This is a genomic window from Picosynechococcus sp. NKBG15041c, from assembly GCF_055380235.1.
The window spans coordinates 632,618-747,960 of the sequence record NZ_AP040363.1; the positions used below are offsets into that span (position 1 = coordinate 632,618).

General features: G+C 50.0%; 104 protein-coding genes, 3 tRNA genes and 1 pseudogene (2 of these 108 running past the window's edge). 52 read left to right on the plus strand and 56 right to left on the minus strand.

Features of this window, described 5'->3' with window-relative positions; genetic code table 11:
- Positions 1–1,456, minus strand: the 5' portion of a protein-coding gene (pheT, locus tag ACZ45B_RS03075; RefSeq protein ID WP_024544972.1) for a phenylalanine--tRNA ligase subunit beta. It extends 971 nt beyond the left edge of the window; only the first 1,456 of its 2,427 coding nucleotides appear in the window; it begins with the start codon at positions 1,454–1,456; its stop codon lies off the left edge, out of view.
- Between the two features lie 355 nt (positions 1,457–1,811).
- Here pheT and ACZ45B_RS03080 point away from each other — a divergent pair, with 355 nt between their 5' ends.
- Positions 1,812–3,491, plus strand: a complete 1,680-nt coding sequence (locus ACZ45B_RS03080; protein WP_024544973.1) for a serine/threonine-protein kinase — start codon at positions 1,812–1,814, stop codon at positions 3,489–3,491.
- Here the strand turns inward: ACZ45B_RS03080 and ACZ45B_RS03085 are convergent.
- Both ACZ45B_RS03085 and ACZ45B_RS03090 read right to left on the minus strand, forming a co-directional pair.
- On the minus strand, positions 3,488–5,197 hold the full coding sequence (locus ACZ45B_RS03085; RefSeq protein ID WP_024544974.1) for a peptide ABC transporter substrate-binding protein: 1,710 nt from the start codon (positions 5,195–5,197) through the stop codon (positions 3,488–3,490). The genes ACZ45B_RS03080 and ACZ45B_RS03085 overlap by 4 nt on opposite strands.
- A 5-nt stretch (positions 5,198–5,202) precedes the next feature.
- Positions 5,203–6,021: a fumarylacetoacetate hydrolase family protein gene (locus ACZ45B_RS03090; protein WP_024544975.1), complete on the minus strand. Its 819-nt coding sequence runs from the start codon at positions 6,019–6,021 to the stop codon at positions 5,203–5,205.
- A gap of 249 nt (positions 6,022–6,270) precedes the next feature.
- On the opposite strand from ACZ45B_RS03090, the gene rpsF reads away from it, so the two are divergent.
- Positions 6,271–6,621 (plus strand): 30S ribosomal protein S6, encoded by a 351-nt coding sequence (rpsF, locus tag ACZ45B_RS03095; protein WP_024544976.1) that lies wholly within the window; start codon positions 6,271–6,273, stop codon positions 6,619–6,621.
- Positions 6,622–6,718: 97 nt separating this feature from the next.
- Here the strand turns inward: rpsF and ACZ45B_RS03100 are convergent, their stop codons facing one another.
- Positions 6,719–8,110, minus strand: coding sequence for a sensor histidine kinase (locus ACZ45B_RS03100; protein ID WP_024544977.1), 1,392 nt, complete (start codon positions 8,108–8,110; stop codon positions 6,719–6,721).
- A 421-nt stretch (positions 8,111–8,531) separates the two neighbouring features.
- Here ACZ45B_RS03100 and ACZ45B_RS03105 point away from each other — a divergent pair, with 421 nt between their 5' ends.
- The 3 genes from ACZ45B_RS03105 to ACZ45B_RS03115 all read left to right on the plus strand — a co-directional run bounded on the left by ACZ45B_RS03105 (position 8,532) and on the right by ACZ45B_RS03115 (position 11,494).
- Complete coding sequence (locus tag ACZ45B_RS03105) at positions 8,532–9,053, plus strand: Ycf51 family protein (protein WP_024544978.1); 522 nt, start codon at positions 8,532–8,534, stop codon at positions 9,051–9,053.
- Between the two features lie 50 nt (positions 9,054–9,103).
- Complete coding sequence (locus ACZ45B_RS03110; RefSeq protein ID WP_024544979.1) at positions 9,104–10,267, plus strand: iron-containing alcohol dehydrogenase family protein; 1,164 nt, start codon at positions 9,104–9,106, stop codon at positions 10,265–10,267.
- 84 nt (positions 10,268–10,351) lie between these two features.
- Positions 10,352–11,494 (plus strand): 5-(carboxyamino)imidazole ribonucleotide synthase, encoded by a 1,143-nt coding sequence (locus ACZ45B_RS03115; RefSeq protein WP_024544980.1) that lies wholly within the window; start codon positions 10,352–10,354, stop codon positions 11,492–11,494.
- Here ACZ45B_RS03115 and ACZ45B_RS03120 read toward each other — a convergent pair.
- On the minus strand, positions 11,491–11,898 hold the full coding sequence (locus ACZ45B_RS03120; RefSeq protein ID WP_024544981.1) for a gamma-glutamylcyclotransferase family protein: 408 nt from the start codon (positions 11,896–11,898) through the stop codon (positions 11,491–11,493). The two genes, ACZ45B_RS03115 and ACZ45B_RS03120, sit on opposite strands and share 4 nt — an antisense overlap.
- A 95-nt stretch (positions 11,899–11,993) precedes the next feature.
- Here ACZ45B_RS03120 and ACZ45B_RS03125 point away from each other — a divergent pair, with 95 nt between their 5' ends.
- From ACZ45B_RS03125 to ACZ45B_RS03170, 10 genes are all read left to right on the plus strand, one after another.
- On the plus strand, positions 11,994–12,689 hold the full coding sequence (locus tag ACZ45B_RS03125) for a response regulator transcription factor (RefSeq protein WP_024544982.1): 696 nt from the start codon (positions 11,994–11,996) through the stop codon (positions 12,687–12,689).
- A gap of 45 nt (positions 12,690–12,734) precedes the next feature.
- On the plus strand, positions 12,735–13,031 hold the full coding sequence (locus ACZ45B_RS03130; RefSeq protein WP_024544983.1) for a DUF3288 family protein: 297 nt from the start codon (positions 12,735–12,737) through the stop codon (positions 13,029–13,031).
- Positions 13,022–14,470 carry a bifunctional orotidine-5'-phosphate decarboxylase/orotate phosphoribosyltransferase gene (locus tag ACZ45B_RS03135; protein WP_024544984.1) on the plus strand — a complete coding sequence of 483 codons (1,449 nt, stop codon included), beginning with the start codon at positions 13,022–13,024 and terminating at the stop codon, positions 14,468–14,470. The genes ACZ45B_RS03130 and ACZ45B_RS03135 overlap by 10 nt, the downstream gene beginning before the upstream one ends.
- A 67-nt stretch (positions 14,471–14,537) precedes the next feature.
- Positions 14,538–15,761 (plus strand): ABC transporter permease, encoded by a 1,224-nt coding sequence (locus tag ACZ45B_RS03140; RefSeq protein WP_024544985.1) that lies wholly within the window; start codon positions 14,538–14,540, stop codon positions 15,759–15,761.
- Between the two features lie 80 nt (positions 15,762–15,841).
- Positions 15,842–15,914 (plus strand) — tRNA-Arg (locus tag ACZ45B_RS03145).
- Between the two features lie 25 nt (positions 15,915–15,939).
- Positions 15,940–18,951, plus strand: a complete 3,012-nt coding sequence (locus ACZ45B_RS03150; protein ID WP_024544986.1) for a DEAD/DEAH box helicase — start codon at positions 15,940–15,942, stop codon at positions 18,949–18,951.
- Positions 18,952–19,030: 79 nt separating this feature from the next.
- The gene (locus ACZ45B_RS03155; RefSeq protein ID WP_024544987.1) at positions 19,031–19,258 is read left to right on the plus strand and encodes a DNA-directed RNA polymerase subunit omega; all 228 of its coding nucleotides are present in this window, start codon (positions 19,031–19,033) and stop codon (positions 19,256–19,258) included.
- 174 nt (positions 19,259–19,432) lie between these two features.
- The gene (locus ACZ45B_RS03160; RefSeq protein ID WP_024544988.1) at positions 19,433–21,094 is read left to right on the plus strand and encodes a DUF3685 domain-containing protein; all 1,662 of its coding nucleotides are present in this window, start codon (positions 19,433–19,435) and stop codon (positions 21,092–21,094) included.
- Between the two features lie 3 nt (positions 21,095–21,097).
- Complete coding sequence (locus tag ACZ45B_RS03165) at positions 21,098–21,532, plus strand: NUDIX domain-containing protein (protein ID WP_024544989.1); 435 nt, start codon at positions 21,098–21,100, stop codon at positions 21,530–21,532.
- Between the two features lie 39 nt (positions 21,533–21,571).
- On the plus strand, positions 21,572–21,958 hold the full coding sequence (locus ACZ45B_RS03170) for a RidA family protein (protein WP_024544990.1): 387 nt from the start codon (positions 21,572–21,574) through the stop codon (positions 21,956–21,958).
- Between the two features lie 111 nt (positions 21,959–22,069).
- Here the strand turns inward: ACZ45B_RS03170 and ACZ45B_RS03175 are convergent, their stop codons facing one another.
- From ACZ45B_RS03175 to ACZ45B_RS03205, 7 genes and pseudogenes are all read right to left on the minus strand, one after another.
- Positions 22,070–23,584, minus strand: a complete 1,515-nt coding sequence (locus ACZ45B_RS03175; protein WP_024544991.1) for a DEAD/DEAH box helicase — start codon at positions 23,582–23,584, stop codon at positions 22,070–22,072.
- A gap of 175 nt (positions 23,585–23,759) precedes the next feature.
- Positions 23,760–25,079, minus strand: a pseudogene (gene rimO / locus ACZ45B_RS03180) (30S ribosomal protein S12 methylthiotransferase RimO).
- A 139-nt stretch (positions 25,080–25,218) separates the two neighbouring features.
- Positions 25,219–25,860 carry an ATP phosphoribosyltransferase gene (gene hisG / locus ACZ45B_RS03185; RefSeq protein WP_024544993.1) on the minus strand — a complete coding sequence of 214 codons (642 nt, stop codon included), beginning with the start codon at positions 25,858–25,860 and terminating at the stop codon, positions 25,219–25,221.
- Positions 25,861–25,919: 59 nt separating this feature from the next.
- Positions 25,920–27,134 carry an ATP phosphoribosyltransferase regulatory subunit gene (locus ACZ45B_RS03190; protein ID WP_024544994.1) on the minus strand — a complete coding sequence of 405 codons (1,215 nt, stop codon included), beginning with the start codon at positions 27,132–27,134 and terminating at the stop codon, positions 25,920–25,922.
- Between the two features lie 34 nt (positions 27,135–27,168).
- Entirely contained in the window at positions 27,169–28,080 is a 912-nt protein-coding gene (locus tag ACZ45B_RS03195; RefSeq protein WP_024544995.1) for a J domain-containing protein, read from the minus strand.
- A gap of 73 nt (positions 28,081–28,153) precedes the next feature.
- The gene (locus tag ACZ45B_RS03200) at positions 28,154–28,993 is read right to left on the minus strand and encodes an inositol monophosphatase family protein (protein WP_024544996.1); all 840 of its coding nucleotides are present in this window, start codon (positions 28,991–28,993) and stop codon (positions 28,154–28,156) included.
- A 60-nt stretch (positions 28,994–29,053) separates the two neighbouring features.
- Positions 29,054–29,422 carry a 2Fe-2S iron-sulfur cluster-binding protein gene (locus tag ACZ45B_RS03205; RefSeq protein ID WP_024544997.1) on the minus strand — a complete coding sequence of 123 codons (369 nt, stop codon included), beginning with the start codon at positions 29,420–29,422 and terminating at the stop codon, positions 29,054–29,056.
- Between the two features lie 70 nt (positions 29,423–29,492).
- On the opposite strand from ACZ45B_RS03205, the gene ACZ45B_RS03210 reads away from it, so the two are divergent.
- Positions 29,493–29,579: transfer RNA gene (locus ACZ45B_RS03210), tRNA-Ser, on the plus strand.
- A gap of 79 nt (positions 29,580–29,658) precedes the next feature.
- Here ACZ45B_RS03210 and ACZ45B_RS03215 read toward each other — a convergent pair.
- From ACZ45B_RS03215 to ACZ45B_RS03250, 8 genes are all read right to left on the minus strand, one after another.
- Positions 29,659–31,599 (minus strand): ABC-F family ATP-binding cassette domain-containing protein, encoded by a 1,941-nt coding sequence (locus tag ACZ45B_RS03215; protein WP_024544998.1) that lies wholly within the window; start codon positions 31,597–31,599, stop codon positions 29,659–29,661.
- Between the two features lie 50 nt (positions 31,600–31,649).
- Positions 31,650–32,099 carry a DUF29 domain-containing protein gene (locus ACZ45B_RS03220; protein ID WP_024544999.1) on the minus strand — a complete coding sequence of 150 codons (450 nt, stop codon included), beginning with the start codon at positions 32,097–32,099 and terminating at the stop codon, positions 31,650–31,652.
- Positions 32,100–32,164: 65 nt separating this feature from the next.
- Complete coding sequence (thrS, locus tag ACZ45B_RS03225; RefSeq protein ID WP_029681667.1) at positions 32,165–33,979, minus strand: threonine--tRNA ligase; 1,815 nt, start codon at positions 33,977–33,979, stop codon at positions 32,165–32,167.
- Between the two features lie 98 nt (positions 33,980–34,077).
- Positions 34,078–34,560 (minus strand): crossover junction endodeoxyribonuclease RuvC, encoded by a 483-nt coding sequence (locus ACZ45B_RS03230; RefSeq protein WP_024545001.1) that lies wholly within the window; start codon positions 34,558–34,560, stop codon positions 34,078–34,080.
- A 177-nt stretch (positions 34,561–34,737) separates the two neighbouring features.
- Entirely contained in the window at positions 34,738–37,020 is a 2,283-nt protein-coding gene (locus ACZ45B_RS03235; RefSeq protein WP_236612388.1) for a serine/threonine-protein kinase, read from the minus strand.
- 97 nt (positions 37,021–37,117) lie between these two features.
- Positions 37,118–38,794 (minus strand): DUF3352 domain-containing protein, encoded by a 1,677-nt coding sequence (locus tag ACZ45B_RS03240; protein ID WP_024545003.1) that lies wholly within the window; start codon positions 38,792–38,794, stop codon positions 37,118–37,120.
- A gap of 75 nt (positions 38,795–38,869) precedes the next feature.
- Positions 38,870–39,088, minus strand: a complete 219-nt coding sequence (locus ACZ45B_RS03245) for a hypothetical protein (RefSeq protein ID WP_081699618.1) — start codon at positions 39,086–39,088, stop codon at positions 38,870–38,872.
- 119 nt (positions 39,089–39,207) lie between these two features.
- Complete coding sequence (locus tag ACZ45B_RS03250) at positions 39,208–40,806, minus strand: iron uptake porin (RefSeq protein WP_024545005.1); 1,599 nt, start codon at positions 40,804–40,806, stop codon at positions 39,208–39,210.
- Positions 40,807–41,053: 247 nt separating this feature from the next.
- Between ACZ45B_RS03250 and ACZ45B_RS03255 the strand changes: the two genes are divergently transcribed.
- Positions 41,054–41,578 (plus strand): pentapeptide repeat-containing protein, encoded by a 525-nt coding sequence (locus tag ACZ45B_RS03255; RefSeq protein ID WP_024545006.1) that lies wholly within the window; start codon positions 41,054–41,056, stop codon positions 41,576–41,578.
- 35 nt (positions 41,579–41,613) lie between these two features.
- Here ACZ45B_RS03255 and ACZ45B_RS03260 read toward each other — a convergent pair.
- Positions 41,614–41,687 (minus strand) — tRNA-Pro (locus ACZ45B_RS03260).
- A gap of 94 nt (positions 41,688–41,781) precedes the next feature.
- On the opposite strand from ACZ45B_RS03260, the gene lipA reads away from it, so the two are divergent.
- From lipA to ACZ45B_RS03285, 5 genes are all read left to right on the plus strand, one after another.
- The gene (lipA, locus tag ACZ45B_RS03265; protein ID WP_024545007.1) at positions 41,782–42,675 is read left to right on the plus strand and encodes a lipoyl synthase; all 894 of its coding nucleotides are present in this window, start codon (positions 41,782–41,784) and stop codon (positions 42,673–42,675) included.
- Entirely contained in the window at positions 42,672–43,832 is a 1,161-nt protein-coding gene (locus ACZ45B_RS03270) for a cysteine desulfurase family protein (protein WP_024545008.1), read from the plus strand. Before lipA ends, ACZ45B_RS03270 begins: the two co-directional genes overlap by 4 nt.
- A 354-nt stretch (positions 43,833–44,186) precedes the next feature.
- Complete coding sequence (rne, locus tag ACZ45B_RS03275) at positions 44,187–46,298, plus strand: ribonuclease E (RefSeq protein ID WP_096416707.1); 2,112 nt, start codon at positions 44,187–44,189, stop codon at positions 46,296–46,298.
- A gap of 88 nt (positions 46,299–46,386) precedes the next feature.
- The gene (gene mazG, locus ACZ45B_RS03280; protein WP_024546467.1) at positions 46,387–47,214 is read left to right on the plus strand and encodes a nucleoside triphosphate pyrophosphohydrolase; all 828 of its coding nucleotides are present in this window, start codon (positions 46,387–46,389) and stop codon (positions 47,212–47,214) included.
- Positions 47,215–47,881: 667 nt separating this feature from the next.
- The gene (locus ACZ45B_RS03285) at positions 47,882–48,832 is read left to right on the plus strand and encodes a hypothetical protein (RefSeq protein ID WP_024546468.1); all 951 of its coding nucleotides are present in this window, start codon (positions 47,882–47,884) and stop codon (positions 48,830–48,832) included.
- A gap of 62 nt (positions 48,833–48,894) precedes the next feature.
- On the opposite strand, the gene ACZ45B_RS03290 is transcribed toward ACZ45B_RS03285, so the two are convergent.
- The 4 genes from ACZ45B_RS03290 to ACZ45B_RS03305 form a co-directional block, all read right to left on the minus strand.
- Entirely contained in the window at positions 48,895–49,908 is a 1,014-nt protein-coding gene (locus ACZ45B_RS03290) for a GntR family transcriptional regulator (RefSeq protein ID WP_464674991.1), read from the minus strand.
- A gap of 129 nt (positions 49,909–50,037) precedes the next feature.
- Positions 50,038–51,051 carry an NAD(P)/FAD-dependent oxidoreductase gene (locus ACZ45B_RS03295; RefSeq protein WP_024546470.1) on the minus strand — a complete coding sequence of 338 codons (1,014 nt, stop codon included), beginning with the start codon at positions 51,049–51,051 and terminating at the stop codon, positions 50,038–50,040.
- Between the two features lie 132 nt (positions 51,052–51,183).
- Positions 51,184–51,747 (minus strand): peroxiredoxin, encoded by a 564-nt coding sequence (locus tag ACZ45B_RS03300; protein WP_024546471.1) that lies wholly within the window; start codon positions 51,745–51,747, stop codon positions 51,184–51,186.
- Between the two features lie 99 nt (positions 51,748–51,846).
- On the minus strand, positions 51,847–53,820 hold the full coding sequence (locus ACZ45B_RS03305; RefSeq protein WP_236612494.1) for an SLC13 family permease: 1,974 nt from the start codon (positions 53,818–53,820) through the stop codon (positions 51,847–51,849).
- A gap of 176 nt (positions 53,821–53,996) precedes the next feature.
- Here ACZ45B_RS03305 and ACZ45B_RS03310 point away from each other — a divergent pair, with 176 nt between their 5' ends.
- The 7 genes from ACZ45B_RS03310 to ACZ45B_RS03340 all read left to right on the plus strand — a co-directional run bounded on the left by ACZ45B_RS03310 (position 53,997) and on the right by ACZ45B_RS03340 (position 60,594).
- A complete protein-coding gene (locus tag ACZ45B_RS03310) occupies positions 53,997–55,055 on the plus strand; it encodes a sulfate ABC transporter substrate-binding protein (protein WP_024546473.1) in 1,059 nt (352 codons plus the stop codon).
- Between the two features lie 50 nt (positions 55,056–55,105).
- On the plus strand, positions 55,106–55,399 hold the full coding sequence (locus ACZ45B_RS03315; protein WP_024546474.1) for an NIL domain-containing protein: 294 nt from the start codon (positions 55,106–55,108) through the stop codon (positions 55,397–55,399).
- A gap of 124 nt (positions 55,400–55,523) precedes the next feature.
- Positions 55,524–56,381, plus strand: a complete 858-nt coding sequence (gene cysT / locus ACZ45B_RS03320; protein ID WP_024546475.1) for a sulfate ABC transporter permease subunit CysT — start codon at positions 55,524–55,526, stop codon at positions 56,379–56,381.
- Positions 56,371–57,186 carry a sulfate ABC transporter permease subunit CysW gene (gene cysW, locus ACZ45B_RS03325; protein ID WP_024546476.1) on the plus strand — a complete coding sequence of 272 codons (816 nt, stop codon included), beginning with the start codon at positions 56,371–56,373 and terminating at the stop codon, positions 57,184–57,186. The genes cysT and cysW overlap by 11 nt, the downstream gene beginning before the upstream one ends.
- A 59-nt stretch (positions 57,187–57,245) precedes the next feature.
- Positions 57,246–58,292 (plus strand): sulfate/molybdate ABC transporter ATP-binding protein, encoded by a 1,047-nt coding sequence (locus tag ACZ45B_RS03330; RefSeq protein ID WP_024546477.1) that lies wholly within the window; start codon positions 57,246–57,248, stop codon positions 58,290–58,292.
- 145 nt (positions 58,293–58,437) lie between these two features.
- Positions 58,438–59,232 carry a Crp/Fnr family transcriptional regulator gene (locus tag ACZ45B_RS03335; protein ID WP_024546478.1) on the plus strand — a complete coding sequence of 265 codons (795 nt, stop codon included), beginning with the start codon at positions 58,438–58,440 and terminating at the stop codon, positions 59,230–59,232.
- Between the two features lie 198 nt (positions 59,233–59,430).
- Complete coding sequence (locus tag ACZ45B_RS03340) at positions 59,431–60,594, plus strand: GuaB3 family IMP dehydrogenase-related protein (RefSeq protein ID WP_024546479.1); 1,164 nt, start codon at positions 59,431–59,433, stop codon at positions 60,592–60,594.
- 147 nt (positions 60,595–60,741) lie between these two features.
- Here the strand turns inward: ACZ45B_RS03340 and pirA are convergent, their stop codons facing one another.
- A complete protein-coding gene (pirA, locus tag ACZ45B_RS03345; protein ID WP_164494895.1) occupies positions 60,742–60,906 on the minus strand; it encodes an arginine synthesis PII-interacting regulator PirA in 165 nt (54 codons plus the stop codon).
- 90 nt (positions 60,907–60,996) lie between these two features.
- Between pirA and ACZ45B_RS03350 the strand changes: the two genes are divergently transcribed.
- Positions 60,997–61,779, plus strand: coding sequence for an SAM hydrolase/SAM-dependent halogenase family protein (locus ACZ45B_RS03350; RefSeq protein ID WP_024546480.1), 783 nt, complete (start codon positions 60,997–60,999; stop codon positions 61,777–61,779).
- Positions 61,780–61,927: 148 nt separating this feature from the next.
- Here the strand turns inward: ACZ45B_RS03350 and hpf are convergent, their stop codons facing one another.
- The gene (gene hpf, locus ACZ45B_RS03355) at positions 61,928–62,509 is read right to left on the minus strand and encodes a ribosome hibernation-promoting factor, HPF/YfiA family (protein WP_024546481.1); all 582 of its coding nucleotides are present in this window, start codon (positions 62,507–62,509) and stop codon (positions 61,928–61,930) included.
- A gap of 434 nt (positions 62,510–62,943) precedes the next feature.
- Here hpf and lipB point away from each other — a divergent pair, with 434 nt between their 5' ends.
- Positions 62,944–63,729, plus strand: a complete 786-nt coding sequence (gene lipB / locus ACZ45B_RS03360; RefSeq protein WP_024546482.1) for a lipoyl(octanoyl) transferase LipB — start codon at positions 62,944–62,946, stop codon at positions 63,727–63,729.
- On the opposite strand, the gene folK is transcribed toward lipB, so the two are convergent.
- Genes folK through ACZ45B_RS03375 form a run of 3 tightly spaced genes read right to left on the minus strand, consistent with a single transcriptional unit; the run spans position 63,700 to position 65,362 of the window.
- Positions 63,700–64,251, minus strand: coding sequence for a 2-amino-4-hydroxy-6-hydroxymethyldihydropteridine diphosphokinase (gene folK / locus ACZ45B_RS03365; protein ID WP_024546483.1), 552 nt, complete (start codon positions 64,249–64,251; stop codon positions 63,700–63,702). The two genes, lipB and folK, sit on opposite strands and share 30 nt — an antisense overlap.
- A gap of 15 nt (positions 64,252–64,266) precedes the next feature.
- Positions 64,267–64,632 (minus strand): dihydroneopterin aldolase, encoded by a 366-nt coding sequence (folB, locus tag ACZ45B_RS03370; RefSeq protein WP_024546484.1) that lies wholly within the window; start codon positions 64,630–64,632, stop codon positions 64,267–64,269.
- A complete protein-coding gene (locus ACZ45B_RS03375; protein ID WP_024546485.1) occupies positions 64,625–65,362 on the minus strand; it encodes an SDR family oxidoreductase in 738 nt (245 codons plus the stop codon). The genes folB and ACZ45B_RS03375 overlap by 8 nt, the downstream gene beginning before the upstream one ends.
- A gap of 181 nt (positions 65,363–65,543) precedes the next feature.
- On the opposite strand from ACZ45B_RS03375, the gene bioB reads away from it, so the two are divergent.
- The 3 genes from bioB (at position 65,544) to lspA (ending at position 67,876) form a co-directional block, all read left to right on the plus strand.
- On the plus strand, positions 65,544–66,641 hold the full coding sequence (gene bioB / locus ACZ45B_RS03380) for a biotin synthase BioB (RefSeq protein WP_464674992.1): 1,098 nt from the start codon (positions 65,544–65,546) through the stop codon (positions 66,639–66,641).
- Positions 66,642–66,668: 27 nt separating this feature from the next.
- On the plus strand, positions 66,669–67,283 hold the full coding sequence (locus ACZ45B_RS03385; RefSeq protein WP_024546486.1) for a biotin transporter BioY: 615 nt from the start codon (positions 66,669–66,671) through the stop codon (positions 67,281–67,283).
- 92 nt (positions 67,284–67,375) lie between these two features.
- The gene (gene lspA / locus ACZ45B_RS03390; protein WP_024546487.1) at positions 67,376–67,876 is read left to right on the plus strand and encodes a signal peptidase II; all 501 of its coding nucleotides are present in this window, start codon (positions 67,376–67,378) and stop codon (positions 67,874–67,876) included.
- On the opposite strand, the gene ACZ45B_RS03395 is transcribed toward lspA, so the two are convergent.
- On the minus strand, positions 67,865–68,266 hold the full coding sequence (locus tag ACZ45B_RS03395; RefSeq protein ID WP_024546488.1) for a hypothetical protein: 402 nt from the start codon (positions 68,264–68,266) through the stop codon (positions 67,865–67,867). The two genes, lspA and ACZ45B_RS03395, sit on opposite strands and share 12 nt — an antisense overlap.
- A 218-nt stretch (positions 68,267–68,484) precedes the next feature.
- On the opposite strand from ACZ45B_RS03395, the gene ACZ45B_RS03400 reads away from it, so the two are divergent.
- Together ACZ45B_RS03400 and ACZ45B_RS03405 are read left to right on the plus strand one after the other, a co-directional pair.
- Entirely contained in the window at positions 68,485–69,615 is a 1,131-nt protein-coding gene (locus ACZ45B_RS03400; RefSeq protein ID WP_024546489.1) for an extracellular solute-binding protein, read from the plus strand.
- Between the two features lie 67 nt (positions 69,616–69,682).
- Positions 69,683–70,810, plus strand: coding sequence for a Gfo/Idh/MocA family protein (locus tag ACZ45B_RS03405; protein WP_024546490.1), 1,128 nt, complete (start codon positions 69,683–69,685; stop codon positions 70,808–70,810).
- Here ACZ45B_RS03405 and ACZ45B_RS03410 read toward each other — a convergent pair.
- Together ACZ45B_RS03410 and coaD are read right to left on the minus strand one after the other, a co-directional pair.
- Positions 70,792–71,544 carry a hypothetical protein gene (locus tag ACZ45B_RS03410; RefSeq protein WP_024546491.1) on the minus strand — a complete coding sequence of 251 codons (753 nt, stop codon included), beginning with the start codon at positions 71,542–71,544 and terminating at the stop codon, positions 70,792–70,794. The genes ACZ45B_RS03405 and ACZ45B_RS03410 overlap by 19 nt on opposite strands.
- The gene (coaD, locus tag ACZ45B_RS03415) at positions 71,469–72,005 is read right to left on the minus strand and encodes a pantetheine-phosphate adenylyltransferase (protein WP_024546492.1); all 537 of its coding nucleotides are present in this window, start codon (positions 72,003–72,005) and stop codon (positions 71,469–71,471) included. Before coaD ends, ACZ45B_RS03410 begins: the two co-directional genes overlap by 76 nt.
- A 133-nt stretch (positions 72,006–72,138) precedes the next feature.
- On the opposite strand from coaD, the gene purC reads away from it, so the two are divergent.
- The 7 genes from purC to ACZ45B_RS03450 all read left to right on the plus strand — a co-directional run bounded on the left by purC (position 72,139) and on the right by ACZ45B_RS03450 (position 80,324).
- Complete coding sequence (gene purC / locus ACZ45B_RS03420; RefSeq protein ID WP_464674993.1) at positions 72,139–72,885, plus strand: phosphoribosylaminoimidazolesuccinocarboxamide synthase; 747 nt, start codon at positions 72,139–72,141, stop codon at positions 72,883–72,885.
- 201 nt (positions 72,886–73,086) lie between these two features.
- Positions 73,087–75,330 carry a BamA/TamA family outer membrane protein gene (locus tag ACZ45B_RS03425; RefSeq protein ID WP_024546493.1) on the plus strand — a complete coding sequence of 748 codons (2,244 nt, stop codon included), beginning with the start codon at positions 73,087–73,089 and terminating at the stop codon, positions 75,328–75,330.
- Between the two features lie 48 nt (positions 75,331–75,378).
- Positions 75,379–76,209 (plus strand): UDP-3-O-acyl-N-acetylglucosamine deacetylase, encoded by an 831-nt coding sequence (lpxC, locus tag ACZ45B_RS03430; RefSeq protein WP_024546494.1) that lies wholly within the window; start codon positions 75,379–75,381, stop codon positions 76,207–76,209.
- A gap of 16 nt (positions 76,210–76,225) precedes the next feature.
- Positions 76,226–76,981, plus strand: coding sequence for a phosphonate ABC transporter ATP-binding protein (locus tag ACZ45B_RS03435; protein WP_024546495.1), 756 nt, complete (start codon positions 76,226–76,228; stop codon positions 76,979–76,981).
- A gap of 26 nt (positions 76,982–77,007) precedes the next feature.
- A complete protein-coding gene (locus tag ACZ45B_RS03440) occupies positions 77,008–78,807 on the plus strand; it encodes an ABC transporter ATP-binding protein (RefSeq protein WP_024546496.1) in 1,800 nt (599 codons plus the stop codon).
- A 61-nt stretch (positions 78,808–78,868) separates the two neighbouring features.
- Positions 78,869–79,042 (plus strand): hypothetical protein, encoded by a 174-nt coding sequence (locus ACZ45B_RS03445; RefSeq protein ID WP_164494896.1) that lies wholly within the window; start codon positions 78,869–78,871, stop codon positions 79,040–79,042.
- A 7-nt stretch (positions 79,043–79,049) separates the two neighbouring features.
- Positions 79,050–80,324: an FAD-binding oxidoreductase gene (locus ACZ45B_RS03450; protein ID WP_024546497.1), complete on the plus strand. Its 1,275-nt coding sequence runs from the start codon at positions 79,050–79,052 to the stop codon at positions 80,322–80,324.
- Here the strand turns inward: ACZ45B_RS03450 and ACZ45B_RS03455 are convergent.
- The gene (locus ACZ45B_RS03455) at positions 80,293–80,814 is read right to left on the minus strand and encodes a PH domain-containing protein (RefSeq protein ID WP_024546498.1); all 522 of its coding nucleotides are present in this window, start codon (positions 80,812–80,814) and stop codon (positions 80,293–80,295) included. The genes ACZ45B_RS03450 and ACZ45B_RS03455 overlap by 32 nt on opposite strands.
- A gap of 304 nt (positions 80,815–81,118) precedes the next feature.
- On the opposite strand from ACZ45B_RS03455, the gene typA reads away from it, so the two are divergent.
- Positions 81,119–82,912 carry a translational GTPase TypA gene (typA, locus tag ACZ45B_RS03460; protein WP_024546499.1) on the plus strand — a complete coding sequence of 598 codons (1,794 nt, stop codon included), beginning with the start codon at positions 81,119–81,121 and terminating at the stop codon, positions 82,910–82,912.
- A 183-nt stretch (positions 82,913–83,095) separates the two neighbouring features.
- Here the strand turns inward: typA and ACZ45B_RS03465 are convergent, their stop codons facing one another.
- The gene (locus ACZ45B_RS03465) at positions 83,096–83,821 is read right to left on the minus strand and encodes a WecB/TagA/CpsF family glycosyltransferase (RefSeq protein ID WP_029681922.1); all 726 of its coding nucleotides are present in this window, start codon (positions 83,819–83,821) and stop codon (positions 83,096–83,098) included.
- A gap of 216 nt (positions 83,822–84,037) precedes the next feature.
- On the opposite strand from ACZ45B_RS03465, the gene smc reads away from it, so the two are divergent.
- Entirely contained in the window at positions 84,038–87,667 is a 3,630-nt protein-coding gene (gene smc / locus ACZ45B_RS03470; RefSeq protein WP_464674994.1) for a chromosome segregation protein SMC, read from the plus strand.
- Between the two features lie 455 nt (positions 87,668–88,122).
- On the opposite strand, the gene ACZ45B_RS03475 is transcribed toward smc, so the two are convergent.
- The 3 genes from ACZ45B_RS03475 to ACZ45B_RS03485 form a co-directional block, all read right to left on the minus strand.
- Positions 88,123–88,686, minus strand: coding sequence for a YqeG family HAD IIIA-type phosphatase (locus ACZ45B_RS03475; protein WP_024546501.1), 564 nt, complete (start codon positions 88,684–88,686; stop codon positions 88,123–88,125).
- A 32-nt stretch (positions 88,687–88,718) separates the two neighbouring features.
- Positions 88,719–89,363 carry a class I SAM-dependent methyltransferase gene (locus ACZ45B_RS03480; protein ID WP_024546502.1) on the minus strand — a complete coding sequence of 215 codons (645 nt, stop codon included), beginning with the start codon at positions 89,361–89,363 and terminating at the stop codon, positions 88,719–88,721.
- 83 nt (positions 89,364–89,446) lie between these two features.
- On the minus strand, positions 89,447–89,884 hold the full coding sequence (locus ACZ45B_RS03485) for a BLUF domain-containing protein (RefSeq protein ID WP_024546503.1): 438 nt from the start codon (positions 89,882–89,884) through the stop codon (positions 89,447–89,449).
- A gap of 225 nt (positions 89,885–90,109) precedes the next feature.
- Here ACZ45B_RS03485 and ACZ45B_RS03490 point away from each other — a divergent pair, with 225 nt between their 5' ends.
- Positions 90,110–90,967 carry a Tab2/Atab2 family RNA-binding protein gene (locus ACZ45B_RS03490; RefSeq protein ID WP_024546504.1) on the plus strand — a complete coding sequence of 286 codons (858 nt, stop codon included), beginning with the start codon at positions 90,110–90,112 and terminating at the stop codon, positions 90,965–90,967.
- A 38-nt stretch (positions 90,968–91,005) separates the two neighbouring features.
- On the opposite strand, the gene hslO is transcribed toward ACZ45B_RS03490, so the two are convergent.
- The 4 genes from hslO to lpdA form a co-directional block, all read right to left on the minus strand.
- Complete coding sequence (gene hslO, locus ACZ45B_RS03495) at positions 91,006–91,902, minus strand: Hsp33 family molecular chaperone HslO (protein ID WP_024546505.1); 897 nt, start codon at positions 91,900–91,902, stop codon at positions 91,006–91,008.
- A gap of 110 nt (positions 91,903–92,012) precedes the next feature.
- The gene (locus ACZ45B_RS03500; protein WP_024546506.1) at positions 92,013–93,320 is read right to left on the minus strand and encodes a PrsW family glutamic-type intramembrane protease; all 1,308 of its coding nucleotides are present in this window, start codon (positions 93,318–93,320) and stop codon (positions 92,013–92,015) included.
- Positions 93,321–93,430: 110 nt separating this feature from the next.
- A complete protein-coding gene (locus ACZ45B_RS03505) occupies positions 93,431–93,628 on the minus strand; it encodes a hypothetical protein (protein ID WP_024546507.1) in 198 nt (65 codons plus the stop codon).
- A gap of 121 nt (positions 93,629–93,749) precedes the next feature.
- Positions 93,750–95,186: a dihydrolipoyl dehydrogenase gene (lpdA, locus tag ACZ45B_RS03510; RefSeq protein ID WP_024546508.1), complete on the minus strand. Its 1,437-nt coding sequence runs from the start codon at positions 95,184–95,186 to the stop codon at positions 93,750–93,752.
- Between the two features lie 145 nt (positions 95,187–95,331).
- Between lpdA and ACZ45B_RS03515 the strand changes: the two genes are divergently transcribed.
- Positions 95,332–95,805: a hypothetical protein gene (locus ACZ45B_RS03515; RefSeq protein WP_024546509.1), complete on the plus strand. Its 474-nt coding sequence runs from the start codon at positions 95,332–95,334 to the stop codon at positions 95,803–95,805.
- 18 nt (positions 95,806–95,823) lie between these two features.
- Here ACZ45B_RS03515 and plsY read toward each other — a convergent pair whose 3' ends face one another.
- Genes plsY through ACZ45B_RS03530 form a run of 3 tightly spaced genes read right to left on the minus strand, consistent with a single transcriptional unit; the run spans position 95,824 to position 98,106 of the window.
- Complete coding sequence (gene plsY, locus ACZ45B_RS03520) at positions 95,824–96,462, minus strand: glycerol-3-phosphate 1-O-acyltransferase PlsY (RefSeq protein WP_315862151.1); 639 nt, start codon at positions 96,460–96,462, stop codon at positions 95,824–95,826.
- Between the two features lie 51 nt (positions 96,463–96,513).
- Positions 96,514–97,644 carry a DUF3086 domain-containing protein gene (locus ACZ45B_RS03525; RefSeq protein ID WP_024546511.1) on the minus strand — a complete coding sequence of 377 codons (1,131 nt, stop codon included), beginning with the start codon at positions 97,642–97,644 and terminating at the stop codon, positions 96,514–96,516.
- A gap of 57 nt (positions 97,645–97,701) precedes the next feature.
- Positions 97,702–98,106 (minus strand): DUF3119 family protein, encoded by a 405-nt coding sequence (locus ACZ45B_RS03530; protein WP_024546512.1) that lies wholly within the window; start codon positions 98,104–98,106, stop codon positions 97,702–97,704.
- Between the two features lie 226 nt (positions 98,107–98,332).
- Here ACZ45B_RS03530 and ACZ45B_RS03535 point away from each other — a divergent pair, with 226 nt between their 5' ends.
- On the plus strand, positions 98,333–98,980 hold the full coding sequence (locus ACZ45B_RS03535; protein ID WP_201766597.1) for a GerMN domain-containing protein: 648 nt from the start codon (positions 98,333–98,335) through the stop codon (positions 98,978–98,980).
- 43 nt (positions 98,981–99,023) lie between these two features.
- Here the strand turns inward: ACZ45B_RS03535 and ACZ45B_RS03540 are convergent, their stop codons facing one another.
- Positions 99,024–100,352: an HNH endonuclease gene (locus ACZ45B_RS03540; protein WP_464674995.1), complete on the minus strand. Its 1,329-nt coding sequence runs from the start codon at positions 100,350–100,352 to the stop codon at positions 99,024–99,026.
- Positions 100,353–100,513: 161 nt separating this feature from the next.
- Between ACZ45B_RS03540 and ACZ45B_RS03545 the strand changes: the two genes are divergently transcribed.
- On the plus strand, positions 100,514–102,019 hold the full coding sequence (locus tag ACZ45B_RS03545; protein WP_024546516.1) for a UbiD family decarboxylase: 1,506 nt from the start codon (positions 100,514–100,516) through the stop codon (positions 102,017–102,019).
- Between the two features lie 57 nt (positions 102,020–102,076).
- Here ACZ45B_RS03545 and ACZ45B_RS03550 read toward each other — a convergent pair whose 3' ends face one another.
- The 7 genes from ACZ45B_RS03550 to ACZ45B_RS03580 form a co-directional block, all read right to left on the minus strand.
- Positions 102,077–103,441 (minus strand): cytochrome c biogenesis protein, encoded by a 1,365-nt coding sequence (locus tag ACZ45B_RS03550; protein WP_024546517.1) that lies wholly within the window; start codon positions 103,439–103,441, stop codon positions 102,077–102,079.
- Positions 103,442–103,507: 66 nt separating this feature from the next.
- The gene (locus tag ACZ45B_RS03555) at positions 103,508–104,248 is read right to left on the minus strand and encodes a cytochrome c biogenesis protein CcdA (protein WP_024546518.1); all 741 of its coding nucleotides are present in this window, start codon (positions 104,246–104,248) and stop codon (positions 103,508–103,510) included.
- Positions 104,249–104,313: 65 nt separating this feature from the next.
- Positions 104,314–105,267, minus strand: coding sequence for an asparaginase (locus ACZ45B_RS03560; protein ID WP_024546519.1), 954 nt, complete (start codon positions 105,265–105,267; stop codon positions 104,314–104,316).
- Between the two features lie 56 nt (positions 105,268–105,323).
- A complete protein-coding gene (locus tag ACZ45B_RS03565) occupies positions 105,324–105,824 on the minus strand; it encodes a CGLD27 family protein (protein ID WP_024546520.1) in 501 nt (166 codons plus the stop codon).
- A gap of 178 nt (positions 105,825–106,002) precedes the next feature.
- Positions 106,003–106,764 carry a peptidylprolyl isomerase gene (locus ACZ45B_RS03570; protein WP_024546521.1) on the minus strand — a complete coding sequence of 254 codons (762 nt, stop codon included), beginning with the start codon at positions 106,762–106,764 and terminating at the stop codon, positions 106,003–106,005.
- Between the two features lie 88 nt (positions 106,765–106,852).
- Positions 106,853–107,419, minus strand: coding sequence for a photosystem I assembly protein Ycf4 (locus tag ACZ45B_RS03575; protein WP_024546522.1), 567 nt, complete (start codon positions 107,417–107,419; stop codon positions 106,853–106,855).
- A gap of 48 nt (positions 107,420–107,467) precedes the next feature.
- Positions 107,468–108,472 (minus strand): succinate dehydrogenase/fumarate reductase iron-sulfur subunit, encoded by a 1,005-nt coding sequence (locus tag ACZ45B_RS03580; RefSeq protein ID WP_464674996.1) that lies wholly within the window; start codon positions 108,470–108,472, stop codon positions 107,468–107,470.
- Between the two features lie 240 nt (positions 108,473–108,712).
- Here ACZ45B_RS03580 and ACZ45B_RS03585 point away from each other — a divergent pair, with 240 nt between their 5' ends.
- Positions 108,713–109,081, plus strand: a complete 369-nt coding sequence (locus ACZ45B_RS03585) for an AbrB family transcriptional regulator (RefSeq protein ID WP_024547159.1) — start codon at positions 108,713–108,715, stop codon at positions 109,079–109,081.
- Between the two features lie 263 nt (positions 109,082–109,344).
- Positions 109,345–110,154 (plus strand): carbonic anhydrase, encoded by an 810-nt coding sequence (locus ACZ45B_RS03590; RefSeq protein WP_024547158.1) that lies wholly within the window; start codon positions 109,345–109,347, stop codon positions 110,152–110,154.
- Here ACZ45B_RS03590 and ACZ45B_RS03595 read toward each other — a convergent pair.
- From ACZ45B_RS03595 to ACZ45B_RS03605, 3 genes are all read right to left on the minus strand, one after another.
- Positions 110,141–110,551 carry a QcrA and Rieske domain-containing protein gene (locus tag ACZ45B_RS03595; protein WP_024547157.1) on the minus strand — a complete coding sequence of 137 codons (411 nt, stop codon included), beginning with the start codon at positions 110,549–110,551 and terminating at the stop codon, positions 110,141–110,143. The genes ACZ45B_RS03590 and ACZ45B_RS03595 overlap by 14 nt on opposite strands.
- Before the next feature lie 138 nt (positions 110,552–110,689).
- Complete coding sequence (locus tag ACZ45B_RS03600) at positions 110,690–112,054, minus strand: anthranilate synthase component I (RefSeq protein WP_024547156.1); 1,365 nt, start codon at positions 112,052–112,054, stop codon at positions 110,690–110,692.
- A gap of 162 nt (positions 112,055–112,216) precedes the next feature.
- On the minus strand, positions 112,217–114,361 hold the full coding sequence (locus ACZ45B_RS03605) for a polyribonucleotide nucleotidyltransferase (protein ID WP_024547155.1): 2,145 nt from the start codon (positions 114,359–114,361) through the stop codon (positions 112,217–112,219).
- Between the two features lie 530 nt (positions 114,362–114,891).
- Here ACZ45B_RS03605 and rplC point away from each other — a divergent pair.
- Positions 114,892–115,343, plus strand: the 5' portion of a protein-coding gene (rplC, locus tag ACZ45B_RS03610) for a 50S ribosomal protein L3 (protein ID WP_024547154.1). It continues 190 nt past the right edge of the window; the window shows 452 of its 642 coding nt (coding positions 1–452); it begins with the start codon at positions 114,892–114,894; its stop codon lies beyond the right edge, outside the window.

Here is a 115,343-nt window from a genome sequence, read left to right on the forward strand (position 1 = left end):
AGAGCCGGGCCACTTCTTCAATCAGGTCGATTTCCCGCTCTAGATCTCGGTAGCGGTAGGGGGGCACTTTCACGGCCCAAACCCCTTCACCGGTGGATTCGAGTTCACAGCCGAGATCCGCCAAAATGCGTTCCACGTCGGCTAGGGGCACATCGAAAATTTCACCATCTTTTTGCACATGGCCCAACACCTCATGGAGTCGTTGCAGGCGGAGGGTAATTTTGGGCCGAGCGTTGGGATCCGGCCGGGTATCTGCCATCCCGCGATGGACCACGGTGCCGCCAGCCAGTTCTTGCAGGAGGGCGATCGCCCGTTGCGCTGCCCGGTCCAGTTCCACTTGGTTAACCCCCCGTTCATAGCGGGTCGAAGATTCACTGCGGAGGCCCACTGCCCGGGAAGAACGACGGACGGTCACGGGTTCAAATAGAGCTGCTTCCAGGACAATATTTTCCGTGCCACTGTGAACTTCCGTACTCTCACCACCCATCACCCCAGCCAGGGCGACCGGGACATCATTGGCGGTAATCACCAAGTTTTTCTCTCCCAGTTCCCGTGCCTGGCCATCGAGAGTCGTTAGAGTTTCGCCAGCTTTCGCTAGCCGTACCCCCAGGGTAAACTCTGTGGCCCCAGCGACAGCCACGAGACGTTCCCGGTCAAAGGCGTGGAGCGGCTGACCCCATTCGAGCAGGACGTAATTTGTGATATCGACCACATTATTAATCGGGCGAGTGCCAGCGGCCTGTAAACGGAACTTGAGCCAATCGGGAGAAGGCCCTGTTTTTACCCCTTCAATCACAGTGCCAATGTAGGCAGGGCAGGCCAGATGATCGGCGACCGCAATTTGTAACGTGTTCCCAGCGGCTTTGAGGGGCGGAATTTCCGGCAACTTCACCTCAACCCCAGTTAAGGCCGCAACTTCCCGGGCAACCCCCACCATGCTCAGGGCATCGGCGCGGTTGGCGGTGGCGGTGAGGTCTAACACCACATCATCTAAACCCAAGAGGGGGCGCACATCCATCCCCGGTTTCAGGTCTGCTTGGGTGAAAATATGAATCCCCTCGGAGTCTTTTTCGAGCCCCAGTTCCGAAAGGGAGCAGATCATGCCAGAGGAGTTGACCCCCCGCAATTTCGTTGGTTTTAATTTCAAGTCAATGGCGGGCAGATAGGTGCCCAGGGTGGCGACGGGGACGAAAATATCGGCCCGGACATTTTTTGCACCGCAGACAATTGTGGATAGTTCAGCCGCACCAATATCGACTTGACAGACGCTGAGCTTATCGGCATCGGGGTGGGGTTCACGGCTGACGACTTTTCCCACAACCACCCCATCGGCCAAACGGCGACGATCTTCAATTTCTTCTACTTCAAAGCCAGCGATGGTGAGGGTTTTGGCTAATTCTTCTGGGGATAGGCTGATGTCGACAAATTCTTTTAACCAATTCAGGGAAATCCGCATTGACTTTTGGGGGCGTTACAGTAGTTTCAAGGAACTTATTTTAACTGGATCCCTCCCCCTCCCGGGAAAATCTTCTGGGCGATCACCCTAGATTCTTAGGCGGAGGCGATCGCCAGAAAATTTTTAGCCGTACCAAATCAAAATGCAAAAATCCCACCCATGTCTTTGCCATAAACATAAGGATGAAGCTCAAGGATGTCAGGGTGTTGGGATATGATGGAGCGTGAGGTACATAGGTCGTGATATTCCTGCCATGCGCACCTGAGGCCACAAGATACACTGCTGTCCCGTGCCCCCCTGGATCGCCTACTGTAAAGGGTAGTGGCGATCGCCTCCCCCACCAAGGTGACTCTGGATGAGCTACTGCATTAACCCCGAATGTTCTAATCCCAAAAACCCACTCAACGCCCGGGTCTGTGCCACCTGCGGCAGCAGTCTGATCTTGCATCAGCGCTACAAATCCCTAAAGAGCCTAGGCCAAGGTGGTTTTGGTGCCACCTTCCTCGCCGTAGATTTAAACCTCCCCGGTAAACCCTCCTGTGTCATTAAACAGCTCCGGCCCTCCAGCAATGTCCCCCACCTATTCCAAATGGCCCGGGAACTCTTTGAGCGAGAAGCCGAAACCCTAGGGCGCATTGGTAACCATCCCCAGGTGCCCCGACTGCTCGATTACTTTGAAGATAGCCACCAGTTCTACCTCGTCCAAGAATATGTAAAAGGCAATAACCTCCAACAGGAAGTGAGAAAAAATGGCCCCTTCAGCGAAGCAGGAGCGCGGCAATTTTTGAGTGAAGTATTGCCCGTTGTCCAATATATCCACTCCCAACAGGTGATTCACCGCGATATCAAGCCGGCTAACTTGATCCGCCGTGAACAGGACAAAAAACTTGTCCTCATTGATTTTGGCGCCGTCAAAAATCAAATTAATCTTGAGGCCGTGGCTAATTCCTCCGATCAAACGGCCCTCACCTCCTTTGCTGTCGGAACCCCTGGTTACGCGCCCCCAGAGCAAATGGCCATGCGCCCGGTCTATGCCAGTGATATCTATGCCGTGGGAATTACTTGCCTCTATCTGCTCACGGGGAAATCTCCCAAAGATCTAGACTATGACCCCAAAACCGGGGAAATGATGTGGGAATCCTTTGTTGATATCAGTAACAGTTTTGCCAGTGTTCTCCGCAAAATGCTAGAAAGCTCTGTCAAGCACCGTTACCAGTCAGCCCAAGAGGTATTAGATGCCCTTGAGATGGAACCCTACATGGAAAGCTTGGCCCAGGGAATGGCTGATTTAAGTGGGGCCGATGCGATCAAAGGCACAACAGGCGGACAACTGCCCAATGACCCCCTGGGCGAGGACGACGAGGATCTGACGGCGGGCCCCTCCACTTCGGCCCATTCTCGCTTAGCCATGGCCATTCGAGCGAGGCAAGACCGCTTTAAAACAAACCAGGGAAAACGGAATGTCCCCCATTCCCCCAGTTCTGCGGCAGGGCAGCGGGCAAACCGTGTCCAACAAAATCAACAACATAAGCCCCGTTCGACTACGGGACGGAGCACACGTCTAGAAAAAAATTCAACACAAAATATACCGAAGCCAACGACTGTGAAATTAACTTCTCAGGATGTGTTGAGTGGCTACAACCAAGGACGTAAGGATTTTGCTCAGTTACAACTGGTGGCCCTGAGTCTACCGCGTCTCAATTTAGCGGGTTGTATTTTTCATCAGTCTCAGATGATCCAGGCGAATTTTCAAGGGTCAGATTTAAGTAATGTTGATTTTGGCAAAGCTAACCTCAGCCAAGCAAATTTGCGGGATGCCAATTTAGGCCGAGCTTATCTAAGCTATACCAATCTCAGTAATGCGGATCTGCGGGGGGCGGATTTACGTTTTGCTTATTTGAACTATGCCAACCTCGAGGGGGCCAATCTCTGTGGTGCTAATTTGCGAGATGCGAAGGTGACGGAGCAACAATTAAAAAAGGCGAAAACCAACTGGGCAACGGTAATGCCTAACGGAAAACGGGGTTTATTTTAACCGTTGCTCTTCCGCCAAGCGGCGATATTCCAAGTATTCATATCCCAGGGCGTAAGGGTAACACCCATTAGGCGATCGCCAATGCCTGCCGTTTCTGCCCGGTGTACGAGGGGAATCACCGCAAAATCTTCAATTAACAGATCATTGAGGCGGATCAAATTAGCCTGACGCTGGCCCGGATCTAACTCTATGACCGTCGCTGCCCAGAGGTTGTCATAGTCCGAGTTACAGTAGCGGGAATCATTATCTCCCGTCCAGTTGTTGGCCTGGGTGGGAATTTCATCACAGGTGTAACGGCGCAGGTAGGGGAGAGGATCTGGGTTCGTATTCCCTGTCATAAACATTTGTAAGTCTGCGGTAAAGCGCTCCACTGTGTCCGAGTTCCCTGGATCCCCAGAAAAATAAACGCTGGCATCGATACTCTTGAGATCGATCGCCATACCGATCTGGGCAAGGTTTTGCTTGATAATCGCCTGGGTCTTTTGGCGCAGAGGATTCACAGAGGTTTGAAATAACAGACGCATTTCGATCCCATTTTTGTCGCGGCTGCCATCCCCATTGCTATCAACCCAACCGGCTTGATCCAGGAGTTGATTTGCCCGCCCTGGGTCAAATTCAAAGCGGGTATTGGGAGAAACTACCTCGGGGGGATTGACGACAAAATTACTGGTGGCCTGACCTGTCACCCCATAAAGTTCTTGGGCAATGGTGTCGCGGTCAATGGCGGAGGCGATCGCCTCCCGGACTAAAGGATCACTCAAAAAAGGATGGGGAAAAGCCAAGCTCGACCGCTCGCCACTGGGGGTGGCCTGATTTGGATCCGTGAAATTGAGCACCAATCGTTCACTGAGGGCGCCAAAATTGGTTAACACCTGGCCCCGACCCGCCGCCTCTAACTCTGTCAGCACCTTGCTTTCCACCTGGAGATTGTAGGCAAAATCTGCCTCCCCCGTTTGCAGCACCGCCCGCGCCGCCGCCGTTGCATCCCCCCCACCTTTCAATTCCAGCCGTTCAAAAGCCAGTTGTTCCACCGCACGGTAGTGGGGATTTTTCTCGTAGACCACCACATCCCCGGGTCGAAACTCTGTCACGCGATAGGGGCCCGTACCTACAGGTAAAAGGTTTGCCGGAGCCGTCCGTGCCTGTTCGCCTGGATAGTTGATAAATTGATGCCTGGGCAAAATGACCCCTTCGGCTCCCACAAAAATCCCAAACCAGGCAGGTGTGACTTCCTTGAAAGTAATTTTGACGGTTGTCTCATCTAGGGCCTCTACGGTTTCTATCCCCTGGACATTTCCTGCATTGGTCGCCCCTGTCGCCGGATCGCTGAGAAATTCGTAGGTAAACACCACATCTGCCGCCGTAAAGGGTTCCCCATCAGACCAGCGTAAATCAGGTTTTAAGCGCCAGGTTACCGATCGCCCGTCAGCACTGAGGCCACCATTTTCGAGGGTCGGAATTTCAGCCGCCAGGATCGGGGTCAGTTCGCTGTCTGGGTCAAAGCTAGCGAGGGGTTCGAGGGTAATACGGCTGGCTTCCCAATCCTTGAAACCCGTGGATAGGTGGGGATTGAGAATCGTGGGAGCTTGCCAATATAAAAGCTTGAGTTGGGTTGGATCATCCTGGCGGGGGGCCATGTTAGCACCACTGCAAGCAACCAGCAGGAGGGAAGCAACAAGGAGAGTCGGGCGAAATAAATGGGGCATTAGGCTCAGGGCAAGGGGGGAGTGGCGGATTCAACGGGGGCAACAATGGGATTTTCTAGGGCACCAATGCCCTCAATGGTGATCAACAAGCGATCGCCAACCTGTATCGGTTTCACCCCTGCGGGGGTTCCCGTTAAGATCACATCCCCCGGTAGGAGGGTCATCACCTGGGAAATATAGCTCACCAGTTGCGCTAGGGAAAACACCATATCCTGGATCGAAGCATCCTGAACGGGCTCAGTTTCAGATTCTTCGGTTTTGACATAATTTATATAAGTCCGCAGCCGGGCATCGGGGCTAATTTCCCGCACAATCCACGGCCCCAGGGGACAAAACGTATCAAAGCCTTTAGCCCTCGTCCATTGGGCATCCTGTCGCTGGAGATCCCGCGCCGTGACATCATTGGCGATGGTATAACCCCAAATCTTTTGATGGGCTTCTTCCTCGGAGCAATGGTGGAGGCGATCGCCAATGACCAGGGCTAATTCCCCCTCAAACTCTAATTGCTGGCAAGGAGTAGGATAGACAATGTTCTGTTGGTGTGCCACAAGGGAACTGGGCGGCTTCAGAAATAACAAAGGCTCCGGCGGCACTGCCTGATTAAACTCCGCTGCATGGGCTGCATAATTATGGCCCACAGCCACAATCTTAGACGGGGCACAGGGAGTCAAGAGTTGATACCCATCTGGCTCCAAAATTTCCCCTGTCGGTTGTCCCCCCAACCAAGCTGGCGCATCGATGATCTGCACTTCCCAGTTGAGCTGTAAGAGCCCATAAAGTACTTGCCCTTGGGGGGTCTTGACCCGTACATATCGTTTCGCCATAGATGGATTTCAGTCAAACTGATTAGGGATAAAAAACAAATATCACCGGACAATGGCGATCATCGATCCTCCCATTGCCTAACACTGAAGCAATAGTCTACCTGCAAATTTCTGCAAACATTTCCTAAAGCTAGGCAAGGTGTAGTAGAATTTTATATCCTTGCTCCTCGAATCGTAAAAGAAATCTAATATTTCTATTTCCGCACACCGAGCAGCCCTATTGTCCAGAAGGATTGAAATCAAACAGTAATGAGCAACAACTACGAAATGATGTACATCCTGCGCCCCGACCTCAGCGAAGAGCAGGTGCAGGAAGTGTCGAGTAAATACAAAACGATGCTCCAGGAATCTGGTGCCACTGATCTCCAAGTGCAAGTACGGGGCAAACGTCACCTCGCTTACCCCATCCAAAACTTCAACGATGGTATTTATATCCAGGTGAACTACAAAGCCGATGGTAGTCAAATCAAAGCCATTGAGCGGGATATGCGCTTAGGTGAAACTGTTATCCGCTACCTCACGATCAAAATGGATGCAGAGCCCGCTGAGCTCGAGACAGAAATTGTGCCACCTTCTGAACCAGCCGCTGCTGGTGCTTAAGCCCTGGTAACCCCACAACAATTACACAATTAAGCCTTAATTAAAAATGAAAAAAGGTGGAAGAAATTTTCTCTCCACCTTTTTTTAATGCCCTTACCTAGATCGGCACAGCCAGGCTATGGCCTAGGGGTAAGAAAATGGCAAAAACCTCTTCTCCTGATGCCCGTCGCCGAATTGCAAGTTTCCCCCCCAACTGTTGGAACAGATTTTTGGTGACATTGGGGTTGAGGCTCAAGCTTCCAGTTTCTGGCTGAAAGACCAGCAGTTGACCGATCGCCTTTTCGAGACATTTTTGACCAAGGCCATGGGATTGGACTTCGAGTTTGAGTTGGTCACCAGCCGTACTCACCTGAATTTGTACCTCTGCCCCTGTCGGTAACCGCCGGGTAAAGGTTTCAATGAGCCCAGAAAGTACTTGATCCAACATGGCTGGATCGCTCACCACCTGGGGGAGGTAAGGGGGCAATGTCACCTCAAGGTTGACATTACGCCGTTGGGCCTGTTTTTGCCAGCGGGGTGTCCCTTCCTGGAACAGTTGTTCTAGGGAAATGGGCATTAACTGCACGGAATGCCGCTGCTTTTGGGAGGGGGTTTCTAATTCTGCGGCCCGGAAAATGAGTTCCATGCGCCGGATCTGCTCATTGCATTCCTGTTCGATGGTTTCGATGCGCTTGATGATGTCTTGGGTGAGCTGGGTTTTCTTTTTTAGTAGCAGCTTCGTCATGGTGCGAATCGTCGTGAGGGGGGTACGAATTTCGTGGGTGAGGGCTTGGAGGAGTTCGAGCTCTGGTTGTACCGCCGGCACTGCCCGCTCTGGGATGGTTGAGGATTCTTCTGGAAGGATAATTTCGGTGTGGGGGAAAGTCGCGACCAGCGATCGCACAAAAAGCTGACTGAAGCGAACCACGAGGCGATAATCGGGGACAGCACCGCTTAGGGGTTGCCACCGTCGGGCAAGAGCTTGGAATTGAAAGGGTTGGGTGAGGGCCAGTCGCCACTGCAAAATATCCCAAATGGCGGCGATCGCCTCCGGCTCAAAAGAAAATAATAACCCTCGGGGAGAGGCGGCCATCGCAAAGTTAAAATCTTCTGTGAGGATTACGCAAAATTGCTCCTGGGCCAGGGGATCTTGGGGTAAGAGGGGAAATTCCACCATGTTGTTTTCAGGCGATCGCCCTTGGGGGCAACCCACGCCGGGCAACTGGAGCCGGTCCCGGGCGATGTGTCGGAGATTTTTTGGGGTGAGCACATAATGGTCATAGTGGCGGGCGATCTGGGGCGCGGCAAACAAAGGACTGGGGCTCGATAAAATGATGCCGTGAGTGGCGGCCGTGGTCGCTTGTAACAATTCTGTCAGCGAGGCGATCGCCGCTCCCCATTGTTCTCCCTGATGCCCAGAGTCTACGGGGGGAGATAGCGGCTGAAATTTTTGGAGAATCCCCACCACTGTCTGTTGGATGTCTAGTTGTTCGAGATCTAAATTCACCACAGTTACTCCGACGCCGACCCTAAGTTACCTTGATACTAAAGGGATTCCCTGCAAAATAGAAGTCGTACAACCGAACAAAGCGTAGTGGGGTTTTACCGGAAAGTCCAATTTCTCGGAGTCTTGGTCTGCCTTCCGGATGGGGCAAAATCTCCAAATTTTTTTCGTCATAAAAATGGTATGTTCTGCTACACTATGAGCTGTGTAAAGAAATATTTCGGGCTCCGTGCTGGGAACGCGTGGTTTGAAATTTTACGTTTTTTGATACAGAAACAACAACAAGCTTGAGTCATACCAGCGATCGCCTCGCTGGTTTTTTTCTGGGGGCCCTTGCTGAGATAATGGATGCCACGACTTTTTAAGACCTTTCTTTGGATCTCAATGGTTTCGCGATTGAGTGACCATCTTTTAAAATTACTGACCTATGGAAAATTTGGATTTCGCCCTCTATACCCAGTGGTCGGCCTATGCCACCCTGCTATTTACTGTTTTGGCGATCGCCGCCTTCGTCTTCAAATGGGGCATCCGTTTTCGCCTCGTGGGAACAACAGGTTTCATGATCGTTCTAACGATCGGTCTCTTTGGTTTGAGCCTAGGCTTATTCAATCGCAGTGTTGTCCCTGGGGCTGTCCGCTATACCCTCGTCTACGATAATGGTGCAAACTTAGCAGTTGTCGCCGTCAAGCCTGATATTACGGTCGACGAAGTCAATGCTACTCTCCAACAGGCCTCCAATGACCTTTTCTCCTACGGCCGCGTTGGTGGCGGGGAAGATAAATTTACCGTGCGCCTCCGGGTGCTCAACCATCCTGAACCCGGTATTTCTGAGCCATTATATTTGGGTCAAGTGCGGCGTTCAGTCACCGACCGCGAAACCGCGAGCCTTGATGTTCAGCTTTATCCAGAAAATTTCAAAAAACTGCCCCAACCTAACGCCATTAGTTAGGATCTAGGGGGTTGCCTTTTTCCCGTTGCTTTTACAATCATCCACCACCTATGAAAAACGTTGCTGCTCCAACCGAAACTGCTATGTTGCAAATTTTTATTGCCCCGGCCCAAGTGGTGAAGGGAAATAACGCCCTGGCCCAGGCAGGAGCGGCGATCGCCCGGTGGGGAAAACGGCCCTTTGTGGTGGGAGGACAACAGACCCTGGCACAGTTGGCAGCTCCTTTAAATGCCCTCAGTTCCCAAGAAAACCTAGATTTAGCCACAGGGAGCTATAGTCCCGATTGTTCGGAAGCCTCCCTAAAAAGTCTGGCGAAAAAGTTTAAGGGCCACAAGGCAGATTTTGTGATCGGGATTGGTGGCGGCAAAGCCCTGGATACGGCAAAGCTCCTTGCCCACCAGCACCATTGCCCGATTGTCACGATTCCCACCTCGGCGGCCACCTGTGCGGCCTGGACAGCGCTCTCGAATATTTATTCTGACCAGGGGGCATTTCAGTATGATGTCGGCTTGGCCCAATGCCCTAATTTGCTGATCCTTGACTATAATCTGATTCGCACTGCCCCCCAACGGACGTTAGTGGCTGGCATCGGGGATGCGATCGCCAAGTGGTATGAAGCCTCTGTGAGCAGTGGGCATTCCCCCCAGACCTTGACTATTGCCGCCGTCCAGGAAGCGCGGATTTTACGGGATATTCTCTTCCAAAAATCAGCCCAGGCGATCGCCGATGTCCAGAGTCCCGAATGGCAAGAGGTGGTAGATGCAACGGTGCTCCTCGCTGGGGTAATTGGGGGATTAGGAGGCGCTAACTGTCGCACCGTCGCCGCCCATGCCGTCCACAACGGGCTAACCCATTTGCCTGCGGCCCATGGCGTTTTACACGGCGAAAAAGTAGCCTACGGAATCTTGGTACAATTGCGCCTCGAAGAAATTTGCCAGAAGAGTCAATTGGCGGAAACCGCGCGGCAACAGCTGCTTCAGTTCTATCGGGAAATTGGTCTCCCCCAAAGTCTCGGCGATCTCGGCTTAGGTGATATGACTCTGGCTGAATTACGCCGGGTGGCTGAAATTACCTGCCAACCCCAGTCTGACATCCATCGCTTGCCCTTTAAGGTGAACCCAGAACAACTAATGGCCGCCATGGTTTCCACTCAGGCCCCCCGGGAAAGTGCCACAGCCGAGGCGATCGCCCCCACAGAAGCAAAGGTTAGCTAAAGGCGATCGCCCGGTGGCGGCGGCTGGGATAATTTTCGAGATCACGCATTAATTCACCAAATATCAGGACAGCACAACAACAGCATGAAATATCGAGTAGGTGTGATTGGAGGCGGCCAGTTGGCTTGGATGATGGGGGCCGAGGCGCGCCGTCTCGGGATGGAACTGTGGGTCCAGACCCCCAATGCCAGTGACCCTGGGGTTTCCAATGCAGACCAAGTGGTAATCGGGGCGATCGATGACCTAGAAGCCACAAAAAAGCTAGTAGAAAACTGTAATGTGGTCACTTTTGAAAATGAATTTGTCGATCTCGCTGCCCTCGATACTCTAGTGAAAAAAGGCGCTCGTTTTTTCCCTTCCTTAGCATTTCTCGCGCCCCTCCTAGATAAATATGACCAGCGCCATTGTTGCCAACAGTTGTCGATTCCAGTGCCGGATTTTGCCTTGTGGCGCTTGGGGGAACCTTTACCTGAGGGCTGGCAATTTCCCTTTGTGGTAAAAGCCCGGCGCCATGGCTATGACGGAAAAGGGACATTTATTGTGAACAATATTGCAGAGCTCCAGGCTTTGCCAGAGACCCTTGCAAATACGCCCCTCCTGCTGGAATCATTTGTGCCCTTTGAACAGGAATTAGCGGTGATGGTTGCCCGTAACCGTCAAGGAGAAATTCGTATTTTTCCGACGGTGGAAACCCAGCAAATTGACCAGGTTTGTCGGTGGGCCTTAGCGCCGGCGGCGGTGTCCCAGGCAGTACTTAATCAGGTGGAAAATATTGCTCGGACGTTGGCGGAAAAATTAAACTTGGTTGGCATTATGGGTATTGAGCTGTTCCTCACGCCCCAGGGACAAGTGCTTGTTAATGAGATTGCCCCCCGGACGCACAATTCTGGTCACTTTAGCTTAGATGCCTGTCAGACTTCTCAATTTGCGATGCAACTCCAGGCGATCGCCGATCTTCCCTTGGGTAATACGGATATGATGACCCCTGCTGCGGTGATGGTGAATCTATTGGGATTCGAGCACAGTATCGGCAACTACGCCCACAAGCGGCAGATGTTGAGCCAGATTCCCCATAGCCATGTTCATTGGTACGACAAAACCAGTGCCAGCCCAGGGCGAAAACTTGGCCATGTGACCATTTTCAGTGAAACGAAGCGGCGAGAAAAGCTACGGGCGATCGCCCAGCAGGTAGAAACCATCTGGTATGAAGGCAAAAGTCCCACCTAGCCCACTGTGGGCAACCCACACCAACGGGAACCCACGAAAGGCACACCACCCAATTGGGCTATTTTTTGTGGGGTCATCACATAAACCCAAGCTTCGGTGAGGATTGTTTGCGGGTCAGCATAGATGAGGGCTTTGACCCGTTGATATTCATTTTCTGCAGGCGATCGCCCCGGTTGATAATCTTCCAGTTCGTCGAGTTTTTCCAAAACGGCCCCATCCGCAAAACTCAGGAGACAGCCCTCCACCCAACCCGATCCCGGAACGAGGGCCGGATAACCGACAGGTAAATGGTAGAGCTGGCCGGGGATCAAGGCCGGTGTGACCTGGGGACCATGGGATTGGCAATAGCGGGGAAAATTTACTTCTCCAGGCTGGAGGGTGCCATAAACAAAAACCTTTAACATGGCGTAATTTCCGACAAAAAACAACAGGGGCCGAAACCGAGAAAAGCTATAATTAGGGCCAAGATCAGGCGCTTTCGTAAGGAACAACAGGGGCGATGGAAAAACGTTACAGCATTTTGTTGGTGGATGATGAACCGGGGGTGCGGGAGGCGGTGCAGGCCTATCTAGAGGACGATGAAGCCTTGACCGTTACCACCGCTGAGAATGCCACAAGAGCCTGGGAAATACTGCAAACTTTGACACCAGATCTTGTTATTTCCGATGTGATGATGCCCCAGGTGGATGGCTATCAGTTTCTCGGACAACTGCGGGAAGATCCCCGTTTTACCACCCTCCCAGTGATTTTCCTCACGGCGCGCGGCATGACAGGCGATCGCATTCAAGGTTACCAAGCCGGCTGTGATGCCTATTTACCGAAACCCTTTGAACCAGAAGAGCTCGAAGCGATTGTAAAAAATCTTTTGACCCGTGGCGAGGCGATCGCCCAACAGGGGAGCGGCGGCAGTAATCTCGAGGGGATTGCCCAGGATCTGCGGGAAATCAAGCAGTTCCTTGGCCAGCAAAACCAACTGGTCACCACCCCAGCGCCGTTAAAAATTGACCTCACCCCCAGGGAACAAAGTGTCCTAGATCTGGTGGCCCAGGGCTTGATGAACAAAGAAATCGCCAAGGATCTAGAGACCAGCGTCCGCAACGTCGAGAAATACGTTAGTCGCCTATTTAGCAAAACCGGAACCAATAGTCGGACAGAATTGGTACGCTACGCCCTTAAGCATGGCTTGACCCAATAATCTGTCTGCACTTTATTAAAGACTTTGTGAATTCCCTCCCGTACCATGCCCCAGCCCCAACAGCAGGATCAAGTCCATCCCCAAGCTAACCGCGATCGCCTAATTGTCGATAGCCTCCTCAAGGGGGAACCCAGCGAGCAAGCCTTGGTGGAATTGGCGCGGCTCCATATCCGTTATCAGGGCTTTCCGGGAGCCAGGGAAATTCAGCGGGATTTACAACTACTCTTTCAACAGTGGGGTCTGACGGAAGAAACGCTGTTTGCCACCACCAGGGAAATCCATCGGGCGGGGCGGGCCTACAAACATCTGCGCCATGGCGAGGAGCAACAGGATTGGAGTTAACCCACCTCAGTTTCACCGAAAAACTCACCGGGGCGATCGCGTCCCAAAATACCCTCCTGGTGGCGGGCCTTGATCCGAACCCAGAAATGTTACCGCCGGATCTGCAAGCGGGGGATTTACTCGAAAATCTCAAAACTTGGCTCCTGGGAATTATTGCCCAAACCCAGGATCTCGTTTGTGCCTACAAGCCGACCCTCGGTTTTTACCAAGCCCTAGGCGTACCGGGGATGCAACTGCTAGAGACGGTTTTGGCCCAGATTCCTGCGCAGATTCCAGTGATCCTCGATGCCAAGCACGCCGACCTCAACACCAGCAGCCTTTTTGCTCAGGCGGTTTTTGAAACTTGGCGCGTAGATGCCGTTACCTTGAGCGCCTACCCTGGTCAAGATCACATTGCTCCGTTTTTGCGCTATGGCGATAAGGGGGTTTTTCTCCAGTGCCGCACCTCAAATCCCGGGGCTAGAAGCATTCAAGATTATCCTGAAGCGGAACAACCTTTTTATCTGCATCTGATCCAGGAAATTAAACAGTGGGGCACACCGGAACAACTGTTTTTAGAAATCGGCAGCGATCGTCCAGAAATTTTTCGTCAAGTGCGCACCCTTGCCCCGGAGCGCTGGATCCTCGCCCGCAGCATCTGGCAACAGAGCCAAAACCTGGAAGAAATTATTCACCAAGGCCTCAATTTTAATGGGTCTGGCCTGTTGATCCCCATTCCCAATGATGACCTGAGCCAAACAGATTGCCGGACGCCCGTCGCCCAACTGCGGGAAAAAATCGACATCATCCGCCAGCGTTACACTCCCAGCAATGCCCGTTGTGATCTCCTCCAAGCGCCGACAGATTTCCCCGCAGTACACCCTGAAGCAGAATTGATCGTGCAGTTGTTCGATGTGGGTTGTCTGCTTTTTGGGGAATATGTGCAGGCTTCGGGGGCGACTTTTTCCTATTACATTGACCTGCGCAAAATTATTTCTAACCCCCAGGTGTTTAACCAGGTACTCAATGCTTACGGGGCGATCGCCTCTCGGCTGACCTTTGACCGCATCGCCGGGATTCCCTATGGATCGTTGCCCACGGCGACGGGTTTGGCTCTCAAGTTAAACTACCCGATGATCTACCCCCGTAAGGAAGTAAAGGCCCATGGTACGAGGCGAGTGATTGAAGGACATTTTGAACCAGGGGAAACAATCCTGGTGGTAGATGATGTGCTGATTACGGGCAAAAGCATCGTCGAAGGAGCCAAAAAACTGGAATCAGCGGGACTTAAGGTCAAAGATATGATCGTGCTCATTGACCATGAGGGGGGCGTCAAAGACCGGATCCAGGCCCAAGGTTACCAAATTCACGCTATTTTAAAAATCTCAGAGATTACCGAAACCCTTTTTCAGGCGGGTCGCATTACTCAAGCGCAATACCGCTGTCTGGTGCATTCCTAGGGGAGGACGCCAAAAATCGCGACCTTTTGTCTACAGTAGATAGGGAGAGATTGAGTTAAAAGACCCCATGGGACTACATCTGGTTGAACATCTGCAAATGGCGATCGCCACCCTGCGCACCAACAAAATGCGCAGTGGCCTGACCATGCTTGGGATCATCATTGGTAACGCCTCGGTAATTGCGATGGTGGGCCTCGGTCAAGGGGCCCAACGGCTCGCAGCAGAACAGTTTGAATCCCTCGGCTCCAATGTGCTGTTTATTATCCCCGGCTCCCGAGCGGCTCAACGCACCACCTTCGATCTGCCGCGCACCCTTGTTTTGACCGATGCAGAGGCGATCGCCAAGCAAGTTCCTAATGTGGTTGCCGTCGCCCCCCAGATCAATAGTCGGGGTTTAGTCCAATTTCGGGGGATCAATAAAGACTCTCTCGTTCTGGGGGTGACACCTGAATTTATCGAAGTGCGAGAGTTCACCCTTGACCAGGGCCGTTTCATTAGCGAAAGTGATGTGGAGCGTAACCAACGGGTAGCCGTAATTGGTTCAGAAATTGCTGACCAGTTATTTAGCACCACCGAACCTGTGGGACAAAAACTGCGGATTAATAACATCTCCTTTGACGTGGTGGGAGTGATGGCAGAGAAAGGCGCGTCCTTCGGCACAAACCAAGATGACGCCGTTTATATGCCCCTGACGACAATGTCCAACCAGATTGTTGGGCGCACCTCTCCCTATGGCACAGAATTAACCTTTATTTCCGTTTCCAGCGAAAGTGAAGACCGGGTGCGGGCAATGACCTTCCAGATTGAAAACCTCCTACGTCTACGCCACAAAATCGTCGATGAAGATGACTTTAGCGTCCAAAGTCAACAGGATTTATTAGATGTTGCCAATACTATTACTGGCGCATTAACCACGATGTTAGCGGCGATCGCCGGAATTTCTCTCCTCGTTGGCGGCATCGGCATTATGAATATCATGCTGGTTTCCGTCACCGAACGCACCAAAGAAATTGGTCTCCGCAAAGCCCTCGGCGCAACCCAAAACGATATTTTGTACCAGTTCTTGATCGAGTCGGTAATCTTAGCAGCGATTGGTGGGCTTTTTGGCACAGGCTTGGGGGTCGGGGGGGTCTTTATTGCCAATGTGTTAACGCCCCTCTCCGCACCAGTTTCTGTGACAGCAATTGTGATGGCGGTCGGCGTTTCGGGTGGAATTGGCCTATTTTTTGGGGTTTTCCCGGCGCGGCAAGCTGCCCGTTTAGACCCGATTGTCGCCCTCAGAAGTGAGTAAAACAGGTCAAGACCACAACCATTTTCCGCCGGCCTAAACTCAAACTCTAATCTGCTATACTTTATTAGCCAAAAATCCTTGGACGCATAGCTCAGTGGATAGAGCAACCGCCTTCTAAGCGGTCGGTCGCAGGTTCGAATCCTGCTGCGTCCGTTTTTTTCACCAACGACACCCTCCTATGGCACTGGTACACGGCACTTGGATTTTTCAGGCACAGCAAGCCTACTTTTTTTTGTGGTGTGAAGTCTGGCGCAGTGGGTCTGAGGTGCTGCCTCCTCCCAGGTATCCTTTTGGGGGCGATCGCCACAGCCTCGAAACCCAGTTGCAGAGCGATGGTGTCACAGTTCCCGAAAATGCCCAGTGGCTAGAGACAACCATTGCTTTACCCAGTACCAAGGGGACGAAGACGAAGCCAACAGTCCCCCTGCTGTCTCAACAGAGCCCAGTCCCTAAAACTCTGGTTTGGGCAGACTGGGAAATATCTGGCTTAGCCCTTAACCCTCGTCAGACCGCTCATCTTCTCCAGGCATTACCCCTCACCGCTGCCAGCCTTGCTGGTGACCTGCGCTTTTGGTGGCAAGTGTGCCGCTGGAGCTTAGATCTGGTGGTGCGACGAAAGTTTTTGCCCCACCTTGCCTCCCTAAAAAGCGGCGAATCTCTGGCTACCTGGATTCCCCTTTTAGATAGCGTCACGGAACAACAGCGTCTTGCCCAGTTTTTGCGACAGATGCCAGGCATTTGCCAGGGCAATCAGCCAGCAGCCCCGATTTTACTGAGTTTTCTAACGGCGATGGTGGATGCCCAGATTCGTCCCCACGCCAAGCCGCTACAAAATTTTCCTAAAACCTCAGTGGTTTTGTCGTGGTGTGATCGCCTCTCAAAGGCAAAGGCCACTTTTGAAGATGCGCCACGGTCACTGACCCATGCCTATGCGAATTGGACGTTTCCACTGCGAGATTATCTGGTGCAACCGCCGGACTTTAGCCTCAAACAGCCCTTGTTTCGTGGTTGTTTCCAGCTCTTGCCGCCGGAGAAAGATCAAGACACTTGGCGACTGCAATACGGCCTCCAAGCCCTCGGCAATGTCCAGGAAATGGTGACTGCCGATGCAATATGGCATGATCCTCGTCAACCCCAGGAAATGTTTCTCAAGGGTCTTGGCCTTGCTTCCCGTCTATATGGACCAATTCGTGAGAGCCTAAATGAACCCCAGCCCTGTGGTTGCTCCCTTGATGCGATCCAAGCCTATGAATTTATCCGGTCGGTGGCCTGGCAGCTGCGAGATAAGGGCTTGGGTGTCATGCTCCCAGAAGGTCTTGAAGCCGGTACTAACGAAGTGCGTCTGGGCCTGAAAATTTCGGCCCGGATTCAGGATGAAAGCCGCCTAAATCTCCAAAGTCTTCTGCAATATAAACTGGAAGTAGCGGTGGGAGAAACCACCCTAAGCGCCGAGGAATTTCAAGATCTTCTCGCACGGCGATCGCCTCTCGTGGAAGTGGGGGGGCAATGGCTAGCCTTGCAACCGACGGATGTGCGGGCCGCCCAGGAAATTTACCGTGCGAAAATCAGTGAGCAGCCCCTACGGGTAGAAGATGCCCTACGGCTGGGGGCAGAACCGGGCCAGGTGTTTGCAAAGCTCCCGGTGGTGGGCTTTGAGGCGTCGGGAGCGTTGCGGGAACTGCTCGATCATTTAACCAATAATGAAGCCCTCAAGCTGATTGATCCCCCCGCATCTCTCCAGGGAACTCTCCGGCCTTACCAACATAAGGGGATGAGTTGGTTGAGCTTTTTGCAACAATGGGGTTTAGGGGCCTGCCTCGCCGATGACATGGGTTTGGGGAAAACGATCCAGGCGATCGCCTTTTTATTAACCCTCCAGGAAGCAAAAAAATTAACCAAGCCTGTGCTGTTGGTTTGCCCGACTTCGGTGGTGAGCAACTGGGAGCGGGAAATCCATAAGTTTGCCCCTGGCCTGAAAACCTTGATTCACCATGGCGATCGCCGCGCCAAGGGGAAAAATTTCGCCAGCAGTGCAAAAAAATATCAAGTGATTCTAACCAGCTATCCCCTTGTTTTCCGGGATCAAAAAGAACTAGAAACGGTTTCCTGGCAGGGGATTATCCTCGATGAAGCCCAAAATATTAAAAATCCCCAGGCGAAACAGTCCGAAGCGGTACGCGCCCTTGATGCTGGTTTTCGGATTGCCCTGACGGGGACTCCTGTGGAAAATCGCCTCCGGGAACTGTGGTCGATTCTCGATTTTCTTAACCCGAACTTCCTCGGCAGCCAACAATTTTTCCAGCGGCGCTTTGCGATTCCCATCGAAAAATATGGCGATCGCCAAACCCTCCATAGCCTGCGCAAACTCACCCAACCCTTTATCCTGCGTCGCCTCAAAACCGACAAAACCATCATCCAAGATTTGCCAGAAAAACAAGAAATGGAGGTGTTTTGCAGCCTTTCTAAAGACCAAGCAAATCTCTACCAAAAGCTGGTGGATGAATCTCTGGTGGAAATTGAAAATACCGAGGGCATTAAACGGCGCGGCCTAATCCTGACCCTTCTGCTGCGTCTCAAACAAATTTGTAATCATCCGGTTTTACTCCAGAGTAAACCCCAACTCGGCAAAAACTTTGCCCAGCGCTCCGGCAAACTCCAACGCCTAGAGGAAATGCTCGAAGAACTGATCTCCGAAGGCGATCGCGCCCTGATTTTTACCCAATTTTCCGAGTGGGGTAAGCTGCTGCAACCCTATCTCCAGGAGCGCCTCGGCCAGGAAGTCATTTTTCTCTACGGGGCCACTAAACGCGAAGCCAGACAACAGATGTGCGATCGCTTTCAAAATGACCCCAATGGGCCGCCCATTTTCATTCTCTCCCTCAAGGCGGGGGGCACGGGCTTAAACCTGACGCGGGCTAATCACGTTTTTCACGTCGACCGCTGGTGGAATCCGGCGGTGGAAGACCAGGCCACCGATCGCGCCTTCCGCATTGGCCAGAAGCAAAATGTCCAAGTCCATAAATTTGTCAGCACCGGTACCCTCGAAGAAAAAATCAGTGCAATGATCGCCAACAAAAAAGACTTGGCTGAACAGACCGTTGATACTGGCGAAAATTGGCTCACGGAACTAGATACCAACCAACTGCGAGATTTATTGCTATTGGAGCGCGATCGCCTGATGGAGGACTAGCCAGGAGGATCGCCTTGCCGCCGCACCGTATAATAGGAAGGCTAAACTCCACCAACCCATTGATACCCTCCACCCCAGTATGCAAAAACGCACCTCCTTTGATTCTGCCGAGATTATGCACCGGGCCGAAGATTTGATGCAGGCCGCCTCGAATCGTTATCGCATCACCGTCCAGGTGGCCCAGCGGGCGAAACGCCGTCGCTATGAAGAATTTGATGCCATTGAAGATCCGTTGATGAAGCCGCCGATCCGCGCCATTATCGAGATGTCCGATGAGCTGACCCAGCCAGAAATCATTGGCGAATAGCCAGCGCACCTAATCTTGGCAACAAAACCGTCTTTCTTCTGAAAAAAGGCGGTTTTTTCATGGGTGATGTTTGCAAAAAAAATCTCAATAAGTTTGTGGCAAGTGTCCCGAGAAGAACGGTGGAAAGTAAACTGGGAACAATGACAACTCAGCGCAAGAGAGAATAGAGCTCCCATGAAACTGCTGTTGGTGGATGATGACCCGATTTTTCGTCTAGGCTTTTGTACCGCGTTGGTACAGGCAACTGATTGGGCGATCGCCGCAGAAAATTTTGATACTATTTTGTCCGAAACGCCCCGTCAAGATTTGGATTTGATTCTTTGTGATCCCGCATGGCTGGGCGATCGCCATTGGCTCCGTTACCGGGAACTACAAACTTTTTATCCCAGTACCCCCGTCGTTCTCCTGACTAGCCAACTAGATGCAGAACGAATTCTTCAAGCAAAACGGGATGGGATCAGCGGCTATTTACCCAAAGGCATGGCGATCACCGCCCTGATTCCAGAGTTGCAAAGCATCATCGCGGGCGGCAAAGTTTGGTCACAACAGCCCCGAGGCATTAACCAAAATTTCTTGGCAGGCTTACGTCGCCGGGGGCTGCAACAGATTTATACCAATCTTGATCAGGTGGAAAGCTATTTAGCCCAAGAAAACCTTCCTGCTTTTTATCGCCTTGTCTTCGCTGGACAGCGCCGGGAACTGAGGACAGCGGCCTGGTTATTACGCAGCTGCTTACCCCAGAGTGCTGTTTTTCTGGAGTCTCGCCCCCTAACCAACAACGATCGCTCTAATCGGGAGCCTGGAGCGATCATTATCAGCACCCCCCTAGAGATTACGACAAGCAACACCCGCTGGCAAAGCAGCCTTGAACAAACTTTTATCAAGCTCAATGGCCCCTTAAGTAACGCGACAACAAGTAGTTTTGAACTGGAAGTGATCGCCCCGGCAAAACGCCGAGAATTGCTCTACATCATTCTGCAGCAACTAAATTTTATTTTTAATGATCCCCAGTGGCGAAACTTAGAATTAGAGCAGTTTTCGGAGCAGTGCCAGTATAGTATTCGTAACCTCTGGAAATTTAGCGCCCAAGAATTTATCGGCCGCTACAATCTCACCGCCGACAACCAAGCGGAAGGCTTTTTGGCACTGCTCAACCGGGTGGCGATCGCCAATACCCCAGCCCTCAATCCCAGACTACCCCACAACCGGGAATTGTTTGCCTACTTCCTGCGGGATGAGCCTTTGACCATTGATAATGTCACTTATCGCCTAGAATCTCAGGAGGCGATCGCCCGTAGTCAACAAATTCTAGAACATCTCCTGTTAACCCTGGCCAATGACATTTTGCAATTTGTCTTAAATACCTTGCCAGAACCGGAGCTCCTCAAGGCGGAAATTTATCAACCCAAGCTTCGTTCCGCCCGGGCGATCGCCCGTTTTCGCAATGATTTATCCTGGCATTACCGTCTCCGGCAATATTGGTTAGAACCCAAGGCAATCTTTGAAAGTCAGTACCACCTCTTAACCTTGGGGAATACTGGCATTGTGGTAACCACGATCCATTCACCCCGCTATCAAGAATTAGCTAGCCTCCGGGGGATTCCCTGGGCAGTAACGATCCTCTTAGAATTGCGAGATGCCTTGGCTCCCCGGGTCCGGGCGATTATCTCTTGGCTGGGAAAAATCTTGGTTTACCTACTCACCAATGTGGTCGGTCGCGCCCTGGGGCTCATTGCCCGGGGCATCGTCGATGGGGCAGGCAGCAGTTGGCAGAGTTTGCGATCGCGCCAGGTGGAATTGGCCAATGGTGGCCGTAAAAATCCTCTCAAGTTTTGACCTATGACCTACCGCAACCCTGCTCCCACCGTTGATATCATTATCGAATTAGGCGATCGCCCCCACCGCCCGATTATTTTGATTGAACGCAAGTTTGAACCCCTGGGCTGGGCGATTCCTGGGGGCTTTGTGGACTATGGCGAAACGGTAGAAACGGCCGCAAAGCGGGAAGCTCTGGAGGAAATTTCCCTCGATGTGCAGCTTGTGGAACAATTTTGTGTGTACTCTGACCCCGGCCGGGATGCACGCAAACATACGATCAGTATTGTCTTTATCGCCATGGCCACTGGAGAACCCCAAGCGGCAGACGATGCGAAAGCTGTGGGTATTTTTCACCCTTGGGAGTTGCCCCAAAACTTATGTTTTGATCATGGGCGCATTTTGCAGGATTATTGGTCTTACCGTCATCACAGGATTCGACCCCGGTTGGGTTCCTAAGATTTTGGCTATTGATGTTGAGTTTTTAAAGGTTTATTGATGGAAAAGCAAGTTATTCAAACCAGTCACGCCCCGGCCCCCGTTGGCCCTTACAATCAGGCGATCGCCGCCTCTGGGAAAATGCTGTTTTGCTCGGGTCAGATTGCCCTTGATCCTGCCACTGGCCAGATTATTGAAGGGGATGTGCAGGCCCAAACCAAGCAAGTGATGAGTAATCTTGCGGCGGTTTTAGAAGAAGCCGGGGCTACTTGGGAAAATGTGGTCAAAACAGGGGTTTTCCTGAAAGATATGAATGATTTTGCCGCTGTAAATGCCATTTATGCCACCTACTTCGACGAAGCCACTGCCCCCGCCCGTGCTTGCGTTGAAGTTGCCCGTCTCCCAAAAGAGGTCTTTGTGGAAATCGAATGTATTGCCGTACTCTAGTCCGATTTTGCTGATAAATTAAGTCCACAAAAAAGCCCCCAATTCTATGTAGAAAAGGGGGACTTTTTTTATCTTAGGAAAAAATTTCCCTAAGATACCAATGAAAAATCATTAGGAACTACGAGTCGGGCTGCTGTAGGAGCGACGACCACCGCCGCCACGACGACGATCGCGATCGCCTTGATAGCCGCCACGGTCACGGTCGCCATAGCTAGAAGAACGGTAACCGCCTTTGTAGCCGCCGCCACCAGAGCGACGACCGCCACCTTTAGTGGGTTTGGGAATACCGGTGGTTTCGCTGATTTCAGGTACTTCCCAATCTTCCTTCATCCAATCGGGAGAATCGGTGTCGTACATCATCTGGAGAACCGCCGCTGCGATCGCCTGGGGATCATACTCATCACCCAAACGCTTGACGATGGGGAGGAAAGAAGCCATCCGTTCACCAGCGAGCGCCGCCTTCACTTCATCTTCTAAACGAGTGATGCGTTGTGCTTCCACTTGGGCACGGCTCGGAATAGTAGAAACCTTGAGAGATTGTTTCACTCGGCGTTCGATTTGGCGCAACAGACGACGGTCACTGGGTTCTACGAGGGCGATCGCCGTCCCTGTTTTCCCAGCACGGCCCGTTCGACCAATACGGTGAATATAGCTTTCGGTATTATCCGGCAAGTCAAAGTTAATTACATGGCTGAGGTTCTCCACATCCAAGCCCCGAGCCGCAATGTCGGTGGCGACGATCATTTTGATCTTGCCTTCCTTAAAGCGGCGAACAAGTTTTTCCCGTTGGTTTTGGTTGAGGTCGCCATGGTACTCATCAGCGCTTTGGCCGGCTTCGAGCAACTCATTGGTCAACTCTGAAGCTGTCCGCTTGGTGCGCACGAAGATGATCGCCGATTCCGGGTTTGCCATCTCAAGGATGGGCAGCAGCGCTTTGGTTTTCGACCAGCCCCGGGGAATCATATAGACTTCTTGGGCAATTCGATCCGGTGTGACCTGGGGCTGTTTAATGGTGATATTCACCGGGTCATTGAGGAAATTTTCCACTAAATCGCGAATTGCCGGGGGCATTGTGGCCGAGAAACAAACCGTTTGGCGCTCCTTCGGCGACTGACGCAAAATCTTTTTCACATCATCAATAAAGCCCATGCTCAGCATTTCATCAGCTTCATCGAGCACGGCCCAACGCAACTCTTCAAAGGACAGCTTGCCCCGTTCCAAAAGGTCAATCACCCGGCCTGGAGTTCCCACAACGATGTGAACACCCTTCTGGAGGCTACGAATTTGCCGCTCCATGGATTGGCCACCGCAAACGGTGAGTACCCATAGACGGCGATCGACGGCGAATTCCTTGAGAGACTGGGTTACCTGCACTGCTAGTTCCCGGGTGGGCGTCAGGATTAAACCTTGGACTGTTTTTTGCTCAATATCGATGTTTTCGAGGAAAGGCAAAGAATAGGCGGCGGTTTTCCCGGTGCCTGTTTGGGAGAGGCCAACGACGTCCCGACCGCCGAGGATTGCGGGGATTGCTTTACATTGAATTTCGGTCGGTTTCTCGAAGCCGATGCTTTCTAGTAGGTCAACGCGTGCTTCAGAAAGGCCGATGGTTTGAAAAGAAATGGTCATAAAGAAGTTGTAAGGTTTATGGATGGGTTATTTGCTAAGGTTTGACAAAATTTTTGAGATTCATTTTGTAAATCCCTTCCCCCAACCCTTTTCCCAAACTGGGTTTTTTGAGTTAAACCAATTGGATGCTTTTTGGCAGTCTGGACAATGCCGGGGGTGTGGCTGGACGGTCTAGTTATGCTTCGACGACGGTGCCGTAGAGGTCATAGTTATCCGCAGCGGTAATGTGAACAGGGACAATGGCACCCAGGGAAGCTTCCCCGGTGACATATACCAAGCCGTCAACGTCTGGGGCAAATCTAGGCGATCGCCCGATCAGTTCACCGGTCATCGGATTTTCCTGTTCGATCAGCACATCCACCGTTTGTCCTACGCAGAGCTCGTTGCGACGGGCAGCAATCGGCTGTTGGACTTCCATCAGAGCATCCCGACGGCTATCTTTCACAGATTGTGGTAGTTGATTGGGTAACTCGATCGCGGCGGTTCCTTCCTCAGGGGAGAAAGAAAACACGCCCACATGATCGAACTCATGGCGTTTCACAAAATCCACGAGGTGCTGGAAGTGTTCTTCCGTCTCGCCGGGGAAACCCACGATAAAGGTGGTGCGCAAAACTGCATCGGGGAGCGCCTTTTTCAGGTCGGCAATGATGCGATCATTGACTTGACCTTGCCAAGGACGATTCATCGCCCGAAGGATTTCTGGATGGGAATGTTGTAGCGGTAGATCCAGATAGGGAATAACGTTGGGGGTCTCACGCATCGCCACGATCACTTCGGGGGTTAAACCCGTGGGATAGGCATAGTGGATGCGGATCCAAGGTACATCGACTTCACCCAAGGCCCTGAGAAGCTCGGCCAGTTTGGGTTTGCCGTAAATGTCTTTGCCATAGTTGGTGGTGATCTGGGAAATCAAGATAATTTCCTGGACCCCTTCATTTGCCAACTACTTGGCTTCGGCCACAATGGACTCGATGGGACGCGATCGCTGGTCACCCCGCAGATGGGGAATGATACAGAAGGCACAGCGGTAATCACAGCCTTCAGCAACCCGGAGGTAAGCCACGGCCGAATTTGTTGTGCGGTAGCGGGGCAAGGTTTCATCGGCAATGTAGGAAATCTCTTTGGAAACTTCCTTCACAATCTCGCCTTTCTCTGCCCGTTGAATCACATCAACAATTTTGTGATAATCACCTGTGCCCACCAGGGCCACCGCTTCCGGGAGTTCTTCGAGGAGCTGCTCCTGGAAGTGTTGGGCCATGCAGCCAGAGATCACAATTTTCTTCTTGGCTTCAGCCAGTTCCACCAGGGTACGCACAGACTCAGCCCGGGCTTCTTCGATGAAACTGCAGGTATTGACCACCACGTAGTCAGCTAATTCTTCATTGGCATCCACTTGATAACCTGACGCTGCCAGTAACCCAATCATATGTTCGGTATCAATGCGGTTTTTTTCGCAACCAAGATGGGAAAAGGCGATCGTCGGCTTTGTGGTCATGCAGTCTCTAATAAAGAACCAGGGTCAGGTCAAGGTTTTGTAAAAACTTCTTAACCTATTGTAATGGATTGGTGGCCAATGCTGAAAAGTTTTTTTTGCTTGATTGTCAGCAAACCTTGTTACCGTTTGGACAAAATCTTTAGGAATTTTCGACGATCGCCTCCAGTTTTTCGGCTAATTGGGCTAGTCCGTAGCGGTTAGCGCGGTAACTGGTGGGGTGGGCAATGAGGCGCACCGTACTTTGAAAGAGCACCTCAACTTCCTCTAGGTTATTTTCTCGCAGGGTATTCCCAGTGGATACGAGGTCGACGATCGCCTCAGACATTCCCGTGATCGGGCCGAGTTCGACGGAGCCATGGAGGGGAATCACTTCAATAGGCAAATCCAATTCGCGAAAATAATCTTTAGCGCAATTGACAAACTTTGAAGCGACGCGGCAGTTGGGAGGCAGTTGGCGGGGATTTTTGTAGGGGCTGCTCTGGGGGACGGCAACGGAAAGGCGGCAGCCGCCAAATTTGAGATCGAGTAAATTCGCCACTTCGGGCTTTTTCTCCCGCAGGACATCATAGCCCGCAAATCCCAATTGGGCCTGACCATATTCCACGTAAACGGGGACATCGTGGGTGCGCACCAACATCGCCCGGGCGGTGCCGGTAGGATCGGTGATTTGTAGTTGGCGATTTTTTTTGTCGAGGAAGGCGCTAAAGTCGAGGCCCACCTGCTGGAGCAGGGCGATCGCCTCCGGGAGGAGTCCACCTTTAGGGATAGCAATGGTCAACATAGGGATTTTATGAATATGCGAAAAATATTTTGGTAGTCTGAATTTTTTGAAGCAAAACCTTAGAGGGTCTCTGTCGTTACGCTACCCCTTTCATCGAGCCAGGCTAACTGGGCAATGTTATTGCGGCGGGCATAGGCATAAATTTCTTCAGGCGATCGCCCCCCCAATTCCACTTCTACCCTGGTTGCAGAAGAAGCTTGACGCAGGGTCTGGGCGTGGGCGAAAACAAACTCTTGGGCCTCTGGCGCTCTGGCGACCACCAGCCAATCACTGCCTTTGAGGGCTCGGGGTAGTTTGGGTGTTTGGAGCAAGCAGCTATAGAGTTCCTCCAAGTTCAGGCAAAAACCGATACCTGCATGGTCTTCGTGATTGGGATGATAAAGGCCCAGCAACTGATCATAGCGTCCCCCCTGGCCTAACACATGGGACTGTTGATTGGAGAAACTGACTGCTTCAAACACAATTCCTGTGTAGTAGTCGAAGGTTTGGATCAAGGTCAAATCCAGAACGATGGGCAGGGCATTGTCGGTGCCGCTGGCCACGAGACGGAATAAATCCTTAAGATTGGCTACGATCGCCTGGGCCTCTGGGGTCAATTCAAACTGACTCACTTTGGCGAGCACTGCTTCCGGTTTGCCCCGCAGATCAAAGAGTTTTAACGCATAGGCTTTCAGCTCGTCCCCTAAGGGCAACTCCTGCAAGCCCACCCGGTCTAAATGGGCAATGCAATGGCGCACCTTTTCTCGTAAGGTTTCAGGAAATGGATCCAGGAGCGATCGCCCAAGGGCCGCTTCCCCCAGAATTAATTGCCAATCTTCGAGGCCCACCGCCTTTAAAGATTCTGCTAAGAGAAGAATAATTTCAGCATCGGCCACCACCCCAGAGGCGAAGAGTAATTCTACCCCGGCCTGGTAAAACTCCATCTGTTGGCCATGGCTACCACTGGGGGGATGGCGAAACACGTTGGCCCGGTAACAGAGCCGTTGGGGAAAAGTATTTTCAGCCATACGGGTCACGGCGGCCCGGGCGATCGAGGCGGTTAACTCTGGCCGTAACCCGAGGGGTTGACTTTCTGCTGTTTGGAGCTGAATCACTTTGGTGCGATCAATTGCCCCCCCAGCCGTCAGGGTATCGAGCCATTCTAAAGTGGAGGTGACGATCCGTTGATAGCCCCACCGCTGAAAAACTTTTTGGAGATTGTCATTAATCCAAGCTTTCTGAGCAACTTCGAGGGGCAATAAATCCCTTGCACCTGCGGGGGGTTGGTGAATCATGAAATCCGTATTTTGAGCTTTGCCGTCGCCTATTCTACTTCTTTTTCCCACCAAACAAACCGCCAAATAAGCCGCCCTTTTGTTTTTGCGTGCCTGGATGGGTATCAAGGGCACTGCCCATTACTTTTTCGAGTTCCTGTTTAACCTGGCGCACGAGGGGATCAGTCGGCTTTGAGGTGTAGGCTTTTTTGATATGAACTTTAGCCATGGCCAACTGGTTTTGCTTTAGGTAAACTTGCCCCATTAGCGCGTGGGCTTTGATGCAATTGGGGTCAAGTTGTAAGGCATCACGGAACTCTAGGGCGGCTTTGGCATAGTTGCCTTTTTTGAGATGTTCTTCCCCCCGCCAGAGGGCTGCCTCTAAAGAAGATGAGCTGGTGGTTCTAAAGGGCTGGGCGCCTGGTGTTGTCGGTACAGCTTGGCCAGAGGTTTGGTTCGTTGTTTCCCGAGCGGCAGCTTTTTTACTTTTGCCTAAATATTGGAGATAGACCAGATTGAGTTCGCTGAGTTCGGCGATCGCCTGGGGAACGGCGTTCATTTTGGTGTAATTCGCCTGGGCGATCGCCTCGACTTTTTCCCGATAGAGTGCTGGCAGGTCCGTCGTTTCATTGGAAAGCGCCCGGGCACTTTCTGAGATGATCTCCAAAGGGCCAAACTCATTACTAAGTTGTTGGCTTAGCTGTACGAGGATCACCTGATATTCTGACCAAGACACCGGCTTGGACAATTTCTCGTAGGCAGGGTTAACCAGTTTAGATAACAGTTCACTTGCCAGGTTTTTTTCTGCCGCCTGCAACAGGGCACAGGTGTCCGGATGAAGCCGTTGGGCGATGCGCAGATAGGCTTTCCGCACAACTTTTGTATCAGCATCAATGGGTAAGCCGAGCACCGCAAAGTGATCGACAATTTTCCGGGCAAATAATCCTTGATTAATGGCAAGCGACATAGGTTTATAAAGGCTCTAGTGACCTAATTATGACCGATTCTCGAACAGGTACAACGATTCAGTTTAGGGGCAATTAGCCCAGGGAATAGTATTCCTTGAACCACCCAGGCGCTTCCTGGAGAGCGGCACTTAAAAAACCATGGATTTTTCCATTGGTGGCGAGGAGTCTACCACTGTTTATTTGTAGGGGGGTTTGATCGTAGCTAGTGACGGTTCCCCCTGCTTCCCGGAGGATACATATCCCAGCGGCCATATCCCAGGGTTGAATCCCTCTTTCCCAATATCCATCAAGACGACCACAGGCCACATCCACGAGGTCTAGGGCAGCAGACCCACCCCGCCTGACCCCTTGGGTTTCGTGAGTGAGGTAGCAAAATTCGATGTAGTTATTGTCTTTAGTTTGGCGGCGATCGTAGGCAAAGCCAGTGGTGAGTAAGCTCTTTTGGAGTTGGGTGGTCTCTGAGACTTGGATTGGTTGCCGATTTAGGGTCGCCCCTAATCCTTGGGCCGCGCGGAAAAGTTCATCGCGATGGGGATTGTATACCACACCGACTAAAGGGTCTCCTGCATATAACAGGGCAATGGAAACCGAAAACATCGGATAGCCATGGGCGTAGTTGACGGTGCCATCGAGGGGGTCGATCAGCCAGAGATAGGGACTATTTTTCGCGGTGAGGAATTGGCCTGCTTCTTCGGCGTGGATCGGAAAGTCCGGTAGATGTCTCTGGAGGAGTTCGATGATTACCGCTTCGGAGGCGGTGTCGGCTTCGGTGATCAGATCACCTGGGGTTGCTTTATCACGTACCTGTTGGAGGTTGCCGTAATACTTTTTTAGGACAGCGCCAGCACTGAGGGCGGCTTCGGTAGCGATGTCGAGGTAAGTTTGACGTTCGGTGGGAGACGGAAAGGACATAGGCATGGGGAGCGGTTTTGCTAAAGGTAAGGGGAGGCGATCGCCTTTTTCATCATTGCCTTAATCTTCATCGAGGGGCAGCCCAAAGCGGATCCGCCCTTTGCCGAAATTCCGGCCAAACTGCAGTTCATAAACCTCATCCTCGTCCTGGGTTTCCACCACCAGATCACTCTTGGCATGACTAACGCACATTAAGGCATAGCCTTGCCGTTGCAAGTCTGGGGAAAGACCCATGGCGTATTTCTGCTCAAGATCACCAGATAAAACTCTGACAGCGCAGGTGGTGCAGGCTCCATTACGGCACGAGAAAGGAATTTGAAAACCCTGTTTTTCGATACTCCGCAGAATAAACTCATCCTCTGGAACAGTAAAAGTCTGGGTTTCGTTAATTTGCCGATAATTGATTGTGATTTTGTGAGTTTTAGCCATGTGACACCAAAAAAAATAAAAAGTTGCCTTTTCCTTTGGTTATTGTATAATCATTAACCGTGCCCCATCTGGAGAGATGGCCGAGTGGTTGAAGGCGCAGCACTGGAAATGCTGTTTAGGGGTAACTCTAACGAGGGTTCGAATCCCTCTCTCTCCGTTATAAATTTAGAACTTAATTTCTCAGAAAGCCCTGGATTATTCCGGGGCTTTTTGGGTTAGTAATGTAGGACTGTCACTTATGCCAATTCTGCGAGTTCCAGCCAACGTTCGGTTTTGGTTTCGATGTCATGGTTGAGGGTTTCTAGTTCCATAGATAGGGCTTGAAGCTGCTCGTAGTCGGTCTGGTTGGCGAGTTTAGTTTGTAATGCTTCCCGTTGAGCTTCTAGTTCCGGAATAATCTCATGTTCGAGTTGCTCTAACTCACGGCGTTGGTAGTTTGACAAACGACGGGAAGGAGTAGATTTTTGTGCACTGGTAGGTTGGGGTGCCGGGGCGATCGCCTGGGGCTTTACAGCAGGTTGTGTTTTTTTAGGTTGGGCGTCTAGGGCATTTTTCGCTTCCTCTGCCTTTTTGTAGTCCAGATAAATTGAATAATTGCCTGGATATTGACGTATTTGACCACCTCCTTCGAGGGCAAAGATTGTGTTCACTGTTCGGTCTAAAAAGTAGCGATCATGGGCAACAATAATCACACAGCCATTAAAATCTTCGAGATAATCTTCAAGGATTGAAAGGGTTTGCACATCAAGATCATTAGTCGGTTCATCAAGGATTAAAAGATTAGGCGCGGCCATTAAAATCTTGAGCAAAAAGAGGCGGCGTTTTTCGCCTCCAGAGAGTTTATGAATGGGCGCATATTGTTGGTCTGGGGGAAACAAAAATCGCTCCAACATTTGGGAAGCACTAATCTGGGTTCCGTCGGCAGTTTGCACATAGGTAGCCACATCTTTAATGTAGTCAATAACCCTTTGGTTTTGGGTGGATTCTCCTAAAAGATCATCGGAATGCTGGTCGAAATAGCCGACATGAATCGTACTGCCGATTTCAACCTTGCCGCTATCAGGCTCTAGACGCTCGGTAATCAGGTTTAAGAAGGTCGATTTCCCGGCCCCGTTACCACCAATAATCCCAATGCGATCTTCTGGGGTAAATTCATAGCTAAAGTCTTTGACAATCGGGCGATCGCCAAAGGTTTTACACAGGTTTTCCACAACAACAACTTTTTTGCCAATGCGCCGTCCAGGGGTATCAATTTCCACCTTACCCTGTGCTTCTTTAAAAGTTTTATTCCGCATCTCTGTAATACGATCAATGCGAGCTTTTTGTTTCGTACTACGTGCTTTTGGCCCTCGCTTCAACCATTCTAATTCTCGCCGCAAGACCCCTTTGTGTTTTTGTTGGCTACTAGCGGCAGATTCCTCTGCAAGGGCTTTTTTTTCTAAATAATAAGAATAATTTCCGGCATAACCATAGAGATCACCGCGATCAATTTCCACAATTCGAGTCGTCACTTGATCAAGAAAGTAACGGTCGTGGGTAATTAATAATAATGCCCCTGAAAATTGCTTGAGATAATCCTGTAACCATTCCACGGAATCCGCGTCTAAATGGTTGGTCGGCTCATCCATTAATAGTAATTCTGGTTCAGATAAAAGAGCGGAAGCAAGGGCAATCCGTTTCCGATAGCCCCCGGACAAATCGCCTACTTTTGCCTCAAAATCGTCAATCCCTAATTTACTTAAAATCACCTTTGCTTTGGTTTCCACTTCCCAGGCGTTGAGGGCATCCATTTTTTCAGTGATGCGGGTCAAGTCGCCCATCAGAGCGTTGAGTTCATCTCCCGTTGCCTTTGCCATTTTATGGGAAAGATCTTCATAGGCTTTCACCCATTTCATTTGTTCACCACAGTTCGCAAAAATTTGATCCAAAACAGTATTTTCAGGATCAATTTCTGGCTGTTGGGGTAAATAAATAATTCTTGCCCCTGATCGCACAAGTCTTTTGCCGCCATCGATAGGTTCGATGCCTGCAATCATTTTCAATAGGGTCGATTTGCCGCCGCCATTGACACCAATTAAACCAACTTTATCAGCATCATCAATAATGAGGTTTGCTTCACGGAGAATTTCTTTGATACCAAAATCTTTTTTGATGCCTTGGAGGTTGATGATACTCATGGATGATAATCAAGTGACTGAAAATAGTTTAGGCGATCGCCTATTTGTTTTTACTCAGAATGACTGAGAGACTGAGTTAACAATTGGTCAAATTCTGTTGGGAAAGGATAGCTTTCCGGGAAACTGACATCATATTCTAGCTGCATATTTTCAAGGGCTTCTTGATAACAGTCAAGGAAAATATTCTGAAGATAGGGTTTTAAACTGGGAGAATCTCGCAGAATTTTCAAAATGTCTTTTTGGGTCCGGCGAATAGTCACATCCCAACCCCGATAGCAATCTTCTAAAGGAACATATTGTCGCTTGAGGGCATGTTCAAATAAGGTAATTAATCGATTTTCTAGTTCCCTTTTTTCACGTTTGCCCAAGGCATCCATCTCCTCAATTAAATTGATGCGATCTAGGGCTTGTAAATCGCCAGATTTCAAACAAACAATTGTTTGCTCAATCCATTGGTGAAAATCTTGATCGTAGAGGGTATTCGACTGGAGATTGGTCATGATTTTGCCCTCCCAAGAAAGGAAAAAAGGAGGTTAATGGGATGATTAACCCCCAGTTGTTTGTACTAGAAATTGGTGTGGTTGGTGTTTGCTTCCACTAGACGGGAAATCACTTCAGCCATACCGATCGCCCCTAGTTCACCAGAAGCACGGGTACGAATGCTTAAACTGTTGGTTTCCACTTCTTTTACGCCGGCGATCGCCATGACAGGGATTTTCTGTTTTTCGGCGTTGCGGATCAGTTTACCGAGACGTTCACCCGATGCATCGGCGATCGCCCGAATACCCAGAGCTTGCAGTTTGTCGGCTTGCTCCTTGGCGTAATCATAAAATTCATCGCTGACGGGCAAAATGCGCACCTGTTCGGGAGCCAACCAGAGGGGGAAATCACCCGCATATTCTTCGATCAGAATACCGATCAATCGCTCTAGGGAACCAAAGGGCGCCCGGTGAATCATCACAGGGCGTTGGCGCGAACCATCTTCGGAAACATATTCCAGTTCAAAGCGTTCGGGCAAATTGTAATCCACCTGAACCGTTCCCAGTTGCCATTCCCGCTCTAGGACATCTTGGAAAATGAAATCGAGTTTGGGACCATAAAAAGCGGCTTCCCCCTCAGCTTCAAAATAGTCCATATCCAGTTGGGTAACGGCTTTGCGGATCGCGTTTTGGGCTTTTTCCCAGACTTCATCGGAACCAATATATTTATCCGAATTGGGATCGCGGAAACTTAAACGCGCCTTGAAATTCTTCAGTTGCAGGCTCTTGAACACGGTCAAAATCAGGTCAACTACATTAAAGAATTCTTTTTCTAGTTGATCCGGCGTGACAAACAGGTGCGAATCGTCCACCGTAAAGCCGCGCACACGGGTTAAACCGCCCAATTCGCCAGATTGTTCGTAACGATAAACCGTCCCAAATTCCGCCAGACGGATCGGCAATTCACGGTAGGAACGCAGTTGATCTTTATAGATTTGGATGTGGAAAGGACAGTTCATCGGCTTCATTACAAAACCCTGTTCTGCCAATCGTTCTGCGTCGCCATCCGCCATCATCGGGAACATATCCTCGCGGTAGTTCTGCCAGTGACCGGACACTTTAAACAGATCCACACGGGCGATGTGGGGCGTAACAACCCCTTGATAGCCGCGTTTGGTCTGTTCAGCTTTGAGGAAATTTTCGAGGGTGGAACGGATTAAGGTGCCCTTCGGCGTCCAGAGGGGTAAACCAGGACCCACTTGATCGGAGAAGATAAACAGTCCCAGTTCTTTACCCAGTTTGCGGTGATCACGTTTGAGGGCTTCTTCCTTGCGCCGTTGATATTCTTTAAGCTGTTCGGGGGTTTCCCAGGCTGTGCCATAGATGCGCTGTAACTGTTGACGGTTTTCATCGCCACGCCAATAGGCTCCGGCGACAGATTCGAGGGCGATCGCCTTAGGATTAATATCGCCTGTATTTTCCACGTGGGGACCCGCACAGAGATCCCACCATTGATCACCCAGGTAATAGAGGGTGATCGGGTCATGGATGCCTTCGAGGATTTCCAGTTTGTAGGGTTCGTTAATCGCCTGAATTCGTTTTTCCGCCTCGGCCCGGGGAATTTCTTCACGGATCACAGGCAATTTTTTCTTGATGATCTTTACCATCTCTTTTTTGATCGCCTTGAGATCCGCTTCGCTGAAGGGTTCTTTTTTATCAAAATCGTAGTAAAACCCATTTTCTGTCCAGGGGCCAATGGTGACCTGCGCATCGGGGAAAAGCTTTTGCACTGCCATCGCCATGACGTGGGAAGTGGTGTGACGAATCCGTTTGAGGCTGTCTGATTCGCTCGTTTTCGGCAGTTTCATCGGTTCGAGTTGTTCCCCAATTGCCTGATCCATGTTTTGAATGCGCTCCTTAATTGCTCGAAAAATGCTCAGAAAAGTTTAGCAGGTCGTTATTCTATGTTATCTGCTCCCTGGTGGCGATCGGCGCTAAATCAGATGTTATTCCGCAAGCCACAGGACGCGGCATAGGCGATCGCCATGGCATCGACACTATCATCAATGGGAATAGACGCCAGGTTAAAAATGGACTGGATGAGTAGCGCCACTTCTTTTTTATCGGCTTTGGCGTTGCCGATGTGACATTTCCAACTGGATTGGTGCAGATAAATCGGTTCGATCTGCAATTCCCGCCAACTGACGAGGTTTAAAACACCTAATCCCTGTAATACGCCCCCCGCCGCTTTGATCTGACGGCTAAAAAAAGGCATCTCAATGGCGATCGCCTGGGGTTGAAATTCCGTTAGTAGTTCTGTGTAATCCTGCTCAATTTCCAGGAGTCGCTGAGGCGTAGAAAGATGTTTTTCCGTTTCAATAATGCCGTAATCAAGAATTGTCGGCAGCGCTTGTCCCTGTTCCTCTAAAACGGCCCAGCCAATAATCGCTAATCCGGGATCAATACCAAGCCAACGCTTCATAGTACAGCACTTCTCATGACGGTGTAAGACAGTAGCAGTCGTGGGGATAGTCGTTCTTGAGCTGCGCCTCGCTGGTCAGCATCTTACCGCGATGGCCTAACCTGCTGAACAACTCATCCTACCAATTGCTTAAAGCTCCCTAGGACACGGGCATCAGCAACAGGCAGAATTCTGACCCTAAAGCCAAGGCACAATTTCCCGTAGGGTATCCCGCAGCAATTTTTTGAGATTTTCGGCGCCTTCTTCGGCATTTTCCTGGGCTTGCTCCCGCTGGAGTTGTTCCTCCGCAACCTGGCGATCGTCTAAAATTTGTTCGTCATTAGGCCTGTACTGGAGAGCCTGATCATAGGCAGCAATCGCGACTTCATATTGCCCCAAAATTTGATAGGCTCTGCCGAGGCGAGCCCAAGTGTCTCCGTCAGCATCATCAAGACGGAGGGCATTTTCATAGGCGGCGATCGCCTCGGGGTAGTTTTCAGCGCTGTAGAGTAAATTTCCCAAATTACGCCAACTGGGGCGATCATCACTCTTTAGGGCAACGGTGCGCTGATAAGCAGCAATCGCTGTGGGGTAATCTTCATTATTTTCAGCATTCCAGGCGAGATGATACCAAGCGCGGTCATTATTTGGCTCAAGGCGTGTCACGTTGACAAAGGCATCCTGGGCAGCGGGGTAATTGCGCAGTTGGTTCTGGGTCATGCCCAGGCTATACCAAGCGGCGGCATAGTCGGGTTTCAGGTCCACCACCCGGCGATAGGCGTCCCGGGCATTACGGTGTCGTTGCAATTTGCTGTAGCTGTTGCCCTGCTGATACCAAAGATCTGCATTTTGGTCATCGAGGCGGATGGCCTGTTGGTAGGCGGCGATCGCCTCGCCATATTCTTCCCGACCGTGGTGAATCAAGCCCTTTTCAAACCAGGCCCACACCTGTTGCCGATCTAGGTCTAAAAAGCTGTCTAAGCTACTGAGGGCGGCACTGGTTTCCCCCTGGGCAAGGTGGATTCTGACTTTGGTTTCCCAGACTGGTGCTTGGCGAGAATTTACTTCGATGGCGCGGTCTAAAAAACCAAGGGCTTGGTCATACTGTCGGCGATCGCCTGCAATTCTTCCTTTCCCCCACCAGGCTTCCCAGCGTCGTTCATTGATTTCTAGCAGATCATCATAGGCTTGAATCGCTTCATCCAATCGTCCTAAAGCCTGTAAAACCTGAGCTTTCCCCAGAAGCGCTCCTTGGTGCTTGGGATCTGTGCGTAAAACCTGGCCATACTGGGCGAGGGCCGCTTCATATTGATTCTCTGCCTGGAGTACTTGGGCCTCTTCATACTGGGCGAGTAGAGCTTGCCGCGCCGACCACCAGCGCAAGCCCACATTAGCCCCGAGACCGAGACTCACCAAGGCGGTTAAACCCAAACCCAGGAGGGCTGCTTTGACAATTTGTTCCCGATTGGGGTTGAGGCGCTGGTACTGCTGGGAAATCGCTGTGGAAACCCGGCTCAGAGGTCGGGCGATCGCCGTTTGGGGTAATTGCCGAATCTGGCTCACCGCTTGGGCAATGGCAGTCCCGGGTTGAGTGGGGTTTAATTCTTGCAACGCTTGCTGTACTGCCTGGGCCTTGGTGAAACGCTCCCGAAAATCGTGGCGCACCATTTTTTGTAAAATCTGCGCTAGATCTTTGGGGATATCTACCAAATCTTGCCATTGCACTTCCCCGGTTTTGGGGTCGGTGGGGAGGCTATGGGGCGATCGCCCGGTGAGGGCTTCGATGGCGATCATCCCCGCTGCGTAGATATCACTCGAAAATTGGGGCCGTCCCTGGGCCTGCTCACTGGGGAAATAGCCCTGGGTGCCGATGGCAACGGTGGCCCGACCAGAGGTACTCACAAACTGCGTTGTGACCTGTTTCACCGCCCCAAAATCAATCAAACAGAGTTTTTGGTCCGTTTGGCGTCGGATTAGATTACTGGGGTTTAAGTCCCGGTGGATCACCTGATGGCTATGGATAAAGGTTAAAAGCCCAAGGATTTCCTGTAGGAGGGCGATCGCCTCCTCTGGGGTAAAAGGGGGCCGATTTTGTAATTCCGCCCAGAAACTTTCCCCTTCGATGTATTCTTCAACCAGATAAAAATCTTGACCTTCCTCAAAATAGGCAAATAATTGGGGAATTTGCGGATGTTGCCCCAATTCATCCAAAATTTTTGCCTCTGTCTCAAACAAACGCCGGGCTGTGGCCAAAGTCGTCGCGTCGGTGGTCTGGGGTTTAAGAAGCTTCACCACACAGATGGGCCGCTTCGGAAGATCTTGGTCTTCTGCCAAAAAAGTCGCCCCAAATCCCCCCTGGGCCAATTCCCGGAGGATCTGATAACGTCCGCGCAGAACTTTTCCTGGAGCTAAGAGAGAGGCGGTCATCGGCGAATGGCGATAGAAAGAAGTGGGTTTAAATTGTTGGGTGAGAAATGGCAAAGGTCAGCAGGAGCTTTTTTACCAGTGAGTTGTCAGGAGATGTTGTATTTAGCATTTTTTCTATGGTAATCGCTGCTTTGGGAAATCGGTCTAGGTCTCAATTTTGTAAACGGTTGGGCGAGAGGTTAAAAAATAGGGTCGATCGCCGGATATCCTGGGTGCTGCCTGTGCTGGTGAGGGTAAAGCTCCGTAGGTGGTTGAAGAAGGGTTTGGCGACATAGTCTACCACTCGCAGAATGGGCACTTGGGTTTTAAACAGTTGGGAGCCCTGGCGCCAATCGGCAAAGAAATAACCGCTGTTTTCCGTCGGCAACTGGGCAATACTGGTCTGGAAATCTTTGTTGGCCAAAAGCGATCGCCCTTCATTGGCCTTGAGGGAACGACTGAGGGTCTTTACGGAAGTGGCAAACAGTTCGTAATCGTCGAGGCTGAGGTGGGCGCCCCGCACATTGGCGTTTAGTTGCACCAAATTGTCGCGGTCTTTGGTGTCGATCTCTGTCCAGGCGGTGACCCGGCGATCGCCCAGGGGCAGACGACCCACACTTAAGCCTTTTTCCTGGGCCAAGCTGTCAAAATGCTCCATAACTGGCTCGAGGTCAGTCCCTTGATTGCGTTCCGCCACAAACAGCCATTCCACTTGATTGCGTTCGGCATCCGGCACGAGGGCGAGGGCATATTCCCCCGAAATCCAAGCGAAAATATCTTCCGGTAAATCAATGCCGAGGGGTTCCTGGATCGCAGCTACTGCCTGTTGCAAAATCTGTGAAAGGGGGCTCTTGGGGTTTAATCCCGTGGTCGCCGACTGCCAGAGCTGCTGTAAATCTTGGCCGGCGATCGCCAACATCGCATCATCAGGAATGTAGTTGAGTACATGGGTCGGTGGGGCTGTCGTGCCGGGCACTAGGGCCGGCTGGGTTTCCCCAATCAAAGCTGTTTCTGCAATCAATCCTTCCGGATGGAGACCGATGGCGATCGCCAACCGCTGTTCTAGGGTGGGCTCTTCGGGGGCCGGATCGTTGGCGATCCAGGCGCTCAAGGCTGGTAGATTCGCCACCATCACACCGATGTGTTGGCGATCGATGGTTTCTAGGGCTTCGATATACTGCGGGTCATGACTGAGGTTTAAATCCGGCACCTGCACCGTATTGATTGCATTGCGCAGCACCTTCGCCTCGTTCGCAAACAGCACATAATTGCCGATAATCGCACTGGCAAAACGATGACTACCCGCTTCGGGGATGACTAAGTTAACGCCTTTGTATTGATCAAAGGTTAAACCCGCTTCCGGGGCGATCGCCTGGTCAGTGTAAGAGAGTTGTAAAAATTCCTTCGCTAAATTCTCATCCCGCGCTTCCACCATCAGTAGATAGCCGGGCTGCACCCCATTACTGAGATCCCGGTCCACATCGAGGGTCGTTACTGCCAAACTAATTTCGTCCCCTAACCAAGGCTCGATCTGCCGCCTGTAGTCTAGGCCCGTAGCACTGAGCAAACTCGTTTTCACCTGTTGTAACTCTGTCAGGGTAGCCCGTCGTTTTCCCCAGGGGGTCTGCACCAAACCCAAGGCCGCTAATTTTTCGGGATTCACCACCAGAGAAACCATCAAAGGCGCTTGGCGGGGCACAAATAAAGCTGCGGCTGGGTTACGCGTTACCCCACCCTGGAGCCAAGGCAAAGGGCTATGTTTCAAGATACCGACCCAACTGCCCACTCCTATCGAGAGTAGGAGTACCACCAGAAGACCGAGATAGACAAAGAAGGAACGAGATTTCATGGATTGCCTAGAAACGCACGGGGTCTATTATCTCATTCCCTCGGGAGGATCGAAAATTCTCCCAAATGGGGAGCTTTAATGGCGCTTTTTTGCTTTCCAAGTGCCCCCGTAGCGATAGTGAGCATTATTTTCGGCCAACTTCCGCCGGCAGTCTGGGCACACCAAAATCCACCGCTGGCTTGGGTCATGCTGAATGCGGTATCGCACAGAGACGGCATTTTGACAGGTTTCACAATTTTTTTCTCGAATACGGGCCACTTCAAACAAATTCTTTATGGGGACTACAGAGATCATAAAAAATCCCCGCCTGTTTAGGGGCGGGGAATATTAGAGAATCTAGCAGTACCAAACTTCAAAGAGTTTGTGTGAGGTGTTTGGTTGAGTTGATACGACTTGGGCCATCAATACCTGATCTAGAACGTAAAGGTTGTGCGGACTGTCCCGATCACGATATCTGCATTGTTCGTATCTTGGTTGGGATTGACCAACCAAATGACACCAGGGGTAATGGAGATATTCCGCGTGAGTTGATATTTGTAGAGACCTTCAATGTGCAAAGGCATATCATCGGTGAACCCAACAGGGGCAGCACCACCAATTTCTAAGTTACTGGCATAGGGTTCTGCTCCAACGATGATTGCGCCCATGTTGCCGGGTTTACCAAGGTTAGGGAAAGCAAGAATACCGGCCCAAGTCCAGATATCGGCGGAGCCATCGGCATCGAGGAAATCGGCATTGGTATAGCCGACCCAACCCCGCAGACTGACGCGATCGCTCACGTCCCATTGGGTTTGGAAACCAAAAGAGTCACTTTCGATCGCCCCTAAAGTCCCCAGGACAGGGTCAGTCCCTGCGCCAAGGTTGCCCCATCTGGTGCCAGTCCCCCCATAGGCGAAGGCACCGTTGGCGGTGTCATAACCCCGGAGATAGTTGAGGCCAAATCTGAGGCGATCGCTGGGCTTCACCACCAGTTGAGCCAGGGCAGAATAGCTGCCATCAAAAAGGCCATTGCGGTCACTGGGGTCACTGCCATTTTTCGCGAGGTAGCCAGCTGAAACTTGGAAAGTATCGTTGAAATTGTGGCGGACACCAATACCCGTGCTAGGAACCCCTAGACCAAGGCGATAAATAGGATTGCGCTCCCCAAAGCGAGAGAGCGCGCCATTGGAGCCGCCCCCCGCTTCGAGGCCGGTGTTAAAGGTGTCGGCATAGAAGTGGTGGCCCCCCAGACTGGCCATGGCGGTGACAGTGGTCTTGTTCCCAAGGGGAAAAACATAGTGGAGACGATCGATAGTGATGTCATTGTCTGTTTCGCCGTCATAGCTAAAGCGGCCTTCTTGGGTGAGGGGGGCAATGCCATAGCGACTGATAAAGGAAGTCCCTGCATTACCAGCGCTGAGACGAGTATAGAGTTGGTCTCGCCCAGTGAAACTGGTTACCAGTTGGAGACGGACTTTATCTTGGAAAACGGTCTGGGCATCAACGTCACTACCAAAGGCATCGGAAACATTAAAGGAAACCTCTCCCATCAGTTTCGTGGTGGTAGAGAACTGGTGATCTTCTAAAAAGTCAACGCGTCCTTCGAGATCACCAACGCGATCGCCCAGGGTGGCCAGTTCTACTTCAAATTCGTCAAGGAGACGACGGAGAGCTGCTAGATCTTCCACACTAACCTCACCCCCCTCCTGGATCATCCGCTCGATCTGCTGGAGACAAGCGTTCAGACCCGCCGCAAATTCATAGCGGCTCAGGGGGCGACTTCCCCGGAAAGTGCCATCAGGATAGCCGACGATGCAGTTGTAATTCTCTACCAGGTTACGGAGTGCATCAAACGCCCAGTCAGAGGGGGAAACGTCACTGAGTTGGAAAACGCTATTCACTTGAGCGGCTGAGGCGTCGTCACTGTACTGGTTGATTTGCACCAGCAGGTCTTGATTGTCCTGGGCGATCGCCTGATTTGCTACGGCCAAAAAGGCCGCCGTTGCTAGGGACACATGTCTCAAAAAAGCCATAGTTTTGTTTTTCCTCATACCCAAATCTTCAGTTGCACATTGGTAAACCGAAGCTTATGAAGGGGTTAATAAAATGAATGGCTTAGTTTTGCCATGGCTTTAGCAGTTATTTTGGTAGCTTCCCTTACGAAATCACTTCTGTGATGCAAGTCAGACTGATGTTGCATCCAAAAGTCGCATCAAGCAAGCAACAAGCGGGAACTGTATCCTAGAAACAGCAATTACAGATCTTTCAGGCGGTAAATCTATGGTTTTCTTCGGCACCCGATTAGCATGGTCAAAATTTATCCAGCGAGTCATGGTGATCTTTTTTGTGGCGATTGCTTCAATTTGCCTCATAGCACCCCAGGCGATCGCCGACAGCAAGTTGAACTATACCTATTCCGAGCTGCCCAACCACGACTTTTCTCACCAAGACCTCCAGGCCGCTAGCTTTGCCAGGGCCGATGTGCGGGGCAGCGACTTTACTGAAAGCGATCTCAGCCGCGCCATCCTCACTGAAGGCAAATTTATGGAAGCAGACCTCAGAGGCGCCAACCTTTCCGAAGCTTTTATGGATCAAGTCAACATGGAAGGGGCGGACCTGACCAATGCCCTGTTTATCGACGCCGTCGCCCCGGGGACAAATTTCGCTGGGGCCACTATCGATGGCGCAGATTTTTCCGGTGCGCTCCTCGACCGTTACCAATTGTCTGAACTCTGCAAACGGGCTTCCGGCACCAATACCGTCACGAACATAGACACCCGCTACAGCCTCAACTGCAAGAACTAATATCCCCAGTTGCTGCTCTAATAATTCTGTAAAAATCGGGATGATAGGATTTGAACCTACGACCCCCTCGTCCCGAACGAGGTGCGCTACCAAGCTGCGCTACATCCCGAAAAGCAGAATCCATACTAACACAGGTAAACCTTGCTAGGATAAAAACCTGTGCGTTAATTTCAAAAGTTTGCAAAAAATAAGGAGCGATCGCCGTGGCGGTAAAACCAGAGTGGCTCAGAGTAAAAGCCCCCCAATGGCAGCGGGTTGGTAGCGTCAAAGAAATTTTACGAGACCTCAACCTCAACACTGTCTGCGAAGAAGCTTCTTGTCCCAATATCGGCGAATGCTTTAACGCTGGTACTGCCACTTTTTTGATCATGGGGCCTGCCTGTACCCGCGCCTGCCCCTACTGCGATATCGACTTTGATAAAGTGCCCCGGGGCCTCGATCCTGCCGAACCTGATAACCTGGCTGAAGCCGTTCGTCGTTTGAACCTCAACCATGTGGTGATCACCTCCGTAAATCGCGATGACTTGCCCGATGGCGGTGCGAGTCAATTTGTGAAATGTATCGAACGCACCCGTGCCCTTTCTCCCAAAACCACCATCGAAGTGCTCATTCCCGACCTCTGCGGCAATTGGGATGCCCTCGAAACTTTACTGCAAGCAGAGCCTGAAGTTCTAAATCACAACACTGAAACGGTGCCTCGTCTCTACAAAAAAACGCGGCCCCAGGGAGATTATCAACGCTCTCTCGAATTACTCCAGCGCACCCGTGAGCTGACGCCCTGGGTCTACACAAAGTCAGGGATTATGGTGGGCCTTGGGGAAACTGATGTTGAAGTCCGTGAAGTGATGCGCGATCTACGGGCCGTGGACTGTGACATTCTCACCATTGGCCAATATCTCCAGCCGACCCAAAAACACTTGGGTGTGAAAGATTTTGTGACCCCAGAGCAATTTGACGCTTGGCGTGAATATGGTGAATCCCTCGGCTTTTTGCAGGTGGTTTCTAGCCCGCTCACCCGCAGCTCCTACCACGCAGAACAGGTGCGCACTTTAATGGCAAGTCACCCTAGATCTAAACCCGTAATCATTGCGCGATGAAACGTCCTATCTATCTGGATAACCATGCGACAACCCCCGTCGATCCGCAGGTACTGGAAGCGATGTTGCCCTACTTTACGGAGCAGTTTGGCAATCCAGCCAGCGCCGGTCATATGTATGGTTGGGAAGCCAGCGCGGCGGTAGAACGGGCGAGGGAAATCATTGCCAGCAGCATTGGAGCAGAGCCAGAGGAGATTGTGTTTACGAGCGGGGCAACGGAGGCAAACAATTTAGCGATTAAAGGGGTGGCTGAAGCCTATTTTGAAAAAGGCAGACATATTGTCACGGTGCAAACAGAACACCGGGCGGTGCTTGACCCCTGCGCCTATTTAGAAACCCTGGGTTTCGAGATCACCTATTTGCCGGTACAAGCCAATGGGTTACTGGATTTATCGCTGCTGGAAACAGCACTCCGTAAAGATACGGTGCTGGTTTCGGTGATGGCGGCCAATAATGAGATTGGGGTACTGCAACCGATCGCCCAAATCGGAGCCCTTTGCCACGAGCGGGGGATTTTATTTCACTGTGACGCAGCCCAGGCGATCGCCAAAATCGCGATCAATGTGCAGACCCAAAATATTGATCTCCTGTCCCTCACTGCCCACAAAATTTACGGACCCAAAGGCATTGGGGCGCTATATGTGCGCCGGAAAAATCCCCGGGTTAACCTCGCCCCCCAACTCCACGGCGGCGGCCAAGAACGGGGCAGACGCTCAGGGACCCTCTATACCCCCCAGATTGTCGGGTTTGCTAAAGCTGTCGAACTGGGTTTAGCCCAGATGACCGAAGAGAATACCCGGATTAGAAAATTGCGCGATCGCCTCTGGGCGCACCTCAAAACCATTGAAGGGATTCATTTAAACGGTGACCTAGAACAACGGCTGCCCCAAAATTTAAACGTGAGTTTTGAAAAAATTGACGGTGCAGCCCTCCTCCTGGGCCTGAGAAATACCGTTGCCCTCTCCACTGGATCTGCCTGTAGTTCCGGTAAACCCTCCCATGTGCTCACCGCTTTAGGTCGTTCCCCAGACCTCTGCCGCGCCTCCCTCCGTTTTGGTTTGGGTCGCTTTACCACGGCCCCAGAACTCGATACCGTCGCGTCCAGCCTGAGTCAAACCATCACAACCCTCCAGAAAATCCCATCGAAGGCACCCTGAAGTTGATCCAAAGTGAACACTTGGCCTTAAAATAGAATTTAAGGCGATGGCAAACATGCCGCTAAAGCTTCCATATTTTTAGCCGTAACCGTCTTCTGCCTCCGCACAGCGTGCGAGGCAAAAACTTGCCCCGGTCTTTGCTTTCCGTTGCGGTAACTTTAACTTTTTTCCACAACCAAACAAGATTCGGCGATCGCCCCATCTATTCTCATCCAGCCATACACAGATCTATGTCTGCGATGAAGTCTGCACGAAACAAAAGATATCTAGCCTAGTTTCACAGCATTTATCAAACAACAGAACTTGCACAGAGCAGTTTTTTCAGCACTAAGCGAAAAAAATCGAGGAATTTGAATGCCTAAGCAAATTATTATTGCAGAGCAGCATCAGATTGCTGCCGTTTTTTGGGAAGACCAAATCCAAGAAATTGTTGTATCTACCGGTGCTCAACAAGTCGGGGACATTTATCTAGGCATTGTCGAAAATGTCATTCCTGGTATTGACGCAGCGTTTGTCAATATCGGCGATACAGAAAAAAACGGCTTTATCCACGTCACCGACCTCGGCCCCATCCGACTCCGAAAAAATTCCAGCTCAATCATCGAACTCCTTGAACCCCAACAAAGAGCCTTGGTTCAAGTCATGAAAGAACCAACCGGGAATAAGGGGCCGCGCTTAACCGGAAATATTACCCTGCCCGGTCGCTACGTAGTCTTGATGCCGTACAGCAAAGGTGTTAATCTCTCCCGACGCATCAGTGATGAAAGTGAACGTAATCGCCTACGGGCCTTAGCCGTGCTGATGAAACCCCCAGGTATGGGTCTCCTCGTTCGTACCGAGGCCGAAGGGACCGATGAAGAATCGATCATCGAAGATCTCGAACTCCTTCAAAAACAGTGGGAATCGATCCAGCAACAGGCAAATCATGGTCGCGCGCCGCTCCTAATCAACCGCGATGATGACTTTATCCAACGAGTCCTGCGGGATATGTACAGCGATGAAGTGAACCGCATTGTGGTGGATTCGGCCCATGGGGTTAAGCGGGTAAAAAGCCAACTGATGAATTGGCAAGGCGGGAAAGCACCCGATGGCTTACTCATTGATCACCACCGCGAAAAACAATCTGTCCTCGACTATTTTCGGGTGAATGCAGCGATCCGAGAAGCCCTCAAACCCAGAGTAGAGCTGCCCTCTGGGGGATACATCATCATTGAGCCCACCGAAGCGCTCACGGTCATTGATGTCAACTCTGGCTCATTTACGAAATCAGCAACAGCGCGGGAAACGGTGCTCTGGACGAACTATGAAGCCGCCACAGAAATTGCGCGACAATTGCGTCTTCGTAATATTGGTGGGGTGATTGTCGTAGATTTCATTGATATGGATTCCCGCCATGATCAATTGAAGTTGTTAGAGCATTTCACCGGAATTTTAAAATCAGATAAGGCTAGACCACAGATTGCCCAGTTGTCAGAATTGGGCCTGGTGGAATTGACCCGTAAGCGTCAGGGCCAAAATCTTTATGAACTCTTTGGTAAACCTTGTGCCCATTGCAATGGCCTTGGTCATTTAGTGCATTTACCTGGGGAAGAAGAAGCGGTTCCTCTACAGCTTAGTGTAATGTCTTCTCTTTCTTTGCAGTCGGGCTCCCGGACGCCTGGGGAAAGTCGTCCAGTCCTTCCGGGACGTAGGACGCCGAATACTGCCCATGGCCGTCGCCTAACTTCGCGGGTTTCTCGGAGTAAGCTTGTCACCCAAGAGCCTGTTTCTGGCACTGAGCCTCTAAATTTGGTACATCATCCTGATTATCAAGAGCAGGGTGGGAGCGGCAATAGTCGCCGACGTCGCCGGCGTGCTCCGGAAGTTGCCAGTAAACCTGTGCTCCGGGATGTGAAAGAACTGCGGGAAGACAATGGTAATGATGGTGGCGATCGCCTCCAGCAAAATGAACCCCAAGAATCCAAAGTCGTCACACCAGAAAACAACAATAATACGCCGGCTCCACGCTTTGAGCGCCGCGAGCGGGGCCGCTTCCGTCGGGATGAACCCAAAGAAACGATTCAAGTGGAAATGACGGAGCAGGAAAAAAGCCTCTATGCCCTTATTGGGGTGTCGCCTCTGGTTCGTCTAGATCCCGCCATCAAAAAAGATCCCCGTTCAACCATTGTGCAAATTGTCAGCCCTGGAAGCCTTGATGCCGCCCAGGAAGAAGCTGCAGTGACGCCGGAAAAAACAAAATCTGAAGCCACCGAGCTTGAGCCTGTTGAGTCTGAACCCAACCAACCTCAACAGTTAGATCTCACCCATTTAGCCACCGCGAAAAAGCAGGAACTTTCGTCTGCCACCAGCGGTGAGTCAACGCCACAGGTGGCCACTGTCCCCGCAGTAACACCTGAAAATAATGCCGAGGAAGAGGCCCCGGTTGGCCGCCGGCGCCGCCGTCGTCGCTCTTCGAGCAGCAATTAACGGTTTTTTTCGTTATTCTGAGGCAGTGGCAACGCTGCCTTTTTTTGATCTTTGATATTGTTTTACTCCTTCGCTATTTCCAAAACCTATGGCCGCTACCCAAACGACCGACGCTATCTTGACCGCTCTGCACCATTTGATTGGTGTGGTTGCCCAACTGCGATCGCCTGAGGGGGGCTGTCCTTGGGATTTGGAGCAAACGCCCCAGACGCTCATTCCCTACGTTATTGAAGAAGCCTATGAAGTCGTCCATGCCCTCCGCCAAGATGACCAACAGGCGATCGCCGAAGAACTAGGCGACCTCCTCCTCCAGGTGATTTTACAAGCCCAAATCGCCCAAGAATACGGACATTTCAGCCTCCAAGAAGTCGCTGAAGGCATTAGTCAAAAACTGATTCGTCGTCATCCCCATGTTTTTGGAGAAGCCATTGCAACGACCACAGCCGAAGTGCGCCAAAATTGGGATGCGATTAAGGCCCAAGAAAAAGGAGAATCTCTCCATTCAAAAAACCAACTGAGTCAAAAACTAGAGCGCTACAACAGCACCCTACCGCCGCTTATGGCTAGTCTCAAGATGTCAGAAAAAGCAGCAGTAGCAGGCTTTGAATGGGAAAATATCACAGAAGTTTGGGATAAATTCACAGAAGAACTCACAGAATTTAAAGAAGCCCTAGGGAGCGACAACAAAGCACATCAAGAAGCAGAATTAGGAGATTTACTCTTTACAGTCGTCAATCTCGCCCGTTGGTATGATCTAGATCCTAGTGCGGCTCTCTATGGCACAAATCAGCGCATGGTACAACGCATTACTCTGATGGAAAATTTTGCCGAAAAATCTCTCAGTGACTATTCCCTCTCTGAACTAGAAACCCTTTGGCAACAAGCCAAATCCCATCTTCAGCAGCACAAAACTTAAATCAAACACTCATCAACTTCAGTAAAGGCAACGACTGACCGCTTCTTTGCTCAATTAAGGGTAACTAAAGACATTATCCTCGGGCTGATTGAAGGATGACGATATTTGTTGTCAGATAGAGGCACTTAATTGCCGCTGCCTAATTTTGTAAACAGATCAGTATTTTCTCAGTGTGCTCTCTGTGAAAATCATCAAAAGCGCTTGGGTTAATGTAGAAATGTCTCAATTAATTCTTGTATTTCATAGGATTGGCGATCGCAGAGATTAACAAAAATCAACACTAATCTTGACAAGAGCTTCATTTTTTGGAAGGTTTATCTTCCTGAGACAGAGATATAATAGATAGGTAGCCTATCTCGAAACTTAGTCTTGGCCCTGTTACGGAATTTCTCCCGTAAGTGTGTCAGGATAAAGTTTGAGGAAATGTTAAGATTTAAGCCTGGCCTCGTCATTTCTCGCTGATCTAGCTCTCCCGAAAATAGACTGCCGACAGTAGAGATACCGCATGCTTGATATCTGCGGCAATGATAGAGGCAAGTCAACACTAGATTTTTTAAATTTCTTCATCCTGAAGAACCCAGGGGAGACTTTTCATTGCTCCTTGCGTCAACCTTCATAGCAGTAGGTATTTGTCGTAACTTAGGCTCTGTATTTAAATTTAACTCCTATGGAAGATAAACAGTGGTGGAATAAACCCTTAGTCGGGGATGCTAGTCTAACGGAAAAGATTGCAAAGTTAATTAGTAAAGAATCCGTCCCTGACAGTGCTGTTTTAGCCCATCGGAAATTTTTACGAGAACTCAATGCTAAAGCTTGGCATGTGCAACGCATTGAGTTGAATAAATTTGATAATGCAGATTTTGTCGCCTACGCGCAAATGCGGATTTTACTCGAAAAAAACCTAGGGGATTTTCAAGGTCTGAAACGGGTTACTCAGTTATTAGAACTTGCCTTAACAGCGGCGGAAAGCTATCTACTGATTTCAGAGACAGAACTACAATTTCGTAGTCCGATTCAAAAAAGTATCTATAAATTTATTTCCCAAGTTTTAGCAACAAAAGAACATCAAGAAGTTCTAGAGATTATTCACCAAAAAGTATGGCCCCTAATTGATAAGGTTAAAACAGAAAAAGGGAAGGTGGTTTTAAAAAGCTATTTGATGGCCATTGACAAGGTAGCACAGTATGCAGACGGCCTTGAGCTGCTGCGTTTATTTAAGCAAGCCAGCTATAGCTATACTGTTTTGCGTATTATTTCGAGTATCTCAAAAACCCTTACTAAATCAGATGTTTATGATATGCAAGGGGTCAGTTTGCAAATTATTGATAATCAAGAAATTTTCAATAATTTGGCAAAAATTCTTCAGGTACCGCCAGAACATGACAACCCCCGCTCCTATGCGAGAATGCTGCAGTTTATCGCTTTTAAATATAAGTATCAACAAGAAGATTTAGATTTTCAACGACTATTACAGCGCCTACGAGATTGGGAACAACCTTATCTCAGTATTGCTGCCTTGCGAGAGCAGTATTCGGCCCAAGAGTATAATCTTCCGAAGGAATTTAAGGAAACCCTGGCTGCTCTGGAGATTTACGAAAAATATAAGCGTTATTTATAAAGCCTTCTTGCTCAAACGATCCTGCTAGGCAAAGGGCCTGCTCTATGGAGTATTTGGTCATTTCATGGGGTCACAGGATCGATGAGGTGATTAATCTGGGCATTGGTGGTACTGAGGGTCTGCTGGAGTAATGTGAGGGAAGTTTCACTGATGTAATTTTGGCAGGAAATTAGGTGAGGCGGCTGGTGAAGTTGCAGTTGTGTGAGTTGCTGTTGGATGGTAACAAGGCTGAGGCGATCGCATAAAACTGTTTGGCTGCGTTCGAGGAGTGAATCGAGCCTAGTTAGAGGCTCGGGCCTGCTAGTAGTTAGGGTGAGATCGGGACGCAGACTTTCAATAATCGTGCGGGCAGCGTGGAGAATGCCAGGACTAACACTCACCAAACCGAGGCGATGGTTCTGGGGGAGCGCTCTAATAAGCTGCAGTTCTTCGGCATAATCGTGGAGCGACAGGGGAATAATTTGAAATTTTTCTGGGGGGGCGATCGCCTCGACGATCTGGACAAAATAGGGGGTCGTAATAATCGTGGCGGTGGTGAAGTGGGTTAAGCGTTCGGCCAAGGTTTCGAGGGGAATAAGCTGCATCGGGAGGGCGATCGCCTGGGAAATTTCTTGCAAAATCCATTGACCGGCGCCTAACTCCTGTTCCGGCACGGTGACGAAAACCTGGGCAGCGGCAGCCAAACGCCAATCGAGATTTTCACAAAACAGGTGCCGAATTTGGGGCAAACTATACCCTTGTTCCAATAGTTGTTGAATCGCTTGGTCACAAATACTTTGGGGCCGCACGGTTAATCTGGGAGCCACGGTAGAACGGGGCATAGCCGGAAAATTATCTTGCACATAAACCCCCGAACCCGGCACTGATTTCACCAAACCTAGGGCTTCTAGCTCGCGGTAAACTTTGCCAATCGTATTGCGGTGGAGCCCCGTACTCATCTCTAACTGGCGCAGACTAGGAAGCCGTTTCTCTGGCGGAAACTGCTGGGAGGCGATCGCAAACTGCAACTGATCGCGCAGTTGTTCAGCGGCGGGAATATCGCTTTCCGATTGAATGCGAAACGAAAACATCAGCATTACCCTGAGGATTTCTCTCCATCAAAGCAGAAAACACCTGGGGCGATCGCCCCCCATCACCTCAAAAAAATTCCCCAAGCATAACTCAGGGAATCGATTAGTCAATGGGCCTCGGTTAAACAGAAACCCTTAAACAATCACAAAAGGATGAGGCTCCGTCACATTCTCCGTCCATTTCCGGGGGGGCGCCGCCCGCCGAATATTGCGCCAAATTTGGGTCGCTGCAAGAGTACCATCGGCCACCGCAATGGAAACTTGATTCAACCCTTTTTTCAAATCACCGAGGGCAAAAATCCGGTCATGGCTGGTTTGACACATCTCATTGGTCACCAAGTTTTCACCATCCCATTCCAGACTCGGAATGCCCTTGAGGTAGTGGTTATGGTAAATAGAGCCCATGTTGATCAAGCCAGTGGTTGCTTCCACGATGGTGCCATCTTCAAGTTCCACACCGCTCATCTTGTGATTTTCCCCATGGAATTTAACAATTTTTTGCTCATAGAGGGGATAGCCATGTTCGGCGAGCTTTTCTTTCATTTCATCACTCACCTCGACGAGGCCATGGGTTAATACCGAGATATAAGGGGTAAACCAATTCAACACAAAAGCGGCATTGATTTGTCCTTCGGTACCCGCGATCACCACCGCCTTTTGGTCCCACATATCATAACCATCACAGATCATGCACACATGGAGGGTGTAGCCGGCATAATCATAGACATTTTGCATGTCTTCGGTTTCCGGGAGCTTATCAATAATTCCAGAGGCAGCAATCAGGTATTTACTGCGAAAAATGGGATAGGCACTGTCTTTTTTTCCCACTTTTACCTTAACGGCGAAGGTGTCTCCTTCGTCGGTCACATCTTCCACATAGCCCCGGAGATGGTCAGCGCCCCACTCGATCGCCTGCTTCGTACTTTGGGTGAGGATGTCGCGGCCTGGGGTTTCGGGGTCGAGGCCCACATAGTTACGGAGATCCTGCATCCAGAGCGATCGCCCTTTGCCTTTTTCGATCACAAGGCACTTGAGGCCATAGCGGGCGAGATAAATGGCAGCGGACAAGCCTCCCATTCCGCCCCCCACGACGATCGCATCATAGACAGTATCTAAACGGGTTTCAAAATTTTTACTAGAAAGCTTCATGGCAGGCTCCCCCAATGGTTTGGCGGTGGTACGTACAGGTCAGGAGTAGAACAATAAAAAGGCAAGGAAGGCGATCGCCGCCCCCCTTGCCTTAGTTTAAAAAAATTATTTGGTGAGCGTCAGGCTATCAACCTAGCCAACAAATTCCTTACGGGGTTCAGACACACCAGGCGCAGATTCGCCCTTGAGGTAAGCGAGCATCGTATCTGCATCGGATACTTCAAAAGGATCGGTGGGGCAGTTATCAGAAAAATCAGGCTCAACGAACATCTTTTCGATTTCGCCATCGTTTACGAGCATCGAATAGCGCCAAGAACGCATCCCGAAGCCGAGGTTAGACTTCTCAACGAGCATCCCCATTTTGCGGGTGAATTCGCCGTTACCATCGGGCAGCAAGGAAACCTTGTCCGCACCAATTTCTTTGCCCCATTTGAACATTACGAAAGCATCGTTCACGGAGATACAGATAATTTCATCGACACCTTGGGCCTGGAACTCAGAATAGAGCTCTTCGTAGCGAGGCAGGTGGTTGGAAGAACAGGTGGGGGTGAAGGCACCAGGGAGGGAGAAAAGCACAACTTTTTTGCCACCGAAAATATCAGCGGTGGTTTTGTCTTCCCAGCGGTAGGGGTTGGGCCCTTCTACGGACTCGTCACGGACACGGGTTTTGAAGACGACGTCGGGTACTCTAGCCATGTTGATCTCTTGAATAATTTGATAACGAAAAGTGGTGAAGTATTCTTCACCCTTCTTAATAAACCAGAATAATTCTTATTTAGGAATAAGTCAAGACTTTTAGGGGTTGAAGGGAAAGACGAAGGGCACAAGGCTGCAGGTTACGGCCCAAAAGAGGAGGTTTAAGGGAATCCCTACCCGAAAATAGTCGGTAAATTTGTAGCCCCCCGGTCCATAGACCATCAGGTTTGTCTGGTAGCCGATGGGGGTCGAGAAGCTGGCGGAAGCGCCGATCATAATGGCGATGACAAAAGGCACGATATCAACGCCGAGGGTATTGGCAAGGGAGAGGGAAATGGGAAACATCAAGGCGGCGGCGGCGTTGTTGGTAATCAGTTCGGTGAGTAATGTAGTGATGCCATAAACCACAATTAGGGTCGACCAGGGATTATCGCCGGCCAATTGGATTAAATTGTTGGCGATCGCCGCCGCGGCCCCTGTGATTTCGAGGGCTTTACCGAGACCAAAGGCGGCCCCAATGACAAGTAGAACGGGCCATTCGATGCCTTTGAGGGAGCGCCCCGGCGAGCAGCAGCCCAGCAGCACCATGGCGATCGCCGCAAGGGTGGCTGCTTTCAACATTGATAGCCAATTAAACACCACACAGACCACCATCACTAATAGAATTGCCAAGGCGATCGGCGCGCGGTCATGGCGCATGGGTTCTGAATCAGGAATTTCGCTCACCAGGTAGAAATCCCGTGAACCCCGCTGCTGTTCTAGAAAAGTCGGGTGGGTTTCTAGAAGTAAAGTATCCCCTGCCAACAGACGAACATCCCCGATTTTACCCTTGAGGCGTTCCCCATTACGGGCAACGGCCACCACCACCGCGTTATAACGGCTGCGAAATTTTCCTTCCCGGATGGTTTGACGGATTAGGGGGCAGGTATTGGAAACTACCGCTTCGATCAAGCACCGTTCAGACCGGGGGGTATCGAGTTTAAACACTTGATCTGTGGCTGGCTGCAGACCCCGCAGGCGATTGAGATCCAAAATCGAATCTACGGCCCCCACAAAAATTAATTGATCATTCTCCCGTAGAATTTCTCGGGGACTGACGGCTGGTAATACAAGGGCATCGCGCACCACTTCCATCAGATACAGGTTCGGGAGATTCCGCAGGCCTGCTTCTTCAATGCTTTTACCGATGAGGGGGCTATTTTCGTGGACGAGCATTTCCACGGTATATTCCCGCAGATCATCATCATCACTAATGGCGGGTTTACGCTCTGGAATGAGCCAGCGATGGGTAAACATCAAAAAGATTGTGCCGGCGATCGCACAGGGTACACCTACCCAAGCAATGTCAAAAATCCCCAGGCCCGGATGATCCGTTTCCGCCACCAAAAGACCATTGACCACCAAATTCGTACTGGTACCAATCAAGGTACAAACACCCCCAAAGGAAGCCGCATAGCTCAGGGGCAACATGAGTTTTGAGGGACTAATGCGGAGCTTACGACACCACTCATTTACCACAGGGATAAACATTGCCACCACGGGGGTGTTATTCAAAAAAGCGCTCAACCCCATGACAGGGAGCATCAGGCGCATCAAAGCCGCAGATTCTCCATTGGGTAAGCCGAGGACGCGCTGGGAAATCCAACTCAGGGTGCCTGTCTGCTGTAGACCGCCCACGACGACATAGAGGACAGCGATGGTCACCAGCCCTTCATTACTAAAGCCAGCGAGGGTTGTGCCCGTATCCAATATTCCTGTCAGGAGTAAGCCCCCCAAAGCCCCCAGAAAAATCACCTCTGCGGGGAGGGGCGTCAAAGCATTAAGGAGAAAAGCCACCAAAATCAGCAGCAGGGTAAACCAGCCCTGCCAACCAAGCCCCAGTAGGGAAAATCCAGCTTCCGGGGACAGTTGGCCTAAAAGTGCAAGGGAAAAACTGCCACAACACAAACTTCCTAGGGCCGGCATAGTTCCAAAAAATTTAGGAGTACGGGTGAAATCAACAGGAAAAATCGCTGGCTGAGTACGGGGCGATCGCCCAAAAAGCTCTAGATGACGAGACTTAAACAATGGCATAGGTCAGCATGTAGCCGATTTCATCGGCGGGAACAGCACTAGACAGAGTTGGAAAAATTCCAGTCCCAATCATGGCACATCAAAGAATTACATCAAGATGAATTCAAAATGTATTGCATTTCAGTCTGTATTCAAATATGATTGGTCATCAATCAGAAAGTAATTCGTCTCAAGACATGTTCAACTTCCCTCAATCCTTAAAATTTCTGGCGATCGCCACCATCCTCGGCAGCACGATGGTGGCCTGCGGTGGGACGTCCCAAACTGAAGCGCCCCAATCCCAAGGGGCGGCGGAACAAACCCAAAGTACGGAGCCCGTTAGCCTCACTTTGGTGAGCTATGCAGTAACCCGCAGTGCCTACGAAAAAATCATTCCCCTCTTCGCCAAATCCTGGAAAGAACAAACAGGGCAAACCGTCACCATCGAACAAAGTTATGGAGGTTCCGGTTCCCAAACTAGGGCGGTGATTGATGGTTTACAGGCGGATATCGTGGCCCTTGCCCTCGCCTCTGACATTAACCAAATTGAAGCAGCAGGTTTAATCGAACCCGGTTGGGAAACAGAAGCCCCTAACAACAGCATCCTGACAACATCTGTAATAGCGATTGTCCCCCGGGATCCCAATCTGCAAATTACAAAGTGGACAGACCTCGCTGACAAAAATCTCGCGGTGATTACAGCCAACCCCAAAACCTCTGGGGGAGCTCGTTGGAATTTCTTGGGCCTCTGGGGGGCGATCGCCCAAACAGGTGGTACTGAAGCAGAAGCCAGGGCATTTGTGACCAAAATTTATCAAAACGCACCGATTTTGCCGAAAGATGCGCGGGGATCTAGTGATGTTTTCTATCAACAAGGGCAAGGAGATGTGCTGTTGAACTACGAAAATGAAGTGGTGCTCGCTAACTTGCAAGGGGAAAATCAACCCTACATTATTCCGACTGATTACAACATTTCTATTGATAACCCCGTCGCCGTGGTAGACAAAACCGTAGATGACAGAAATACCAGGGCCGTAGCCGAAGCTTTCGTTGAATTTCTCTATACACCAGAAGCACAAAAAATCTTTGCAGAAGTGGGTTTTCGTTCAGTAGATCCAACTATTGCTGCTGCATTTTCTGAGCAATATCCCCCCATTGAAAACCTTGTAACCATCGAAGATTTTGGCGGCTGGGATCAAGTACAACCTGAATTTTTTGGGGATGGTGGCATCTTTGATCAAATCTTCCAACAGTAAAAATTTACTATTAACGCCAGATTCTATTTCGAGTCGGAGAAAAACATTCTATGTCCAGTTCAATCGAGTCCAAAAATTTAGGCGATCGCCATACTCAAATTAACATTTTGGTCCAAATCCCAAAGCAATATCAGCAAGATCCAATTATTACTCAACTCGCCGTAAAGTTTGCAGTACAAGTTAATATTTTGGCCGCAACTCTTGGTCGTGACACTTCCGTCAGTGGCTGGTTTGACTTACAAATTTCAGGTACTGATCAAGCGATCAAGAACACTCTCCTCTATTTACAAGATCACAATATCAGTGTTTATCGCAAAGATACGCCTGAAACCGACGGTTGGTAACCACTAAATATGTCGAGACAAACCAAGATCTCAATATATTTAATCGTTTTTTCAAGGTAACTTTTTAAAACCCTGATAAAAGTACTTTTGACAGACTAAGTCCAATATTTTGTCATTTTAAGCAATGAAAATTTCAGCCACCACCCTTCCTTCCATATTTCCCTTGATTAGAAAAATTAAGTGGCCTAGAAATACCATTCCTTGGTCAATTAGCGTTATTTATTTAAGTTTGACATTAATCTTACCCCTGTTGGCGCTCATTCAAAAATCTTTTAGTATCAGCTTTAGGGAATACTTAGATATCGCTTTGGCCCCGATCGCAATGTCTGCCTATGAAGTTACTTTTATTACGGCGATCGCCGCTGGCATGATCAATGGCATTCTCGGTACAGTGATTGCTTGGGTGTTGGTTCGTTACGATTTTCCTTTCAAGAAAATTATTGATGCTGTTATCGATATCCCCTTTGCGGTACCAACTTCTGTTGCAGGTCTTGTTCTTGCAACTTTGTATAATGACCAAGGCTGGATCGGACAATTTTTTGCTCCCTTTGGGATTAAAATCGCCTACACCAGGATTGGGGTTTTCATTGCAATGTTATTTATTTCTTTGCCCTTTGTTGTGCGCACATTGCAACCCGTTTTGAGAGAACTAGAAGAAGAAACAGAACAAGCTGCTTGGTCTCTAGGCGCAACGGAAACTCAAACTTTCTGGCGTGTGATTTTCCCACCACTCATCCCGCCTATTTTAACTGGTATTGCCCTGGGCTTTTCCCGAGCCGTGGGGGAATATGGCTCTATTGTTTTGATTTCTTCAGGGGTTCCTTTTAAGGATTTGATTGCTCCTGTTCTTATTTTTCAGCGCCTAGAAGCTTTTGATTATGTTGGTGCAACAGTTATTGGTTCTGTTTTATTGTTGGTTTCCTTAATTATTCTATTTGTCATTAATCTGTTACAGCAATGGGGGCGTCGTTATGCAAACTAGTTTTTCTCGTTTTAAATTGTCACCCCGTTGGCTTATTGGTATCACCCTTGTATATCTTTCCCTGGTGCTTTTAATTCCTATTGTTTGTATTTTTTATGAAGCATTTCATCTGGGAATTTCTCCTTTTTTTGAGGCTATTCAAGCCAGCAATTTTACTGCAGCAGCACGCTTAACTGTCATTATTGCTCTCATTAGTGTCCCTTTAAATACGATTTTTGGCCTTTGTGTCGCATGGGTCTTGGCACGGAAACAGTTTTGGGGCCGGACACTTTTGTTGAGTGTCATTGATTTGCCTTTTTCTATTTCTCCTGTGGTGGCTGGTCTGATGATTGTGCTGCTCTATGGCAATAATGGTTGGTTTGGTTCTTTCTTTCAACAGGCCAATATTCAAATTGTTTTTGCTTTGCCTGGAATGATTATTGCCACAATCTTTGTGACTTTACCTTTTGTTGCTCGGGAAGTGATTCCTGTCTTAGAGGAAATGGGATCAGATCAAGAAGAGTCAGCAAGAACGTTGGGGGCAAATGATTGGCAAATTTTTTGGCGGGTTACATTGCCGAATATTCGCTGGGGCTTATTATATGGCGTTCTCCTAACAAACGCGCGGGCCATGGGGGAATTTGGGGCAGTTTCTGTGGTTTCGGGAAGTGTCCTTGGAAAAACAGCTACATTACCAATTTTTGTAGAGCAGGAACATCATAATTATGCGACAGAATCAGCCTTTGCCGCAGCGGTGATTTTAGCTTTATTGGCCTGTGTGACTCTGGTACTGAAGGAAATTTTAGAGCGTAAAACCCACGCTTAATTTCTTGGTGAAATGCTCTTGGCTTTGTCAGGTTAAAAAAATTTTAGGTGTAATCAATTATGAGTATTTTTGTAAATGCAGTCTATAAAAACTTTGGCACTTTTCAAGCACTAGAAAATATTAATCTAGAAGTTAAAGAAGGGTCATTAGTGGCACTACTGGGGCCGTCGGGGTCTGGAAAATCGACTTTGCTGCGGGCGATCGCCGGACTCGAACCCCCCGACCATGGTCAGGTGATTATCAACGGCCAGGATGCCACCCACGTAGATATCCGGCGACGGAATATCGGGTTTGTTTTTCAGCACTATGCTCTATTCAAACATTTGACCATTCGCCAGAATGTTGCCTTTGGCTTGGAAATCCGGAAAGCACCGAAACAAGTCATTCGTCAGCGGGTCGAAGAATTATTAGACCTCGTGCAGCTAAAAGGCTTAGGCGATCGCTATCCCTCCCAGCTCTCCGGCGGCCAACGGCAACGGGTGGCCTTGGCCCGAGCCCTCGCCGTCCAACCCCAGGTTCTCTTGCTCGATGAACCCTTTGGGGCATTAGATGCAAAAGTGCGCAAAGAACTCCGCGCTTGGTTACGCCGTCTCCACGAAGAAGTCCATGTCACGAGTATTTTTGTGACCCACGACCAAGAAGAAGCCATGGAAGTCGCCGATGAAATCGTCGTCATGAACCAAGGGCGTATTGAACAGGTCGGTAGTCCTGCTGAAATTTATGACCATCCCGCCACACCTTTTGTGATGAACTTTATTGGGGAAGTGAATATTCTGCCTGGTCACCATTCCTTAATTCGTAACCATACAGATTCTTTTTCTCACCACGATGCCCCCGACGTTTTTATCCGTCCCCATGACCTAGAGCTCCAGGATCAAGGCGATCAATTTTCCCTACCAGGTACAGTCAAACGAATCATTTACCGTGGATCTGATGTGCAAATAGAAGTTTTGATCGATGACCATGAGATCGTTGTCGCTCACATCAGCCGCGATCAACTGACTAAACTTCAGGTCACAGTCGGTCAAACGGTCTACCTCAAGCCAAAACAAGCGAAAGTTTTTGGCCCTGAGTCGGATGTTTCTGCTGTGCAAGCCCCAATCTAACTTGCCAAAACAGGGGGAATTCGGGAGGAGCTGGTCGCCATGAAAAATATCCCAACAAGGACAAAGCACCCGTTGAGGTAATTTTTTCAACTAGAATCGGGGTAAAGTCGTTGTAAGTTTCGCGCTGAATACATTTAAAATCCCCATGGCGAAGTCAGTCCAAGCTCCCCAAATACCAGAAATTATCACTGAGCTCACCGAAAACAATTTTTTCTTTCGTGGCTTAGACCCCGTGGAGTTGCAAAACTGGCTCGATCCAGAGACGTTAGCTACCGAAAAACTGTATTCTAGTCGCCCTATCTATACCGCTTTTCGGCCAAACCAGAACCTCGAATTTCTCTATGTACTCTTAGCAGGGGGACCTGTGATTGTCCGGAGTACGCCCCTAGATCGTATTTTGGCAATTACTTACATGGGTAGTTGTTTTGGGATGCGTAATCTTCCCATTGCTTTCGGTCAGGCCAGTCGGAGTTTTCCCAGTCTCGTGGAAGCCTACAAGACCACCGATGTCTTAAAAATTCCGGCGATCGCAGTACAAAAACTTTATGAAAATAATGAAATTTTTCGCGATCGCTATAACCAAAGTTTCGAGTTGCGGGAGAAATTTCACTACCATCTCCTGAACTGTAGCACCTATCCTCCCCAGGCCGTTGCCTCCCTATTGCGGGCTTTAATTTACCAAGAGCGATCGCTCCTAAATCAACCCCAAGCCGACGGGGTGTTTGTTTTTGATCTGCCCATTGATATCATTGCCCATGCCTGCCAGTTAAATCACCGTACAGTGGAGCAGGTCCTAAAAGGCATGACAAAAGTCGGGCTTATCTCCACTGGAAAATCCGCCGAAGGCCAAGGAGACTTAATCCATGTCCTCAGTCCAGAAGGCTTGAAAGAAGTATATAGCGCAACCCGTGACAAGGTGGCTTGGTGGCCTCTCAAATAATATCGTTGACCCTTAAAAGTGCAGACATAAAGCCTGTTTTCAGACAGGTCGTTCACTAGCCTAAGCCCCTAAACCAATGCTAAAAATTAGACCTCTAGAGAGATTGACGTCTGGCGGCAGTCTTTTTGTAAGAAAATGTAGGCAATCAGTTATCCTAGATTGACACATCTAAGTTTTGGCAATAATTAAGGAGTAAGAGTGGACATTCAAATTGGTCGTGGCAAAACAGCTCGTCGTGCTTACGGATTCGATGAGATTGCCCTCGTTCCGGGTGGTCGTACCCTAGACCCCGAACTGGCAGATACCAGTCTCGAAATTGGTGGCATCAAGCTAGAGATTCCTATCCTGGCCAGTGCAATGGATGGTGTTGTTGATGTGAAAATGGCCGCTCTCCTTTCCGAATTGGGAGCAATGGGCGTTCTCAACCTAGAAGGGATTCAAACCCGCTATGACGATCCGAACCCGATCCTAGATCGCATCGCCGCGGTAGACAAAACAGAATTTGTGGGCTTAATGCAAGAGCTCTACGCTAAGCCTATCCAACCAGAACTCATTGAAAAGCGCATCAAAGAAATCAAAGCGCAGAATGGTCTTGCTGCCGTCAGCTTAACCCCTGTTGGAGCAACAAAATACGGTCAAATCGTCGCCGATGCCGGGGCCGATATTCTCTTTATCCAAGCGACGGTCGTCTCCACATCTCATCTTTCCCCTGAAGGGATTGTCCCCCTGAATTTGCATAAGCTCTGTGCAGAATTGCCAATTCCCGTTGTTCTGGGGAACTGTGTAACCTATGATGCCGCCCTAGAACTGATGCGGGCTGGTGCTGCTGCGGTTCTTGTTGGGATTGGTCCGGGTGCGGCTTGTACTTCCCGTGGTGTCCTTGGCGTTGGTGTTCCCCAAGCAACCGCAGTCGCCGATTGTTCGGCTGCCCGTGATGACTACCAACAGGAATCTGGTCGCTATGTGCCGATCATTGCAGATGGAGGCATTGTGACTGGTGGTGATATTTGTAAATGTATTGCTTCTGGGGCTGATGCTGTAATGATCGGCTCACCGATCGCCAGAGCTGCCGAAGCCCCAGGCCGTGGCTTCCATTGGGGGATGGCAACTCCTAGCCCTGTACTCCCCCGGGGAACTCGCATTAATGTAGGCACAACAGGGACGATCACCCAAATTATGACAGGGCCCGCGAAGCTAGATGACGGCACCCACAATCTTCTCGGTGCTCTTAAAACCAGTATGGGGACCCTCGGTGCCAAGAGCATTAAAGAAATGCAGCAGGTGGAAGTGGTAATTGCGCCCTCTTTGTTGACGGAAGGAAAAGTTTACCAAAAGGCGCAGAAGCTGGGCATGGGTAAGTAGATTTTGCCCAGTGCATTGGCGATCGCCTTCTCCTACTTCAAGCTGTCATTGCTGATTTAATTAAGTGATAAAAAAGGGAATGTTCAAAACATTCCCTTTTTTAATGGTTGATCGCTGCTAATCAAAAATAGTAAGAGCAGTTAAAATCTAGGCAAGCCCAAGGTACTGAGCTTCAGCTTCTAGTTGTTGGATCAGATGAGCGTTACCAGAATTGCGGGCGGCTTCGAGGCGATATTGTAAATTTCTCTTGAGATTTTCACGGTGGGTGAGCTTTAGTTGCTTAACAATCTGCTGCTGAACATTTCTAAACATAGCACTCTCACTGGGAATAATAGGCCACCTTTAATGTAACAGGCTGGAGATTAAACTGTATTAAATGCTACAGAATACTTTAGGTTAGCAATGGCGATCGCCCTCATAACAGATTTCGGCCTCACAGATGGCTATGTCGGCACGATGAAAGGGGTAATTGCAAGCATTGCCCCTCAGGTGCTGGTCATTGATCTGAGCCACCATATTCCGCCCCAAGATCTGGCCGCTGGTCGATTTTGCTTACTCAATGCGGCTCCCTATTTCCCGCCAGAAACAATTTTTGTGGGGGTTGTGGATCCGGGGGTGGGCACTAGTCGCGAGGCGATCGCTGTGCAATTTGCTGGAGGATATTTCGTCGGACCCAATAATGGTTTAGGCAGTGGCTTGTTCGAAAAATACCCAGTGATCACCGCTGTGATCTTAGATAATCCCCATTATTGGCGATCGCCTAAATTAGAAGCGATCAGCAGCACTTTCCATGGCCGTGATATTTTTGCGCCGGTGGCAGCTCACCTTGCCTTAGGTGTTCCTGTGGACGCACTAGGCAGTCCCCTGGGGCGAGAATCCATTGTGAGCTTGAATTTACCTACTTATCAGCGCCTCGGTAAAACCTACCATGGCATCGTTCAACATATTGATCATTTTGGCAATTTAATCACCAATATTCCTGGCACAGTTTGCCCAAACATGCAGGGTCATATGACCCTTGCATGCCAGATGATCCCTCTCGTGCAAACCTATGGAGATGTGGCGATCGCCTGTCCCTGCGCTTTAGTGGGCAGCCATGGTTGGCTAGAAATTAGCCTTAACCAAGGCCATGCCCAAGAATTTTTTCAAGTACAACGGGGGGCGATCGTGCACTACAACCCGTAATCGTAATTGCTGAAAAATAAAAACTAAAGCCAACCAAAAGAAAAGGAAGGTTTTCTAGAAAACCTTCCTTTGGGTAGGGATTTGGCGAGATGGAGGTTGATCCAGGACAACGCCCGTGGCAACTTGGTTAACCCAAGTGATTAAGACCCTAATCTTTCGCTTGGCGGGGTTGAATCACACCATAGCCACCGTGGTTGCGCATGTAGATTACATTGATCGCGTTAGTATCTCTGTTCAAAAACATGTAGAAATCATGATCTACTAATTGCAACTGTTCTAGCGCCTCATCAATTGTCATGGGGGGCATCGCAAAATACTTCATCCGCACCACTTCAGAGGGGAGTTCCGGCGCGCGATCGCCAATGAGATTTTCTGGCACCGTTGCCTCTGGCAACACTTCACTAGTTTTTTCGTGGACATGGGTTTTCTTGCCGAAATTTCTCTCCTTATACTTACGGAGCTGACGGGCAATCTTATCGGAAACTAAGTCAATGCTGGCGTAGAGATTCTCACTGCCTTCCTGGGCGCGAATGATGGTCCCATTGGCATAAACAGTAACCTCAGCTTTATGCTTATCGTTAATGCGAGCATTGTTGGCAACAGACAAGTGTACATCTACTTTTGTTGCGAAAGATTGAAAATGTTTGGTTGCTTTTTCAAGCTTACTTTCAACATAATCATGGATCGATTCGGTGACCGCAATGTTGTTGCCTTGGATCAATAGCTTCATAATCTCTAGTTACTCCATCTGAATGGATAAAACAAGTCAACTTTTAGGACAAATCACGATTCTTGAAGATTAAAAAATAAAGAAATATCGTGAATGCAAAAATTTAAAAAAAGTGCTTGCTGTGAAGTGTTTGGTTATTCTAGCAAATTTTTTTGCCTTGGAAATAAATCACTTTGGTGGCGTCATATATAAACTCATTCGCTTAATATTTTTCAAAATTCCAAAGAGAAATTCAGGGAAAAAAGCCAGAAACAAAGGGGATGTGTTGTTTTTTGTGAAATCAACTAGTAGCGACTTAAGAGAGCTGAGATTTTAACAGGTATTCTCTTTTTCTCTATGTTTTAATTGTAAGTTTTGTCTTCGAAACTTGTCAATTTATCCGCTTTGAAACATTAAGAAAACTGGAACGCTTTTACAGTTCTTAACTATTTGCTATGGTGGATGCTGAAAGTAACATTTTTTTGCCTAAAGGCGATCGCCCCTTGATGACTTTTAATGTTTCGTCGGATTCCTTGACACAATCTCTGGCCAATTTACCTTCCCAGGCGTCTTGTTACTTATACCAGCGGGAAACTGTTGCCTACGTTAAAGCTTGGCAGTGGCAGCAGCAATTGGTGACTGCACGCTTAAATGAAGAAAATCTGCCTGATATCCTGGTTTTATTAGAACATTGGCCTGTGTACACCCTGGGGACGGGCTCAAACTTAGATTTTGTTAAATTTTCGCCAGAAACGGCGGCAGTAGAATTGCACCGGACGGAACGGGGGGGCGAAGTCACTTACCATTGCCCGGGACAATTGGTGGGCTACCCGATTTTGAATTTACGCCGCCACCGTCAGGATCTCCATTGGTATTTGCGCCAGTTGGAAGAGGTTTTGATTCGTTTGCTCGACACCTATGGCCTCCGGGGGGAGAGAATCGCCGGATTAACGGGGGTTTGGGTCGAGGGGTACAAGGTAGCGGCGATCGGTATCAAGGTGAAGCGCTGGATCACGATGCATGGTTTTGCCCTCAATGTTTGCCCAGATTTAGCTGGATTCCGACAAATTGTGCCCTGTGGCATCGGCGATCGCCCGGTGGGAAGTTTGCAGCAGTTTTTGCCCGATTTAACTTTGGAGCAAGTACGCCAGGATTTGCCGAACATTTTCGGGGACGTTTTTCAGTTGGAGATGATCGCAACAGATGCTGCATTAGGCGATCGCCTGGATCTGGGCTCGTAGCGTCTGATTTTCGGTAAAAGTTTGATTGGTCGCCGAAAATTGATCCAATAGGGGCTGGAGATAGCCTTGGAGCGGTTGGCGATCGCCCGGCAAGATAATCTCTGGGTCAATGTCGAGGATGCCCTGGGCCAGGAACCAGCGTTTGGTGATGTCTGGGTCAGGAATTTCTAAATTTTCTGCCTGGATCACCGCCTCATTAAACAGCAAAATATCTAGGTCCAGGGGACGGGGGGCATATTTATCAGCGGTCCGGACTCGGCCCAGTTTCGTTTCGAGCGATCGCAACACCTCAAACTTAAACGCCGCCGCTTCGTAGTCTGTTTCTACCAGGGCGACGCAGTTGATGTAATAGGGCAAATCCTTCGTTGGCGGCTGCCCCGGGGCCGGAATCGCATCCGTCACAAAACACCGTGACACCGCTTTGATTTGACAAAACGCTTTCAGTTCTGTCATCGCCTTGAAGATATTGGCTTCCGGCTGGATGTTTGAGGCGACACTGAGATAGACACGATTCTGGGCCATGGGTTTCGCAGAAATTTAAGAACGTTCCCGGTAAATGGTCACTGCCGAAGCTTTGGCGAAGCGGAGGGCGCCGGGTTTATCAATGGTTACTTCCACCTTTTTGACGAGGGCATCGGTGAAACAGATATCTGCCACCACCTGGGCCATTTTTTCGATGAGGCCATAGCTCGACGGTTCGATCGCCGCCAAAATCGCCTTAGTGATGCGCTTATAGTCGACGGTGTCATTGATATCATCAGTCTGGCCAGCCTTGGTGAGATCCGCCCACATCACCACATTGATCACCACATCCTGCTTTTTTTCCCGCTCTTCAGGAAAGATGCCAATAATGCAGCGCAGCAGCAGGTCACGGATATAAATTTTATCGAGGCTCTTAGACATAGAAATTTTCTCCTAGGTGAAACCCGCCATCGACACAAATCACTTGGCCGGTAATGAAATCGTTCTTTAAATAAAACAGCACGGTTTGGGTAATATTGCTGGGGTCGCCAAAGCGTCTGAGGGGGGTTTTTTCAATCACCGCCTGGACTCGCTCATCGCCTTCGGCATTCACTGGCGGCAGGATGGGACCGGGGGCGATCGCATTCACGCGGACGTTGGGGGCAAGCTCAAATGCTAGCATCTTCGTGAAACTGTGGAGCATTTTTTTGCTCAGGTGATAGGGCACATGCTCATAGTCATAGCCATAGATGCGGGTATCGAGGAAATTGATCACATTGCCATGGCTCGATTCTGGCGAGAAGAAAGCTTTGGTCAATAAAAAAGGGTGTAAAGCATGGACTTGGATATTATCCCAGAGGTTGGCTGGGCTCAGGTCAAACAGGCTTTCCTTGTTGAACATTGAGGCATTGTTAATCAAGATATCCAGTTGGGGGGTTTTCCCTTTCACCGCCTCGATCATCGCCTCGACGCTGTCCCGCTGCAGCAGATCTGCCTGGACTAAATCGATGGCAATTGAAAATTCTGACAGCTCTTCGGCAAGTTTTTCTACCTCTGCTTGGGAGGAGCGGTAATGCAAAATTAAATTGATCCCTTCCTGGGCGAGGGTGCGGGCGATCGCCGCCCCAATGCGTTTGGCCCCCCCAGTGATTAAAGCGGTTTGTTGACTCATGCTTCCCGTTGCGCAATAAAACCCATAGAAGTTAACCCATTTTTTCACGAGAAAGCAACAATCTCACTGCTTGGGTTGCCTCCCCCAGGATGTAACAGATATCTGGGGAACCCTTAAGTCAGGGAAACGGGGGTGATAAAATTTGGAATACTTTAATTCGTCACAGAGAAAGAAGGTCACCGTGGTTCAAGTACCGATCAAGCCCTCCCAGCAAGCCCCCTCCGCCGTGATTCCCAATGGCCCAGCCCTCGAAGCTTGGTTAAATGATTGGGCCCAACGGATTATCCAGGGCGATCGCCTGACCCGAACCGAAGCCCTCCGCCTCAGCGAAATCACGGGCGAAGAAAATATCCTCAAACTCTGCGCTGCCGCCGATCAGATCCGTCAAGCCTGCTGTGGCAACATCGTTGATCTCTGTAGCATTATCAATGTCAAATCTGGCAGCTGCTCCGAAAACTGTAGTTTCTGCTCCCAGTCCGCCCACCACCCAGGCGAAGATTCCCCCGTCTATGGTCTCAAAACCGCCGAAGAAATCCTTGAACAAGCAAAAGCGGCGGAGGCGGCGGGGGCCAAACGCTTTTGCCTTGTGAGCCAAGGGCGCGGCATCAAGTACAACAGCCCCAAATCTAACGAATTTGAGCAAATCCTCGAAACGGTGCGCCGTATCCAAGCTGAAACCTCAATCAAGCCCTGTTGCGCCCTCGGTGAAGTGACCCCCGAACAGGCCCAACAACTGCGGGATGCTGGTGTCACCCGCTACAACCATAACCTAGAAGCCTCAGAAAACTTCTTCCCCGACATCGTCACCACCCACAGTTGGCAAGACCGGGTCGAAACGATCAAAAACCTCAAGGCTGCGGGGATCCAAGCCTGTAGCGGTGGCATTATGGGCCTTGGGGAAAGTTGGGAAGACCGGATCGATTTGGCGATCGCCCTGCGGGATCTCGAAGTTGAATCTGTCCCCCTCAATCTGCTCAATCCCCGGCAAGGTACTCCCCTAGCAGAGAGCGATCGCCTAGATGTTTACGACGCTCTCAAGTGCATGGCGATTTTCCGGTTTATCTTGCCTGAGCAAATCATCCGTTATGCCGGCGGTCGCGAAGCGGTAATGGGTGAACTGCAACACCTCGGCCTGAAAGCTGGGATCAATGCGATGCTGGTGGGCCACTACCTCACCACCATGGGCCAACCCCCAGAACAGGATGAAGCAATGTTGGCATCCCTCGGTCTCCAGGGGGGTGAAGCCCCGATTCCTGGTCAATATGTCCCTGCCCAATAACCGCCCTCACGCACTGCCTAAAAGTCCTTGTCCCTGAAGCAAACCGCCACGGCTGGCCCCAATTGGTTTAACCAACTCCTATGGGCACTCATCGGTGTCTCCCTGACGATTGGGGGCACATTTATTGAGGCCTATGGCACCAATGCCCCCTGGGTCTGGGCCACAGAAGGCATCCAGGCCCAATCCCTCGGCATTTATTGCCAAGTGGCAGCGGTTCTATTGACGGGCTGTCTGGGGGGGAAAAATGCTGGCATCATCTCGCAAATGGCCTACATTTTTATTGGCCTTTTTTGGCTCCCTGTCTTTTCCCAGGGGGGAAGACTCGACTATTTAACGGAACCAACCTTTGGGTATATCCTCGGTTTTATCCCAGCAGCGGGGGTCTGTGGTTGGCTGGCTTTTCGTTATATCCTGAGCTTAGAAGCCTTGGCCTTGAGTGCTTTTTGTGGCCTGGTGGTGCTCCATGGTTGTGGCATGGCCTATGTGCTGGGACTGGCTTTCTTGGAAAAACTTCAAGGGGCGGGATTGACTTTCATTGAGGCGATCGCCCTTTATACTGTTACTCCCTTTCCCAGTCAGTTAGTGCTAGTGTGTGGAGTGGCGGTGATGGCCTACGGCGTTCGGCGGATTTTGTTCTACTGAAACTATACGGATAGGCAACCCACTGCGGCACTGCTTTGCAAGCAACCTTCTCAACGTTTACCTTTGACTTTTACTGAGATCAAAAAATTCCCATGGATCTGCGCCAAGATTTACTCAAAAATCGCTGGTTCTGGCTTGTGGCCCTGCTTGGGTTGGTGCTAGATCAACTCACAAAAACCATTGTCCTCCAAACCTTACCGGCAGTGGGAGATACCTTTCCCCTGTGGCCAAGCGTTTTTCACTTCACCTATGTGCGTAACACTGGGGCAGCCTTTAGTATTTTTACGGATGGAGTCTATTGGCTCCGCTGGCTTTCCTTGGCGGTAAGTATTGGCCTGATGGCTCTGGCTTGGTTTGGCGATCGCCAGACTGTTTCCGAGCAGTGGGGCTATGGCTTTATTCTCGCTGGGGCCATGGGCAACGGCATTGACCGTTTTCTCTTCGGCTATGTGGTGGATTTTCTAGATTTTCGCCTAATTAATTTTCCCGTCTTCAACATCGCCGATGTGTGCATCAACCTGGGAATTGCCTGTTTATTTCTCAATATTTTCCTGTCTTACCGCTCGGCATCGACAGATTCTTCAACTAAATAGACCAGGCGATGAATAGGCATAACCACTGCCCTGGCGTTTAGTCTGTTGGGACAGCAACTGTTCTTCGAGCTGGGCAATGCGCTTATAGGCCACCGTCAACTGAGCAGTCAGCCTTTTAACCTGAAGTTCTGGACTGAGTTCTGCTTCCTGGAAAGCATGGCCTTCCAAATTTAGGCTTTCATCGAACAAAATATCTTTATGTTGAAAAAATTCGCCGCCGACACTTAAATCTAAACCAAAAGCAGCATTGTCAATTTTGGGCATCATTGCCATCAGTGTATCTTTGCCAAGGGATGGTTCCGCCTCGATCACCTGTTGTACTTTTTCAACAAGTTGAGACAAAAGATCGAGCTGATGCTTTAACTCGTTAACATAGCCATGAACACTCATATTTTGTCAGTCTAAAGTCCTCTTCTCCCATGCTAATGCCAACTTTAATGGCAGGGAAATTTATCCTAATATATTTAAGATTCCCTTAGAAAACCTTAAGAAATCTCTGAAATCCGGGAAGAAAAGTTTCAATTATTCTGGGTTAAATTCAACTGGAATACAGGCTAAATTTATTATTTTTTGATAGAAATTTCCCTAGGGGAACATTACTTGAATTTATGCTTAATCGCCGCCAATTTTTGACGATTTCCGGGCTTTTTGCCGTTACAGGGGCATTGGGCGGTTGTCAGGCTACTGCCGCTCAAGCGTTACAAATTTATACATTAAAAGGCTCTGTTGCCCCTCAACTGTTGGCATTATTACGCCAAACATCTCCCCTCCGGGCTAACCTTACGCCCCTCGAACAACTCCAGGAGTTATTCGAGGCTCTCCAAAAATTTCCTGTCGATGGGACCAAGCGAAAAAATTGGCTTGGTCAAGCGAAATCAATTCCAGATCTGGTAACCCTAGGCCACGGCTGGTATCGTCAGGCGATCGCCTCGGGGCTGATTCAACCACTGCCTTTGACGACATTGGCTTCCTGGGATAGCTTGGGGGAACCTTGGCAAACTTTTTTACGGCGCGACGACCAAGGGAGTATCGCAGAAAATGGTCTATTGTGGGGGCAACCCTACCGCTGGGGCACAACGCTGCTGGTGTACCGCAAGGATAAGTTCAAACCATTGGGCTGGACGCCAACGGACTGGGCCGATCTGTGGCGACCGGAATTGCAGGGTAAATTTTCTCTGTTGAACCACTCCCGGGAAGTGTTGGGGTTTTTGTTAAAAAAGCAAGGCAAATCTTATAACGAGACTGATCCCCAGGCGATCGCCAACCTAGAGGCTGACTTTCGGGAGCTCCACCGCCAGGTCAAATTTTATAGCTCTACCGATTATCTACAACCGCTGGATATGGGAGACACTTGGCTTGCCCAGGGCTGGTCCCAGGATATCTTACCCCTCCTGAAGCAAGATCAGAATCTGGGGGCAGTTGTCCCCACCAGTGGGACGGCATTGTGGTGTGACCTGTGGGTGCAACCCCAGGGCAGCCAGCGAGACTTTGCCGCACTCCAGCCCTGGTTCGACTTTTGGTGGCAACCCGCGGCGATTCAACAACTTTCGCGCAGTAGCTATGGGGCCTCGCCACTGATCTATGCAGCCCCCGATCTTGACCCCGAAATCACCGCTAATCCCCTCATTTACCTAGACCCAACAACCTTCCAAGCGAGTGAAATTATTGAGACCTTAGACCCCGAAATCACCGCCCAGTACCAAGAAATTTGGCAAGCTGTCCGCCGGAGTGAGGGCTAGAGGCTTTGATTTTGACGACCCCAGTTCTAGATAATGCAAACAAAGCAATCACATTTCAGGAATCAAGATGACGAATCAAACCATTGGGGTGGCGATCGCCGGCACCGGTTTCGGCCAGAAAATTCATATTCCCGGATTACAGCACCACCACCGCACGGAAGTAGTCAGTGTTTACCACCGAGATCCGATGCAAGCGGCGGCGATCGCCGCTGAACACCACATTCCCAACCATGCCAGCGACTTTGCTGAACTGTTAGCAGACCCGGCAGTGGCGGCGGTGGCTATTTCAACGCCTCCTTTTTTGCATTACGACATGGCGAAGCAGGCACTCCTGGCAGGGAAACATGTCCTCCTCGAAAAACCCATGACCCTCAATGGCCCCGAGGCGCGGGAGCTCCATCATCTAGCGGCCCAAAAAAATCTAGTGGTCACCCCAGACTTTGAATTTCGTTTTATTCCAGCGTGGCAATGCCTGGCAGAATACTTGCAAAATGATTTTGTTGGTCAAAAGCGGCTCATTACAATCAATTGGCTCGTGACCAGCCGCGCAAACCCGGAGCGTCCTTGGAACTGGTATGCCCGCAAGGATCAAGGGGGAGGGGCTCTGGGGGCAGTGGGCTCCCATGCCTTTGATTACATCCACTGGCTTTTTGGCCCAATAAAGCGTTTATCGGGATATCTTAATTGCGCAATTCCCGAACGGCCTGACCCCCTTGATGGTAATCGGCTCAAACCTGTGGATGCTGATGATACTTGCCTAATCATGTTGGAGTTGGCCGACGGCACTCCCTGCCAACTGAATATTACCTCCGTTAGTCACCATGGACGGGGCCACTGGATTGAAGTGTATGGCGATCGCGGTTCTTTGGTCCTAGGGAGCCCTAATCTCAAGGATTATGTCCATGGCTTTACACTCCAAGCGGCCCAAGCTGGCTCAGATTGGGTAGCAGTGACTATTCCAGAACGTTTAGAATTCCCCCAAATCTTTACGGATGGTCGCTTAGCGCCTTTTATTCGCGTCGTTGATCATTGGGTCAATAACATCGATCGCCAATCTTCTGATCACCAGGCGATCGCCCCCACACTCCGGGAGGGGATTTATTCCCAACTGCTCATGGACTTGACCCACCAATCCCATCATCAAGGTCGTTGGGTCACAGTGCCAAGCCTCGATAATTATCTGGATTTGGGTTGACGACGCTGGTGCTGGCTCGAACGGCGACCTGACTGCGGGTGAGAACTCTGGCCCTGGGTCAGTTGATTGTTATTCCCTGCTTTGGGCAGTTGAATCTGTCGTAACCCATTTTGGACCGTCTCTAATTGGATTCTCAGGTTACCTTCGAGGGTGCTCAGAAGATGATGGGCATATTGATCGGCGTCTTCTTGGACGGCTTGGGCTTCGGCGATCGCCTGACTTTTGAGTTGTTGCATTTCTTGGGTCACCTGTTGGCGAGCACCTTCTAGTTCTGCAAACGTCTGTTGACGAGCATCCTCCAACTCCGCAAGGGTCTGTTGTCGCAGAGCTTGGCATTCTTGTTCTGTTTCATAGCGCAACTGGGCGGCTCGTTGCTCTGCCTGGCGAGTCAAGATATTTTCGTCTAACATTTGGGCGGCCCGTCGTTCGGCGGCTGCCATCATTTCTTCTGCGTAGGCTTGGGCCTCCCCCAAAAGTTGCTGCTTGTACTGGAGCACTTCCACCGCCCGCTCAATGATTTCTGGGACGCTAGTACGGACATGGTCAATTTCATCTAAAACATCATCGTCTTTAACCAGAGTAAGGCCGAGGAGCGGAACCTGGAATCCTTCAAAAATGACCTCTTCTAGGTGGGTTAACTGGTCTTGGACGTTTAAATCTACACCCCGGTAGAGGGTTGGGGAATTGGCGTTATTATCGGTGGGTTTATCTGAGGCGGATGAACTTTGTACCATTGATACAGATCTTGAGCAACATTGTCAGGCACGAGGTGATCGACGGAACCACCGAATTTGGCAATTTCTTTGACGACACTACTGCTTAAAAAGCTGTATTCGTTAGAAGTTGCCAAAAATACTGTCTCGATATTAGCCCAAAGCGTCTTATTTGTATGTGCCATCTGGAGTTCCTTTTCAAAATCAGATAGCACCCGCAGGCCACGCAATAGAACTCCGGCATTTTGTTTGCGGGCGTAGTCGGTCGTGAGACCTGTGAAACTATCGACGGCCACATTGGGTAAATGTTGGGTACAGCGGCTGATTTGTTCGACTCGCTTTTCGAGGCTAAAAATCGGTGATTTACTAGGATTGCACAGCACCGCTACAATCACTTTTTCAAATAGGCGATCGCCCCGCTCAATGATATCGAGGTGACCAAGGGTAATCGGGTCAAAACTGCCAGGATAAATCGCGATCACAGAAAATGTCGCCCCACGGGATGAAAGCTCGTACCAGTTAATTGTGCCATATTGTTTCCCCAAGACTCGCCGCAAACCCAGGGACATCAACCCCTACAATGGAAAGTGATTTTATTGACGAGTCCAAGCAGCTATGAGCGAGCATCACCCCGAAAAAAAATACGAAGGCAAGGCCAAAATCCTCTACAGTACCGCTGATCCTGACATTCTTCTTACCTACTTCAAGGACGATGCCACCGCCTTTAATGCCCAAAAAAAAGGCACGATCCAGGGCAAAGGGGAAATGAATTGCACGATCGCCGCTGCCCTTCTCCAGTGGCTCGATAGCCAGGGCATTCCCACCCACTTCATCGAACAAACTAAAGCCGATGAAATGCTCGTTAAAGCGGTCACCATCCTCCCCGTGGAAGTGGTTGTACGTAACATTGCCGCAGGAAGCCTCTGTAAACAAACAGGCCTAGCTCAGGGAATGGTTTTACCCCAGCCCTTAGTGGAGTTTTATCTCAAAGATGATGCCCTGGGGGATCCACTCCTGACGCGCAATCGCCTAATGCTGTTGAATATCGTTACGGAGGAACAACTGGCCCAACTCAAAGACTATGCCCTCAAAATTAACACCCTAATGCAAGACTTTTTTGGGCGCTGCCAGATTACCCTCGTAGATTTCAAGGTTGAATTTGGTACTGACAAGACAGGCACAATTCTCCTCGCCGACGAAATTAGTCCCGATACCTGTCGCCTCTGGGATCAAACCGTGAGCGATCCCAATCTACGGGTGATGGATAAAGACCGCTTCCGTCAAGACCTCGGGAATATCGAAAACGCTTATCAAACAGTCCAAGCTCGGGTACTAGCGCAGATTAAGCAACTACAATCCTAGGTCATATAGACTGGTATTTTGTTTGCCCAAAGCTGAATTACCGGGCCTGTTTGCCCCTCCATTGGGCGGAAACATAAAAGACACCGCCCCGTCTTTGGCTCTGGTACAATCCAGCAGAGTGAATTACTCGTGTTGGCCGATTTACAGACAAAGCACTTACAAATATAGTGCTGATAACTTTTTTTGATTTGGTGTTTGGACGTGCAAAAACAACGCAACTTAACTTATTTCTCCCCCCAAAACCTAGCACTTTGGGCAGTGATCGCCACTTTGGGGGCGATGACCCCGGCCCAAGCCGAACCCAAGTCTGAGACCACTGGTGCGGAGTCCACTGCACCGGCCATTACCCAAGTGGCTCAATCTCCTCTGGCCCCAGAAGAATCAATAGAGGTAGAAGCGACCCCGGTGCCTGCGGCGATCGCCGTTCCAGAAATCCAAACACCCCAATCGCAAACCATTGCCCTCACACCGAGTCAGGCATCAGAACTCTCTCCAGTACCGGACACTGAAGTAGCCCAAGTTACGGCCCCCACACCAGCCTCTAGCGCAGAAGAACCATCTCTCCAGGCCCAGACAACACCGCCAGCCTCTGAAAGCCAGCAGATTCCAGCCCAAACAGAGACCGCAGAACCAAGGGTCTTGGTGGCCGAAGTTCGCATCAATGGTGTCGAAGACAATGTGGCCTTGGAACAGCGTATTATCCAAGCCATCGAAACCCGCGCTGGTCAACCAGCCACGGTCACGCAAATTCGGGATGATGTAAACCGCATCTATGCCACAGGTCTTTTTGCGGATGTAGTCGCTACCCCAGAAGATACAGCCCTTGGTGTGCGGGTAAGCTTTAATGTAGTTCCCAACCCTGTTCTTAGCCGGGTTGCGGTGCAGGCACTCCCCCTGGAGGGAAATCAAAACATCACACCACCGGAAGTGATCGATGATATCTTTGGCGATCGCTATGGCGAGGTGATCAACCTCAACGACTTCCAGGAAGGCAGTAACAAGTTTCGTCAACTGCAGCAGTGGTATCAGGAAAATGGCTATGACCTTGCCAATGTAATTGGGATCGATGAGCCCACTGCCGATGGTGTGGTTACCCTCATTGTCGTCGAAGGGGTCATCGAAAATATCCAGGTCAATTTCATCAATGCTGACAATGAACCCGTCGAAGGTAAGACGAGAGAATTTATCATCACCCGCGAAATGGAACTCAAGCCTGGTGATGTTTTCCGGCGGGACGTGGCCCAACGAGACCTGCAACGAGTATTTGGCTTAGGTCTTTTTGAAGATATTCAGCTTAATTTTACGTCCGGTACAGAAGACCCAACCCAGGCAGTTTTAAACCTCAACGTCATCGAAGGAAATACTGGCTCCATCGCCGCCGGGGGGGGGATCAGCTCCGCTAGTGGTTTCTTCGGTAGTGTCAGCTATCAGCAACAAAACCTTGGAGGAAATAACCAGCGGCTTGCTGCTGAATTTCAACTAGGCCAGCGGGATGCCCTGTTTGATGTGTCTTTCACGGACCCCTGGATCGCAGGCGACCCCTACCGCACGTCCTATTCAGTGAATGCCTTTCGCCGTCGCTCTATTTCGCTGATTTTTGATGGTGGGGAAAACGAAGTTCGCCTACCAGCAGAGGGAGAAGAGCTCGGCGATCGCCCCCGTGTCAACCGCCTCGGTGGGGGGATAACCTTTAGCCGTCCCCTCTCCCGGGATGTTTTCAACCCGTCAGAATGGCGTGCGTCCCTCGGCTTTGATTACAACCGGATTCGCATTACTGATTCTGACGGAAACACAGCCCCTGTGGATGAATTTGGCAATCCTTTGAGTTTCTCCGGCGATGGTGTTGATGATTTGTTTAGCCTCAGCCTTAATGCAGTAAGGGACCGACGCACTACTTTTGATGGTGCGACCAGGGGCTCTCTGACCCGTTTTGGCACTGATCAAACATTGCCCTTTGGTAACGGCAGTATTTTCTTTAATCGCCTCCGAGCCAGTCATAGCATTTATATAGACTCTCCACTAAAGTTGCCCACCTTTGGCAGTGAAGAAAAACCCCATACCCTAGCTTTCAACATTCAAGGGGGAGCAATCCTGGGGGACTTACCCCCCTACGAAGCTTTCTCCCTCGGCGGTAGCAACTCTGTACGTGGTTTTGAAGAAGGGGATCTCGGGAGTGGTCGCTATTATCTCCAGGCAACGGCGGAATATCGCTTCCCGATCTTTGCTGCCATTGGGGGGGCCATCTTCGCGGACTATGGCACAGATCTAGGTTCTGGTGATGATGTTCCGGGGGATCCTGCTGGTGTCCGGGGTAAACCAGGCAATGGTTTTGGCTATGGTATCGGTGTTCGAGTCAATTCTCCTTTAGGGGCTATTCGGGTTGACTATGGTATCGCTGATAACGGGAATACGCGTATTCACTTCGGGATTGGTGAACGCTTCTAAAGTTCCTTTCATTGTTCAGGCTGGGGGAAATATCCCCCTTTTTTTGTGATGGTGACAACGCTTAAAACAACGGTGGAATGTGTTGGGATTGGCCTCCATTCGGGGGAACGGGTCTGCGTAAAACTGATGCCTGGCGATCGCCACCAGGGCAGATATTTTGTGCGGACCGATCTACCAGGGCAACCGGTGATTCCCGCAAGCATTAACACCGTGGACCAAACTCTCCTTTCGACAGAGTTGGCGATGGGTGAAGCGAAAGTCAGAACGACGGAGCATCTGCTGGCGGCCCTCGTGGGTTTGGGGATTGATGCGGTACGCATTGAAATTAATGGCCCAGAACTGCCGCTCCTGGATGGTTCGGCCCTGGAGTGGGCCCAGGCGATCGCCCAGGCTGGCACCGAAAACTTGAACCCAGAAAATAATCCACCTATCCCAGTTGTCAGCGAGCCCCTGTGGATTCGGGAAGGGGATATGTTTGTCGCCGCTCTGCCTTCGGCGGAACTGCGCTTTACCTATGGGATTGACTTCACCTATCGGCCCATTGGCAATCAGTGGCATAGCTGGAGCCCTAAGGTTGAATCTTTTGCAGAGGCGATCGCCCCGGCGCGGACATTTGGGTTTGCGGATCAAATTGAACAGCTCAAAAAAGCAGGTTTGATTCAAGGGGGGAGCTTAGACAATGCCCTCGTCTGTGACCCAGAAAAATGGCTCAATCCGCCCCTCCGTTTCCCTAATGAACCCGCTCGTCACAAGTTGCTCGATCTCATCGGTGATTTGGCCCTGCTGGGGACGATCCCCACAGCCCATTACCTTGCCTACAAAGCCAGTCATAAGCTCCATACTCAACTGGCGAAAGCATTACAGACAACCCTGCTGTGATCAGGGGTAAAGAGTAATGCCAGAAGCAATCTTTGTGGGGCGATCGCTTACCTGTCATTTTCGTGGGGTGACGGCCCTAGAGGGGTTGAATTTTTGTATTTATCCCGGCGAAAAGGTGGGGCTAATTGGGGCCAGTGGTGCGGGAAAAAGCACGCTGCTTAGCTTACTCAACGGCCAACTACGACCCACCGGAGGAGAATTGCTCACTTGGGGGGAGCCCTTGGCACAACTTTCACCCCGACGACGGCGGCGCATCCAACGGCAGATTGGTACGATCTACCAGCAATTGAACCTGGTGGACAGTTTGGCCGTGATTCACAATGTTAATGCCGGACATCTGGGACGTTGGTCTTTTTTGAAAGCAGCCTTTTCTTTGATTTTTCCCTGCGATCGCCCCCTTGCTTTGGCCGCCCTTGAACAGGTTAGAATCCCTGAAAAAATCTTGACTAGAACAGACGAACTATCTGGAGGTCAGAAACAGCGGGTTGCCCTGGCGCGGGTGTTGGTACAAGATCCCGCAGTCATCCTCGCCGACGAGCCGATCGCCAGTCTAGATCCCCACCTGAGCCGAGAAATGATGGATCTGTTGGCCCATCTCTGCGATACCCAAGGCAAAACCCTTGTGATTAGCCTCCATTCCTTAGAATTTGCCCGGAGCCATTGCGATCGCCTCATTGGTTTAAAAACAGGCAAAATTCTCTTTGATCAGCCCGCCGCGACGGTCAACGACACCCAGATCGCCCACCTCTATGGGCATCAATCGATATACTAGATGTCTGCATTTCTTAAAAAATCCCCATGGCGATCGCATCCCCTCCCCAGAACAGCAATGATTGGCAACTAGCGGGTAAGCTCTTGCCCTACGCGAAACAAAATCTCGCCACCCTTGTGGTTTCAATTATCTTACTGATTCCCCTGGCGATCGCCGGTGCAATCCAACCCCTCGTTGTCGGTCAAGCCGTGTCACTCCTGCGGGGGGAAGAAATTTGGGGTATCTTGAATGGCCTCAGTATCAATGATGGAATTACTGTTCTCATCTGGATCCTGTTGGGGACAATTTTAATTCGCCTGGCCTTCGCATCTGTACAGGGCTATCTAGTACAAAAGGTTGGCCAAGAAATTACCGCTGGGATCCGTCAAGATCTCTTTGATCATGTCACCTCCCTGTCCTCCCGTTTCTTCGACCGGATGCCCGTGGGAAAGCTGGTGACCAGGCTGACGAACGATGTGGAAGCCCTAGGCGATGTTTTTGCGAGTGGGGCGATCGGGATCATTAACGATGTGATTTCCCTCGCCGTTATTATCGTCACAATTTTCCTGCTGCAATGGCAGTTAGCGACCCTGTTGATTCTGATGTTAGTGCCGGTCGCTTTTTTGATTATTTATTTTCAGGGGCAATACCGCAAAGCCAACTACCAAGCTCGGGAAGAGCTGTCTCAACTGAACGCGATGTTACAGGAAAATGTCTCTGGCATTAATGTGGTGCAATTGTTTCGCCGAGAAGCTCTCAACGCTGAACTCTTCCGCACAGTTAATGACCGCTATCGCATCGCAGTGAATAAAACAATTTTCCATGACTCTGCTGTTTCCGCGACCCTAGAGTGGATCTCTTTGGTGGCGATCGCCGGCGTCTTGTGGCTGGGGGGCTGGTTTATTTTCCAAGGGGATTTGAACTTCGGGGTACTGTCTGCCTTTGTGCTCTATTCCCAGCGCCTGTTTAACCCCCTGCGCCAATTTGCTGACAAATTCACCATGTTTCAGTCTGGCTTTACTGCCATTGAGCGGGTAAGTGAACTGATGGCAGAACCCATTGAAATCCAGGATAAACAACAGCATTTAATTTCAACGTTAAATCTCAACCCTGAGGCATCCGGAGAAATTATTTTTGACAACGTCTCCTTTGGGTATAAACCTGGTGAGTACGTCCTCAAAAACCTTAACTTCAAGATTAAACCCGGCGAGAAAATTGCCCTGGTGGGGCCAACCGGGGCCGGAAAAAGTTCGATTATTCGCCTTCTTTGCCGTCTCTACGATCCCAGTGAAGGGCGCATCCTCGTCGATGGTATCGATATCCGTGATCTGCCCCAGGAGGAATTGCGGCGTCATATCGGCGTCATTTTGCAAGAAAGCTTTCTGTTTGCCGGGGATGTCCAACGCAACATTACCCTCGGAGAAGAATATCCCTTAGAAAGGGTGAAGCAGGCGGCACAGCTCACCAATGTCGATCGCCTCATTGAAGAACTCCCCCAGGGTTATGGCACTGCGCTGAGGGAACGGGGCACAAATCTTTCTGGAGGCCAAAAGCAACTGCTGGCTTTTGCGCGGGTGGCGATCCGGGATCCAAAAATTTTGGTTTTAGATGAAGCTACCGCCAGTCTTGATGTGGGGACAGAAGCCCTGATTCAATCGGCCCTGGAGCAGCTCCTCGAAGACCGCACGGCGATCATCATTGCCCACCGTCTCTCGACGATCCGGGATGTGGATAAAATCTTGGTGCTGAAGCAGGGGGAAGTGATAGAAACGGGGAACCATGATCAACTCCTCGCCCAAAACGGTCTCTATGCTAGTTTGTATCGTTTGCACATGTTAGGGGATTAGACGGAGCGTTTCCGTTGCTTGGTATGATATTGAACACAGAATTTTCGATAAAGGAAGCCCAATGACCACCCACTTTATTACGGCAGAAATTGACCTCCAGGAAAACCCCACCGATCTCCCTAAGGCCATTGAACAGGAACTCGAAAAGCGTGATGAGGAAGTGCTCCGCTGGGCAATCACGGCAGTAGACGGTGATAAGGCAACGGTTGAGGCGATCGCCTTAACTGCAGAATAATAAAATCATGGCGTTGGCGGTTGATCCAGAGACCCAAAATATCGACCTAAAGGCGTGGCAATATTGTCACCCCCATTGGCATGATTGTTTAGCCCAGATCAGCCGCCATTCCCCAGAGGCACTGTTAATCCCCAAGTCCCGGGAAGCACTCCAGGAAATTTTTCGTACAGCCCACCGGGAAAATATCAAAACAATCCCCTGTGGCAATGGCAGTAAGCTGGCTTGGGGAGGGCTCACCGCAGAAGTAGATTGGCTGGTGAGTACCCAACAGCTCAATGGCATTGTTGACCATGCCGTTGATGATTTGACGATCACAGTGGAGGCAGGCTTAACCTTTCAAGAGCTCCAAAATTACCTCCGCCCCTACCGCCAGTTTCTCCCCCTTGATCCTGCTTTTCCCAACCGTGCGACCCTTGGTGGCATTGTGGCGACCGCGGATACGGGCAGTCTCCGGCAGCGCTATGGTGGTGTACGAGATTTGCTCTTGGGAGTCACCCTTGTGCGGGCCGATGGCACCTTTGCTAAGGCTGGTGGCAAGGTGGTTAAAAATGTGGCGGGCTATGACTTAACTAAGCTAATCACTGGTTCTTATGGCAGTCTCGCCACAATTGTTGAGTTAACCTTTCGTCTCTACCCGATTCAGGAGCAGGGCCTTTCACTTCTCTTCAGTGGCGATGTAGATGCTATTCGCCAACTACAGCAAGGCTTGCATCATTCTGTGCTCACGCCGGTGATCGCCGATGTTTTGTCGCCGCGATTGATGGCTCAGTTTAACCTCGGCCAGGGCTACGGTTTATTGATTCGTTTTGAGGCGATCGCCGAAAGTATCACGGCCCAACGGGAGGCCTTAGAAGCGATGGGTCAGGCATTGAATCTGCAGGCGATCGCCCAGTCCAATCTTCTCAGTGCGCAACTGAGTGCAACTCTCCATCAATGCCCTGTGGTCTGTAAAGTAGGAATTTTACCCAGCCGCAGCCTCGATTTACTCAAGCATTTAGAACGATTAGCCGATGGTCAGGCGATCGCCCGCATCCATAGTAAGAGCGGCCTGGGAACGATTGCTTTTCCCCACGAAAAATTTCTGCGACAATTCCGTGAATTACGCCAATTTTGTCAACAAAACTCCGGCTTTTTAACCATGCTCCAGGGTTCCTATCGCCTAAAACAACAGTTTGAACCCTGGGGCTACCCTGACGATGCCCTCCCCCTAATGGAAAAAATAAAAGCTCAGTTTGACCCTGAAAAAATCCTCAGTCCCCAGCGGTTTGTGGGGGGAATTTAAAGGCGATCACCAGGGCCGTAAAATCATCAGGTCTTTCGGGGGTGATCACAATGGTTTGATCAATAAACGTCAGCACAACAGCCAATCGTGGCACCGTGGCATAGGCCGTATATCTCCCTAATTTTCTATTCCAAAATATCCCCGAAAACGCGAACAGGCCCCCATTTCCAAAAAGGCGGATCGACCGTTGCATCGCGAGGGGATCATGAGTCACACGGATCAACGTATCCAGGGAAATTGTCCGCTGCCAACCCAGCCGCTGAATGCGGAGGCGATCGCCCTCAAGATAGTATCCCTGCACCATAAATAATGCCGCTATGGCTAAAATCCCTACCGGTAAAATAGCCCATAAAAATGTCGCGGCATCCTGCTGCTGAATCCCCAAAATGACGAACATCAAGGCGATCATTGTCAACAATAGACCGGTCACCACCGTTACCACAGTCAAGGTTTGGTCCCATGGTGCCTTAAAAAAGAAATGACGTTTCATCACTCGACTGTCCATTGATTGCACCGTAATGAAATTCCCCAAACATCATAGCGACAATAGAATTTTGCTTTGATTTTGCTGCCCGACAACAGCCCTTGATCGCGCTTTTTTCAAAAAAATACATTTCACCATTTCCCAACATTTTTGCCCTAGATTAACCGGAGAAAATGTTAACCTTGATTTTTCCCAAGGGCCCATAGCCGAAATTTCTGAAGTTAAATATTAAGAAAGATGATAATTAGGCTACAATTGGGCAGAAATTGTCAAAAAAATTTACAGGTCTTAGGAACCATCCGTAAAATTTATGTCTCTTCCCATTCGTAACGTCGCGATTATTGCCCACGTTGACCACGGTAAAACTACCCTTGTTGATGCGCTTCTGCACCAATCTGGCATTTTCCGAGAAGGCGAAGACATCCCCGACTGCGTGATGGACTCCAATGACCTGGAACGGGAACGCGGCATTACAATCCTTTCTAAGAATACCGCCGTCCGTTACAACGATATTTTGATCAATATTGTCGATACCCCCGGGCACGCTGACTTTGGTGGTGAAGTAGAACGGGTTCTCGGCATGGTTGACGGTTGTATCTTGATCGTCGATGCCAATGAAGGCCCCATGCCCCAGACGCGTTTTGTTCTGAAAAAAGCCCTAGAAAAAGGTCTGCGCCCCATTGTGGTCGTCAACAAAATTGACCGTCCTAATGTCCACCCCGAAACCGCTGTGGATAAAGTATTCGATCTGTTTGTCGAGCTTGGTGCCGATGATGATCAGTGTGATTTCACCACCTACTATGCCTCTGGCCTATCTGGTTTTGCCCGAGAATCCCTCAGCGATACCAATGAAGATATGGAACCCTTGTTCCAGGGAATCCTCCAACATGTACCGCCGCCGGCGGGGGATGTAGATAAACCCCTCCAACTCCAGGTAACCACCCTCGATTATTCCGATTATTTGGGCCGGATCGTCATTGGCCGGATCCACAACGGCACCATTAAAGCGGGCCAACAGGCGGCTTTAGTGAAAGAAGATGGCAGCATCGTCAAGGCGAAAGTTGCTAAACTGATGGGCTTTGAAGGTTTAAACCGTGTGGAACTACCTGAAGCTACCGCCGGGATGATCGTTGCAGTGGCTGGTTTCGCCGATGCCAACATTGGGGAGACGATCACCTCTCCCGAAGATCCCCAAGCACTGCCTCTGATCAAGGTGGATGAGCCGACCCTCCAGATGACTTTCTCGGTTAATAATTCTCCTTTTGCTGGCCAGGAAGGTACATTCGTTACTTCACGCCAGATTCGCGATCGCCTCGAAAGAGAATTAGAAACCAACGTGGCCCTACGGGTAGAAGATGGAGAATCCGCTGATAGCTTTGCCGTCTCCGGCCGGGGTGAGCTGCACCTGGGTATCTTGATCGAAACCATGCGTCGCGAAGGATATGAATTCCAAGTGGCCCAGCCCAAGGTGATTTACCGCGAAGTCAACGGCAAGCCCTGCGAACCCTATGAATATCTCGTGCTTGATGTTCCTGAAGAAGCAGTTGGTAGCTGTATTGAGCGGCTTGGCCAACGCAAAGGAGAAATGCAAGATATGCAAACAGGTGTCGGCGGCCGGACTCAACTGGAATTCGTCGTGCCTGCCCGGGGTTTGATTGGTTTCCGGGGTGAATTTATCCGCATCACTCGTGGTGCAGGCATCATGAACCACAGCTTCCTTGAATATCGTCCCCTCTGTGGTGACCTGGAAACCCGTTATAACGGTGTGATTACTGCCTTTGAAGAAGGGGTAGCAACTTTTTATGCCCTCAAGAACGCCGAAGACCGTGGCCAGTTCTTCATTACCCCTGGCACTAAAGTTTATAAGGGAATGATCGTTGGGGAGCATAATCGTCCCCAGGATTTGGAGCTCAACGTTTGTAAAGCCAAACAGCTCACAAACCACCGGGCAGCTAGTGGAGATGAACTAGTACAACTTCAAGCCCCCATTGAGATGAACCTGGAACGGGCTCTGGAATATATTGGCCCCGGCGAATTGGTAGAAGTTACCCCCGAATCAATCCGGCTTCGGAAGTTAGAAACCAAAAAAATGGCCAAGCGCTAAATTGGGCTAAGTTTCACCCATTAACTGGCTAATCAAGCACTGATCCCATGGCAAACAAAATGGGGTCAGTTTTTTTGGTGTATTCCCCCAGTTCAGGGACAAAACATGTGGGGAAAAGTGAAAATTTGTGGGACAACTTAAAATTTTGGGGCAAATGGGCGATCGCCTATTATTTTCTGTCCCTTAAGACCAGAGAGCATGCCAGACAAATTGTGGTAACGCCAGCATCCGTCGCCAACGCCAGGGCTCTTGGCACAAACGATAAAACCACTCCAAATGGAGCCGTTGCCATAACTTTGGCGCCCGCTGTTTGACGCCAGCCCATACATCAAAGCTGCCCCCAAGACCGATCCAGGTACTATGGGGACAAAGGTGCCGATTTTCTTCAATCCAAAATTCCTGTTTCGGGACGCCCAAGCAAGTCAAAATCAGTTGGGGCTGTAATTGGGCAAGGGTCGCTTGCCAGGTCACCGCCGTTTCTGGGGTGAGATATCCATGTTGGGTTGTAATTTTCAGCTGGGGAAAACGTTGGAGCCAATTTTCTTTGGCTTGATCGGCAATGCCCGGTGCCCCCCCAAAAAAGACCACATGCCAATTGTGCACTGCGGCCTGGGCCAGGAGCTGTTCTGCAAGCTCGATCCCAGGCACTCGCCTTTGCTTTTTACCTTTGAGTCTAAGGTAAAGAACAATCCCAGCCCCGTCAGGCACAATCAGATCTGCTTGGCGAATCACCCGGGCGATCGCCGCTTTTTTTTCTGTCATCATGGCGATTTCAGCATTCAAGGTAACCACATGACAACCTTGACCCTGGTGGATGCGATCCGTCAGCCATTGGCAGTAGTTAGGATGGAGATGCACCAAGACTTTAAAAATAGGCACACTAGGCAGGGGGAATCCGGCAGTCAACATAGACAGGTGTCAAACAATTGGGTGAAAGGAAGAGGAGCGATACAGCAGCAGACTTATAGAAAACACTCTAACAGGCTAGGGATCCTGCTTGATGAAAGTGCCTGAGAAAATTTTTAGGGAAAAGATTTCAGGCGATCGCCACCCATGCGACACTTTGTCCGGGCAGTTAAACGCTAAAATTCTAACTCAGCTTATCTTTATTCCCCGCCGCCGCTGATGGTTCACATCAAGCAAATCGAGCTTTCCCACTTTAAATCCTTCGGGGGTACCGTTGCAGTTCCCCTAATGCCGGGTTTTACCGTGGTTTCAGGGCCGAATGGGTCCGGAAAATCTAATATTCTCGACGGCATTTTGTTTTGCTTGGGGTTAGCCAGTTCTAAGGGAATGCGGGCCGAACGTTTGCCAGATCTGATCAACCACAAACACAATCAGGGTAAAAATACCGCTGAAACGGTGGTGTCAGTAACCTTTGATCTCAGTGATCTTGCCCAGCAGTATGGCGCTGAAGAAGCGGAAACATCAGAACTCCAAGACTTTTTAGCCCAATTTCAAAGCCACGACTGGACAGTAACCCGGAAGCTGCGGGTCACGAAAAGCGGTAGTTATTCTTCTACCTATTACATCAATGATGAAGTTTGTAGCGCTACCGAACTCCACGAACAGCTGAATCGCCTGCGCATCTATCCCGAAGGCTATAACGTCGTCCTCCAGGGGGATGTAACGCGGATCATCACCATGAATAACCGGGAGCGGCGGGAAATTATCGACGAGTTGGCCGGGGTCGCTGAATTTGACCGCAAAATCACCCAAACCCGCGAAACTCTCAATGCGGTTAAAGAACGGGAAGAAAAATGCCATATTATTCGCCAAGAACTAGAGCGCAATCTAGAAAAACTAGCCGACGATCGCCTCAAGGCCGAGCAGTACCAACGCTTAAAAATTGACCTGGCTAGGCAGCAACAGGAAGAAGCCCTATTCACTTGGCGATCGCTCCAACTCCAGGAACAAAAACTCCAGCAGGAGTTGGCAGCGGGGGCGACAACCCGGACCCAACTCACCCAGACCCTCAATGATTTAGATGGGAGAATTTTTCAGACGGGCCAAACCCTAGATAGTTTAAACGCCAAGGTAAAAGCCCTGGGGGAAGATGAACAGCTTTCGGTCGCCTCAAAGCTGGCCACCCAAAAGGCAAAACGCCACCAGTGGGTGGAGCGGCAACAGGAGCTCGAGGCAGATCAAAGGCGATCGCTCGATTTGCACCGACAACTTTCGGACAATGTTCAAGTCAGTCAGCAACAATTGCTCCACCTCGAAGAAGAAAAACTGACCCTCCAGGAAGAGACGCTCCCCCAACAGCAACAGGCCCTCACCAACGCGGAAGAACAACTCCAAATCAGTCGCCACCAGGCCGATGCCCTTGCCAGCTCTTCTGAGGCTTGGGTGCAGGAACAGGCGGCACTGAGTAAAGACATTCAAACCCTCCAAGACCAGCTCAACCCCCAACGGACGGAACAGGCACTACTCCAGGAACGGGTCAGCCAACTGCAGCAGGCGATCGCCTCCCAAGACATTCAAATTGCCCAATGCAACAGGGAGATCAGCCAACAGGAAACAGAATTAGACGAAATGCAAACGGCAGGGGCGGCGAAACAAACCCAGATCCAGACCCTCGCCCAACAGTTCGCCCAACTGGAGGAAAGCCTCAAACTGGATCAAGAGACAGGCGATCGCCTCCAGCGGGAACAGCGAGACAAACAGCGCCAACTAGACCAACTCGAAGCCCGGGCCGAAGCCCAACAGGAAGCCCAGGGAACCTACGCCACCAAGGTGATTTTAAATGCCGATTTACCCGGTGTCCACGGCCTCGTCGCCCAACTGGGTCAGGTGGAAAAAGCCTACCAACGGGCCTTAGAAATTGCCGCAGGAGGACGCTTAGGTTACCTCGTGGTTGAAGATGACCAGACGGCGGCGACGGGGATTAAACTCCTGAAAAATCAGCGGGCGGGCCGGGCTACATTTTTACCCTTAAATAAAATTCGCGCCCCAAAATTACAGACCAACGCGATCCCCCGCTATGCCCAGGGTTTCATTGATTTTGCGGTGAACCTGATCCAATGCGATCGCCGTTACCTCGATATTTTTCGCTATGTATTTGGCAATACCGCTGTTTTTGAAAACCTCGATTTCGCCCGCAACTTCATGGGCCAGACCCGCATCGTCACCCTCGATGGGGAATTGCTCGAAACGACTGGAGCAATGACCGGGGGCAGTCTTGGGCAAAAATCTACCCTCCACTTCGGCAGCATGGCCACGGGGGATTCGGCGGAAATAGTCGCCTTGCGGGAACGGCTCGAAGAAATTAGCCACCTGCTGCGCTACACCGAAAACGCGATCCTTGATAAGGGCGATCGCCTCCAGGAACTCACCCAGAATTTAAACCAGGCGCGGCAGGTAGAACGGGAAGCCCAACTGCACCAGACCCAGTTGGAAAAATCCCTCGCCAAACTCCGCCCCCAACTGGCCCAGGCCCAACAGCAGCAGCACCAGGCCCAAACGGAATTGGCGATCGCCCAAGGGCAACTGGCCCACCTCGCCGACCAGATTCCCCAGCTCGAACAGCAATTAACCATTCACCAAAATCACCTAGCCCAGCTCGAAGCCCAACAAACCCACCGGGAATGGCAAGAAATTCAACAACTGATCAAAACCCAAGAAGGCGATCGCCAAACAGCAGCCCAAACCCTGAGCATTACCCAACAGAGCATCCAAGACCATGGGGCCAAACTCGCCCGACTGAACGACAAATTAACCAGCGACGAACAGCGCCTCCAGGAAACCCAGACCCACCTCGAAGACCTCCAGGGACAGATTGCGGTCATTCAGACCCAGCTCGATCAAATCACCCTTGAAATCCAGAACACAGAAACCCTCCTCGCCGATCTTTCCGAACAAATGGGAGAAAGTAAAAAGCAGCGCGACCAGACCGAACTCGCCCTAAAAAATCTCCAAAAGCAGCACCAAGAAACCCAGTGGCAGCTTGAAAAACTCCAAACCCAACAGCAGGAACGGGCCCAGACCCTCGAAAAGCTCCAACAGCAAATCCAAACCCAAGAAGCAGAACTGCCCTCAGATCTTGCCCCTGAGCACCTCAACCTTGGAGAAATACCCAGCGACCTCAGCCAAGCCCTCGAAGAAATCGCTGAACAGATAGAAAAAATCCAACGGGCTAACCGCCGCACCCAAAAGAAAATAGAAGACCTAGAGCCGGTGAATATGCTCGCCCTCAAAGAGTACGAACAGACCCAAGTCCGTTTAGGAGAATTGTCAGAAAAACTAAGTACCCTCGAACAGGAACGCCTCGAAGTTCTCGCTCGCATCGAACGCTTTACCACCAGACGTTTTCAGGAATTTAAAAAAGCTTTTGATGCGGTAAATGAAAATTTTCAGAAAATCTTTGCGACCCTTTCTGACGGGGATGGCTATCTGCAACTGGATAACCCCAATGATCCCTTTGCTGGCGGTCTAAACCTCGTTGCCCATCCCAAGGGAAAACCCGTCCAGCGCCTCAGTTCCATGTCAGGGGGGGAAAAATCCTTAACGGCCCTTTCGTTTATTTTTTCCCTGCAGCGATACCGGCCATCGCCGTTCTATGCCTTTGATGAAGTGGATATGTTTTTAGACGGAGCCAATGTGGAGCGCCTTTCAAAAATGATTAAACAACAGGCCGAGCAAGCACAGTTCCTTGTGGTGAGTTTGCGGCGGCCCATGATCGAAGCCTCCCAAAGGACAATCGGTGTGACCCAAGCCCGGGGCGCCCATACCCAAGTGCTAGGTATTCAATTGTGATGTCCTTGCTTTGTCCTGCTCGTCCCTCGGCAATTTTGAAGGTCGCTTTTTGCTGCTTTTGAAGTTTTGAGAAACTGAGAAAGTTATAGGGGATTTGCTGGAATATTTCTTTGGAATTTGACAAATCCTGATTTAGAAATAGGTATTTAAACTCAATTTAAAAAATAAATCTATCTTTAGCTAGTTGTATTTTTCAGAATATTGCTAAATGTTTTATTTCTGTTACGACTTGCAATGATTTTTTGTGAAAAGGGGTTGGGGATCAGCGATTTTAGCAGAAAAACAAAAAATCGATCCCCTAAGGAACCGACCCGAACGAAACAAATTTAAAAAGAGTTTTATAGGTTTATTATGTTGGGATCTATATATATCAGGTGATCCCTTGTTATATTTTCTACAAAAGATTATGACGGATCATCGGTAATTTGGATAGATCCGTAATGTTTTTTTTATATTTACTTAGGTTTACTTTTATTGCTCTTTATAAAGGTTTGTTTCATGTCCCCAAGGGAAGCACCGAGAAACTTGGAGATCCAAACTTCTACGTTGCGGACGGGATGCTTACGGGTCGCCACTAGGGGATCAATCATCGGTTCTACTAAAATCGTAAATAAACCCAGACGATTTCCGGCGAGGACATCGGTAAAGAGGCGATCGCCCACCATGGCCACTTCTTGGGGGCGTAGATCCATCGCATTCATCGCCTTACGGAGTTTTTTGCGGGAGGGCTTTTTGGCTCCGAGCAGATAGGGCAGTTCTAGGGAGGCCGCAATCCGACCGATGCGTTTTTGACTGAGGTTATTACTGACAAGCCAGATATCAGCCACCCGTCTCACTTGGGTGATCCACTGCAAAACATCTTCTGAGGCATGACTTTGGCGCATAGAAACCAGGGTGTCATCCACATCGAGAATCAATCCCTTCAGGCGGTGCTGACGAATAATCTCTGGACTGAGATGGAGGATGGTTTTTCCTAAAATTAAGTCTGGCTCCAGTAAATTGGCATTGAATAGCGCCATAACACCTCAGTTGCTGTAAATCTCTCAATCTTTTATTCTAGCGGCTCGTTCCCAGGTTTTCGGCTCTGGATCATTTGCAAACTCCCCCCGGCATATTGTTCTTGTTTCAGGAGCTCAAAGCCAGTGGTGGTCAGTTGTGCCCCAAGATCAGCTTTGATCATTTGCCAGGCGGTATCAGTCTCAAACAGAAACATAAAAGTGTAGAGACTCGGGATAAATAGGGGATTACTGGGCTGATGCAGATCAATAAAGGTAAAAATGCCGCCGGGTTTGAGGATGCGATAAACTTCCTGAAAAATTTGGGTCAGTTGCGTTGGGGTCATCTCATGGAGAGCGGCACTGGTATGAACCAGATCAAATTGGTTATCGGGTAGGGGCATTTTTTCTGCGGCACCCACCACATACGTCGCTTGGGGGACATTTTTTTTGGCTCGTTCAATGGCGAGAGGAGAAATATCCAGCCCGGTCACTTGATCTGAATAACGCGTCAGAAATTGGGTGGTTTGACCAGCCCCACAGCAGAGATCGAGGATTTTTATCTGTTTATTCCCAGTCAAACCCTGGAGGGCGAGGTTCCGGAAGCGTGTTTCTCCCCCTACGGTCAGGGCGGCGAGGCGAGAAATTGTGTCATACAGCCATTGATAGCGATAACTGAGGGTGCGGAGGAAGGTGGCCATGGCGATCGCCTCGGGAAAATATTTTTTTAACTAAATAACGGTGGGCTCAACCTAGGCTAACAAAGAATGGCGAGGGGAGTTGTTTACTGATCCATGGCGCCTTTGTGGTAGAGCTCTGTGATTTCCCGTAAAAAATTCAGGCTTTGGAGACCCGTCATGGAAATGGGAGAGAAGGTTTCTGTGTGGGAATATTTCAAAATAATATTCCGGACTTCCTCTTGGTTACTCAGTTGCAAGACTTTCATCGACCAGATGGCAAAATCACGGTGGTCAATTTCTGAAAAATCAATGAGTTCAGCATGGGTATGGCGCGGATCAAGCAGAATGCGGTTGTAGGTCTCACAGATGGCCCGCCGACTTCCTTCTAATACTTGCAAAAACATGGAGTCACCGAACGATAACATCCCCGTCACCCCGGCCCGGCGATTGTTAAACTCGGACTTTTGCAAAATTTCAATGAGGTCGCGGTATTCCAGCCCAGCGATCGCCTGACTCACATAAATTAAACGATAAAGAGCCATAAGTCTTTTGTTTTACCTGCAGAATAATGTGTATAAGACTACCAAAAAAACATCCATCACTGCCGGAGTTTTGGGCGATCGCTGGGGAATTTGTTTAGCCAGCGCCAGCATCCCAAAGATGACTTTGGAAATAGAGTTCCGAGAAACCCCCTTGACTGGAATTGAATAAAGCTGGGCGAATAGGGCAAAATCAGTAGTGCTTTAATTGTGTCGTTGAGATTTACCGTGACTATTTGGGAACTTGATTTTTATTCGCGCCCGCTTTTGGATGAGGCTGGCAAAAAGCTCTGGGAAATTCTCATCTGCGAAACCCCCACCCGTATTCAACAGGATCCGGCAGCGCTCTTCCGCTACAGTGAGTTTTGCGGCAATACCGATGTAAATTCGATCACCCTCAAAAAGGCGATCGAAAAGGCGATCGCCACCTCCGGCCAAAGTCCGACAAAAATTCGCTTCTTCCGCCGCCAGATGAACAACATGATTACCAAAGGTTGCGAAGATGCCGGCATCCCTGCGGCCCCCTCCCGCCGTACCTACAGCTTGATGCAGTGGATTACTGAACGGGAACAAGAGGTCTATCCCCAGGAACCCAACTATGACACTACAGCTGCCCAGAGCAGTTCGGTACAATACCCCGCCCTCAACGCTGTAGCCCTCCCCGATGCCGTCCGGGGTGACAAGGGGGACAAGTGGGCGATCGTTTCCCTCGAAGCCGCTGCCTTTGATGATTTTGATGACTGGGAAATCGCCTTTGGGGAACCCTTCCCCCTCAAAAACCTCGATCCCAACACAAAAATTCCTGGTCTCCTAATCTTTTCTCCCCGGGCTGTGCCCCTGGCTGGCTGGATGTCCGGTTTAGAAATGGGCTTTCTGCATTTACAAAAAAATCCCCGGGCCAGCCTAGTTTTAGAAACAGGCGTTAGTGATAGTTGGATCGTCGCCGATCTGCCCAACAGTCAGACCGTCCAGGAAGCAGAATCCTTTGAGACGGCGAAAAAAGCAGCCCAAGGGATCCATTTTCTCGCTATCCAGCAAAATCCCAACGACGAAAAATTTGCTGGCCTTTGGATGCTCCAAGAATAGCCTCTGGGGAAAATAACCAAAGCCAGAGGCTACTAAAACTAATTGGAATGCGCCTGGAGTTCTGCCACCAGTTGACTGAGATGATCCACATCTGCATGGTAGACCTCATTACAAAAATTACAAGTGGCCTCTGCCCCCCCATCAGTCTCGATCATATCGAGTAATTCATCCTGGCCCAGGAGTTTCAAGGCCCCCATCATCCGCTCAAAGGTACAGCCACAGTCAAAGCGAACTATCTGAGTCTCCGGAAAAATATGCAACCCCTCATCCCCCAGCAGATCATGAAAAATGTCGTGGAGAGACTTTCCTTGTTGCAACAGGGGCGTAAACCCAGATAGCTGACCCAAACGGCTTTCTAGTTTCGTCACCAAGGCTTCATCCCGGGCTGCCTTTGGTAAGACTTGCAATAAAATTCCGCCGGCAGCGGTTACCCCTTCGGCACCGACAAATACACCCACCAAGAGCGCGGAAGGAGTTTGTTCTGAGGTAGCAAGGTAATGGGTTACATCGTCGCCAATTTCCCCTGAAACCAGTTCTACTGTACTAGAGTAAGGATAGCCACGACCAAAATCTTTTACCGCATAGAGAAAACCTTTACCGACAGCGCCGCCCACATCGAGCTTTCCTTTGGCATTGGGGGGCAATTCTACGCCAGGATTTTGCACATAACCGCGCACTGTACCATCGGGGCCAGCATCCACAAGCACCCCACCAAGAGGGCCATCACCCTTAATGCGGAGATTGAGACGGGCTTCTTGTTTTTTCATACTAGAAGAAATCAACAAAGCCGAGGCCATCGTTCGACCTAGGGCAGCGGTGGCCACGTAGGACAATTTATGGCGGCGTCGCGCTTCCTCTGTGAGGTTGGTGGAAACGACACCCACTACACGAATGCCATTGTCAGCGGCGGTGCCACGAATCAATTGATCTGCCATCGGTCTTTTAGAAAATAAATTTTTGTAAATTCTATTATGGCAAGTTTCCCGGCACAAAATTGTGCAGGCCAAGAACTGCAGCAAAGTTCCAGTGATCATTTGAATGGGTTTTATTTGGCAATGCGGGTTGCAAAATTTTCAGCTCGGTTTGGCGAAAGGACCCGGGCTTTAAGGATGGCTGCGGCGAGAAAAGCATAGGAGAAGACGCCAACCACTGCCAAAAGAATTCCACTAAAAGCACCGACAGTGTTCCAGAGGGCATGCAATACCGATGAGGTCAGACAACCAACGATTAAAATTGTCCAGCGTTTGGAGGGTTTGAGGACACTGAGGCCGATGAAATAGCCAAAATAACCGCTGTAGGCCATGTGACCAGCCACGGAACCTAAGACGCGGGGAATCAATAGTTGCAGCCCCAATAGTTCCCCTGTGCCAGCATCCACTTGGAGGGAAACTTCATTGACGATATTGGGGACGTATTGGCCGAGGGTTTCAATGAGCGTGAAACCGACTGCTGATGCTGTGCCGAGCAGAATACCATCGAGGGGTTCACTCACACCCACCCTTTCTCGGCGGGGTGAGGCGAAGCGATCACCGATCGCCATGGCACAGAAAATTGGAATTGCTTTCAGGATTTCTTCCATGAGGCCAGCCCCGAAAAACATACCAATAAAGAGATTGATAATGTTCCCTTCTTCGTCAATGCCCCCTGGGAGAACCACGCGGAAGATAAAAATAAAGAGATCCACCACTGGGGTAATGAGCATCAAAGCGGTGAGGAGTCCAGAGCCAATGATGATCCACCAGGCTTTGCGTTTGCCACAGAGTTGATAGATATAGTAGTAGGCGGCGCCAGCGATATAGGTGCCCAGTAGGAGGTTGAAAAGACCAGGTTCACCGATGGTGGCGAACATTAGGACGACAAAGACCACAGTGAGAATTCCTGGTACCAAGTAGGCTTTTTGGGAGAGGTCTTTGCCCGTGCCGGCAATGGGAAAAAGTTGGGAGAGGGTCAAATTGGAGTTTGGGTTAGCCTGGGATGCAATTGGCTTGTAGGGATCGGGGTTAGGGAGAGCGGACTGATCGGCAGACTGAAGCTCAAAGCTAAAACTAGGACCATTGTCGCCGAGGGTGAGGCGATCGCCTGATTGGAGAATTTTCGATCCCTGCAACCGTTGGCCATTGATAAATGTGCCGTTAGCACTGCCAAGATCTACCACTTCCCAGCCTTGACCTTGAGGACGAAGCAACACATGACGCCGGGACACAACGGTGTAAAGGTTTGGATTGAGGGCGATTTGGCAACTGGGTTCGCGGCCAATGAGTATTTCTTGGGAGTGATCTAGAGAAACTTCCGAAAGGAGGGGGGCTGGAACGCCGCCTGTAGAGATTTGCCGCAGAGTGCCAAAAGCTTGCATCGATTTTCTGTCCCAAAACGCAAAAGACGGAGACTGTTCTCCGCCCCATTGTCTAATTTATAGCGATTGTCGCAGCAATCTTGAAAATATTTTTAAAGTGCTCGTGATGTCTATTCTTGGTTGGCGCGGGTATCTTGTACCGCCCAGAGAAAAGAAACAATGGTTAAAGGCACGCTCAGGGCAAGAATAATCGTGGTGGTGGTGGTGCCAAAATCCGGTTCACCGGAGCTGAGTTCAAAGACACAACCGACGGCGGCGATCGCAAAGACACAACAAAGCAGCAGGAGGACGCCACTTTTTGGGGTCATGGAAACCATAGCTATTTACTCCAAATCAGGGATGGGCAGGTTCTAGAAATTGTATAGAAAAAAATTTACCCAGAGGCTTCTGGACCAAGAAACCTCTGTTTAAATGGGTGATTAACCGCGATTAGGCCGTGACCTTGGCCCGCTTGTAGGCTTCATCCAGCACTTCCGACAGGGTCGGGTGGGCATGGACATTAAACGCCAGTTCCTGGACGGGTTTCTTGGCGGCGATCGCATTGGCGGCTTCTTGGATCAAATCAGAAGCGTGGATCCCCATAATGTGGACACCCAACAATTCGCCGCTGTCTTTGCGGTAAATAATCTTGGCGATCCCATCAGTTTCCTTTTCGGCCAGGGCCTTGGAGTTGCCTTTAAAGTAGGTTTTCGCCGTGGCGATTTCAAAACCGCCTTTTTCTGCCGCTTCTCGGGCCTGGGGTTCACTCATGCCCACGTAGCTAATTTCTGGGTGGGTAAAGGCCGCTGCAGGAATTGCCGCATAGTCAACGGTCATCGCATTGCCGATCATATTTTCCACCGCCACAACTCCCTGACCAGAGGCAGCATGGGCGAGCATCATTTTGCCGGTGGCATCCCCCACGGCCCAGAGGTGGGGCACAGGCTGACCATCCTTGAGCACCTGCATTTTATCGTTCACATCAATGAAGCCCCGGCGATCGGTTTCTACCCCAACGGTATCGAGACCGAGGTTTTTCGTCGCCGGCACGCGACCAGTAGCTACGAGACAAGCATCAACTTCAAGATTTTCGACGACTTCTTTAGTTTTGGCGTCGGTCAATTCAATCTTGACGGGGGAACCGGGGATAATTTTTGTCGCAAAGACCCCTGTGTAGGTTTCGATATCACGGCTATCAATTAAGGCGCGCTTCGCTAACTTGGCGATTTCTGGATCAAAGCCGGGCATTAGTTCATCAAGGGCTTCAATCATCGTAATTTCGCAGCCGAGAGCGGTATACACATCGGAAAATTCGAGGCCAATGTAACCGCTACCGATGATCGCCACCCACTGGGGCAGGGTTTCTAAACGGACCGCATCATCACTGGTAAATACGGTTTTGCCATCGACTTGGATCCCCGGCGGCACGAAGGGCTTCGAGCCGGTGGAAATCATGATGTTTTTGGCGGTGATATTTTTAACGCCGTCTTCGCCGATGACACAGACTTTCTGGACGCCATCGACTTTACCCCAACCGCGAATGATATCGACATTCAAGCGCTTGAGGCTATTGGTGAGGTCGCTCTGGATTTTGTTGACTAAATCGGTGGCATGGGCGGCGATCGCCTCCCGACTAAATTCAACGGCACCGACGGCAATCCCCATCTCGCTGAGGTGTTTTTGGTCGCGCATTTCCCGCACTTTTCCGGAAGCGGCGAGGAGGGCTTTGGAAGGGATGCAACCCCGGTTCACACAGGTCCCCCCCATGTCGGCGGCTTCGACAATGGCTGTTTTTAAACCACATTTCACAGCATGGAGCGCTGCACCGTGGCCGCCAACCCCTGCGCCGATGATCACTAAATCATAATCAAACTGTGTTTCACTCATGAAGTTTTGATGCTCTCACTGATCCGATTTGCTTTTGTTAGCTTATCCTAATTGCCGTCACCCCCAGCGATTTCCCTTTCAAACGGCCTGGTTTAGATGCTGTGGTGCGATGTTTTGATTTTTTCTTGCAATTGAGCGTCAAACAATGTTGAATGTCACCCTCAAAAAGGCGATCGCCTGCGGCCTTATTTCAAGTGTATTGTTGTTCCCCATGGTCCCGGCGGCGATCGCCGCCACCCCAGAGCAATGTGCCCTGCGGGAAGAAAGCTTTGGTTTTACGATTGACGATTATGGCATCGAGCACCAAAATACCGCGATCTTAAATATTGCTGTCGATTTCCGTTATGTAGATCAACCCACTGCTCGGCGAGAAAATTATCTTAATTTTGTGCCCATGGCTGCTGAAATTGACCGTTTTCTCCGGGAGTATCCCAATGAGACAGACTACTGGGAAATCATGAACCGCAACCTAGCGGAATCTCTGTTTGCCCAGAACCCTCAAATGGAATCCCTGCGGGTACGCCTCGCCGTGGCGAAAGGCTCTGGAGATGAACCCTTTAATCGCCACAGTGTCGTGTCCTTGACCCGTGACAATGGTTGTCCCCTCACCCATTCGTAAGCGCCAGAAATGGCGGGTTTAGTTCTGCGCTTTTGTGCCCAGTTTCGGCTCTGTGCCCGCCATAATGCGTTGGATATTGCTGCGGTGACGCACAATCACATAGAGCCCCGCAAGCATTCCGAACAAAATGTAAGGGAGGGGCTGTTGTAGCACCACCATTAAAATCATGACGGCGATCGCCCCACTGATCGAACTGAGGGAAACAATCTGAGTTAAGCTAATTGCCCCGGCAAAGGCCAGGATCGTCCCGAGGGCCACCACCGGCGCCATAATTAGCAACACACCAATACTCGTGGCGACGGATTTGCCACCGTTAAACCCAAGAAAAATCGATTTACTATGGCCAAATACCACCGCTAGGGCCGACCCCATAATCAGCCAGTGGTATAGGCCCGCCGGGAGAGTAACCCATTCGGGATGGGCGTAGAGCAGTTTGACGATCAGCAGCGCAGTCATGCCCTTGAGAGCATCGAGGAATAGCACCGTTGCGCCTGCTTTTTTCCCCAAGGTCCGTAATACATTGGTGGCCCCTGTGGAATGGGAACCATATTCACGGATATCAATGCCCTTGAGCCACTTCCCGGCAAGATAACCCGTCGGAATTGACCCCAGGAAATAGGCCGCCACAATACAGAGAGCGGCGATCGCCACTGACAAATTCATAACCCTTACTCCGATGCAGAAACTGCGTGCAAACTGTGAAAAATCCTAGAAAAAGTAGGAAGAATCAGACTGGGGTTCCGGCGCAAACGCAAGCCACAGCGGGTATTGCAGCAACGACAGATTGATGTTGTCCTCAGCCTCATCAATAATGATTAGCGGTAGTCTATCATCTTCTACCAACCGATCTGCTTTTTGCACGAGGGCATCGGGATTTTCAAATAAAATCACCCCAGAATTCGGCCCAAAGTCACTGCGGGAAATGCCGAGGCAGTCCTGTAAGCCCCGGCGCCATTCTCCCAATCGTTCGGGGGTATTGGCCAAAATCAATGCCCGGAGGCGATCGCCATAGATGTTGTAGAGCACAGACAAACTCGCGGAGGCAATTAAGATATTTTGGAGGCGGCTGCCCATACTCCGGATCGCGCCCCGGCCCCCCTGCTCGAAGAACCATTTCTTGACTCGCTCACTGTGGATTGGCTCAAAGGTGCGCCGCAGTTGCCAGGGAGGACCGTAGTAATCTGGCGACATCCGGTATTGATCGAGCATTTCCTCGATGCGGCGGGTTTTAGCCGTGAAGCTCTGCTCGGAAAACTGAGGCGGCACCAATTTTTGCGGCGTGGGTTCAGGTGTCTGAACTGGGGCTGGGGCCGCTTCCCAATCTTGGTCAAAGCGAGGAAGATCGAGTTGTTCGGCGGCGATCGCCAAATCCTGCAGACTCCCGATCAGATAATCCTTAAAACCTTGGACACGCACAGCAATATCTTGGGAAGTGCCCGCAAAGGTGGTGCGCATTTCTTCCCGGATTTTGTCCCGCCGTTTTTCCAACTGAACTACAGAAGCTTGGAGCCGTGCCTGTCTCTCTTCAAGGCTCTGGAGACTTGTCGCCATTAGCTGCTGGAGTTGCGTCTGAAAATCAGTCATCTCCGGCGTTGACAGGGTTTCTTTTTCGGCTTTGAGAGCAGCGATTTCGGCGATTAATGCATCTTTCTCTGCCCGCAGATCGCTGAGTTCTCCCTGACTGTCAACAGCGGCGGCGTCCTGCTGCTGCTGTTCTGAAACCATTCCGGGAGTTGCGGTGGCATCCGAGTCTTCGGGGACTGGTGCAAGGTTTAGGGGCTCCTTGGGGGCAGGTTGGAGATCGAGCTTGGGGCGGTCTTGTTGGGGATCTGAACTCATAAATTTTGTCCTAGGGGGCAACGGCGGTGAATGGGTCGATTTTGATCACACTATTTATTAGTCACGCCGGGGGCAGCGGGCTTCGAGGAGCTGCTGGAGGGTACGGGGGTCGAAAATGATCGGCAAAAAGTGAATACTGTTGATTTCTTTAAAGTAGAACAGGATGGGAACCCTTGTCCAAAAGATGCGCCAGTTTTGCCACTCGCTGTAGGGAAAACGCCGGATGCGATCGCCACTGCGGTAAACATCAAGGTCCGTCGCCGTGAACTGGAGCCGGAGGGTTGCCGCTTGGAACAGTAGAAATAAACCAAACAGGGCAACCCCTGCCCCTACCCAGAGATTTAAAAACCCAATGGGAATCCCAGCAACGACGAGCACAAGGGGAATATTGTAGCTGGGGCGCAGTTCTACCACGGTTGGGGATGGCTCTGTTGGAGAGGGGGTTGGCGAAACAGAAGGCATAGCAATTGGGTAAGTCTAAATTTGGCAGGGGTGGACTTCAATTTTACCCCGATCCCCGGCGTCACAAAATTCCTCGGGGATGTAGGACAATGTCCCAAGGGGTTTCGTCCAATAATGCCAGGGCTTGTGAGAAAAGCTAATTCGGTAGCGTAATTTTGTATATTTGAATTATCTGTCCCCAGGGATCTTTCCAATGGGAATGGCTGTCATTGAGAGGAGATCAGTCTTGTTTAAGAAATTTGCAATGGTAAAACAGATGATGTTAACGCGACAGCTTTGGCAAAGATTGGGGATGGTCGCGGTGGCGATCGCCCTGATGACGGCTTGTCTCCCGGAGCCCGATGACAATAATCCTCCCCCTGTGGGCAATGAACCCCCCATCGAAAATCCTATTCCTCCAGAGGATGAAACTATCCCGGAGCCGGAACCTGAAGACCCCATTACCCAAGAAATCGTCGGCACCGTCTATTGGATCACCGATGCAGGCGATCGCCTGGCCCTTGTTCCGACAGAAGTCCCCCTCACCGAAGAAACCCCCACAGCTCAACTCGAAGCCCTCTTTGCGCAACTATTGACCGACACCCCAGATGCCAACCTGAGCAGTACGATTCCCCCAGGGACTGAACTGTTGAGTCTGATGATCCAAAGCGATGGTATTGTCGTGAATCTCTCCGAAGAATTTCAGTCCGGTGGTGGTAGTGCTTCGATGGTGGGTCGCGTCGCCCAGGTACTCTACACTGCCACAAGCCTAGACCCTAGTGCACCGATTTGGCTCCAGATTAATGGAGAGCCCTTAGAGATTCTCGGTGGTGAAGGTTTAGAAATCGCCCAACCCCTAACCCGCGAAATTTTTGATGCTGATTTCGATCTGTAAAATTTTTTGGCGCAGCATGACAAACTAATTAGTGTAATAAAAGTTACTCTTTGAAGTAGTCTTGATGCTTTTTCATGAATTCAGAATTATGTCTTTTTAAAGAATTTAAACTAGGATAAAATTCGATTTTCTTAGGCAAAAATATTTTTTGATTACTCAAAGGTTCATAGCAACTTCCAATTAATTTTGGTGCAATCACTACTTGCATAGTATTAGCATCAATAGTTAGTAGCATCTTGTCAAAAAGTGTGTGAATATCTTTGCGTAATAGCAATCCATTCTGAACATGATTAGAATCAATACCTGAATATCTCGTAATGTGCGCGGCTTCTAAAACATCCGGGACATCACATTGTGTTATTGCACACTTGCCCGAATAAACCTGGAATAATTCAGCGCGAAATTTCTCTTGCCCTTCGCGTTGAACAACGTCCATTTGTCTCCATTTGCGATCATCTTCAATATTTTCAAGATCAAAATCATTGTCGATTTTCAATATTTGCTTTGACTTTTGTTCTCTGTCATAATTACCATTGCCGTATTGAGACTCAAGATGAAATAACTCGGTTTCAGTAGAATGATCCCCATCCAAAAAATTGCGATTATATATTTTCATCATTTCAACCCAGCTAGACTCTCTCCCATTTCCTATCGAAATGCACAAATCAAAGAGAGGATATAAAAACAAAAATATTTTCAGATAATGATCCCAAAGTCGATGATCTATTGGTGCATCTACACCAATAAAAAAAGAAACATCAGAAAGATCTTTGTTATCTTTAATGCCAAATTTGGGTGTACTTACAAGCTCTATAAAATTTTGGGGACTGCCTGTAATATCAACAAGCTCCGAACTATAAAAGTTTAATGCAATATTTTCAGAGTTAGATAAAAATAAATCTAAATTCTTGTATAATTCTTTTCTGATTTGCTCTACAAAATCAGGACTTATTGACAAAAAGAAAGGAGTAAAATCAATTATAAATTTTCCTGTTTCATAGTATGTATATCCTAGATATGCAGAATGAATATATCGAGGATTTCCTTTGAGGTTTTTAATATGAAGTGGATTTTTATTCTTTTTTAAGCGACGCTTCCCTGTGTGAGCAATCATAACGGCTTCTGGTCTTTGAACTTTAGCTGTGTTTAGACGATTTTTAGGTGACAACGAGGTAGTCATACCTGTTCTAACATCTATGCCGTAAAGTTGTTGAGTTAGATCTAGAGACTCTTTTAACAAATACTCTAAACGCGGGAAAAAATGTTTTTGTAAGGCCAAAACACATTCCCTATCATTTTGAATCTTAAAAATTTCTAGATCTTCTAAAGTAAAACTCAATTCTTGAAATTTTGTGGGGTGAAGATTGATCATAATTAATTATCAGATGAGAAAACATCAAAAAGATGCATAGTCTTTACTGATATCTACGACTAAAATTAACGAAATTATTTTTGATAATAGCTACTAACCAATACCTTTTCACTGAACAAAACCGTTAAGCTATATTACGTACTCATTTTCAGACGGCAGACATGGCACGGGATTTACGCGCATTTATCAAACTGGTAGAAGAACGGGGGCAACTGCGCCGCATTAAGGCTCTGGTGGATTCAGATCTGGAGATTGCGGAGATTGCGAACCGGATGTTGCAGGTAGGCGGTCCTGCGTTGTTGTTTGAGAATGTGCGGGGGACTTCGGTTCCAGTGGTGGTGAATCTGCTGGGGACAGTGGAGCGCATCTGTTGGGCGATGAAAATGGAAAAGCCCGAAGAACTAGAGGATCTTGGCCGGAAGTTGGCGATGTTGCAGCAGCCAAAACCCCCGAAAAAGATTGCTCAGGCGGTAGATTTTGGCAAGGTACTGTTTGATGTACTGAAGGCGAAACCCGGTGGGAGTTTTCTGCCTGCCTGTCAGCAAGTGGTGGTCAAAGAAGAGGAACTAGACCTGAATTTGATCCCGATGTTGCGTCCCTATCCCAAGGATGCCGGGAAAAATATTACCCTCGGTTTGGTGATTACCAAAGATTGTGAAACGGGTGTGCCGAATGTGGGGGTCTATCGCCTGCAATTGCAATCGAAAACAACGATGACGGTGCATTGGCTGTCAGTACGGGGTGGGGCGCGTCATCTGCGTAAGGCGGCGGAACAGGGTAAAAAATTGGAAGTGGCGATCGCCGTCGGTATCGACCCCATTTTAATCATGGCAGCGGCAACCCCGATTCCTGTGGACTTGTCTGAATGGCTATTTGCGGGACTGTATGGCGGTTCGGGCGTGGCATTGACCAAATGTAAGACGCTGGATCTGGAAGTGCCTGCTGATGCGGAATTTATCCTTGAAGGCACGATTACCCCCGGTGAAATGATGTCCGATGGTCCTTTCGGCGATCACATGGGCTATTACGGCGGCGCGGAGGATTCCCCCTTAGTGCGCTTCCACTGCATGACCCACCGCAAAGATCCGATTTATTTGGCAACTTTTAGCGGTCGTCCCCCCAAAGAAGAAGCGATGATGGCGATCGCCTTGAACCGCATTTATACGCCGATTTTAAGACAGCAAGTATCGGAAATTGCGGACTTTTTCCTACCCATGGAAGCCCTCAGTTATAAGGCTGCAATTATCTCCATTGATAAGGCTTATCCGGGCCAAGCAAGACGCGCTGCCCTCGCGTTTTGGAGTGCCCTGCCCCAATTCACCTACACAAAATTTGTGATTGTCGTAGATAAGGATATTAATATTCGTGATCCGCGCCAAATTGTCTGGGCAATTAGTTCAAAAGTTGACCCGGTGCGCGATGTGTTTATTTTGCCGGATACACCCTTTGATACCCTCGATTTTGCTAGCGAAAAAATTGGGATGGGTGGACGAATGGGGATTGATGCCACGACAAAAATTCCGCCGGAAACCGATCATGAATGGGGTGAAGTTTTAGAATCTGATCCTGATATTGCTCAAAGGTGCGATCGCCGTTGGGAAGAATATGGATTGGCCGACATTGATCTAACAGAAGTAGACCCGAATAAATTTGGCTATGAAATGTAGAACAAAGCCCCCGTCTTCATGAAAAAGCGGGGGCTTGTGCATAAATGGACCAATGATTTAAATCTTTGCGCTCTCAGGGGATTTAGCTTCGAGGGTATTAATCATCTCTAACAGTTCCCGTTCAAAAGCGACCTGGGCACGATTCGTTTTGCCACCGAAATAAAAGCGATCGCCTGCCTGGAGTGCCCACACTTGGGAATAGGAAACATAGCTCATCACCACGCCGATCATCACCAACAAAAAGCCAGTGTAAACCACAGGAATGCCTGGGTCTGCTTTGATTTGTAACCCGGTGCTACCGACGAGATCGACTAATTTGAGGCTCAGGCCATCCACATCGAGGCGATCGCCGACCCGCACCGCGCCGACGAGGTCGCCTTTTTCATCGTAGACAATGGCGCTCCCCTGGAGATCTTGCATCAAAATCGAAACCCCCGCACTGAGGTCTGGCTTGATGGGGACCCAACTCCCCCAAAGCTTAGCGCCATTGGTGGTGGGAATTTGGGCGGCGGGCAGTTGAAAGATCGGACTGTTGTTTAGTTGTACCTGCACCCCGGCGATCGCCCAACTGGTTTGATAAAAAGTAATCCCATCGTAGCGGAGGGGATGATTGACGGAAATCGTCTGACGGTCGAGCTCATTGCCCGCTTCGTCTACCACCGACAGGTCCGAATAGAATTGGTCAATATCCCCCGTCGGCGTGTAGTCAATCCAAAAGCGATTTACGTTCACCGACCAGGGGCGATCGCTCTCGGCAAAAATCCCTGCCTTAAAGACATTATTCACTTTGAAATTCATGCCACTGGGGACGAGTTCCTGGGCCATAAACCCCCCAAAAGAGCCCCAGATCGAACCTAAAAGGGTGACAATCATACCGATGTGGACAATGATCGGCCCAATGCGACCGACGATTCCCTTACGGGCATAGAGTTTTTCTCCTTCTTGAAAAATTCTGTAGCGTTTCTGGGCCAAAAGGGGCGCTAAATTTTGCAATGAACCCTGATTGAGCTCTGTACTCAGGGCCAATTTATTGAACTGGCGAGCCTGACTGTAATAGGTCCAATTTTGTGCCGTTTTCAGGGCGGGCAGTTGGCGGCGGAAGGTGCAGGCGGTCAGACTCACCCCAAAAGTCAGGAGCAAAACCAGGTACCACCAGGTGGTATAAACGTGGTCTAGTCCCACCCCAAGGAGCACTTTCCAAGACAGAAAGCCCAAGAGGGCCGGGTCTTCTGGATAGTTTTCTTGGTAGAAAGTAATATCGCTACCCTGTTCAATCACCGTCCCCAAAATACTGAAAATCGCAATCAACAGCAGCAGGGCGATCGCCACCCGCAGATCGGCGATCCATTTCAAGCTGGTGCGCCATACTTTGCGGGGCAAACTCTGCCATTGAAAATTTGAGGAAGAATCAGAAACTGTCATGGTTTAGGCAATGAAAAATACAGGCGAAACAATAAACCTTGATCAACAAGCAACTCCGAAAGAACCCTAGGCAAGACCAATGGGTAGGCGAATGAGCAGGGAAAATAAACCAAAGCCCAGTAAGAGAGCACCACTGACAGGATTAATCCAACCGGACCATTGACGCAGGGCCAAAAGACGCTTGAGAGAAGCTGTAAAAATACCCGCTACGAGTACCGGCACCACATAACCGAGGGTATAGAACAGGAGTAAGCCCGCGCCCAGGGTCAAATTTTGGGTCGTACTCACCCAGGCCAGGAGGGTCGCCAGAACCGGGGTGCTACAGGGGGAAGCCACCAGGCCGAAGGTCAAACCCACCAGATAGGCCCGTAAAGCTGTGGGAAAATCTTTTTGAATCCAATCTGTCGCCCCCAGGGAAGGGAACTGGAGAGGCAGAATCTCCAGCAAGTTTAGACCCATCAGGATGGCGATCGCACTGACAAAAATCGGTAAACCGATGCCAATTTGGCCGTAAATTTGCCCGAAGCCCGCCGCCACCAAACCCAACCCAGCCAAAGTGGTGGCCAACCCAAGGCAGAACCAGAGGGACTGGAAAAACGTTTGTAACCGGCTACTGTCTTGGTTGCTGCCGATATAGCCGATGGTAATCGGCAGCATCGATAGGGTGCAGGGGGTGAGACTGGTTAAAAGACCCGCTCCAAAGACGAGAAAGAGGCTCAGCAGGCTCCAATGGCTCAGCTGCTCCCGCACGAGGGTGTCGCTAAATTGCTGGAGCTGATACAGTTGCAGACTGAGATTTTCCCACATGGTGCCGTACAAAAAGACTGTTTGCTATTGTATCGGGTTTCTTGGGTCTGCTCCCACAACCGCCCCTAGACGAGGGACAGTTCTCCCACCACATCGAGGCGTTTGTAGGGACTGAGAGAGAGAAATTGTTCTGCTAAGTTATCGGACACAGCCGGGGTAATCCAACCCAAACGGGTGAGCAGATAGAGGGCAACCGCATATTTCGCCCGTTTTGCACCATCTTTGACCTTGATCGCGAGGCCCAAACCTTCCCCGACCCGGCCAATACACTGGATGCCTTCGGCCCCGGATTTACTGACGATTTCCCCTTCAGAGAGGCGCATTAGTTCGGTATCAAAACCACCCCGCCCGGAGACCATGGTCGGATGGTAGGTCATCGCCCGGACGACCCGCTCCACATCCAGGCGATCGCCTGAGGCCAGGTGAGCGTAGAGGGTGGCCATTTGGCTCAGTTGCATCAGATAAGTGGGCACACCACAATCATCCCGAGCGCCGATAAATTCCTGGGGGGGCATGTGCAACAGTTCCGCAATTTTTCCGAGGATCAGCTCCTGGACAGGGTGGGATTTTTCCATGTAGCTGCCCAGGCCCCAGTTGCAATATTTACAGGTCAAAAGCATTCCCGCATGTTTGCCAGAGCAGTTGTGTTCGAGGGCGCTGTCTTTGCCATGGGGGATGGGGCATTGGAGCACATCAGATTCTAGATCTGCCTGCCAGAGGATCCGAAAGACCTGCCGCGCATGTTCCTTTGTCCCCTGGTGGGAACTACAAATCACGGCCAAATCTTTATCGGTGAGCTTGTAATGGTCGAGGGCGCCGGTGCCAATGACGGCCAGGGCTTGGAAGGGTTTGAGGGCTGAACGGATAAAAGCAGAACTTTCGGCATCCCCAGCCATGGAGAGGACGCGGCCTTTGGTGTCACAGACAACGGCTTCGGCGATGTGGGTAGACTCCTTGAGGCCTTCCCGGAGGAGATTGATTTCGAGGGGGGGAGCTTGGACGCGTTTGCCTCTGGACATGGTGATTTTGATGAATGGAATAAAAAATGCAGGAGAAAGGGCACGGCGCTGCGGTTTTAGAGCAGGTACAGGCCAGCGATGAGACTAGAACTGATCGCCACCACAATTAAACCAGTTTGTTGGATGCGACTGAGGATCGGCGCCACTTGGTAAGAAACAATTAGGCGATCGCGTTGGAGCACAGCTTCGGGTTTTTGCCAAATTTGGCCATCATACCAGCCGGATTCTTCGTAGGTCAGGTTTTCGGTTTGCAGGCGATCGCGAATATAGCGCCAGCCCAGATAGAGGCGGATCAAAATCAAACTTAGGAGAAACATACCGCCGAGGTTTGCGCTCAAGACCAATTTCACAGGGTAACGGTCGAAGGGGAAACTGGCCCAGGCGATCGGCGTAAAAATCAACGTTGCCCAGAACCAAACCCAGATCACCTTGCGAATGTAGGTGATCATCTCTGTGCTACCCCAACTAAAAAACCAAGATTCTTTGAGCTGGTCATATTCGTTGAGGGGTTGTTGCTCCTCGGGGACGGGGCAAAAGGTGGTTTGGAAATCGTTCATAACTGGCGCTGGCCCACAGAAAACCTTTGTCCAACAGTGTATCGCTTTTTTTTGGGGAGGCCCAGGGGCGGGCGATCGCCTGGGAATTTCGAATAAAAAAGTGACCCAAATTAATTTAGGTCACTGGAATTTTGGGGGCTCAAGACTGGGGAAAACCTCAATCGCCCCAAAGCTATTTTTATCGAATGAGGAGATCTTCGCCTTCGATGACCCGGGCCGACTGGATGCGATCGCCCATTTCAATCTGGTCGAGCACCTCAATACCTTCGGTCACTTGCCCAAACACCGCGTAGTTGCCGTTGAGGAACTCGTTGGGGGCGAGGGAAAAATAAAACTGAGAAGAAGCTGAATTGGGCGCCTGGGAACGGGCCATGGCGATCGCCCCCTTACTGTGGGGAAGCACCACCTTCGTCGGATCTAACTCCCCTTGACCGTAAATCGGCTCCGCTTCCCCTTCAAGTTTGATTTCTAAGGGTACATCCCGGCGAATTCCTGTATCTGGATCCGTAAATCCGCCCCGACCAAGAGCATTAAGAGGAACCTGGGCATCTTTACTTAGGGGATCTCCCCCCTGAACCACAAAGGGCTCTGGGCTACGAATCACCCGGTGAAAAGCCGTTCCGTCATAGACCCCGCGACTGACCAAATCAACAAAGTTGCCCGCAGTCACCGGCGCTTCAGCACCATTGAGTTCGATACGGATAGTTTGGCCATTGACTTCTGGGGAAGCACTTTGAAAAACCATCTCCACAACGGCTACACAGGGAGCTGCGGCTTCTTCTGCCTCTGCAGTGGCAGGACAGTCCAAACGGGGCCGGTAAGCTTCTGCGGCAGTGGTCGTTGGGTTCTCGGTAGATGTTTCTGGGGCTGGGGCACAACTCCCCAGGGTTACGCTGCTCACCAAAAGCGCCAGACATAACAGTTTCCAGGATCGTTCCATAGGAATGGGTTGCAATTTTTGGGTTTGTAAAATCATGAAAAAATTATAAGAAGTCAGTAGGGCGATCGCCCACCGATCTCCATTATGCCTAGAGACCTTCGAGGGGAATCGTCAGAAAGCGAGCCAATTCCGCCCCTTGGTTTTCTAGTTCAGCTAAGGGAATCGGCTCCCCTACGCGATTGAGAGGAATGTCACCGCGATTTTTTACCCGCAAATACAATACCCGGCGAGGATTTAAGCCCTCTTTAATTTCGGCCCGAATCGACAAAATATCTTTTAGGGAATACTGAAAATTAATAATTCGATTTTTACCCACAAAACCGTAGCGGAAAATGGTGACCTTACCCGTTTCCTTGTTGAATTCGTTGTAGCCACCGCCGACATTCAAGAAAAACACAAACCAGAGATAGGCCGACAGCAGCGTTCCTGCTACCCCATAAAACGTTAGGGCAGCCCCCTGGGGAATAAACTGAATATCACTGGGGTCACTGACCAAGAGAAAATTCTGGTGAAAATAGCTCGAGAGACCCGCCAATAAAAAGCCAATGCCGCCGATGGCAGAAACACTGGCCCAAAGCATGTTACTGAAACGCCGGGAGCCTAAGATCGGCTGTCGTAAAATGCTATCCGTTGAAGTTGTCACCTGTGCTGCCATAAAAGTTTTTTTAGAAAAATTCAGAAAATTTATTTCATTTAATCTTCTTTATTTTACCGGATGATCTGGCGCTCCCTTGCCTCCGGCCATCACCTCGGCCATGAGAGCGGCCACCGAGGCTGTCCCCATTGACGGCTCAAAGGTGATCGGAAACTTACCATGCCACAACATTCGCCACCCCAGGGGGAAAATTTCAGGACTACTCTGGAGACCAAACACCATTAGGGCAAAACGCCGTTCATCGACCCAGCCCCCTGCTTGAACGAGTTGGAGGAGGGTTTTTCGATGACGCACAGCCCGGCTTGTATTGGGGTCTTTTTGTTGGAGAAGGGTACTTTTGATGGCGGTAATGCGGTCTAGGGGATCGACCCCCTGGGGACAAACATAGTTACATTGATAGCAACGGGTACAGTCCCAGACGCCAGCGGTCGGTTGGTGGTATTTGTCTAGGCGGGCGGCGGTGATACCATCGCGGGAATCATTCAAAAGGCGATCGCCTTTTGCCAAGGCATGAGGACCAAAAAAGTCTGGATTAACGGCCACAGCATTACATTCACTGTAACAAGCACCACAGAGAATACAGTTCCCAGCCTGATTCAAGGCCTCGCGCTCTGTGGGAGACTGACGAAATTCCCGCTCCGGTAGATCCTGGGGAGATTGTCGCTGCACAGCAGGGCCAATGCTTTCGAGTTGTTGCCAAAAGGACTGTAAATCTACCACCAGATCCTTAATCACAGGCAGATTTTTTAGGGGGGTAATCGTTAATTGAGGAATTGCCCCATTGTCCCGGTGCAACCCTCGCCAACGGTTAACTTCTTCGCCTACATTTTCTTTGCATGCCAGGGCTGCCCGGCCATTAATCCCCATCCCACAACTGCCACAGATAGTATTGCGACAATTCTTGCGAAAAGCTAAGCTTCCATCCTGCTGCCATTTGATTTGATTTAAACAATCTAAAATCGTTGTACTTTCTGGGACAGAAAGATGATAAGTCAAGAATTCCGGTGCGACATTCCGCTGCCGTTGGCGCAGAATTTTCAAGGCGATGTCCATTTCCCAGCCCTTATTTTGCCACAAACTTCTTTTTCTTAGTCTATAAGGAGAGACTTCATCGTTGTCCCCATCGTCGACAAAGTTAACAAATAATCCTTAGGACTGTGGCAATTTAGAAAAAATATTGCTGCACTTTTTAAATAAACTGCACAAAAGGGAATTTTTGCAGTTATATTTACAAATGTGGTAAGTTTATTGCCGACAAAAAAATAGACTCAAAAAAACAAGCGTTTTAGAAATATGAGTGACATCCCGACAACTCCTTTAAAAGGAAAGGCTCTGCTGAGTAAAGTCAAGGAATTATCCCATTTGCCCCGACGAGAAACCGCAAAACTTTGTGGCTATAGCAGTACAAAAAATGGCTCAACTCGTGTCAATTTGACAGGTTTTTATGATGCTGTCCTCGAAGCAAAAGGACTTCCCTTGGATCCTGGTGGTAGCCAAGATGGTCGTGGGAGAGAACCCACCTACCGTGTGAGTGTCCACAAAAATGGCCAAATTGTGATTGGTTCTACCTACACAAATCAAATGAACCTGAAGCCTGGGGATGAATTCGAAATTAAAATTGGCTACAAGCACATTCATCTCAAGCAAGTCAACGAAGCCTAAAAGCATCGTTTAAGTCAAGTCCTGTCAATGATTAAGATTTCTTTTGTGACAGGACTAAGCTTGTCTAGAGGTTTATTTTCCTAAGAGCTTTCTCTCAAAAGAGATATCTGGTCAGGTCACCATCATTGCAAAAAATTCATCATTTGCTGCTCGCTAGACGAGGAATAGACTGCTAGATTTTTTAGAGAATTTTCTAAACTAATTTTTAATGGGGGTCATGGGAGCCATGGCTCTTTTTTGTTGCTTAAAAAAATTGAGGAGCAATGGAAAAAAAAGTTTGGGCGATCGCCTTAATTGTGGTGCTAGGGATTTGTGGTCTTTTGGGGATGCTAGCTCGGTCTAACATCACTCAACAACAGATCAGTGCTTTCCCGCGTTGGAACTATGGAGAGCAGGGACCTCAATGGTGGGGCCAACTGGATATCGCCTTTCAACAATGTGCGATTGGCCAAGCTCAATCTCCCCTGAATTTATCCCGTCCACTGGCTGCTTTACTTCTGCCAGAACAGCCGATCCAATGGCATTATCGACCTAGCTTCGGCATTATTCAAGACCTAGGTACGACCCTACAAATTCGGCCTGCCGGAGAAAATTACTTCCAGCTTGGCAGTGACATTTATGCTCTCCAACAGATTCATTTTCATCATCCCAGTGAGCATCTCATAGAGGGGCAAGCCTATGCCATGGAAGTTCATTTGGTACATCAAAATTCAACTGGGGCGACCGCCGTTGTTGCAGTCTTGGTTAAAACAGACATGGCAAATGGTACTTTTACTCATCTGCTGCAGCGGTTTCCCCGGCCCTTTCCGCACCCAGGGACAATTGTTGCCCTTGATATCGCCGATTTTTTACCGAAGCAGCCAGACAGCCACATGAGCTATTGGGGTTCTTTAACTACACCTCCCTGTACCGAAGGTGTTCGCTGGATTGTGTTGTCTGAGCCGATCACGTTTGCGCCAGAACAAATAGCTGCCTATCAAACTCACTATCTGCCCAATGCTCGCCCGGTGCAGATACGGCCTGTTCCTCTAGAGGAGCAGGCGATCGCTGACCCCCTATCTAAGCAACTTTAACCAGAATATTATCTCCCTCTTGGCGGACTTCATAGCGGGACAAACCTGCCGTTGCTGGCCCCTGAAGTAAGCTGCCATCGAGGGCAAAGCGTGAGCCATGGCAGTCACAAACTAAATCATTGCCCGCGAGTTCTGCTGGACAACCCCGATGATTACAGGTGGGGTCTAGGGCGATGAGGCTTTGGTCATCAGGGTTGCGGAAAATATAGACGCTTTTGCCGTTAACTTCCGTAGAAAATACGCCGTTGCCATCGAGTTCGCCCACAGTACCCACGGTGGTAAATTCCCCAGCAGCGTCTTCCGGGTTTGAATTTGCAGAACAGGCAGCTAATATCGTGGGCAAGGAGCTCGCGAGTAACCCTAGGCCGAATAGGCCAACAAATTGACGGCGTTCCATAATAATTTTTTTCAGGATTTTGCAAGGATGTTTTGATCCTTATAACGAATTTCAACAGCTTTTTGGGGAGTTGTATGGATTTTCTGAGAAATGGCTGATTTTATTAGGGGCAATTCATGGGCGATCGCCATTGTCAATTTAATTCGCCTCACAACTCAGTGCTTGTCGTTGGGCTTTGGCTTTCTGTAACGATTCGGCCCATTCTTGCTCTGGATCACTATCGGCAACAATCCCTGCCCCCACTTGACCGTAAACCGTTGCTGGCCCATGCGGTGTTGGTACATATAACAAAGTCCGGATCAAAATATTCAAATCCAGGTCGCCCCGCTGATCTAGGTAGCCGCAGGAGCCATAAAATAAATTGCGGCGCACGGGCTCTAGGGCCTCGATAATTTCCATACAGCGCACCTTTGGGCAGCCTGTAATTGTTCCCCCAGGGAACATGGCCCGAATGAGATCCACGGCATCATAGTTGGGGTCTAATTCTCCGGTGACATTACTCACTAAGTGCATTACATGACTATAGCGTTCGAGCACAAATTGCTCATCCACCTGCACTGTGCCCCAGGTACAGGCGCGGCCCAGATCGTTTCGTTCCAAATCCACCAGCATCGTGTGTTCAGCCCGCTCCTTGGCATTGCGTTGTAATTCTTCGCCTAGGGCTTGGTCTGCTTTTAGGGTTTTGCCCCGGGGTCTGGTGCCACCGATGGGGCGAGTTTGGGCAAATCGACCTTGTTTTTGTACTAAACGTTCGGGGGAGCAGCTAATTAGATCTCCCCAGGGCGATCGCCAATAGCTGGCAAAGGGAGAGGGGTTGATGCGATGTAGATGTTGGTAGACCTCCCAACTGCGACGATTGGTTTGGGTGTGAAAGCGTAGGGAAAGATTTGTCTGAAAAATGTCCCCTGCTTGGATGTGCGTTTTTGCCTGGCGGACAGCATCGGTATAGGCTTGGCGATCGCTTAAAAAATTTGTAGGAAAGGATGCCGATTGTTCCCCTAGGTCCCCCTGGGAGGGCTGTACTGGTGCAATTAACTGGGCTTCGAGTTGGTCTAGGGCTTGGGTATCAGCCGCAGCTAACCAAAGTACCTGCTGTCCATGATCTAGCACCGCAAAAGAATCAGGCTGATACCAATAGGCCACCGGAAAAGGCAAAGGATCTGTATTGTAGGTGGGTAAAGTTTCAATTTCCCAAGCAAAATCATAGCCCAACCAACCCAGATAACCGCCGGTAAAAGGCAAATGGGCGATCGCCGGGGGCGGTTCAACCGGGTTAGCCAAGAGTTTCTTTAGGCAGGCAGTAATCTCCCCAAGGGAGGGCGTCAAGAGCTGCTTATCCCGGGGTTCTCCGGCGCAGATAGAGTAGCGAGACAGTTGGGGATAATCCTTGGGTGTGGGGTAGGGACTTTCCAGGAGGGTGGCGATCGTCATTTGACCATAGAGTCTCGTGAAAATCTCTGAACCGGTGCGTTGTGCAAGGGGTTGCGATCGCCAATGCCACATAAAATCATTTCCAGATGAAAGCTTTCTAGGATTGTGACATATGGCCGCCTGCCATGATTTGAATCAGCCCAACTTCTGCTAGAAATTAAGCAAAAAAAAATCCCCCAAGGTTATTGGAGGATCGAGCACAACTAGAGATCTCATACTCTACATTGGCTTAAATTAATGGGCAGTCGAGCGAGCCGCAGTGGCTTCATCGGGATGAATACCCAAGCGAGTCAGGTTAATGCGGCCTTTGTTATCAATTTCACGGATTTTCACAACCACTTCATCGCCCACAGCAACTTCATCTTCCACTTTGCCGACACGACCTTCTGCCAATTGGGAGATGTGAATCATGCCTTCTTTACCAGGCATAATTTCCACAAAAGCACCGATTTGAATGATGCGGGTCACCTTGCCAAAGTAAACATCCCCTTCATTTAACTTGCGGGTCATATTCACGATCAAACGCTTGGCTTTCTCGGCATTTTCAGATTCCGAAGAAGAAATCGTTACGGTGCCATCATCATCGATATCCACCTTGGCGCGGGTTTGTTCCGTAATACCTTTAATGGTTTTACCACCAGGGCCAATCACCATCCCGATCAGATCAGGGTCAATTTTGATCGTCAAGAGTCGTGGTGCAGAGGGAGAAAGCTCCTTGGGTTCTGAAATCACCTCGGTCATCTTTTCGAGGATATGTAGACGGGCAGGCAGGGCTTTATTAATTGCTTCTGCAACCACATCAACGGAAAGCCCAGTGATCTTCATGTCCATTTGGAGGGCAGTAATCCCATCGGCGGTTCCGGCCACCTTGAAATCCATATCCCCAAGGAAATCTTCAATCCCTTGGATATCGGTCAAAATGCGCACTTCTTCCCCTTCTTTGATCAAGCCCATTGCGGCGCCACTGACGGGTTTTGTGATGGGAACCCCAGCATCCATTAATGCGAGGGTAGAACCACAAACGGAACCCATGGAAGTAGAACCGTTAGAGGACAAGACTTCGGAAACGACCCGAATCACATAGGGAAATTCATCCTTCGGTGGTAACACGGGTAAAAGGGCACGTTCGGCGAGGGCACCATGGCCAATTTCACGGCGGCCAGGCGATCGCATCGGGCGAGTTTCTCCCACGGAATAGGGAGGAAAATTGTAGTGGTGCAGATAACGTTTTTCGTCGGAGGGGTGAAGATCGTCCATTTCCTGGGCATCTCCAGGGGTTCCCAGGGTGGCGATCGACAGAACTTGGGTCAGACCGCGATTAAATAGGCCACTGCCATGAACTGCCCTGGGTAACACCGCCGTCCGACAGGAAATTGGGCGCACCTGATCCAATTGGCGGCCATCAACCCGTACGCCATCTTCAATGATTTGAGCCCGCATCAATTTCTTCGTGAGGGCCTTAAAAGTATTGTCAATGAGCTTCGGTTCTTCGGCTGTTTTAACCCTTAGGGGAGCATCTTCAGGCAGGGCTTCAATGGCAGCAACAACTTCCGTTGCTTTAATTTCATCGAGGGCCGTGTCACGGGCTTTTTTATCAAAATCAAAGTGGCTCAAAACTTGTTTGATTTTTTCCCGGGCGCGATCGCTAATGAACGCTTCTACTTCTTCATCCTTAGCCGGGGGTTCAGCGGTGACAATTTCTAACCCCAATTCTTGCAAGAGGGAACGTTGCGCTTCGATGAGCTCTTGGATTGCTTCGTACGCAAAATCAATCGCCTCGATCATGTCCGCTTCTGGCAACTGATTTGCCCCAGCTTCTACCATAATCACCCCGTCTGGCGTCCCCGCAACGATCAGATCGAGATCACCATTAATCATTTCCCGGTAGGTGGGATTAAGAATAAAATGCTCCCCAACGAGGCCAACGCGCACAGCCGCCATCGGGCCATAGAAAGGCAAACCCGCCAACAATGTCGCCACAGAAGCCCCAGTAACAGCTAGGACATCCGGCGGTACTTCTTCATCCAAAGAAAGCGTAGTAGCCACAATTTGGATATCATCTCGTATCCACTGGGGAAAAAGGGGACGCATCGGTCGGTCAATCAACCGAGAAATCAGTGTAGCCCGCTCAGGAGGACGGCCTTCTCGCCGTAAAAAACCACCAGGAATTCGTCCTGCTGCATATAGACGTTCTTCGTAATCTACTAGTAAAGGTAAAAAATCGATCCCTTGTCTGCCGGGGGCTGTCGTTGCACTGACTAAAACCGCTGTCTCACCCGATTCGATTAAAACAGACCCACCGGCCTGAGGCGCAAATAAACCTGTTTTTAGTCGAATTTCTCTTCCATCGAAAGAAATCGACTTGATATGTTCTTGCATTATCGCGTGTTGTCCTTTTGTGTATAATCACTTTTCTTCGTTCTGTGGCAATCGTAACACTTTATGCTGGCTCCAGAAGTGGCTAATTTCTTAACAAAAAAGCCTACAGAAGGATCACGCAAGGCTTTTTTGTCAAAGTTTTCTGATATTTTTCTTGCCAAAGCCCCCTCCTTCCATTTACAATAGCTGCCTGTGGCTAAATGTAACCAGTTATACGAAGCTTGCCTTGAAGAAAGCATTGGGATCAAATCAAGATGCGATGATCAGCGCTTTCAGGTCTTAGAGCAACTTCCCTAACAGTTCCTTTACGGCCGCAATTCCCCCTGCAGTTACAGCAAGATACTGGGGCGATCGCCTTAAGTCTTGGGTAAAGCGTAGCATCACTACCTGTAGGCAAAAGTTTTCAGAGCAATAAAACACTCTGAATATCTCAGAGTAGAAGACAAGAACCACAATCCCTATCGGGACGGTTCCCACTATTTCTACTCGCCTTTTAATGTTGTCTATTAGTAGATAGAGGTCTCTGTTCCGTGTCACTCGGTATCCTCGGTACTAAACTCGGTATGACCCAAATCTTCGACAATGAAACGGGAACTGCGATTCCTGTCACCGTTGTCCAAGCAGGGCCTTGTACCGTTACCCAAATCAAAACGCCCGAAACAGATGGCTATACCTCCGTACAAATCGGCTACGGAGACGTTAAGGAAAAGAACTTGACGAAGCCTCAATTGGGACATCTCAAAAAAGCAGAAGCAGAACCCTTGCGCCACCTCAAGGAATATCGCGTTAATGATGCCTCCAGTTATGAACTGGGTCAGGCCATTACCGCCAACATCTTTGAAGCAGGTCAAATTGTCGATGTTTCTGGTAATACCATTGGTCGTGGTTTCGCTGGCTATCAAAAACGCCATAACTTCAAGCGAGGCAATATGACCCACGGTTCCAAAAATCACCGCCTTCCCGGTTCTACCGGTGCAGGGAC

Bases quoted from the DNA above. Each gene is read 5' to 3' on its own strand.
- ACZ45B_RS03105 (WP_024544978.1), top strand. From the start codon at position 8,532: ATGGAAAATTTGGATTTCGCCCTCTATACCCAGTGGTCGGCCTATGCC.
- ACZ45B_RS03310 (WP_024546473.1), top strand. From the start codon at position 53,997: ATGTTCAACTTCCCTCAATCCTTAAAATTTCTGGCGATCGCCACCATC.
- ACZ45B_RS03130 (WP_024544983.1), top strand. From the start codon at position 12,735: ATGCCCCAGCCCCAACAGCAGGATCAAGTCCATCCCCAAGCTAACCGC.
- ACZ45B_RS03545 (WP_024546516.1), top strand. From the start codon at position 100,514: ATGGCACGGGATTTACGCGCATTTATCAAACTGGTAGAAGAACGGGGG.
- ACZ45B_RS03475 (WP_024546501.1), bottom strand. From the start codon at position 88,686: ATGGCGCTATTCAATGCCAATTTACTGGAGCCAGACTTAATTTTAGGA.
- ACZ45B_RS03220 (WP_024544999.1), bottom strand. From the start codon at position 32,099: ATGACCAATCTCCAGTCGAATACCCTCTACGATCAAGATTTTCACCAA.
- ACZ45B_RS03440 (WP_024546496.1), top strand. From the start codon at position 77,008: ATGGCGATCGCATCCCCTCCCCAGAACAGCAATGATTGGCAACTAGCG.
- ACZ45B_RS03090 (WP_024544975.1), bottom strand. From the start codon at position 6,021: ATGGCGAAACGATATGTACGGGTCAAGACCCCCCAAGGGCAAGTACTT.
- ACZ45B_RS03480 (WP_024546502.1), bottom strand. From the start codon at position 89,363: ATGGCCACCTTCCTCCGCACCCTCAGTTATCGCTATCAATGGCTGTAT.
- ACZ45B_RS03080 (WP_024544973.1), top strand. From the start codon at position 1,812: ATGAGCTACTGCATTAACCCCGAATGTTCTAATCCCAAAAACCCACTC.
- ACZ45B_RS03255 (WP_024545006.1), top strand. From the start codon at position 41,054: ATGGTTTTCTTCGGCACCCGATTAGCATGGTCAAAATTTATCCAGCGA.
- ACZ45B_RS03125 (WP_024544982.1), top strand. From the start codon at position 11,994: ATGGAAAAACGTTACAGCATTTTGTTGGTGGATGATGAACCGGGGGTG.
- ACZ45B_RS03205 (WP_024544997.1), bottom strand. From the start codon at position 29,422: ATGGCTAAAACTCACAAAATCACAATCAATTATCGGCAAATTAACGAA.
- ACZ45B_RS03165 (WP_024544989.1), top strand. From the start codon at position 21,098: ATGACCTACCGCAACCCTGCTCCCACCGTTGATATCATTATCGAATTA.
- ACZ45B_RS03455 (WP_024546498.1), bottom strand. From the start codon at position 80,814: ATGAAACGTCATTTCTTTTTTAAGGCACCATGGGACCAAACCTTGACT.
- ACZ45B_RS03110 (WP_024544979.1), top strand. From the start codon at position 9,104: ATGAAAAACGTTGCTGCTCCAACCGAAACTGCTATGTTGCAAATTTTT.
- ACZ45B_RS03250 (WP_024545005.1), bottom strand. From the start codon at position 40,806: ATGGCTTTTTTGAGACATGTGTCCCTAGCAACGGCGGCCTTTTTGGCC.
- ACZ45B_RS03500 (WP_024546506.1), bottom strand. From the start codon at position 93,320: ATGCAAGCTTTTGGCACTCTGCGGCAAATCTCTACAGGCGGCGTTCCA.
- hslO (WP_024546505.1), bottom strand. From the start codon at position 91,902: ATGGCAGATCAATTGATTCGTGGCACCGCCGCTGACAATGGCATTCGT.
- ACZ45B_RS03195 (WP_024544995.1), bottom strand. From the start codon at position 28,080: ATGTCGCTTGCCATTAATCAAGGATTATTTGCCCGGAAAATTGTCGAT.
- purC (WP_464674993.1), top strand. From the start codon at position 72,139: ATGAGCGAGCATCACCCCGAAAAAAAATACGAAGGCAAGGCCAAAATC.
- cysT (WP_024546475.1), top strand. From the start codon at position 55,524: ATGAAAATTTCAGCCACCACCCTTCCTTCCATATTTCCCTTGATTAGA.
- ACZ45B_RS03530 (WP_024546512.1), bottom strand. From the start codon at position 98,106: ATGCCTTCTGTTTCGCCAACCCCCTCTCCAACAGAGCCATCCCCAACC.
- ACZ45B_RS03300 (WP_024546471.1), bottom strand. From the start codon at position 51,747: ATGGCTAGAGTACCCGACGTCGTCTTCAAAACCCGTGTCCGTGACGAG.
- ACZ45B_RS03445 (WP_164494896.1), top strand. From the start codon at position 78,869: ATGACCACCCACTTTATTACGGCAGAAATTGACCTCCAGGAAAACCCC.
- mazG (WP_024546467.1), top strand. From the start codon at position 46,387: ATGGCCGCTACCCAAACGACCGACGCTATCTTGACCGCTCTGCACCAT.
- typA (WP_024546499.1), top strand. From the start codon at position 81,119: ATGTCTCTTCCCATTCGTAACGTCGCGATTATTGCCCACGTTGACCAC.
- ACZ45B_RS03605 (WP_024547155.1), bottom strand. From the start codon at position 114,361: ATGCAAGAACATATCAAGTCGATTTCTTTCGATGGAAGAGAAATTCGA.
- ACZ45B_RS03595 (WP_024547157.1), bottom strand. From the start codon at position 110,551: ATGGAACGCCGTCAATTTGTTGGCCTATTCGGCCTAGGGTTACTCGCG.
- lspA (WP_024546487.1), top strand. From the start codon at position 67,376: ATGGATCTGCGCCAAGATTTACTCAAAAATCGCTGGTTCTGGCTTGTG.
- ACZ45B_RS03515 (WP_024546509.1), top strand. From the start codon at position 95,332: ATGTTGAATGTCACCCTCAAAAAGGCGATCGCCTGCGGCCTTATTTCA.
- ACZ45B_RS03120 (WP_024544981.1), bottom strand. From the start codon at position 11,898: ATGTTAAAGGTTTTTGTTTATGGCACCCTCCAGCCTGGAGAAGTAAAT.
- hpf (WP_024546481.1), bottom strand. From the start codon at position 62,509: ATGAAGCTATTGATCCAAGGCAACAACATTGCGGTCACCGAATCGATC.
- lipB (WP_024546482.1), top strand. From the start codon at position 62,944: ATGGTGGATGCTGAAAGTAACATTTTTTTGCCTAAAGGCGATCGCCCC.
- ACZ45B_RS03330 (WP_024546477.1), top strand. From the start codon at position 57,246: ATGAGTATTTTTGTAAATGCAGTCTATAAAAACTTTGGCACTTTTCAA.
- ACZ45B_RS03540 (WP_464674995.1), bottom strand. From the start codon at position 100,352: ATGATCAATCTTCACCCCACAAAATTTCAAGAATTGAGTTTTACTTTA.
- ACZ45B_RS03150 (WP_024544986.1), top strand. From the start codon at position 15,940: ATGGCACTGGTACACGGCACTTGGATTTTTCAGGCACAGCAAGCCTAC.
- thrS (WP_029681667.1), bottom strand. From the start codon at position 33,979: ATGGATCAGGCAATTGGGGAACAACTCGAACCGATGAAACTGCCGAAA.
- lpdA (WP_024546508.1), bottom strand. From the start codon at position 95,186: ATGAGTGAAACACAGTTTGATTATGATTTAGTGATCATCGGCGCAGGG.
- ACZ45B_RS03590 (WP_024547158.1), top strand. From the start codon at position 109,345: ATGGAAAAAAAAGTTTGGGCGATCGCCTTAATTGTGGTGCTAGGGATT.
- ACZ45B_RS03335 (WP_024546478.1), top strand. From the start codon at position 58,438: ATGGCGAAGTCAGTCCAAGCTCCCCAAATACCAGAAATTATCACTGAG.
- ACZ45B_RS03565 (WP_024546520.1), bottom strand. From the start codon at position 105,824: ATGAACGATTTCCAAACCACCTTTTGCCCCGTCCCCGAGGAGCAACAA.
- ACZ45B_RS03155 (WP_024544987.1), top strand. From the start codon at position 19,031: ATGCAAAAACGCACCTCCTTTGATTCTGCCGAGATTATGCACCGGGCC.
- ACZ45B_RS03400 (WP_024546489.1), top strand. From the start codon at position 68,485: ATGCTTAATCGCCGCCAATTTTTGACGATTTCCGGGCTTTTTGCCGTT.
- folK (WP_024546483.1), bottom strand. From the start codon at position 64,251: ATGGCCCAGAATCGTGTCTATCTCAGTGTCGCCTCAAACATCCAGCCG.
- ACZ45B_RS03375 (WP_024546485.1), bottom strand. From the start codon at position 65,362: ATGAGTCAACAAACCGCTTTAATCACTGGGGGGGCCAAACGCATTGGG.
- cysW (WP_024546476.1), top strand. From the start codon at position 56,371: ATGCAAACTAGTTTTTCTCGTTTTAAATTGTCACCCCGTTGGCTTATT.
- ACZ45B_RS03570 (WP_024546521.1), bottom strand. From the start codon at position 106,764: ATGGAACGATCCTGGAAACTGTTATGTCTGGCGCTTTTGGTGAGCAGC.
- ACZ45B_RS03505 (WP_024546507.1), bottom strand. From the start codon at position 93,628: ATGACCCCAAAAAGTGGCGTCCTCCTGCTGCTTTGTTGTGTCTTTGCG.
- pirA (WP_164494895.1), bottom strand. From the start codon at position 60,906: ATGTTTAGAAATGTTCAGCAGCAGATTGTTAAGCAACTAAAGCTCACC.
- lpxC (WP_024546494.1), top strand. From the start codon at position 75,379: ATGGTGACAACGCTTAAAACAACGGTGGAATGTGTTGGGATTGGCCTC.
- ACZ45B_RS03585 (WP_024547159.1), top strand. From the start codon at position 108,713: ATGAGTGACATCCCGACAACTCCTTTAAAAGGAAAGGCTCTGCTGAGT.
- ACZ45B_RS03560 (WP_024546519.1), bottom strand. From the start codon at position 105,267: ATGTCCAGAGGCAAACGCGTCCAAGCTCCCCCCCTCGAAATCAATCTC.
- ACZ45B_RS03190 (WP_024544994.1), bottom strand. From the start codon at position 27,134: ATGATTCACCAACCCCCCGCAGGTGCAAGGGATTTATTGCCCCTCGAA.
- ACZ45B_RS03290 (WP_464674991.1), bottom strand. From the start codon at position 49,908: ATGCTGATGTTTTCGTTTCGCATTCAATCGGAAAGCGATATTCCCGCC.
- ACZ45B_RS03550 (WP_024546517.1), bottom strand. From the start codon at position 103,441: ATGACAGTTTCTGATTCTTCCTCAAATTTTCAATGGCAGAGTTTGCCC.
- ACZ45B_RS03285 (WP_024546468.1), top strand. From the start codon at position 47,882: ATGGAAGATAAACAGTGGTGGAATAAACCCTTAGTCGGGGATGCTAGT.
- ACZ45B_RS03215 (WP_024544998.1), bottom strand. From the start codon at position 31,599: ATGAGTATCATCAACCTCCAAGGCATCAAAAAAGATTTTGGTATCAAA.
- ACZ45B_RS03230 (WP_024545001.1), bottom strand. From the start codon at position 34,560: ATGAAGCGTTGGCTTGGTATTGATCCCGGATTAGCGATTATTGGCTGG.
- ACZ45B_RS03200 (WP_024544996.1), bottom strand. From the start codon at position 28,993: ATGTCCTTTCCGTCTCCCACCGAACGTCAAACTTACCTCGACATCGCT.
- ACZ45B_RS03450 (WP_024546497.1), top strand. From the start codon at position 79,050: ATGGCGTTGGCGGTTGATCCAGAGACCCAAAATATCGACCTAAAGGCG.
- hisG (WP_024544993.1), bottom strand. From the start codon at position 25,860: ATGTTGACCATTGCTATCCCTAAAGGTGGACTCCTCCCGGAGGCGATC.
- ACZ45B_RS03555 (WP_024546518.1), bottom strand. From the start codon at position 104,248: ATGTGGGAAAATCTCAGTCTGCAACTGTATCAGCTCCAGCAATTTAGC.
- ACZ45B_RS03245 (WP_081699618.1), bottom strand. From the start codon at position 39,088: ATGATCTCTGTAGTCCCCATAAAGAATTTGTTTGAAGTGGCCCGTATT.
- smc (WP_464674994.1), top strand. From the start codon at position 84,038: ATGGTTCACATCAAGCAAATCGAGCTTTCCCACTTTAAATCCTTCGGG.
- ACZ45B_RS03175 (WP_024544991.1), bottom strand. From the start codon at position 23,584: ATGACCATTTCTTTTCAAACCATCGGCCTTTCTGAAGCACGCGTTGAC.
- ACZ45B_RS03350 (WP_024546480.1), top strand. From the start codon at position 60,997: ATGGCGATCGCCCTCATAACAGATTTCGGCCTCACAGATGGCTATGTC.
- rpsF (WP_024544976.1), top strand. From the start codon at position 6,271: ATGAGCAACAACTACGAAATGATGTACATCCTGCGCCCCGACCTCAGC.
- ACZ45B_RS03295 (WP_024546470.1), bottom strand. From the start codon at position 51,051: ATGAAGCTTTCTAGTAAAAATTTTGAAACCCGTTTAGATACTGTCTAT.
- ACZ45B_RS03405 (WP_024546490.1), top strand. From the start codon at position 69,683: ATGACGAATCAAACCATTGGGGTGGCGATCGCCGGCACCGGTTTCGGC.
- ACZ45B_RS03600 (WP_024547156.1), bottom strand. From the start codon at position 112,054: ATGTGGCATTGGCGATCGCAACCCCTTGCACAACGCACCGGTTCAGAG.
- ACZ45B_RS03315 (WP_024546474.1), top strand. From the start codon at position 55,106: ATGTCCAGTTCAATCGAGTCCAAAAATTTAGGCGATCGCCATACTCAA.
- ACZ45B_RS03115 (WP_024544980.1), top strand. From the start codon at position 10,352: ATGAAATATCGAGTAGGTGTGATTGGAGGCGGCCAGTTGGCTTGGATG.
- ACZ45B_RS03085 (WP_024544974.1), bottom strand. From the start codon at position 5,197: ATGCCCCATTTATTTCGCCCGACTCTCCTTGTTGCTTCCCTCCTGCTG.
- ACZ45B_RS03525 (WP_024546511.1), bottom strand. From the start codon at position 97,644: ATGAGTTCAGATCCCCAACAAGACCGCCCCAAGCTCGATCTCCAACCT.
- ACZ45B_RS03160 (WP_024544988.1), top strand. From the start codon at position 19,433: ATGAAACTGCTGTTGGTGGATGATGACCCGATTTTTCGTCTAGGCTTT.
- ACZ45B_RS03575 (WP_024546522.1), bottom strand. From the start codon at position 107,419: ATGGCAGCACAGGTGACAACTTCAACGGATAGCATTTTACGACAGCCG.
- folB (WP_024546484.1), bottom strand. From the start codon at position 64,632: ATGTCTAAGAGCCTCGATAAAATTTATATCCGTGACCTGCTGCTGCGC.
- ACZ45B_RS03435 (WP_024546495.1), top strand. From the start codon at position 76,226: ATGCCAGAAGCAATCTTTGTGGGGCGATCGCTTACCTGTCATTTTCGT.
- ACZ45B_RS03270 (WP_024545008.1), top strand. From the start codon at position 42,672: ATGAAACGTCCTATCTATCTGGATAACCATGCGACAACCCCCGTCGAT.
- ACZ45B_RS03240 (WP_024545003.1), bottom strand. From the start codon at position 38,794: ATGAAATCTCGTTCCTTCTTTGTCTATCTCGGTCTTCTGGTGGTACTC.
- ACZ45B_RS03580 (WP_464674996.1), bottom strand. From the start codon at position 108,472: ATGGACATCGCCTTGAAAATTCTGCGCCAACGGCAGCGGAATGTCGCA.
- ACZ45B_RS03485 (WP_024546503.1), bottom strand. From the start codon at position 89,884: ATGGCTCTTTATCGTTTAATTTATGTGAGTCAGGCGATCGCTGGGCTG.
- ACZ45B_RS03140 (WP_024544985.1), top strand. From the start codon at position 14,538: ATGGGACTACATCTGGTTGAACATCTGCAAATGGCGATCGCCACCCTG.
- rne (WP_096416707.1), top strand. From the start codon at position 44,187: ATGCCTAAGCAAATTATTATTGCAGAGCAGCATCAGATTGCTGCCGTT.
- ACZ45B_RS03170 (WP_024544990.1), top strand. From the start codon at position 21,572: ATGGAAAAGCAAGTTATTCAAACCAGTCACGCCCCGGCCCCCGTTGGC.
- ACZ45B_RS03465 (WP_029681922.1), bottom strand. From the start codon at position 83,821: ATGTTGACTGCCGGATTCCCCCTGCCTAGTGTGCCTATTTTTAAAGTC.
- ACZ45B_RS03410 (WP_024546491.1), bottom strand. From the start codon at position 71,544: ATGGTACAAAGTTCATCCGCCTCAGATAAACCCACCGATAATAACGCC.
- ACZ45B_RS03395 (WP_024546488.1), bottom strand. From the start codon at position 68,266: ATGAGTGTTCATGGCTATGTTAACGAGTTAAAGCATCAGCTCGATCTT.
- ACZ45B_RS03305 (WP_236612494.1), bottom strand. From the start codon at position 53,820: ATGCCATTGTTTAAGTCTCGTCATCTAGAGCTTTTTGGGCGATCGCCC.